Source organism: Pseudomonas sp. GW821-FHT09C09 (assembly GCF_059418105.1).
Genome location: NZ_JBWKPF010000003.1, coordinates 676513 through 791148, shown reverse-complemented (window position 1 = coordinate 791148; position 114636 = coordinate 676513). Strand labels below are relative to the sequence as shown.

The following is a 114636-nucleotide window of genomic DNA, read 5'->3' as shown; positions in this document are numbered from 1 at the left end:
TTCGAGACTGCGTTGCTGACGCCGCTGCCAAAAAACAATCGCCGCACAACTGAGCAGCAACACGGCGAACAACAGGCTCAGGTTCTGCCAGAACCCCGGCGATTCCGAGAGCCTCGGGTATTTGGGTTGCAGCCATTGCGTGTGCAGGCGCTCCAGATCTTTCGCCGGGATCGCCCGCAAGGCGCTTTCGACGATCCCGGCCAGCTCCGGCCAGTCACGACGGGTGGCGACCCGCAGCAGTTGCGGCAAACCGATGTCGCCGACCACTACCAGCCCGGCAAACTCCGGCTCTGTCGACAGCCGCCCCAATTGCGCTTCGTCCACCACCGCGTAAGACGCCTGCTGACTCAACAGCAACTGCAACGCCTGACGCTCCAGCGGTACGCCTTGCAGATTCAGATGGGGATAGTTGCCGCGCAGGTAATCAGCGGTGACGCTGGGCATGCGCACGGCTACCCGAGACTGGCTGTCGAGTTTTTCCAGCTCGACCGAACTGCTGACTTTCTGATCGCTGACCACCAGTTGCGGCACGCGCATATAGGGATCGGAGAATTGCCAGAGACGCAGTGAGCCAGGTGTCTGGGTCAGGCCCGGGGCGATATCGATCTCGCCGTCCCGCGCAGCGGCTTCGAGTTGTTCCAGATCGGGGAAGTTGCGCCAGCTGAGTTCGATGTCGAGGGCCTTGGCCATCCACTTCATCAACTCGACATTGGCCCCGGACAGCCGCTGCAAGCGCCGGTCGTATTGTGCGTACGGCGCCTGCAGAATCAGGCCGACACGCAGTTCATTGTGCTCGGCCAGCCACTGATGCTGGCTCGCCGACAGCTGCGCAACATGGCTCGGCGGCGCAGGCGCGGCCCAGCCCATCAAGGGAAACGCCAGACAGCCGATAACCCACAGGCAGCAAAAACGCATCATTGAAATCCCATACACTGACAAATTCTGACCAACCCATTAGGCTGCCGGGATACTTTCTGGCCTGGAATAACCGATGCCCCCTGTCTCTCGCCTGGCAATGCCAGCATTGTGCCTGTCGCTGATCCTGCCTTGTGCCTTTTCCGTCGAAGCCGCCGATCCGGCACCCGCCCCTGCCGCGGAAAAACCCGCCGAAGAAAAACCGGTCGAACGCCAGCCACTGCTTGAGCGTAGTCAGGAAGAAGCCTCGGCACTCGAACGCAAAGTCCCGACCCAGGAACAACAACAGTTGCAGGCCGGCAGCGAAACCTTCCTCGCCCTGTGGAAACCGGCCAACACCGCCGACCCCAAAGGCGTGGCAATCCTCATCCCCGGTGCCGGCGAAACCGCTGACTGGCCCCAGGCGATCGGCCCGCTGCGGCGTAAATTGCCGGACGTCGAGTGGAACAGCCTGAGTATCACCCTGCCCGACCTGCAAAGCGATGCCATCGCACCGCGCGTGGTCGAAGCACCCGTAGCGCCGAAAACCGCCGATGCAGGCAGCAAGGATTCGACCACCGCCCAACCGATCGAGCAAGCCGCCGGTGGTGAAGCCGATGTGGCTGACAAGGTTGTTGCCGAGACCACCGAAGAACAGGCCAAGGCCGACGCCGAGCGCATCTTCGCCCGCATCGACGCGGCGATTGCCTACGCCGAACAGCAAGGCGCGCACAGCATCGTGGTCCTCGGCCACGGCACTGGCGCCTATTGGGCCGCACGTTTCCTCAACGAAAAGCAGACCGCGCAAGTGGAAAAGCTGCTGATGGTCGCCGCGCAAGTGCCGCCCAAGGCCAAGCCTGAACTTGCAGAACTGACGCCACTGCTGAAGCTGCCGACGGCCGATATCTTCTATATGGACAAGCCGCTGGATCGCAACGCCGCGCTGGAACGTTTGCAGGCCAGCAAGCGCTTGAAGACGTCGTCGTTCAGCCAGGTCGCGCTCAAGGCGCTGCCCGACAACAAGGCCGAGCAGGAGCAATTGTTCCGCCGGGTGCGCGGCTGGTTGAATCCGCAAAACCCGGACTGACCGACCACACAAAAAAAGATCGCAGCCTGGGCTGCGATCTTTTTTCATCTAGCGGAAATCCCGCCGCTCGCGAATCAATGTGTAGGCATTGTGCAATTCACGGGTCTTTTCAGTCGCCTCGAGCACCTGGGCCGCCGTCGCCCCCGCCCCGGCCACCTTGTCCGGATGATGACGACTGAGCAGGCGACGATAGGCGCGTTTAATCTGTGCCGGTTCGCTGGTCGCCGACACGCCGAGCAGTCGCATCGCATCCTGATAACTCACCGCCGCGCTGACGATCGGACGCTTGTGCGGCTCGTAATCCGCCGCCAGCGCCTGAATCTGGTGAGTCGTCCAGCCCAGCCACTTGCCCCATTGCGCCAGCAATTCGCGCTCGCTGCTGCCGGCCCGACCGTCGGCCCAGACCATCCGCCAGCAGGCACGCAACACCCCTTCGGCAGCATGGGGTTGAGCACTTAGACGCCGCAGATAACCGCGCAAACGGTCACCGCCGGACTTGCCGCGATTGAACGCGGCAATGGCCCGGCGCTGCGCCGGCTCGCTCATGTCCAGTGCGCGCATCTCCTGACGCGCCTGCTGGATATGCCCGTCGGTGACCCGCCCGTCGCTCTTGGCCAGACGCCCGAGCAGGACGAACAACAACTCGTCGTTGCGCAGCATCGGCTGGCCGCCGAGTTTTTCCCGCAAATGTCCCCAGCTCTGTAAATGCAGGCGCCGATCCAGCGCCTGCCCCAACAAAGCCCCAAGCATGGCCCCCGGAATGCTGGCGATAGCAAAACCCGCTCCGGCTCCAATCAGAGTCCCTGGCCACAACATATCAGCGACTCGCTTCTATCAAGGTTTCGGCTTCGGCCAGACGCTCGTGCGTACCGACATCGACCCACTGACCTTTCAGTCGCTCACCGCTGACCTGCCCGTCCGCCATGGCTTTGCGCAGCAATGGTGCCAGTTTGAAGGCGCCGTCCGTGCAGCCGTCGAACAGTTGCGGATGAAGCACGGCGATACCGCTGTAGGTCAGGGTCGGCGCATCCGGTTGGCCGTCCTGTACCTGATCACCGATCAGACTGAAGTCACCGCTCGGGTGATGGGCCGGGTTGTCCGCCAGCACCAGATGCGCCAGTCCGGAGATCGGCTGGTGCAGCACGCTGAAATCGTAATCGGTCCAGATATCACCGTTGACCACCAGGAACGCTTCGTCACCGAGCAGCGGCAAGGCGCGGAAGATGCCACCACCAGTCTCCAGCGGCTCGCCTTCGGGCGAATAACGGATGCTCAGGCCGAATTGCGAGCCGTCGCCCAGGTAATCTTCGATCTGCTGGCCGAGCCAGGCATGGTTGATCACGATTTCGCTGAAACCCGCCGCCGCGAGGGCGCGCAGGTGATACTCGATCAATGGCACGCCAGCGGCACGCACCAGCGGTTTGGGGGTGGTCAGGGTCAGCGGGCGCATGCGCTCGCCTTTGCCGGCCGCCAGAATCATTGCCTTCATGCCGTCACTCCGGCACGCAGGCTGACCAGCAGCGCCTGCAGTTGCGCCAACTCCGGACGGCGTGCGATCACCGCTTCTATATAAGCGAAGAAACGCGGCACGTCGGCCAGGTATCGAGGCTTGCCATCGCGGTGACAGATGCGGGCGAAGATCCCGATGACCTTCAAGTGACGCTGTACACCCATCAGGTCGCTGGCGCGCAGGAAATCTTCGAAATCCGGCTGTACCGGAATGTTGAGTGCCGTCGCCTGCTGCCAGTAGCTTTCGAGCCAGCCGCGCACACGTTCTTCAGGCCAGCTGAGGAAGGCATCCTTGAACAGGCAGGTCACGTCGTAGGTCACCGGGCCGTACACCGCGTCCTGGAAATCCAGCACGCCGGGGTTCGGTTCGCTGAGCATCAGGTTGCGCGGCATGTAGTCGCGGTGCACCAGCACTTTAGGCTGGGCCAGCGCGCTGTCGATCAGCAGATCGCTGACCTGCTGCCATTGCTGCTGTTGCGTGGCGTCGAATTCCACACCCAGCTCGCGCTTCACGTACCACTCGGGGAACAGTTCCAGCTCACGGCGCAGCAGCGCAACATCATAGCTCGGCAGCGGTGCCACCATCGGCAACTGCTGAAATGCCAATAGTGCCTGCAAGGCGTCGCTGAACAATGCGTCGGCATTTTCGCCATTGATCACGTCGAGATAGGTCTTGTTGCCCAGGTCATTGAGCAAAAGAAATCCGCGATCGAGGTCTTCTGCATAAATTTTCGGCACGTTGATACCGGATTTCGCCAGCAAAAAGGCGATATCCACGAACGGTTTGCAGTTTTCCTGGGGGGGCGGTGCGTCCATCACGACGAAACTGCGACCGGCTCCTTTCCAGCGGAAATAACGGCGGAAACTCGCGTCGCTGCTGGCCGCGGTCAACGTGGCCGGGGGTACGGCACCCCAGCCCTGTTCGGCAAAAAGGGTCGCCAACTGTTCATCGAGCCAAACTTTCAGGTGTTGCAAGCGTACATCTTGGTCAGGCATTGCAAGGGTCTCCGACGGCGCTAGCCGTCAAGCGGGTCATGCTTTATTATCCAGCATCTTTTTCAGACCATCGAGAGGCGTGCGGCCCACACCGCGGGCAGATGGCACGCAGGAAGCCCGGACTAATAAGATGGCATTGAAATCCCCCGCGTTTCGTAAAAAATTTCCGTTGTTGGTAACCGGCAGTCTGCTGGCTATGCAACCTCTGGCCAGTTCATTCGTTGTCGCCGCCGAGCAGTATGACTGCGCCGTCTCGGCTACGGGCGGCTGGGCCTGTTCGCCGAAGACGCCGGCAGCGGCATTGCCGCCGCGCCCGGTGCATGACGGCAGCGCTGTCAGCGCCACCGGCGAAGCCCCGGCCGAGAACGGCAGCGTTTCGGACTCCGGTCCCAAACCCGTACTGGTCACCGAGTCCAAAGGTCGCGGTCTGAAATCCCGTAGCGAAGACTACAGTCACCTCGACTGGGTTCCGCGCGAGAAGCTCACCGCCGCCCAACTGGCCGAGACAGGTCCTTACTGCTCTGGTTCCTATATCGAACCGATTCGTCCTGGCATGAATGACAAGACGAATAAAAGTGACGCCCCGACCTTCATCGGCGCGAAAGCGTCGCGCTACAACACCGAAGATCAGGTCGGCACGCTGGCCGGTGACGTGGTCCTGCGCCAGGGCAGCATGCAGGTCGAGTCCCAGGAAGCCAGCCTCTACCAGGCCGAGAGCCGCGCCGAACTCAAGGGCGACGTGCGCATCCGCGACAACGGCGCGCTGATCGTCGGCGACCACGCCGATGTGCAGCTCGACACCGGTGAAGCGAAAGTCGACAACGCCGAATACGTGATGCACAAATCGCGCATCCGCGGTAACGCGCTGTACGCCAAGCGCGCCGAAAACGCGATCATCCGCTTGAAGGACGGCACGTACACCACGTGCGAACCGAACAGCAACGCCTGGCAGCTCAAGGGCAACAACATCACCCTGAACCCTGCCACCGGCTTCGGTACCGCAACCAACGTGACGCTGCGGGTCAAGGACATTCCGATCCTGTACACCCCGTACATTTACTTCCCGATCGACGACCGCCGTCAGTCGGGCTTCCTGCCGCCGACCATCGGCACCGGCAGCGACACCGGCTTCATGCTGGTCACCCCGTACTACTTCAACCTGGCACCGAACTACGATGCCACGTTGTACCCGCGCTACATGAGCAAGCGCGGCCTGTTGATGGAAGGCGAATTCCGTTACCTGACCAAGTCCAGCGAAGGTCAGTTCGGTGCTGCGTACCTCAACGACGAAGACACCGATCGCAGCAAGCAGACCGATTACGAAAAAAATCGCTACATGTACAACTGGCAGCACAAGGGTGGTCTCGACTCCCGCGTGTTCACCGAGGTCGACTACACCAAGATCAGCGATCCGTATTACTTCCAGGATCTGACGACCGATCAGATCGGTGTCAAAAGCGCCGACTACGTGAACCAGCAAGGCGCCATCAGCTATCGTGGCGACAGCTATACCGCACGCTTGAATGCTCAGGCGTACCAGTTGGCGACCGTTTCGAACATCACGCCATATGACCGTCTGCCACAGATCACTTTCAATGGTCAGCTGCCATACAATCCTCAGGGCCTGCGTTTCGATTACGAGACGGAGCTGGTTCGCTTTGACCGCGATCTGAAAGATGGCAACTTCGTCAATGAAGACGGTTCTGTCGAGCGTCGACTGGATAACAACGTGACCGGTCTGGCCCGAGCCACGGGTGACCGACTCAACCTGAAACCGGCTATCAGCCTGCCGATGGACTGGACTTATGGCTTCCTGAAGCCATCGATCAAATACCAGTACACCCAGTACCAGCTTGACCTGGACGGTACCGGCAAGTCGCAGATCGCTGCCTTGAGCCCCGAGCAACAGAAGCTGAACGGCCGGTTCAACAGCAACGAGAATCGCGGCGTACCGATCGTCAGCATCGACAGCGGTCTCTACTTCGATCGCAATACCACCTGGTTCGGCAAGAACTATCGCCAGACCCTGGAACCTCGCCTGTTCTACCTCTATGTGCCTGAGAAAGATCAAGGTGACATTCCGGTATTCGACACCGGTGAATACACCTTCAACTATGCGTCGCTGTTCCGCGACAACCGCTTCTCCGGTTCCGACCGTGTCGGTGACGAGAACAAACTGTCGCTGGGTATAACCAACCGCTGGATTGAAGACGACGGTTTCGAGCGTCAACGCATCAGTGTCGGTCAGGCGCTGTACTTCAAGGATCGCGAAGTCCAACTGCCGGGTATCGACCCGAAAACCCGCGACGACGCGCATTCCAATGTTTCGCCTTATGCGCTGGAGTACGAATACCGCTGGAACCGCGACTGGCGCACCACGGCCGACTACAACTGGGATCCGGACAGCCGCAGCCCTCGTTCCGGCAGCGCGATGTTCCACTACCAGCCTGAAGACAACCCGAACAAGGTGGTCAACCTCGGTTATCGCTATCGCAACGACCAGGTTCGTTACGACCAGAACACCGGTAAATGGTCGGTGGGCGGTGGTGACTACGGCACCCCGGGCCAGCCTGGGTACGTGAAGGACTACTACAAGATCCAGCAGCATGACTTCTCGGTCATCTGGCCGATCGTTCCGCAGTGGAGCGCGATCAGCCGCTGGCAGTACGACTACAACCGCAACCGTACACTGGAAGCCTTCGGTGGTTTCGAGTACGACAACTGCTGCTGGAAACTGCGCCTGATCAACCGTTACTGGGTTTCCTACGACGAGTTCAGTCAGGAAGCTCCGCAAAACGAAAAAGGCGACCACGGCGTCTTCCTCCAAATTGTTCTGAAGGGACTCGGCGGCCTCACTGGCGCCAAGGTAGAGAGCTTCCTCGACAAAGGCATCCAAGGTTATCGTCAACGTGAAGACCAAGCTTTCTGATTGTCTGCGCCCGCTGATGCTGGGCGCGCTGTTCCTGGGTACCGCGGCCAACGCCGCGGTGCAGTCCATCGATAAGGTTGTGGCCATCGTCGACAACGACGTGGTCATGCAGAGCCAGCTGGATCAACGCGTCCACGAAGTTCAGCAAACCATCGCCAAGCGCGGTGGCGGCTTGCCGCCTCCGGGCGTGCTGGATCAGCAGGTGCTAGAGCGCCTGATCGTCGAAAACCTGCAGCTGCAGATCGGCGAACGTTCCGGCATCCGCATCACCGATGAAGAACTGAACCAGGCTGTCGGCACCATTGCCCAGCGCAACAACATGACCGTTGACCAGTTCCGCGCGGCCCTGGCCCGAGACGGCCTGAGCTACGAAGGCGCCCGTGATCAGATCCGCAAGGAAATGATCATCAGCCGTGTGCGTCAGCGCCGTGTTGCAGAACGCATTCAGGTATCGGAGCAGGAAGTGAAGAACTTCCTCGCCTCCGACCTGGGCAAGATGCAACTGTCCGAAGAGCTGCACCTGGCCAACATCCTGATTCCGACCCCGGAAAGCGCCAACTCTGAAGCGATTCAGAGTGCCGCACGCCAGGCGATGGAGGTTTACCAGCAACTCAAGCAGGGCGCTGATTTCGGTCAACTGGCCGTTGCCAGATCCGGCAGCGACAACGCCCTCGAAGGCGGCGACATGGGCTGGCGTAAAGCCGCTCAATTGCCACCGCCGTTCGATCGTGAACTGAGCGCCATGTCGCCGGGCGACATCACTCAACCGGCACGCACTCCGGGTGGTTTCATCATCCTGAAGCTGCTGGAAAAGCGCGGTGGCGAAAGCCAGATGCGTGACGAAGTGCATGTACGCCACATTCTGGTCAAGCCAAGTCCGGTCCGCGACGAAGCCAAGACCAAGGAACTGGCCCAGTCGCTGTATAACCGCATCGAAGCTGGCGAAGATTTCGCCGAACTGGCGAAGAAATACTCGGAAGACCCGGGTTCCGCCCTCAACGGCGGCGACCTGAACTGGATCGACCCGAACGCACTGGTACCGGAATTCCGCGCCGTGATGGCCAAGTCCCCGCAGGGTCAGCTGTCCAAGCCGTTCCAGACCCAGTACGGCTGGCACGTTCTGGAAGTCCTTGGCCGTCGCGCCACCGACAGCACCGAACAGGCCCGCGAGCAGCAAGCCATGACCGTACTGCGTAACCGCAAATACGACGAAGAGCTGCAAACCTGGCTGCGTCAGATCCGTGACGAAGCGTACGTAGAGATCAAACTCCCTGGTGCAGACCAGGCAGCGCAGTGAAACCCAAGCGTTTCGCGCTGACACCCGGCGAACCGGCCGGCATCGGTCCCGACCTGTGCCTGCTGCTCGCCTCGCAAGCCCAGCCACATCCCCTGATTGCCATCACCAGCCGCGACCTGCTCCAAGAGCGGGCCGCGCAGCTGGGGCTGGTCGTCAGCTTGCTGGAAGTGGCGCCTGACAACTGGCCGGACGCCCCGGCGCCTGCCAACAGCCTGTACGTCTGGGACACCCCGCTCAGCGCCCCCGTGGTCGCCGGGCAACTGGACAAGGCCAACGCCGCATTCGTTCTTGAAACCCTGACCCGCGCCGGCAATGGCTGTCTGAACGGCGACTTCGCCGGGATGATCACCGCCCCGGTGCACAAGGGCGTGATCAATGAGTCGGGCATCGCTTTTTCCGGCCACACCGAATTCCTCGCCGACCTGACCCACACCGCCCAGGTGGTGATGATGCTCGCCACCCACGGTTTGCGTGTGGCACTGGTCACCACTCACCTGCCCTTGCGCGACATCGCCGATGCGATCACGCCGGAGCGACTGGAACGGGTCACGCGGATCCTGCACGCCGACCTGCAAGACAAATTCGGCATCGCCCAACCACGCATCCTGGTCTGCGGGCTCAACCCGCACGCCGGTGAAGGCGGACACCTGGGCCATGAAGAAATCGACATCATCGAACCCACCCTGGAGCGCCTGCGCGGCGAGGGCATGGACCTTCGTGGCCCGCTGCCTGCCGACACTCTGTTTACCCCCAAATATCTGGAGCACTGCGACGCAGTGCTGGCGATGTACCACGACCAGGGCCTGCCCGTGCTCAAGTACAAAGGCTTCGGCGCAGCGGTCAACGTGACCCTGGGCCTGCCGATCATCCGCACCTCCGTCGACCATGGCACCGCCCTGGATCTGGCCGGCAGCGGCAAGATCGACACCGGCAGCCTGCAGGTCGCCCTGGAAACCGCCTACCAGATGGCCGAGACCCGTTTATGACCGAGCAATACCAACACAAGGCGCGCAAACGCTTTGGCCAGAACTTCCTGCACGATGCCGGCGTCATCGACCGCATCCTGCGCTCCATCAGTGCCAAGCCTGACGACCGGATGCTGGAAATCGGCCCGGGCCAGGGCGCGCTGACCGCCGGCATTCTCAATTCCGGCGCACAGCTGGACGTGGTGGAACTGGACAAGGACCTGATCCCGATCCTCAACCAGCAGTTCGCCGGCAAGAGCAACTTCAACCTGCATCAGGGCGATGCGTTGAAGTTCGACTTCAACACCCTGAATGCTGCGCCGAACAGCCTGCGTGTGGTCGGCAACCTGCCGTACAACATCTCCACGCCGCTGATTTTCCACCTGCTGAACAACGCCGGCATCATTCGCGACATGCACTTCATGTTGCAGAAGGAAGTCGTGGAGCGTCTGGCCGCCGGCCCGGGCGGCGGCGATTGGGGCCGTCTGTCGATCATGGTTCAGTACCACTGCCGGGTCGAACATCTGTTCAACGTCGGCCCGGGGGCTTTCAACCCGCCGCCGAAGGTCGACTCGGCCATCGTGCGTCTTGTGCCGCACGCGGTACTGCCGCACCCGGCCAAGGATCACCGCCTGCTGGAGCGCGTGGTGCGCGAAGCTTTCAATCAGCGCCGCAAGACCCTGCGCAATACCCTCAAGCAATTGCTGAGCAACGCTGAAATCGAGGCCGCCGGTGTCGATGGCAGCCTGCGTCCCGAGCAGCTCGATCTGGCCGCATTCGTGCGTCTGGCCGACAAGCTTGCCGAACAGCCCGCGAAAACACCTGCAGCCGACTGACAGGCAAGCATCGTGCTCGGGCAGGACGCCGCTCTGGTCTCCTGCCCGATACTTGCCTAGACTCAATCCATCGGCTACCCCCCGCGTCCCGCTTCGTCCTTAAGGCCCTTTGCATGTCTGATCCTCGTTATCAGGTCGATGTCAGTGTCGTTACTCACTACCTGGCAGACCAATCGCAACCCGAGCACGACCGCTTCGCCTTCGCCTACACCATCACTGTGCAGAACAATGGCGAGCAACCGGCCCGACTGATGTCCCGGCATTGGGTGATCACCGATGGCGACGGGCATGTCGAAGAAGTGCGCGGTGCCGGCGTGGTCGGCCAGCAGCCCTTGATCGACGCGGGACAAAGCCACACCTACAGCAGCGGCACGGTCATGACCACCAAGGTCGGCACCATGCAGGGCAGCTATGAAATGGTCGCCAGTGACGGCAAGCATTTCGATGCGATCATCAAACCCTTCCGCCTCGCCGTTCCCGGAGCCCTGCACTAATGGCGACGTATGCCGTCGGCGACCTTCAGGGCTGCCTCGAACCGCTCAAGTGCCTGCTCAGGCAAGTCGCGTTCGACCCGGCAGTGGACCGGTTGTGGCTGGTGGGCGACCTGGTCAACCGTGGCCCGCAATCGCTGGAAACCCTGCGCTTTCTCTATGGCATGCGCGAGTCGCTGGTCTGCGTCCTCGGCAATCACGACCTGCACCTGCTGGCGGCGGCGAAAAACATCGAGCGCATGAAAAAGTCCGACACCCTGCGCGAGATTCTCGAAGCACCGGACTGCGCCGAACTGATGGAGTGGCTGCGTCAGCAGAAACTCATGCACTACGACGAGCAACGCGAAGTCGCCATGACTCATGCGGGCATCCCGCCGCAATGGTCGTTGCGCAAAGCCCTGAAGTACGCCGAAGAAGTCGAGACCGCCCTGCGCGACGACAATCTGCTCCCGGCCTTCCTCGACGGCATGTACGGTAACGAACCGGCGAAGTGGGACAGCGAGCTCAAAGGCGTGGCCCGCCTGCGGGTCATCACCAACTACTTCACGCGCATGCGCTTCTGCACCGCCGAAGGCAAGCTCGACCTCAAGAGCAAGGAAGGTCTGGACACGGCGCCACCGGGTTACAAACCGTGGTTCCAGCACAAGGAACGCAAGACCCGTGGCCTGCGGATCATATTCGGCCACTGGGCGGCGCTTGAGGGCGATGTCCACGAGCCAGGCATCTCCGCCCTCGACACCGGTTGTGTGTGGGGTGGCAGCCTGACCCTGATGAACGTCGACAGCTTTGAACGGCTGTCGTGCAAATGCGACGAACACGGCGGCGTCCTGCCTCCCGTCGCACCACCGATCACCGAATCCTCGCCAGTCAGCGCCCCGCGTTAGACTGCGTTTTCAGCCGAGCCACAGGAACCCGCCATGAGCGAATTCAAACGAATCCCCCCGGAACAGGCCCAGGCCCTGCGCGAGCAAGGTGCCGTGGTCGTCGATGTCCGTGACCCAGCCACATTCGCGGCGCTGCACATCAGCGGCTCGAAGCATCTGGACAATCACTCTCTGCACGCCTTCATCCAGGGCGCCGACCTCGATGCCCCGACCGTCGTGGTCTGCTACCACGGCAATTCGAGCCAGGGTGCCGCGGCGTATCTTGTCAGCCAGGGCTTTTCCGACGTCTACAGCATGGACGGCGGCTTCGAGCTGTGGCGTACGACTTTTCCTTCGGAAACCGCGCAAGGCACCTCCGAATAATTTTTTTGTAACGTGCAAGCCCCGGCTCCCGTGGGCTCGCGCGGTGGCAGACGAACGGTCTGCCACAACTAATTACGTATCTCGCCTTTACCTCCCGAATTCCCAACTATCCTTAAGCCCAGGCCATCCAAAACAGGGGAGAGCCGGTACACCGGCGCACGGGTCATCGGGAGTGACTTTCGCGGTTGTCGATCGCGGAAGGGTTCTGGGGGGTAAACAACAGCTGCCATCGCGGCTGCTTGCCAGCATCGACTGAGTGATCCGGCGTCGGCTCCACGTATCGAGCGAGGTGACGTCATGAGTATCTTTAGCCACTTCCAACAACGCTTCGAGTCCACACGCCAGGAAGAATTCTCGCTGCAGGAATACCTGGAACTGTGCAAAAAGGATCGCAGCGCCTACGTTTCCGCCGCCGAGCGTCTGTTGATGGCTATCGGCGAACCGGAGCTGCTCGACACTTCGACCAATTCGAGGCTGTCGCGAATCTTTTCCAACAAGGTGATCCGTCGCTATCCGGCCTTTGAAGACTTCCACGGGATGGAAGAATGCATCGACCAGATCGTGTCGTATTTCCGCCATGCCGCCCAGGGTCTCGAGGAAAAGAAACAGATCCTCTACCTGCTCGGCCCCGTCGGTGGCGGTAAATCGTCCCTGGCCGAGAAGCTGAAACAGCTCATGGAAAAAGTGCCCTTCTATGCCATCAAGGGCTCACCGGTATTCGAATCTCCACTGGGTCTGTTCAACGCCACCGAAGATGGCGCGATCCTCGAAGAGGACTTCGGCATCCCTCGCCGCTACCTGAACACCATCATGTCGCCATGGGCCACCAAGCGCCTGGCCGAATTCGGTGGCGACATCAGCCAGTTCCGCGTGGTCAAGCTGTACCCGTCGATCCTCAACCAGATCGCCGTGGCCAAGACCGAACCGGGCGACGAGAACAACCAGGACATCTCCGCGCTGGTGGGCAAGGTCGATATCCGCAAGCTGGAAGAATTCCCGCAGAACGACGCCGATGCCTACAGCTATTCCGGTGCGCTGTGCCGGGCCAACCAGGGCCTGATGGAATTCGTGGAAATGTTCAAGGCACCGATCAAGGTGCTGCACCCTCTGCTGACCGCCACCCAGGAGGGCAACTACAACAGTACCGAAGGCCTGGGCGCGATTCCGTTCACCGGGATCCTGCTGGCCCACTCCAACGAATCGGAGTGGCACACCTTCCGCAACAACAAGAACAACGAAGCGTTCATCGACCGGATCTACATCGTCAAGGTGCCGTACTGCCTGCGGGTCAGCGACGAAGTGAAGATCTACGACAAACTCCTGTTCAACAGCTCCCTGGCCAAGGCCCATTGCGCGCCGGACACCCTGAAGATGCTGGCGCAGTTCACCGTTCTGTCGCGCCTGAAGGAGCCGGAAAACTCCAACATCTATTCCAAGATGCGCGTGTATGACGGCGAAAACCTCAAGGACACCGATCCGAAGGCCAAGTCGATCCAGGAATACCGCGACGCGGCAGGTGTCGACGAGGGCATGAACGGTCTGTCGACCCGGTTCGCGTTCAAGATCCTGTCCAAGGTCTTCAACTTCGATCCGCACGAAATCGCGGCCAACCCGGTGCACCTGCTCTATGTACTGGAACAGCAGATCGAGCAGGAACAGTTCCAGGCCGAGACCCGCGAACGCTATCTGCGCTACCTGAAAGAGTACCTGGCGCCGCGTTATATCGAATTCATCGGCAAGGAGATCCAGACCGCCTACCTCGAGTCCTACAGCGAGTACGGCCAGAACATCTTCGACCGCTACGTTCTGTACGCGGATTTCTGGATTCAGGATCAGGAATACCGCGATCCGGAAACCGGCGAGATCCTCAACCGCGTCGCCCTCAACGAGGAACTGGAAAAGATCGAGAAACCGGCCGGCATCAGCAATCCGAAGGATTTCCGCAACGAAATCGTCAACTTCGTGTTGCGCGCCCGAGCCAACAACAACGGCAAGAACCCGACCTGGCTCAGCTACGAAAAACTGCGGGTGGTCATCGAGAAGAAAATGTTCTCGAACACTGAGGACCTGCTGCCGGTCATCAGCTTCAATGCCAAGGCCAGCAAAGAGGATCAACAGAAACACAACGACTTCGTTACACGAATGGTCGAACGCGGCTACACCGACAAACAGGTACGACTGCTCTCCGAGTGGTATCTGCGGGTCAGAAAATCACAGTAAACCGCGGCCGGTCAGACCGGTTGTCGTCAGCCCGAGGCCTGTGTGCGCATTTTCTGCTACACAGGCCTCTGGAAGGTGTTCGAAAGGCGGTAGCGAGGTTCAGGCAGCACCCAAAGCGCTTGGGGGAGCGTTTGCGTACCCAGGCATTCGGTTAAACGCTGCATGACCGCTCGCCCTTTGCAGGACAGCTTCTAAGGAGCAGTCATGAGCTATGTGATCGACCGACGTCTCAATGGCAAGAACAAGAGCACGGTGAACCGTCAGCGCTTCCTGCGGCGTTACCGTGACCACATCAAGAAGGCTGTCGAAGAGGCGGTCAGCCGGCGCTCCATCACCGACATGGAGCACGGCGAGCAGATCAGCATTCCCGGTCGCGACATCGACGAGCCGGTGCTTCACCATGGTCGCGGCGGCAAGCAGACCGTGGTTCATCCCGGCAACAAGGAATTCACCGCCGGCGAACACATCGCCCGCCCGCCGGGAGGTGGCGGAGGCCGTGGGCCGGGCAAGGCCGGCAACTCCGGCGAAGGCATGGACGAATTCGTCTTCCAGATCACCCAGGAGGAATTCCTCGAGTTCATGTTCGAGGACCTCGAATTGCCGAACCTGGTCAAACGCAACCTGACCGGTACCGATACCTTCAAGACTGTTCGCGCCGGGATCAGTAACGAGGGCAACCCGTCCCGGATCAACATCATCCGCACCCTGCGCTCGGCCCATGCCCGGCGGATCGCACTGTCCGGCAGCAGCCGCGCCAAGCTGCGCGAGGCCAAGGAAGAGCTGGCACGCCTGAAACGCGAAGAACCGGATAATTTCGGCGATATTCAGAACCTGGAAGCGGAAATCGAGAAACTCAGCGCGCGCATTCATCGAGTGCCCTTCCTCGACACCTTCGACCTCAAGTACAACCTGCTGATCAAGCAGCCGAACCCCAGCTCCAAGGCCGTGATGTTCTGCCTGATGGACGTTTCCGGCTCCATGACCCAGGCGACCAAGGACATCGCCAAACGCTTTTTCATCCTGTTGTACCTGTTCCTGAAGCGGAACTACGACAAGATCGACGTCGTGTTCATCCGCCACCACACCAGTGCCCGGGAAGTGGACGAAGAAGAGTTTTTCTATTCGCGGGAAACCGGCGGCACCATCGTCTCCAGCGCCCTGAAACTGATGCAGGAGATCATGGCCGAGCGCTACCCGAGCAACGAATGGAACATCTACGCCGCTCAGGCCTCCGACGGCGACAACTGGAACGATGACTCGCCGATCTGCCGCGACATCCTGATCAACCAGATCATGCCGTTCGTGCAGTACTACACTTACGTAGAGATCACCCCGCGCGAACATCAGGCCCTGTGGTACGAGTACGAACGCATCGCCGAAGCCTTTTCTGACACTTTTGCCCAGCAGCAGTTGGTCTCGGCCGGAGATATCTATCCGGTCTTCCGTGAACTCTTCCAGCGCAGGTTAGTGACATGACCGCCAAAGAGCAGAAGCGCCAACCCATTTCCACCGGCTCCGAATGGACATTCGAGCTGATCCAGACCTATGACCGCGAAATTGCCCGGATCGCGGCCGGGTACGCCCTGGACACCTATCCCAACCAGATTGAAGTGATCACCGCCGAACAGATGATGGACGCCTACGCTTCGGTCGGCATGCCGCTGGGCTATCACCACTGGTCCTACGGCAAACACTTCCTCAGCACCGAGAAATCCTACAGTCGCGGGCAGATGGGGCTGGCCTACGAGATCGTGATCAACTCCGACCCGTGCATCGCCTACCTGATGGAGGAAAACACCATCTGCATGCAGGCGCTGGTGGTGGCCCATGCCTGTTATGGCCACAACAGTTTCTTTAAGGGCAATTACCTGTTCCGCACCTGGACCGATGCCAGCTCGATCATCGACTACCTGGTGTTCGCCAAGCAGTACATCATGCAGTGTGAAGAGCGCCACGGCATCGACGCGGTCGAGGACCTGCTCGACTCCTGCCATGCGTTGATGAACTACGGCGTCGACCGCTACAAACGCCCGTATCCGATTTCCGCCGAGGAAGAGCGGCGCCGGCAAAAGGATCGCGAAGAACACCTGCAGAAGCAGATCAACGACCTGTGGCGCACCATTCCCAAAGGCGCGGACAAGTTCAGCGACAAGGACAACGCACGGTTCCCGGCCGAACCTCAGGAAAACATCCTGTACTTCATCGAGAAACACGCGCCGCTGCTGGAGCCATGGCAGCGGGAGATCGTGCGCATCGTGCGCAAGATCGCCCAGTATTTCTATCCACAGCGCCAGACCCAGGTGATGAACGAGGGCTGGGCGACTTTCTGGCACTACACGCTGATGAACGACCTGTATGACGAAGGGCTGGTCACCGACGGTTTCATGATGGAGTTCCTGACGTCTCACACCAGCGTGGTGTTCCAGCCGGGATTCGACAGTCCCTACTACAACGGCATCAATCCTTATGCACTGGGCTTTGCCATGTACCGCGACATCCGGCGCATGTGCGAAGAACCGACAGAAGAAGACCGTCGCTGGTTCCCGGAAATCGCCGGTACCGACTGGCTATCGACCATCAAGTTCGCCATGAGCAGCTTCAAGGATGAGAGTTTCATCCTGCAGTACCTGTCACCCAAGGTGATCCGCGACCTGAAACTGTTCAGCATCCTCGATGACGACCAGAAGGACGATCTGCTGGTGCCCGCCATCCATGACGAGGGCGGCTACCGGATCATCCGCGAGACCCTGGCCGCGCAGTACAACCTGGGCAACCGTGAACCGAACGTGCAGATCTACAGCATCGACCGGCGCGGTGACCGTTCTCTGACCCTGCGTCACCAGCAGCACGACCGCAAACCGCTGGGTGACTCCACCGACGAGGTACTCAAGCATCTGCATCGGCTATGGGGTTTCGACATTCATCTGGAAACCCTGCAGGGCGACCAGATCATGAAAACCCACCATGTACCGCCCCGCAGCGAACACGGCGAGGGGGATTACGGTCGGCTCGATCTGGCTGTCATTCATCTTTGATCCCGTTCTGGCCTCCGAAAGTCCGGCGCAAGGGTTATCCTGTCGGGCCAACGGAGGTTTTTTATGCAGATTTACAAGGTCGGCGGTGCAGTGCGTGATCGCCTGCTGGGCAAACCGGTCACCGATATCGATTGGGTGGTGGTCGGCGCCACCGCAGAAGAAATGCTCGCCAAAGGGTTTCGCCCGGTCGGTGCGGATTTCCCTGTGTTTCTTCACCCGAAAAGCGGCGAGGAGTACGCCCTCGCCCGTACCGAACGCAAGAGCGGTCGCGGTTATGGCGGGTTCACCTTTCACGCCAGCCCCGAGGTCACGCTTGAAGAAGATCTGATCCGTCGCGACCTCACGATCAACGCCATGGCCGAGGACGATCAGCAAAACCTGACGGATCCCTATCACGGCCAGCGCGATCTCGATGACCGGATCCTGCGTCACGTTTCCCCCGCGTTCGCCGAAGATCCCCTGCGAGTCCTGCGTGTTGCCCGCTTCGCGGCTCGTTACGCAGAACTCGGTTTCAAGGTTGCCCCCGAGACCCTTGAGTTGATGCGCCAGCTCAGCGAATCCGGCGAACTGGAGGCCCTGACCGCCGAACGCAGCTGGAAAGAGATTTCCCGCGCATTGATGGAAAGTCAGCCGCAGGTGTTCATTCAGGTACTGCGCGATTGCGGCGCACTGAAAGTGCTGATGCCGGAGGTCGACGCCCTGTTCGGCGTACCGCAACCGGAAATCCATCACCCGGAAATCGACAGCGGCATTCACACACTGAGCGTGCTTGAGCAAGCCGCCCTGCACCAGCAACCATTGACGGTGCGCTGGGCCTGCCTGCTGCATGATCTCGGCAAGGGCCTGACCCCGGAAGAGGAATGGCCGCGGCATATCGCCCACGAGCACAAGGGCCTGAAGCTGATCAAAGCGGTCAACGAACGCTTCAAGGCACCGAAGGACTGTCAGGAACTGGCCCTGCTGGTCGGCCAGTATCACACCCACGGCCATCGCGCCCTGGAGCTGAAGGCGTCGACCTTGCTGGAATTGCTGCAGAGCTTTGATGTTTATCGCCGACCGCAGCGTTTCGAAGAATTTATCGTCGCATGCGAGATGGATGCCCGAGGCCGCAAAGGACTTGAGCAGCGCAGTTATCCACAGGCGGATTACCTGCGCGGTGCAGCCAGCGCCGCTCGGGGCGTTGCGGTACAGCCGCTGCTGGAGAAAGGTTTCAAGGGCCCGGAGCTGGGCGAAGCGCTCAAGCGTGAACGGCTCAAGGCGTTGAAGGCTTACAAGGAATCAGCGTCGTCCTGAAAACACCTGACGCCATCGCGAACCGGTCGCGATGGCGTCAGTCAGTTCAATAAATCCGCAGGCGTGAGCTGAATACCGCGCCATTCAAACCCGACCGGTGCCAGCACCTGATCGATCTGCGCCTCGGACCACAGCGTGGCAAAGCTTTTTCCCACACCTGGATGCACCCGATCCGGCGCAATCAGCGACAACGGCCACAACACGAAGGCATTTTTCAGAATCTCGGCCCGGGGCAGGATCAGCCCGTCGAAATTGCCCGCCAGCTTTCCGTACAGCAAGACGTCGATATCCAGCGGCAACCCCTTGCGATCCGGGGCATAACGACCGTTATCCGCCTCGATGAATTTCAGCCGTCGATCCAGCTCCATCAGCGGCAGATCGGTGTAGGCCGACACCACGAAATTGAAGAACGGGCCGCTCTTGATCCCCACCGGCTGGCTTTCGAACACCGCCGAACAGCGGATATCCACCAGAAAACCGGCCAGGGCATCCAGACCGGCTCGCAAATGAGTTTCGCGCTCGATATTGCTACCGAGCCCGAGGTAGACCTGAGTCAGCGACATCCGCGCTCGATCTCCACACCGACACCACCCTTGGCGGCCGGGACTGCGCCAGGCTTGGTCAGCTTCAGGCGCACCCAGGTGATCTTGAATTCGGCCATCAGCACTTCGACCAGGCGCTCGGCGAAGGTCTCGACCAACTGGAACTGTGCCTGCTCGGCAAAGGCCTGGATCCGGGTGGAAACACTGGCGTAATCGAGTGCCAGGGTCAGGTCGTCACCGGCAGCAGCCGGGCGATTGTCCCAGGCGAAGCTCAGATCAAGACGCAAGCACTGTCGGATGCCGCGCTCCCAGTCGTAGGCACCGATCACGGTGTCGACTTCCAGGCCCTCGATAAACACTCTGTCCAAGCACTTTTCTCCGCTGCACGACAAGGGCGCAATGCGCCGTTAGAATCAGGGCGTCCTCGCCCGGAATAGTTAGCATGTTTTGGTTACTGGCGATCCTCGCCTACCTGCTCGGCTCGCTGTCCTTCGCCATTTTGCTCAGCCGCCTGACCGGAAATCCGGATCCGCGAATGAGTGGCTCGGGTAATGCCGGCGCCACCAACATGCTGCGCCTGGCCGGTCGCAAACTCGCGATCCTGACCCTGCTGGGTGATCTGTGCAAAGGCCTGCTGCCGGTGCTGATCGCCTCGGCGGCGGGTCTTTCGCTGCAGGATCAGGCGTGGATCGGCGTCTGCGCCGTGATCGGTCACCTGTTCCCGCTGTACTTCCGTTTCCGCGGCGGCAAGGGCGTCGCCACGGCGGCCGGCATGCTGCTGGGTCTGTATCCACCCGCCGCATTGCTGGCGGTGTGCGCCTGGCTGCTGACGTTCTACCTGACCCGCACCAGCTCGCTGGCAGCATTGATTGCCACGCCCCTGACCCTGCCATTGCTGGCCTGGCAAGAACCGGAAGCGCTGTTGCCGATGAGCACGCTGACGCTGCTGATCGTCTGGCGCCACCGGGGCAATCTACGCGACCTGTTTGCCGGGCGCGAACGGCATTTTTAAATACCGTACGTGAGCACCGTTCATCACAGCGCCGACAACTGCTCCATCGGCCAGCGCGCCTGCACGCTGATCGCCAGGCTTTCCTGCTGGCCGGCCTGCAGACGCTGGCAACCGGCAAACGCAATCATCGCGCCGTTGTCGGTACAGAACTCGGGACGGGCATAGAACACATCGCCCTTCATGTCGCCGAGCATTTTCTCCAGAGAAACCCGCAATGCCTTGTTGGCGCTGACGCCGCCAGCGATCACCAGACGCTTCATGCCGGCCTGCTTCAGCGCACGCTTGCACTTGATGGTCAAAGTCTCCACCACGGCCTGCTGGAACGCCAGCGCGATGTCGCAACGGGCTTGCTCGCTGTCGTCCCCAGCGCTGACGCACTGCTGCCAGGTGTTGAGGGCGAAAGTCTTCAAGCCGCTGAAGCTGAAATCCAGGCCCGGGCGATCGCACATCGGACGCGGGAAGGTGAAACGTCCTGCGACACCCTTCTCTGCCAGCTTGGCGATTTCCGGACCACCCGGATAATTGAGGCCCATCATCTTCGCGGTCTTGTCGAAAGCTTCGCCTGCCGCGTCATCGAGGGTTTCGCCCAGCAGGCTGTATTGGCCGATGCCATCGACCTGAACCAGCTGCGTATGACCACCGGAGACCAACAAAGCGACGAACGGAAACTCCGGCGGTTTCGGCTCCAGCATCGGCGCCAGCAAGTGGCCTTCCATGTGATGCACGCCGAGCGCCGGAATGCCCCAGGCAAACGCCAGCGCCTGAGCGCACGAAGCACCCACCAGCAACGCGCCGACCAAGCCAGGACCTGCGGTGTAGGCGATGGCGTCGATCTCGGTGGGCACGCAGTCGGCCTCGGCCAGCACCTGACGGATCAAGGGCAGCATGCGCTTGACGTGATCGCGGGAGGCGAGCTCCGGCACCACACCGCCGTAGACGCGGTGCAGGTCGATCTGGCTGAACAGTGCGTCGGCCAGCAGGCCCCGCTCACTGTCGTATAAAGCGACGCCGGTTTCGTCGCAGGAAGTTTCTAATCCCAGTACTAGCATGGGTTTGCGCCTTGTTTAGGCTGAATTCGAAGGCGCGCATAATAGTCGCCACTGGATGCCCCGACCAGCGGTTTTCGATCAGAGGCTTTGCATTCCGAGCGTTGAGGGGTTAACATCCGCAACCCTTAAAAACCGACGTCTTCAAGTGCTCTTTTGCCGCGAGGATGTTGACCCCGGTAATGAATGAAGGTAGCTCTGGATGCCAGCCGTCAAAGTTAAAGAGAACGAACCCTTCGACGTAGCTCTGCGTCGTTTCAAGCGCTCCTGCGAAAAAGCCGGTGTACTGGCTGAAGTTCGTAGCCGCGAATTTTACGAGAAGCCAACTTCCGAGCGTAAGCGCAAGGCAGCAGCCGCTGTTAAGCGTCACGCCAAGAAAGTTCAGCGCGAACAGCGCCGCGCCGTTCGTCTGTACTAATACACAGACGATCGTAGCAAGCTTCTGCCAAGCCCGGCCCTCAGCCGGGCTTATGGCATTTGCGTAAAACGCTTGATGCTTCACCGTCGAAGCCGCACACGCGACCGAGACAAATCCGCTTCACCGCGTCAGGCCTGGCTCTTTTGCCAGCGGTGCACGTCTTTTCTGACGAGCCTTTCAAGGCTACTGACGAGCACACCCACTGATTCCTCTTACGACGATCAGCCCAAGGCACCTGCTTGCGTGCCCGCTTCATGAGCTATCCGAGGTCCTCAACCGGCCGTCAGCGGATTCAGCGCAACACTTTCATAAAGTCGAAGACTGATAGGTACTAACGTCAGTGGATTTTCGGCAGATACACTTCCCGACAGCGATTAAGCAGACGACACCGGTCGAGCCGCACTCTTTGTGCGCTTTCAAGCATGACCCGCGTCCGGCCGCCCATCGCATCGGACTCATTACAGCGCAGACGACGAGAACGCCATGGCCGGGCTGATTCCCCAGAGCTTCATTGACGACCTGCTGAACCGCACCGACATCGTCGATGTGGTCAGTTCGCGCGTGCAATTGAAGAAGGCCGGCAAGAACTACACCGCCTGCTGCCCGTTTCATAAAGAGAAAACCCCGTCGTTCAGCGTCAGCCCCGACAAGCAGTTCTATTACTGCTTCGGTTGCGGCGCCGGCGGTAACGCGCTCGGTTTTCTCATGGACCACGACAACCTGGACTTTCCCCAGGCAGTCGAGGACCTGGCCAAAGCCGCCGGCATGGAAGTGCCGCGCGAAGAAGGTAGCCGCTCGCACAAACCGCGACAGCCGACCGATTCGCCGCTTTATCCACTGCTGACTGCCGCTGCGGACTTTTACCGCCAGGCGCTCAAGAGCCACCCGGCACGCAAGGCTGCCGTGGATTACCTCAAGGGCCGTGGACTGACGGGTGAAATTGCCCGGGACTTCGGCCTCGGCTTCGCCCCGCCAGGCTGGGACAACCTGTTCAAGCACCTGAGCAGCGACACCCTGCAGCAGAAAGCCATGATCGACGCCGGCCTGCTGATCGAGAACGCCGAAACCGGCAAGCGCTATGACCGCTTCCGCGATCGCGTGATGTTTCCGATCCGCGATACTCGCGGGCGCATCATCGCCTTCGGCGGTCGGGTCCTCGGCGACGACAAGCCGAAATACCTGAACTCACCGGAAACCCCGGTATTTCATAAAGGCCAGGAACTCTACGGCCTCTACGAAGCCCGCAAGAACAACCGCAACCTCGACGAAATCATCGTCGTCGAGGGCTACATGGACGTCATCGCCCTGGCCCAGCAAGGCCTGCGAAACGCCGTCGCGACCCTGGGCACAGCCACCAGCGAAGAGCATCTGAAGCGCCTTTTTCGGGTCGTACCGAACGTGCTGTTCTGCTTTGACGGCGACCAGGCCGGCCGCAACGCCGCATGGCGTGCACTGGAAGCCACGCTGAGCAGCCTGCAGGACGGTCGCCGCGCACGCTTCCTGTTCCTCCCCGAAGGCGAAGACCCGGACACCTTGATCCGCGCTGAAGGCACCGACGCCTTCCGTGCGCGGATCAATCAGCACGCGCAGCCACTGGCAGACTATTTCTTCCAGCAACTGACCGAAGAAGCCGACCCTCGCTCGCTCGAAGGCAAGGCGCACATGGCGACGCTTGCCGCGCCGCTGATCGATAAAGTGCCAGGGGCAAACCTGCGAATCCTGATGCGTCAGCGCCTGACCGAAATCACCGGCCTGAGCAGCGAGACCGTCAGCCAGCTGGCCCAGAGCACACCGCAGGAAGCGCCGCCCGCCTACGACCCCGGCATCGATTACGACGCGATGCCGGACTTCAGCGACTACCATCAGCCGCAGGCACAGGACATGTATGTGCCGCAGCAGGAATGGACGCCGAAGAAACCCGGTGCCGGCGGCAAGAAATGGGACAAAAAGCCCTGGGACAAGAACGGCAAGCGTGGCGGTGATCGCGATCAACCGCGCGCCCCGAGAGTGCCGGCTCCCGTCGAGCCACCGATCATGGCTGCCCTGCGAACGGTGATCCATCACCCGCAACTGGCGCTGAAGGTCGAGACGGCCAGCCACTTTGCGGATGAAGACAATACCAACACCCAGCTTCTGGTGGCCTCACTGGAAGCCGTGCAAAAGAATCCTCAGCTAAACTCTTTTCAGTTGATCTCGCGATGGCATGGCACCGAACAAGGTCGATTGCTGACCCGCCTGGCAGAAAAGGAGTGGTTGATCAACGGAGAAAACCTTGAACAACAGTTTTTCGACACCATAACTAGCTTGTCAGCCCGCCAGCGCGAGCGAAAGCTGGAACAACTTCTCAGGAAATCACGTCAAAGCGATCTGAGCACCGAAGAAAAATCTTTGCTGCTCGAATTGCTCAAACGGGATGTTCCTGCATCAAACCCGACCTCAACTGGCGCGTGAGGTCATAGCTCAGGTATAATCCTCGGCTTGTTTTTTGCCCGCCAAGACCTTCAGTGGATAGGGTGTTATGTCCGGAAAAGCGCAACAGCAGTCTCGTATTATTGAGTTGATCAAACTGGGTCGTGAGCAGAAGTATCTGACTTACGCCGAGGTCAACGACCACCTGCCCGAGGATATTTCAGATCCGGAGCAGGTGGAAGACATCATCCGCATGATTAACGACATGGGGATCCCCGTACACGAGAGTGCTCCGGATGCGGACGCCCTTATGTTGGCCGACGCCGATACCGACGAGGCCGCTGCGGAAGAAGCAGCCGCCGCGTTGGCAGCGGTCGAGACCGATATCGGTCGCACCACTGACCCAGTGCGCATGTACATGCGTGAAATGGGTACGGTCGAGCTTCTGACTCGTGAAGGCGAAATCGAAATCGCCAAGCGTATCGAAGAGGGCATCCGTGAGGTGATGAGCGCAATCGCGCACTTCCCCGGCACGGTTGACCATATTCTCTCCGAGTACACTCGGGTCACCACCGAAGGCGGTCGCCTGTCCGACGTTCTGAGCGGCTACATCGACCCGGACGACGGCATTACGCCGCCGGCTGCCGAAGTGCCACCGCCGATCGATGCGAAAGCCGCGAAAGCGGACGACGATTCCGAGGACGATGACGCCGAAGCTTCCGACGACGAAGAAGAAGCCGAAAGCGGTCCGGATCCGGTCATTGCTGCCCAGCGCTTCGGCGCCGTGGCCGACCAGATGGAAATCACCCGCAAGGCACTGAAAAAGCACGGTCGTCACAACAAGGCAGCGGTTGCCGAGTTGCTGGCCCTGGCTGATCTGTTCATGCCGATCAAACTGGTGCCGAAGCAATTCGAAGCCCTGGTCGAGCGCGTTCGCAGTGCCCTGGATCGTCTGCGTCAGCAAGAGCGCGCGATCATGCAGCTGTGCGTACGTGATGCACGTATGCCACGTGCCGATTTCCTGCGCCAGTTCCCGGGCAATGAAGTCGACGAAAGCTGGTCCGACGCCCTGGCCAAAGGCAAGAGCAAGTACGCCGAAGCCATCGGCCGCGTGCAACCGGACATCATCCGTTGCCAGCAGAAGCTGACCGCACTGGAAACCGAGACCGGCCTGACCATCGCCGAGATCAAGGACATCAACCGTCGCATGTCGATCGGTGAGGCGAAAGCCCGCCGCGCGAAGAAAGAGATGGTTGAAGCGAACCTGCGTCTGGTGATCTCCATCGCCAAGAAGTACACCAACCGTGGCCTGCAATTCCTCGACCTGATCCAGGAAGGCAACATCGGTCTGATGAAAGCGGTGGACAAGTTCGAATACCGTCGTGGTTACAAGTTCTCGACCTATGCCACCTGGTGGATCCGTCAGGCGATCACTCGCTCGATCGCCGACCAGGCCCGCACCATCCGTATTCCGGTGCACATGATCGAGACGATCAACAAGCTCAACCGCATTTCCCGCCAGATGCTGCAGGAAATGGGTCGCGAACCGACCCCGGAAGAGCTGGGTGAGCGCATGGAAATGCCTGAGGACAAGATCCGCAAGGTATTGAAGATCGCCAAAGAGCCGATCTCCATGGAAACCCCGATCGGTGATGACGAAGACTCTCATCTGGGTGACTTCATCGAAGACTCGACCATGCAGTCGCCAATCGATGTCGCCACTGTCGAGAGCCTGAAAGAAGCGACCCGCGAAGTGCTGTCCGGCCTCACTGCCCGTGAAGCCAAGGTACTGCGCATGCGTTTCGGTATCGACATGAACACCGACCATACGCTCGAAGAAGTCGGCAAACAGTTTGACGTGACCCGTGAGCGGATCCGTCAGATCGAAGCCAAGGCGCTGCGCAAGCTGCGCCATCCGACGCGAAGCGAACACCTGCGTTCGTTCCTCGACGAGTGACACCAGAACCCCCGGCCCAGGCCGGGGGTTTTGTTTATATGGCAGATTAAATACCTCGCACCACCCTCCCCCCGCGCACAGCCCGTCTACACTCGAAACATTCCCCCGAGCCATAACGAGACCGTTATGCCCAGACTGGCGTCCGTGCTTTTTTTGCTGTCACTGATGATCTGGACCGCAACGGCTGACGCGCTGACTCTGACCGACGAAGAACGTAGCTGGCTGGCGGCTCACCCGGACTTGCGCCTGGGTGTCGATGCTTCGTGGCCGCCATTCGAGTTTCGCGATGACCAGAACCGCTATCAGGGCCTGGCGGCGGACTATATCGACGTGATCCGCCAGCGTCTGGCCATCAAACTTACGCCCATCGAACCCTCGAGCTGGACAGCCGTGCTCGAACAGGCCAAAAACGGCACGATCGATCTGCTGCCGGGCATCATGTCCACCCCGGAACGCCAGAATTACCTTGCCTTCACCCGACCCTACCTGGATTTTCCGATCGTCATCCTCGCCCACGTTGGCGGGCCGCAACCGCGCAAGATCGAGGATCTGTATGGGCTTAAGATCGCCGTCGTCGAAAACTATGCTCCCCATGAGCTGTTGCGCACCCATCATCCCGATCTGAATCTGGTGGCCATGCCCAATGTCAGCTCGGCGCTGCAGGCCCTGGCCACTGACGAAGTGGACGCGGTGGTCGGCGATCTCGCCTCCAGTGTCTGGAGCCTGCGCCAGCTCAAGCTCGACGGGCTGTATGTCAGTGGCGAAACTCCTTATCGCTATCAACTGGCAATGGGAGTTCCCCGAGACAGCAAAATGCTGGTGGGCATTCTGGACAAGGTCTTGGCCGACATGTCCCCGGAGCAGATCAGTAGCATTCAGGAACATTGGGTGGGTAACGTCCTCGATCATCGGACATTCTGGTCGGATCTGCTGGTCTATGGCCTGCCAGGCCTGCTGTTGCTGGTGATCATCCTGGCAGTGGTGATTCGCATCAACCGCCGCTTGAGCTCGGAAATCGCCCGACGCATCGACCTCGAACAGGAGCTGCGCAGCAGCGAGTACCACTATCGCGGGCTGGTAGAGAGCCTGTCGGCCATTGCCTGGGAAGCGCGGATCAGCGATTTCACCTACAGCTACGTATCGCCCCACGCCGAGGATCTGCTGGGTTATCCCCTGTCGCACTGGCTGATTCCGGGCTTCTGGCGCAACATCATCCATCCCGCCGACCTGACCCGCGCGCAGAGTTTCTGCGATCACGAAGTCCTCGCCGGGCGCGATCACAGTCTCGATTACCGGGTGATCACCGCTGATGGCCGTTGCCTGTGGGTGCGAGACATCGTCAGCCTTATCGAGCACGGCCACGAGCCGGTGATGCGCGGCCTGATGATCGACATCAGCGAAACCAAACGCACCGAAGAGGCCCTGCGCCTGTCGGAGCAGAAGTTCGCCTCGGTGTTCCAGCAATGCCCGGACATTCTGGTGATTGCTCGACTGTCCGACGGCTGCCTGCTGGAGGTCAACGAAGCCTTTGAAGAACAGATCGGGCTCAAAGCCGAAGACGTCATCGGCCAGACCGCCACCGAACTCAATATCTGGGGTATTCCCGGCGTTGGCCCCGGCCTGCTGCAACGCTTGCAGGCCGGCAGCATACGCAACCTGGAGATGCCCTTTCGTCGCAGCAACGGGCAGGTGTTCACCGGGCTGATTTCCGCCGAACCGTTCGAACTCGACACCACGCCGGCGCTGGTCGTGGTGGTGCGCGACATTACCCAGCTCAAGGAAACCCAGCAGCAACTGCAAACCTCCGAAGAGAAGTTCGCCAAGGCCTTCCACGCCTCGCCGGACGGCCTGTTGCTGTCGCGTCAGAGCGATGGCCTGCTGCTGGAGGTCAACGAAGGTTTCAGCCGCATCACCGGTTTCAACAGCGCCATGTCGGTGGACCGCTCGGCACTGGATCTGGGGATCTGGGTCAATCTCAACGAACGCAAACAGATGCTCGATCTGCTGCACCGTGACGGTTTCGTTCGCGATTTCACCTGCCACATCCGCCGCAGCGACGGGCAAATCCGCCTCTGCGAAGTGTCCAGCCGTCCGCTGCCGATCGGCGACGAAGACTGCATGCTGACCATCGCCCGGGACATCACCGAACGCCACCTGATGCAGGAAAAGCTGCAACAGGCCGCAACGGTGTTCGAGAGCACCGCCGAAGGTGTCTTGATCACCGACACGCAACAGCACATCAGTGCCGTGAACCGCGCCTTTACCGAAATCACCGGTTACAGCGAAAGCGAGGCGCTCGGCCATACCCCGCGCCTGCTGGCTTCCGGGCTGCACGACAGCGCGTTCTATGCAGCGATGTGGCATCAATTGACTGACGAAGGCCACTGGCAGGGCGAAATCTCCAACCGGCGCAAGAATGGTGAGTTGTACCCGAGCTGGCTGACCATCAGTGCCGTACGCAACCGCGACCGGTTCATCACTCACTTCGTCGCAGTGTTTGCCGATATTTCCAGCCTCAAGCATGCCCAGGCCAAACTCGATTACCAGGCTCACCATGATCCACTGACCGGTCTGCCAAACCGCACGCTGTTCGAAAGCCGCCTGCTGACGGCATTGAACGGCCAGCAAGAAAACGGCGGTCTGGGCGCGGTGCTGTTCCTCGACCTCGATCGCTTCAAACACATCAACGACAGCCTCGGACACCCGGTTGGCGATTTGCTGCTCAAGGGCATCGCCGTGCGCCTCAAGGAACAGTTACGCGATATAGATACCGTGGCGCGACTGGGTGGCGACGAATTCATCATCCTGCTGCCGGGGCTGCAACAGGCCGGTGATGCCGACAACATCGCCACCAAACTGCTGAACTGTTTCGGAGCGCCATTCCAGGCCGGCGAGCACGAGTTTTTCATCAGCGCCAGCATCGGCACCAGCCTCTATCCGCGTGACGGCTGCGACGTCGCCACTCTGATCAAGAACGCCGATGCCGCGATGTACCGTTCCAAGGCCAAGGGTCGCAACCGCGTCGAAAGCTACACCCGCGACCTCACCGCCCAGGCCAGCGAACGGGTGGCGCTGGAGCATGAACTGCGCCGGGCCATCGAGCGCGAAGAGCTGTACCTCTACTACCAGCCGAAAATCAGCCTCGACGATCACAGCCTGGTCGGGGCCGAAGCCCTGATCCGCTGGCGGCACCCGACCTTCGGCGAGGTACCTCCGGAGCACTTCATACCGCTGGCGGAAGAGAACGGGATGATTCTGCAAATCGGCGACTGGGTGCTGGAAACCGCCTGCCGGCAGATGTTCGAGTGGGGCCAGATCTACGACTCCCTGGGCCCGCTCTCGGTCAACCTCGCCGGCGCACAATTGCGTCAGCCGAACCTGTTGGGGCGCATCGAACAACTGCTCAAGGACAACCGTCTGAGACCGGATTTACTGCAACTGGAAATTACCGAAAACTTCATCATGAGCCAGGCCGAAGAGGCACTGGCGGTGCTGCACCAACTCAAACACCTCGGCGTGCAACTGGCCATCGACGACTTCGGCACCGGTTATTCCTCGCTGAGTTACCTCAAACGCCTGCCGCTGGACATCCTCAAGATCGACCAGTCCTTCGTCCGCGGCTTGCCCGACGACCCCCACGACGCGGCGATTGTCCGCGCCATCATTGCCCTGGGCCGCAGCATGCAATTCACCGTGATCGCCGAAGGCGTGGAAACCCAGGCCCAACAACAATTCCTTGCCGCCGAAGGCTGCGAGCAGATCCAGGGCTACATCGTCAGCCTGCCGCTGCCACCGGAGGAATTCGCCGCGACGTTTCTTCGCATAGCCGTATCAGATTTTTCGGATAGCACAGCCGAGAAACCGTCGCTATAATCCGCGGCCTACTGAGGGCCTATAGCTCAGTTGGTTAGAGCAGAGGACTCATAATCCTTTGGTCCACGGTTCAAGTCCGTGTGGGCCCACCACTTTGAAAGCCACGTATTACGTGGCTTTCGTCGTTTCTGGCATCTGAAAATTTGACCCGGCTGGATCGTACAAATTGCGCTCCGTCCAAGATTCGTCCAATTCGGGTTTGGACGGACGGTTACGCCACTTCGGCAACCACCGGTTTCGCTTCCATGAGGCTGGCCAGCGGATTCAGATTGACGACCTCGGCCAAGTGTCCAGGACTGAAGTGAGCGTACTTTTGAGTCATGGCCAACGTCGCATGCCCCAGCACTTTTTGAAGCGTCAGAATATCCCCGCCATTCATCATGTAATGGGATGCGAAGGTGTGCCGCAGGACGTGCGTCATCTGACCATCAGGCAGCTCTAATCCGATCGCTTCCACACTACGCCGAAAGGTGATGGCGCAAGGTCTGAAAGGCAGAGCAGCTTTCAAACGCTCCTCCAGCCGTTTCGAGATAGGCACAGACCGGTTCTTGCTGGATTTGGTACGACTGTAATGCACCATTTGATTACGCACTTGGCGCGGTTGTAGCTTCTCCGCTTCGCCCCACCTGGCACCGGTGGCCAGACACACTTCAGCGATCAACCCGGCGTCTGAATCCCGCGTAGCCAGGTCGCCCAACAACTGCTGAATTTGCTCGCTCAGCAGGTAGGCCATCTCCGTTTCGTCGAACTTGAGTTTGCGCACTTTGCCCAGTGGGTTGTCGGCGTCCCATTCCCCCAGCCTGGCCAGCTCGTTGAATACGGCACGTAGGTACGTCAGCTCATGATTCAGCATGTTCGCGCTGATGGGCTTCGGATCCCCGCCGTCCTTGGAGTAGCCAGTGCCTGGCGTCGTCCTGGAATGTTTCCCCTCGGCACGCTCCGCGCGGTACTGCGCAAAGTGGGCTGACGTGAACTTGTGTGCTTTCGGGTTCCCCATCCGATTGACCATGCTGATCAACAGCGCCAAGCGCTGCTTGCCTGTCTTCAGGTTTTGTCCGTGGACGACATACCAACGATTGACCAGATCTAGCATGCTTCTACCGTCGTGCTTCGCGGGCTTCGTCACCCGCCCAGCAGCTGCCTCCCCCATCACTCTGTTGTGATAGTGAGTCGCTTCATTTTTGGTAGGGAAAATTCTCCGGGTTCGATAGCCGTAGCTGCCGTCGGGGCGGCAGTCCACTTCATAGCGGCCGTCAGCAAGCTTTTTTATCGGCATGTTCTTGCACCTGCCATCACTGGCCGATCACGGGACTTATCTGGCCCGCTTCAGGCGCGACCTCATCAGTCACCAACCAGAGCGCGTATTTCTTGAACCGGGGGTGCATGGTGACCTTCAGCAGCTCAATCGAGCTGACAGACTTGCTGCGCCCGTATTCGTAACCCTTCCACGTCTCGATTTTTACGCCAGTCAATTCACAGATTTCGGACTGTGTCAGTCGCTCCGTCAGCCGCACTTCCTTGAGCTTGCTTCCTAAATCCATGATGACCCCTTGATTTTGTGTATGTACATACATATTCTGTGGATGCAGATACATATCTGCTGCATATATACCCACGGAGCTTATCAAATGCAGATCACTATCGACACGCCCTACACCACTGTCAGGGAGCTGGCCCGGCGCTCCGGCCAGTCGGAACGAGCAATCCGAAACGACATCGAGCGCGGCCGGATCCTCATTCGTGAAAAGGCCGAAGGTTCCAAAGAAGCGGTGCTGATCAACATGCTCGCCTTGGCTATTGAAGCGGCTCAGCAGGCCGAGCGCGTCATGTCCGCATCGGCCAAGCGCTGAGGGGCTGGGGAATGCAATTCGAAGATATCTACCGCTTGGAAGTGGTCGAAGCCCTGGAGCATGACAATGACCTGGACTTCAAAGACATCGGCACCACCTACTTTCAGAAAGGTGTTTGTCCAGGGTGCGGGGAACGCACCCTGTACATCGCTCGAAAGCAGCCATATCAGCTGAAGTGCAACCGCTTGAACCAATGCCAGTTCGAGGAAAAAACCCGGGAACGCTACAGCCACCTGTTCGAAAACCTCAGTGAGCGGTTCCCTCGTTCCGAGCTGAATCCAAACGCGACGGCCGACGCCTATCTACAGCGTAATCGCGGCTTTGATATCAGCAAGATGAAAGGCTGGTACGAACAAGGCCGCCGTCCGATGAAGGACGGCCAATGGGCTGACACTGTCCGGTTTCCGCTTTGCAATGGTCACTGGGAACGCATCATTGACGTCACCATGGTCAAGGCAAACGGGGGAGACAAGGCAGGGATCAAAAAGGGGATGGACTACAAGGGCGGATGCTGGGCGCCGCCAGGAATGACCATCGAGCCAGGCGATACCGTATATATCGTTGAAGGCATTTTCCACGCGATCGCCTTATTCCTTGCCGGCTACAAGGCCGTCGCCTCGATATCAGCCAATAACTTCCCGTGGAATCTCGTCGAGGAACACAAGGGTAAGAAAGTCCGCTGGGTCATTGCCTTGGACGATGACGCAGCCGGTCACTCAGTCATCCCGAAATACCGCAGTCAGCTGCACGCCAAAGACGAAAAGGCATGGGTAGCGCTCGCCGGCGCGGATCGCGATTGGGACGACGTTTACCGCGATGGCCAACTGAATGACGACTTCATGCGGGAAGCCTGCTACCAGGGCCGCTTGTTCGTGGCGGTCAGCGCCGCCAAAAAAGCGTTTCTTCTTTACCTCAAGCGGCCGCGTAGCTTCTTCTTGGTCGAATTTCAGAATCGCCTCTACTCCGCCAAGATCAACACCGACGACCTGAACAAGGATCTGGACGGCGATAACGTGAACGGCCACTGGCCGAAGTTCGAAAAGCATTGCGACATGAAGCAGGTGGCCAACTGCGTTCCGCATTTTGAGTACATCCAGCGCGATGCAATCACCGGTGACCAGCAGTTCTTTTTTCAATTCAACTTCCCTAACGCTGCCCAGAACTGCAAGGAGCCGCTAGCGCCGAACTCCATTGGCGACCCTCGCAGCTTTGCCAAATCTCTTTTGGAACGTACACCGGGCGGCAACTTCGAAGGCGGTGAAAAGGTGTTGGCCATGCTCCGCAGTAAGTGGCTGGACAATGCACTTACCGTCCGATCGCTGCCGTTCGTTGGTTATGACGCGGCGAGCAAGACCTACTGCTATCAGAAATTCGGCTACCACAAAGGCCGCGAATACCTGGCCAACGATCACGGATATCTGGAGGTCGGTAAGACAGGCCTGAAAACCTCACTGAACAGCCTGGTGATCGTGCGCGGTAATCCGTTCGACCCGAGCTGGTTTTCCGACTTTCTTGCCGTGCACCATTTGAATGGTCTAGCGGCGCTATCGTGGTGGACAGCAACGCTGTTTGTGCAGCAGATCCGCAGCAAGCAAGAGTCATGGCCTTTTCTGGAGCTGACCGGTGACGCCGGTGCCGGCAAATCCAGCTTGCTCAGGTTTCTGTGGCGCCTGTTTGGCCGTTCCAATTTTGAGGGCATCAAGCCCAACAGTACCGGCGCCAGTGCGATCGGTTTGACCCGCGCCCTGTCCCAAGTCAGCAATCTGCCGGTGGTGTTAATCGAGTCGGACAGTCAGTCCGTGGACGCTCAAGGCCGCACGGTGGTCAGTCAGTACAACTGGGAAATATGGAAACAGTTGTTCGACCACAACGCTACGTTGCGAACGGTAGGCGTGAAATCTTCGAGCAACGATACCGATAGCCTGGTCTTCCTCGCCGCGCTGTGCATCGCACAGAACGCCAGTGTGGAAGGCTCGGAGCCGATCCTTACCCGTATCAGTCACTACCACGCAACCAGGGCACACCACACCCCAGCATTGAAGGTTTTGGCCGTACGCCTGAATAGTCTTCCGGTAGAGCACTTGGCGGGCTACCTAGGTCATTGCATCAGCCAAGAGTCGGAATGGCTTCAGCGCTACTTCGATGCCTTTGCGGAGTACGAACAACGCCTACAAGCCAATGCGGCACTCCAGCATCAGCGGATTGTGCTGTGTCATGCGCAGATGATGGCAGCAGCCAAAGCTACCCAAGCGCTGTTTCCCGAGTGGAGCGACGACACCCTGGATCAACTAATCAAGCACATCGAACGCCGTGCCCTTGATCGCCAGCAACGTGTCAGCACCGAGAACCCGACTGCGGGTCGCTTCTGGCAGATCTACCACTATCTGAACGAGCGGACGATGTTCATCAGCGACAAGGATGGGGATCGCGAAGTCACGCAGGAAACGCTCAATCACAGCGCCGACAAAGATCTGATCGCGATCAACATCGAACACTTCCACAACGCTTGCCGTTTGGCCGGCCAAGAAGTCATTCACGCAACCCAGTTGCACAGAGCTTTGCCGCTGAGCACCACACACACCTTCATTGAGACCCGCAAAGTCCGATCGGTAATCGAGAAACGCTCGCTGAACTGCTGGCTGTTCCGGAAGGGGAGCAAGCCGTGAAAAACGTCGTGGGGGTAAAACCTGGTGCATGGGGGGAGCCCCCTAGTTTTGGACAAATGCGTGTGTGGCCACTGACTGGGCGGAACATCTGGAACATAAATATCTATAAGAAAAATATCTATAAAAAACAGATAGATAACCAGCATCAGCTCAGCATCACCGACCGGAACACACCAGAACACACCGGAACAACTTTCCAATCGCTGTTCCAGAAGTGTTCCGCCATAGGCGTTTGCCGGAACAACCCGCAAAGCCTTGTGCAGCAAGGGATACAGCGCTTTTTGCGAAAAAGCTGTTCCGCAATGTTCCGGGTAACCGTTCCACCTCAGATCCCAGCCGAAAGCCCCGAAAACCGTGGGTTCGCGATCAGCAACTTTTAATTGTTCCGGATGTTCCGGGGTACCTCGGGGCACACGCGACATTTCTTCAGGCACCGCCTGACTCAACCAGCGAAAACAAGGAGCAACACCATGCAAGTACAAGTCATCACCGGCGCGCAGGCCTCGGGCAAAACAACCCGCCTTCGCGCCATTCAAGCCGAACTGAAACAACAAGGGATCGAGGCGCCAATCCTCGTTGGCGAACAGTGCACAACGCCGTACTTCGTGAATCAAATCGCGGCCAGAGCCATGGCCGGCGACAAGCAATTCCTGGCTGACGACTGCACGCAGTTTCAAATCAAAGCCGCGATGGATCTAGAAGCGCAGGGAATCCACTCGGGGATCCCATCTGACTTTGTTGTTCACCTGGTGCGCCAGGCTTAAGGAGGAGACAGCCGTGATTATTCGCTACGTGGCCAACAACCTGCCGGGCGAGCTGCCGTTACCGACCAGCTATGTCGATCAACGCACCCCGGAAGAATTGGCCGAGCTGGCAGCGGCCGCTCATTGGAGGGATCACCCGGAGGACACGCCGACGTTCGTCACGGTCGTGCATATGCGCGACGTAGATGGGCATGACCTGGGATTGTTTGACGTGCGCTGTGAACAGCGCCCGGTATTCACGGCCAGCCAATTGCGGCAGGCGTGAGAAAGACGGTGTCGAGGAGTTCGCACCTCCCCGACACCAACCACCACAAGAGGAGCAACACCATGCAAGCACAGCACCCAAGCAGCAGCGGAAGCAAGGCTATCACAACGCTGGAGCAACGCTGCAGCACCTTTAAACCCCCTCGCCCATTGTTAGCTACCGCGGTTATTGGCGCGGCCCTCATCGGGTATGTGATTCACAAGACCCCTGACGCCCGGCAGCGGCTTGAAAGCCTTACAGCAATGGCACACAGCCTTGGCGACCTCTCCGACCGTGACGCTGATGTTGTTGCACAGCTACTCGCAAAATCGACCACACAAATACAGAAAGGAACCGTCAAATGAGTGATTCTCGCGAACAAGACAAGTTCGTGGTTCGTCTACCCGAAGGCTTGCGCCCGCAAATTGCTGCGATCGCCCGAACCAATAATCGCAGCATGAACGGTGAAATCATTTCCCGCCTACAGCAATCGCTCGCTTTTGAAGAGCTAGCGCAACGGCAAAGCCACTTGATTAGCCAATTACTCAAGCGCATAAGCGCCTTGGAGGCTTCGTCATGCTGATAGATGGTCAATTCATTGCAGTTAGCGAGGCCGATTACGACAACGCCCGAAAACAGGCTGAGCTGCCTACTGACTTTCACCTGGTTGAAGCCACTACCCTTCTCCACCACGACACAGGGAACGGTGTTGCACGTATCCGCTTGCCACCTGGTCTTGTCGTCGCCGCGTTCGAAGATCCGCAAGGACATCGCCGCTATGGCGTTGTAATGTTGCCCATGCATCGTAATAAGCCGTAATAATTTTAGCGGCTAAAACACACTGACCTGCAAATTCATTAGGGCGCTAAGGCGCCCTTTTTCTTTGCTTCAAAGATCTAAACCGGGCGCCACTACTGTTGTTTCTTGACATACATGAAAACATACTTTCATGCAGATCCGGCGTGTAGAACTCACCAGCACAAAAAATCAAATCACGCAAAAACACCGCAAAAGTTTAGCTATACAAATCCGACAACCGCCAATCGCAACTAATAAACACTGATACAGAGGCGAATAGAGGCATCTGATCTCAAGTAGTCTCGCATGCATGAATTTATAAAATCATGCATGCGAATCTGAACTAATGGCATTTTGCAATGTCACACAAAACCCCACTCTGCTTGGCTTCCCGGACGATTCAGATTGGCGAGGCGTAAGCTTTTTGGTTGATCACATAGTTGAAAAAGCCTCCAAAATACTATTTGACAATCTATTTTTTAAATTCGTAAAGTGCGCCGCAATTGATCCGCCCAGCATGGAGCCGAAGTAATGGACGAGCGCGTAATCATCCACACAAGAGACGTATTAGAAGAAATCGCAAAAGTAATGATGTCGTTAAGCGTATCAGTTGGCGCTCGACCACTGAACGAAGAGGAAAGCGGCGGTGTAGTAGCGACCATGACTTGGAGTCATGGCCGATTACTGGAGTGTTCGAAAGAATTGGGGGAATTATTTAATCAAGCAGGTAATGAACTAAGTTGATCGAATAACTGTTGCTGCTGAGCAATCGGCAATGTCCGTAGTCGGTCGAAAATCAGCTGATCGACCGCCTGAGCAGATGGTCGCAAAGGATGTGAATAGGTAAGGCTCATCACGAATGTATGCCCGCAATGCGGGTTGAGACACTGGCAATACAGCTTCGCATATTCCAGATTCAGGTTTTCACGTGAACCAATACGAGCCTTACCCCCACAATCTCTACAGTTGATCCGCATTGCGCCCCTTCCCTAAAGGTGTATGTACATACACTATTCTACGTGAAGCAGCTTCAATTCGCTGTGTCTGGTTCCACCGGCGCACGCCACTCGAAACGTCGATCAGCTCGCAGTGAATCGTTCAGCTGGTCAAACAGTTGGCAGATAGGGCGAATCTCGTTGCTGGTGTACACGCGATCAATCTTTTCGATGTCGCCAAATCCACCGTTGTTTTCCGGGATGATGCCGGCCAGCGCCGGGTTCATTCGCCAGGCTGCGATGACGTCGTTTCGGGTGATGTTCTTCACCTTCTCCAATTCGTCTTTCGCCTGGAAGTCGCCCACCGGGATTATCTGTATCGCGTTCTCTTTGCCGTTGGGGATATTCACGAACATCGATCGGAAGTTGCCTACGCCCTTGCTTGCGCTGATCTGCGCTCGCAACTCGTCCTCATCCTCTTCGGTCAGATCAGGGTCGTTGGTGTAGAAAATGTATCCAGCGTGGGCACCGTTGCTGTAGTACCGCCGGCGGAAAAGAGTCGCCGCCTCATTCAATAGCAATGCCTGCAGGCCGCCCAGATAGTCCGGCACGCCATAAATGTTCTGTTCGACGTCGTAGTCCATCACGTGAACGATCTCGTCCTGGTCGAACTCCATTTCCTTGTTATCCGGCAGCAACATCAAAAATCCACCATCGACCTTTACCCGCATGTTGATGGCCGGCAAGTGTTCCAATTCCAGCGTTTGGCCAAAAGCATTCTGGTGCTTGAAGCAATACAGCTCGCCGAAAACCATATAGTCCAGGCCGGCACGACCCATGGTCTCAGTGCTGCAGCCTGCCGATGCAATGAACTCACGCAACAGCAGGTTGCGCTTGAACTTTGGAATGGCGCCGTGGTGTGCGTTGGCGCGCAGCAGTTTGGCCAAGCCCGCCCGCGATACCGGTGGTTTGTAGATCTTGCCGTCGTCGCTTGGAAACACGCCCACGTACTCGCCGATGTTGCCGGACAGCACCTGTTCCGGCTCCCCGAACGTGAATGAACGCATCGGCTGCTGCTGTGGTTGGGCTGTGTGGTGCTTTCTGCGTTTGCGGTTGGCCATGGCTGCTCTGGTTACTCGTGACGTAGCGGCTACGGCGCCGCTTGTTGGTGTTCAAAGGTTCGTTGGCCAGGGCGTGCATAACCGCCCAGGCAATGTCGGCGTGGCCGGTGGCATCGGTGCGCGATGCGCTGTAGGTGATTTGGCCGCTGTTGGTGGCGCCGCGCTTGATGGTCAGGAATGCCTGAGCAATATCTGTCCAACCGGCGTCCCACTCGATGCGACTGCCTTGGATCGTGTCCTGGGCTTTCAAAACCAGAGCGTTTTTCGCTTCAAGGCTGTAGTGAATCGGTGTCGCCTTGGCGTAGAAGTCGCGCACCAGGTCGAAAACGCCGTAACCCACGCCTGTGACATCGATGCCGATGTGCTGCACGTTGAAACGCTCGGTCAGCTTCTTGACCTGTGCAGCCTGATAGGTGAACGAATGGCCCCGCCAGCTGTGCTTCTCCAGGATCCGGAACTTCGCCCCGGGTTCGAGCGGGGGCGCGATGACCACACAGGTGGCGTCGTCGCGGGTGCGACTCGGGTCGTACCCCAGCCACACCGGGCTGTTGCCGAACGGGCGATCCAGATCCGGGTTGTAGTCCTCCCACAACGACAGATCCGAGTAGCAGCGCTCCAGATCCTTGAGACTGAACGCGCTTTGGGTGCTGTCGATGAACTTGCAGTAGAACAGCTGTTGAAACTTGTCCTCGTCGTACTCCAGCTGCAGCTGCTCCAGGTCGAACAAATCGCAGCCGCCGGCGATCGCATCGTCCAGGGTGATCGTTTTGCGCCACTGGCCGTCCGGACACAGCGCGCCCTGTGTGTAGGCCGTTTCGCTCGGCCACACACCGCCGGCCTTCTTGCCGCGCTTGCTGTTGCGGAACTCCTCGCCCGACCAGAATGGATACGCCTGGTGCGACACGGCGCTGGGGGTCGAGAAATAGGTTTTGCGCCACTTCTTGTGGGTGCCCATGGCGCTGGCCACGGTGCTGAGTTTTTCGAAGTCGCGAATCCAGAAATATTCGTCCACGTAGACGTGGCCGTGGTAGCCCTGGGCGGTGCTGCTGTTGGTGCTGAGAAAGCGCAGCTCGGCGCCGTTGCTCAGGGTGATCGGGTTACCGGTCAGCTCAATATCAAACCATTGCTTGGCGAACTGGATGATGTAGCTGCGGAAGATCTCGGACTGCGATCGGCTGGCCGACAGGAACACCTGGTTATCACCGCTCAACACGGCGTCCATGAATGCTTCGCCGGCGAAGTAGTAGGTCAGGCCGACCTGACGGCTCTTGAGAATGTTCCGGACACGCCGGGTCAGCGGGTTCTGTTTCGCCTCGAACAGCTCTTTCTGGTAGCCGTACATTTTCGAGATGAACTTATCCAGGAAGTCCACTTCGGTTAGGCCGCTGATGTCGTTCTTTGCCTTCTTTTCGCGCTTCTTGCCGCCGCCCTCACCACGCTCACGGCGTTGACCAGGCTGACGTTCGCGAGGCTCGTCCGGACGATCTGTTGCCGCCGCCGGCGCAGGTTTGGCTGCGAGCTTTTTCAGACGCTCAAGCAGGCCCGTCAGTCGCTCCAGTTCGTCCAGTTCGGCTTTCGTCAGCGGATCGATCTTTTCAAGGATCAGGGTTATTCGCCGGTTGACCGCGCTCAACGGTTCTTCATCCGTCAGCATCTCGTCCCAGCCGCCTTGGCGAATCCAGTAGTAGACGATACGGATGTTGGGCAGCTTCAAATGCGCCTGTATTTCTTTCACCGAACAGCGGCGCAGGTAGAGGCGTTTTGCGGCTTCTTTGACTTCAGTCGGGTAGTTCATGGGCCGCAGTCTATGCGGCGAAAACGACGGAAACGCGCAGACAATTTCCGCGAACCTCCTACTTTCCTGAAATAGGAGACGATCGAAATTGAACCGTTTGTTTGGCGGTAAACGGCTCCCTATCGTGGCGACTCATTCAGTGATTGAGCGCAGTTACCCACTATGCCCCGTTCCCTTGTCTCCTACTGGAAACGTGTTGCCACCAGCGGCCCGACCGTCGATGGCCGCGAGATCCTGCCCCAGGAACTGCGCGACATCGCCGAGACCTACACGCCTGCCAAATACACGGCGGTGATCTGGTGCGACCACGAACGCTGGCCAGGCTCGCACGGCACCGTATTCGCCGTGCGTTTGGTTGAAGAGGGCGAGGATCTTGAGCCTGGCCAGATCGCGCTGGAAGCGCAGCTGAAACCGAACGATCGCCTTCTGTACCTCAACGACCAGGGCCAGAAGCTGTTCAGCAGCATTGAAATAACCCCGAATTTCGCCGGCAGCGGAAAGGCCTATCTGACGGGCCTGGCGGTGACTGATTCGCCGGCGAGCCTCGGCACGCAAGAGCTGTATTTCTCCAATCGCACCAGTCGCGCCGCGTACTACGCCGCCTCGCAAGAACTCGGCCCTCTGCGCGAAACCGAGCCGCAGGGCGAAATCGGGCGCCTTGCCGCCATGTTCACCCGCCTGTTCAAGCGTTTCGGGATTGAAGACACGCCCAACGAAACCACCCCGCAAACCCCAACCGAGAGCAACCCCCCAATGGATGAAGCTACCGCAACGGCCTTGAAAGCCCTGCTGGCCCAGCTGCTGGTCGTCGCTGCCGGCATTCAGGCCGTGATCGAGCCTGCCGCCGAAGACGCACCAGAACCCGATCAGGCCCCGATCGATGATGTCAGCGCTGCAGTAGACGAAATCGTCACCACTGCCGAGGAAGAACGCGAGTTCAAGCGCAGCGGTGCCGGCAACAAAGCTGTCCTGGCCGCGCTGGGTCGCCTGGAGAAGCAGTTCACCGCACTGAAAAACACCCCTGCCGGTCGGCAATTGCCGCGCACCACCGGCGCCGCCGACAAATCCAAAGTGCGGGTGCTCTGACATGGCCCGTTCACTGAGCGCCTACGGCGCCAAGATGTACGCCGAAATGCAGCTGGCGATCGCCGAGACCTACGGTGTCGAGCTGGCCAGCAAGATGTTCTCTGTTGAACCGTCGATCGCCCAGGAACTGAACGAGGCTATCACCGCCAAGTCGGACTTCCTGCAACGCATCAACGTCATTCCGGTGACCGAGATCAAGGGCGAGAAGGTGTTTATTGGCGTGTCTGGCCCGGTGACAGGCCGCACCAACACCAAGACCACCGACCGCGTGGCAAAGGACGCTTCGGCGCTGGATAACAGCACCTACGAACTGTCGTCGACCGAATCGGATGTGGGCCTGCCCTACGCGAAGATCGATGCCTGGGCCAAGTTCCCGGACTTCCATCAGAAGTATTCGGCTGCTGTGCAGAAACAGATCGCCCTGGATCGCATCATGGTCGGTTTCCACGGTGTGAAGGCGGCTGCGCAGACCGACATCGAAGCCTATCCGATGCTGCAGGACGTGAACAAAGGCTGGCTGCAACAACTGCGCGAGCAGGCGCCGCAGCAGGTTCTCAAGGAAGGCAATACACCTGGCAAGGTCACCATGGGGCCGGGTGGTGATTACGAGAACCTGGACGCCCTGGTGCATGACACCAAGCAAATGGTGGACGAGCGTCTGCGCGACAGCGGCGACCTGGTGGCGATCATCGGCACCGACCTGCTGGCTGCTGACAAGGCCAAGCTGTATGCCAAGCAGGGCGACACCCCGACCGAGAAAGAGCGCATCGAGGACGCCCAGGTGATCGCCACCTACGGCGGTCTGCCGAGCTTTAGCGTTCCGTTCTTCCCGGTCAACGGCGTGCTGGTCACCAGTTGGGACAACCTGTCGATCTACTTCCAGGACTCCAGCTGGCGCAAGCAAACCGTGGACAACCCGAAACGTTCCCGCGTCGAGGATTACAACAGCCGCAACGAGGGCTACGTGATCGAGCAGCTGGAAAAGATCGCGCTGACCGAAAACGTGGAGCTGGTGAAGTGAGCCTGGCCCTTGCCCACAAGCGCCGCATTTTGGCTCAGGGAACTGCTGCAGTGATCGCTGCTGCAGCGGCACCGCTGGCGTATTCGCCGGCGGAAGCCCTGAGCAGCCCAGCCAACGCGAAAAAACACCTGCTGCTGATGCAGGCCTCGCTGGATGAAGACCTGAAGCGCTTGAGCGATTTAAAGAACTTGGCGAGCAAACAAACGCTTAAGCGAACTGAGTTGCTGCCCAAGTACCAGGACTTCATCCAGCGCTACATGGATTCGGGCCTGGTGATGCAGAACCCCGTCCTGGTGCAGGTGATGGTCTGGCTGTTCGACACCGAGCAGTTCGAAGACGGTCTGGAACTGGCGGACTTCGCGATCGAGCAGGGCCAGGAAATGCCGGAGCGCTTCAAGCGCAACGTGCAGACGTTCGTAGCGGACGCGGTGATCGAATGGGCTTTCCGTGAATATAACGCCCAGCGCAGCCCGGAACCGTACCTTTCCGACCTGCTGCCGCGTGTCGACGGCGAATGGGATCTGCCCGAACAGATCCCGAGCAAGTACCACAAGTTGATCGGCATGCGCGCCATGGAGGCCGAGCAGTGGGAAATCGCGCTCGAGCACTTGGAGCGCTCCACCGAGCTGTACGCGAAAGCCGGCAACGAAACGCGCATTGCGAAGTGCCGCAAAGCGATCGCCAAACAAACACCCGCCGTCACCGGCGCCCAATAACCGACTACCCCCCCAGCGGGGAACTGTGGACGTGTGTCTGCCATTCATGGACAGCCCCACGAAAAACAGTCTCCCCGCCCTAATTCGAGCGGTCAGCAATGAGCTTTTCCGGGAAACCCACCACTGTTGTGGAACAGGCGATCGAGAACGACGGCTTTTGGCCGAACCTCTCCGTGGCCGAGTTTCAGAAGGGCTATCGCCTGCCGGCGGAGTTCCTGGGCGACCTGCTGACCGACGCTTTGTTTATCGCGATGGCCGAGGTCAATACCGACCTGGCCAAGCTCAAAACCAGCTGGCTTGCAGCAGGCATCGTCGCCGTGGAAACAGCCGATCCGATGCTGCTGCCTGAGCGTGCATTCAAAGCCAAGGTGTACAAGCGCGCCGTGTATTGCCGCGCCAAGGCCAGCGCCCTGCAGCAGTTCGCGACCGTGACCCGCCGCGAGAGCGCCGAGAACACCGGCAAGGAAGCGCCGGAGCGTGAAGACACGTTTCTGGCATTCAGTCAGCAGGCTGTGCGCGCCCTGCAGGGCCGTGGCCGCATCACGGCGAAATTGCTATGACCAAGCTGCAGGCGTTGACCGCCTACCTGCTGGAGCGCCGCCTGGTCGAGCCTGAACAGCTCGACAGCTGGACGGAGCAGGTCAAGCTGTCGCTGATCTGGAAACCCGACGTCGACGGCATGCACTTTGCCGACATGCACTATCGCGCCGTGATTGTCCTGGAGCGTTTCGCCGCCAATCCGGCCCGCATGATGGCCCTGGTGGGCAGTTGGCTGGAGACTCACGACGCCGATCGCGACCGCCACGAACTGCCGGCGCCGGAATTCGCCGTGGAGCCTGTGGACAGCGATCTGTTCGACGTGGAAGTCACGCTGGAATTCGTCGAGCCGCAGTATCTCTCCGAAGATCCGGGCGGCGAGATCCAGGCCTTCGGCAAGACGTGGGCGTTCGTTCCATTTGATCTGTGGATCGCCGAGCGCGGCGAGGTGGCCACCAATGGCGGGGCGTAGCACGTTCGAACTCGACGTGCGCGGACGCTTGGGCGTGCGCGAGCAACTGGCGTTGCTGAGCCTGCCGCCGCAGTTGCGCCGGCGTTTGCTGAACCAGGTGACCAAGCGCGTGCGGACGATGAGCCGCAAGCGTCAGCGTGCCCAGCAGAACCTGGACGGTTCGGCGTTCGCCCCGCGTCAGGGCGACGGCAAAGGCAAAAAGAAGATGGAAGCCGGCCTGGCCAAGCTGATGGTGGTCACCAGGCTGACGGCTGATGAAGCGGAACTGGGCTGGAAAAACGCTCTGACCCGATGGGTCGCCGCCCAGCAGCACTATGGCGTCAGCGAGCGCCGCACCGCCGCGCAGATGCGCCGCTGGAACAAAACCCCGCCCGGCCTGGCCGCGACCGAGAAACAAGCCAAGCGCTTGCGTCGTTTGGGTTTCCGCGTGCGCCAGGCCGGCAAAAAGAGCCTGACCAGGCCGTCTGTGGCGTGGATTCAAGAACATGTGAATTACGCCAAGGCCGGCTTGCTGATCCGCATCCTGGACGACCAGCGCAGCGAGTCGTCGGGCGCGCAGAGCTGGGAAATCACGCTCCCGAAACGCCAGTTCATCGGCGCCGAAACCGAACGCGACACCGACCTGCTGATTAGCCAGGTGTTGCAACAAATCCTAACTTCACCCCGCTAACGAGGCACTGCATGGCACTCGGTCAAGTCACCGTCGACAATCTCAACCTGGGCCAGGGGCCTGTGAGCGAGATTGAGCGTTACTTTCTTTTCATCGGCCCCGCCGGCAAGAACGTCGGCCAGATCCTGCCGCTGAACACGGACAGCGATCTGGACGCCGAACTGGGCGTTCCGGCCAGCGACCTGAAAACCCAAATCACCGCTGCCCGTCTCAACGGTGGCCAGCGCTGGGCATGCGTTGCGGCTCCGATCGGCGCCGAGGGCAAATGGGACGAGGCGTTGGAAAAGGCCCAGCAGCAGGGCTATTCCGTCGAAGCTGTGGTGATTACCAAGCCGGTAACCTCTGCTGCCGAACTTTCTGCCATGCATGACGCGGCGATCGCGCTGAACAACACCTACGGACGCCGCGTGTTCGTCATGGCGTCCGCTCCTGGCGTCACCGCCGAACAGACCTGGGCGCAATACGTCGGTGAGCGCAAAGCGCTGTTGGCCAACCTCGCCGCGCCGCGTGTGCTGGTCGTACCGCAACTGCACGGCAATGACCTGGGCGTGCTGGCCGGTCGCCTGGCCAACGCATCCGTGAGCATCGCTGACAGCCCGATGCGGGTGGCCACCGGTGCCGTGCTGGGCCTTGGCCCTGTTCCGATCGATGGCGAAAAAGTACCGCTGACCTCGGCTGTGCGCAGCGAGTTGGATCGGGCGCGCTATTCGGTTTCGCAGACCTATCCCGACTACCCGGGCGTTTACTGGGGCGACGGCAACATGCTGGACACCGCCGGCAGCGACTTTCAGGTCGTGGAATACCTGCGCATCACCGACAAGGCCGCTCGGCAGATCCGCCCGCTGCTGATTCGCCGCGTGGCCGATCGCCGACTGAACAACACCCCCAACAGCATGGCCGTCAACACCAACCAGTTGATGGCGCCGCTGCGCGCCATGGCCAAGTCCACCACGTTCGCGGGCCAGGTGTTCCCCGGCGACATCGAGCCGCCGAAGGACGGCGACCTGGTGCTGACCTGGCTGACCAAAACCAAGGTCGCGGCCTACATCAAGCTCAAACCCCATAACTGCCCGAAAGACCTCACGGCGAACATCGCCTTGGATCTTTCCACTGACCAAACGGAGTAACGCCCCATGGCGAAGATTGGCGGCAAGAACTTTGACGTAAACCTGGGCGATATCGCGCTGCACGTCGAAAGCTGCACTTTGGATATCACCGATAACTCTGCAGTGGCCCAAACGCGGGGCGTGCCGGACGGCACCGTGGACGGAGACGTGGCCGCTGCCGGCGAATTCGAGCTGGATACCACCAACTTCAATCTGCTGATCGACGCGGCGCGCTCGGCGGGCAGCTTCCGAGGCCTCAAACCCTTCGACGCGGTGTTCTTCGCTAAGGCCGGCGAAGACGAGGAACTGCGGGTGGAAGCGTTCGGCTGCAAGGTGAAGCTGTCTAGCCTGCTGGCGATTGACCCGAAGGGCGGCGAGAAGTCCAAACACAAGGTTCCGTTCGACGTGACCAGCCCTGATTTCATCCACATCAACGGCGTGCCGTACCTGGCTGCGACTGAGATTGAGGGGCTGCGCTGATGGTGGACTGGTTCGACCGCGCCCAGGAGCTGGAGCAACGCCAACGTGACCAGGCGATCAAAGCCCAGCTGAGCAAGGCTGTGCCGGTCGGGCCGAGCCTGACTCATTGCCAGGACTGCGACAAACCTATCCCGCCGGCGCGCCAGGCGCACGGCGGCATAATCCGGTGCGTCCCGTGCCAGACGGACGTCGAGAAGAGTAAACGCCGATGACCACTGAAACTTCGCGTCTGGGAACGCTGGAGCGGCAACTCGCCGTGATCGAGCACCGCATGAACGAGTTTGAGGGTCGTCACGACACCGTGCCGACTCGCGTGACCAAGCTTGAGCAGCAATTCGAAAACATGACTGGCCAGCTCAAGGAACTGAACAAGGGACAGCAGGCGTTGACCCTGGCGGTCAACGTGATCGGCTCCAAGGTCGGGCGCTTGCTGACCATCCTGACGCTGGTTGGCGCCGTGCTGCAGATGGTCGTGCCGGCACTGTTGCGCGTGTGGTTCCCATGAGCCTGCGCGGCAGGATCATGGCCGGCGTGATCGCGCTGGCCAGCACGCCGCTGGTGATCTTCCTCGGCACCTGGGAAGGCAACGGCCAGAACACCGTTTACGCGGACAAGCTCGCCGGCGGACTGCCCACGGTTTGCAAAGGCATCACCCGGTTTACCAGCCCGTACCCGGTCGTGGTCGGCGACTACTGGTCGCCCGCCAAGTGCGCCGAGGTGGAGCAGCTGGTGATCCGCAAAACGCAGTTGCAGCTGGCCGAGTGCATCACCAACCCCAACGTGGGACAGAACACGTTCGACGCACTGACCAGTCATGGCCACAACTTCGGCGTGACCAGCACCTGCGCCAGTCGAGCGGTCGCGCTTATCAACGCCGGTCGCATCGCCGAGGGCTGCAAAGCGCTGGCTTGGGCGCCGGACGGCAAGACGCCGGTATGGGCTTTTGTGACGGATGCCAAGGGCCATAAGCGCTTTGTGCCTGGGTTGCACAACCGCCGGCTGGCCGAATTCCGGCTGTGTGCGGAGGGCTTGTGATGCTGCGCGAAGCCTTGTTCCTGGTCGTGCTGTGCCTGGTCGCCTGGATCGGTTTCGACACGCTCGAAGGCCAGCGCGACGAAGCCAGGCGCGAGCGCGACAGCGCGAAATGGGAGGCCAGCGGCCTGCGGGAAGCGGCACGCATCAGCGGCGAAATGCTCGCCGAGCGGGACGCGATCGACCAACGAAACACCAAGGGATTGACCGATGCACGCACTGAAAACGAACGTCTGCGCCGCGCTGTTGGCGATGGCACTGGCCGGCTGTACGTCCGCGCCACCTGTCCCGCCTCCGGATCTGTGTCCGCCACCGCCGGCACCGCCCGCGTGGCTGATGCAGGACGCGCCGAACTCTCAGCAGACGCTCGACAGGATTATTTCACCCTCCGAGATCAACTCGCCCAAAGCCGGCAAATGATCGTCGGACTGCAGCAATACGCCCTTGGCGTTTGCCGGCGATCGCCGGCGCCCCAGGGCACCACTTTTCCCAACCTCAAAAAGAGCGATACCCCATGAGCCAGCAAAACACCGAAATCACCCTGGAAGTCGGCGAACAGGAATTCACCTTCAACCTGACGCCTGCGGACGTGACCAAGTACTTCAACGCCCTGACCCAAACCAACAAGGTCGCCCCGGGCAACAACCTGTTGATGACCACCGTCAAGCAAGAGGAAAAGGCCACGCTGAAACCGCTGCTGGCCAACCCGGTGATGGTGATGCAGTTGGCCGGCGCGTTGCTGGAGGAATACGCGCCCAACGTTGAGGTGATCGTAAAAAAGCGCTCGAGCACGCTGAGCGCCTGAGTGAAAACGGCCTGGGCCAGCTGATGGCCCTGACGAACCGCTGGCTACCTGGTGCCGAACCCACGCCCGAGGCGATGGGGACGGCCAAGTGGCTGGAGGACGAACACTGGAGACGCATGGAGTTTGCCGTGGCTAACGGCATCGCCCTTGCGCTGAACGGATAACGACATTGGCAGACCGTAGCGCCAGCCTGGCTTTCATTCTCAGCTTGCAGGACAAGGTCACCGCGCCCCTGGGCAAGGTGAAAATGGGTTTTGCCGAGCTTTCCGATCAAAGCGAAAAGCACATCAAGACGATCGGCCTGGGCTTGGGCGGTCTGACGGCGGGCGTGGTCGCCATTCGCGAATCCATGGAACCGGCGCTGGAAGTCAATCGCGCCCTGGGCGACGTCCGATCGCTGGGCGTAGCCGAGGACGCGCTGTCCGCACTCAACGCCAAGTCGCTGGAGTTCGCGGTGAACTATGGCGAGAACGCCAAGGACTTTGTGGCGTCCGCCTACCTGATCGAGGGCGCCATCAAGGGCCTTGCCGGCAACCAGCTGGCAACTTTCACCAACACCAGCAACCTGCTGGCCAAGGCTACCAAGACCGACGCCGAAACGATGGGCGAATACGTCGGTACGCTCTACAACCTGCAAAAGTCCCAAGCCGATGCGATGGGTAAAGGTGCGTGGGTCGAAAAGCTCGGAGGCCAGACGGCGCTGGCGGTGCAGCTGTTCCGCACCAGCGGCGCGGCCATGAAAGACGCCTTCAAGGAAGCCGGGGCGATCGCCACGACGTCCGGCGTCGACCTGGCTGAACAGATGGCGGTGATCGGCACGCTGAGCAGCACCATGGAGGGCGGCGACGCCGGCGGACGCTACAAGGCGTTTTTCGAGAACATCGGCGCGGCCTCGGAAAAGCTCGGGATGAAGTTCACCGACCAGCAGGGCAAGGTGCTGCCGATGATGTCCATCCTGGACAAGCTCCAGGGCAAGTTCGGCGACCTGACCAGTGCCTCCGCCGGCGCCAAGCTGATGGAGGCCTTCGGCGGCGAAGGCGCCCAGGTGATCGGCGCGCTGGCCAAGGACACCGATCGGCTGCGCAACGGCATCGAGCAGTTGGGCAAGGTGCGAGGGTTGGAGAACGCCGAGCAGATGGCGCGGGCGATGGTTGACCCATGGCAACAGTGGGCGTCCCTGGTCGAAGTCATGCGCGTGGTGTTCGGTCAGGTGCTAATCCCGGTGCTGTCGCCGTTCATGGCCAAGATGGTGGACATCGGCAAAACGCTGGTGCGCTGGACCCAGCTGTTTCCCAACATCACCCGCGTGATCGGCATCACTGCGCTGACGATCATGGGCATCGTCGCTGCAATGTCGGCACTGACCATGGTGGTGGGCATCGCGCGCATGACCTGGTTGGGCATGCTCACCGTCTGGAAAGTCTTCCAACTGATGGGGCTGCGCACCGTCGCGGTGTTCATCCTGCAGAAGCTGGCCATCCTCGCTTACGTTGCGGTGATCTACACGCTGAGCGCCGGCCTGGCGCTGATTCGCGGCGCCATGATGCTGTGGCAGGGCGCGATCTGGCTGGTCAACGCGGCGCTGCTGGCCAACCCGGTGGTGTGGATTGTGGTCGGGATCGTCGCCCTGGTGGCGGTCATTGTGGCGGCGGTCGCCTTCTGGAAAGAATGGACGAGCGCCCTGATGAACACGGCCGCGTTCCAGTTCGTCGCCGACAAGCTGCAGAAGCTGTCCGACTGGTTTAACTCCATGGGCGGCTGGTCGGGCATGGCCAAGGCCGCGTGGGACAGCATCGTCGGCATTTTCACCAAGGCCGTTAACGGCGTGATCGAGCTGCTGAACAGCATCCCCGGCGTGAACATCGAAGCGCGCTTCGGCGGCATGCCCGAAGTGCCAGGCGTCGACGCCGCTGCCAGCGCCTCCGACACCGCCAACGCTGCGCAGAAAGCCCAGCAGACCATCAATGCGGCCATTCCAAGCCTGTCGCCGGCGCGTCCGTCTGCCGTGCCGGCGGGCGGCCTGCTGACCAGCATTCAGAACAACAACAGCAGCCAGAACAAGGGCACGCATGTGGAAAACGTGACCATCAACACCGGTAAGCAGATGACGCCGCTGGAAATGGAAAACATGGTCGCCATGGCGGTGGGCGGATGAGTGAGTACGTGGATCTGCTGATCGTCGGCAACGACCTGGCGCTGGATCCTTCGAACCAGCCCCGTTTGATCGATGACCGTGCCTGCATCGCCCAGGACATCGCCCACATGATCCGCGACAGCGGGCTGTTGGTGACGCTGGTGGCCGAGCGCGATCGCCTGCGTCAGCGCGACTGCATCCAGCGGATGGAACTGCTGGTGGAGGGCGACGTGCGTCTGGTGCCGGGGACGGCACGCATCACCCAACAGGAACCAGGCCTTTACCTGGTGACCGCCAAAACCCTGAAGTTTGGATCGATTGAGGTAAGTCTGTGAGCGTCGATTTTAAAAAGGTGATCGCCGATGCCGGCATCCCGACCACTGAGGCGGCGTTGAAGGCTGAGTGGGAAAAGGAAGTTGAAGCCCAGGGCGCGAAAGTGGCCAACACCAGCAGTTATTCGCCGTTCTGGCGGGTGATGACCGCGCTGGTGACCAAGCCGGTTTTGTGGCTGCTGGACTTCCTGTGCATGACCGTGCTGCCCAACTTTTTCGTGAAAACGGCGGTTGACGCCTGGCTGGATACGCTGGCCTGGGCAGTGAACGTCGAGCGCAAGGGTGCGACCAAGGCCCAGGGAAAACTGCTGTTCACTCGGGCCATTCCGGACGGCGTGCTGGAGTTGGAAAAGGGGATCGTGGTGCAGTCTGCCGCGATCAATGGCAACGTCTACAAACTGGTTACGACGGCGCCGGCGACGTTCCAGCAGGGCCAGCTGCAGCTGGACGTTCCCGTGGAGGCAGTCGAGGCCGGTAGTGGCTTCAACCTGGCGCCGGGGTATTACGCGATCCTGCCGGTGCCGATTCCTGGCATCGTGCAGGTGGTGAACAAAGACGGTTGGCTGGAATCCCCAGGTGCAGATCCGGAACCCAACGACCAGTTGCGCCTGCGCGTGCGTAACCAGTTCTCGGCGGTCAACCAGTGGCACACCGACGCGGTGTATCGCGCCATGATTTCCGCCTTCCCGGGCGTGCGGCCGGATGGTGTGTATTTCGAACACGGCGCGCCCCGTGGCCCGGGCAGTGCCAATGCCTACATCCTGTTCGATGCGGGTGTGCCGGCGGACGCCTACCTGCAGCAAATCAACGCGCACATTCGCGACCAAGGCAACCACGGCCATGGCGACGATCTGCTGGCCATGGTCATGCCCGAGGTCTCGGTGACCGTGACGCTGTGGCTGTGGCCCAAGCCCAACTTGAGCGCCGAGCAGATCGCCGCCCTGGTGAAAGAGGTGGAACTGTTCGTGCGGGCTGCTTTTCGCGAAAGCACCGCGACGGATTACCAGCCGACGCTGACCTATCCGCAATCGCGTTTCAGCTACAGCCGGCTCAGTGAAGAGATTCACCAGCAGTTCGAGGACATCGCGTCCCTGCGGTTTCTACCCGGTCAGGACATCATCAGCGGGCTGAACATTCCGCGCCTGGGCCAGTTGCAGGTGACGGCGCAATGACCAAGCTCAAGTTGCCTTTCTGGCTCGGCGGCACCGAGCTGTCGAAGTTATTGGCCGCTGCACAGTCCTGGTGGGAAACCGTCACCAGCTGGTTGCGCTGGCCCTACCTGCAGATCGATCCCGACACCTGCCACCTGGCTATTCTGGAACTGTGGGCCTGGCAGCGTGACGTGACGCGCTTCACCGGTGAACCGGAAGCCCTGTTCCGCCTGCGCGTGAAATTCGCCTTCATCAACTCAGTGGACGCCGGCAGCACTGCCGGCATGAAGCGCATTTTCGAGCGCCTGGGCGTCGGCTACGTCGAGATCGAGGAACGCCAGCCCGGGCGTGACTGGGACGTGGTGCTGCTCAAGTTCAGCAACGCGCAGCTGTCCCTCAATCCGGAGTTGTTGCGTGTGCTGATCCAGCAGTACGGCCGCACCTGCCGGCGCTATGACTTCGTGACCATTACCCCCGTGGGCCTGCAAATCGGCCTGATCGACTTCAACGACGACCAGCAGACGCTGGTCGCCAGCCTGTAGGAGCGCACCGTGAGCGCCAGTATCACTTTGGCCGGCGAAAGCCAGATCGCCCTGAAACAAGGCCAGAAAAAGCCCCTGGTTGTGACGAAATTCATCTTCGCCAACGTGCCCGGGCTTGATCCCGAAACGCCGGTGGATCGCGCCGCTGGCAAGCCGCCGGCGGGCCAGATTGTCCAGGTCTACGACATCCCCGAGGAAAACCGGGGATTTGTGAATCCGAACCAAGTTGTCTACAGCGCCCAGCTCGGTTCCGACATCGGCGACTGGGACTTCAACTGGGTCGGCCTCGAGGACGCGGACGGCCTGCTGTTTGCCGTCTCCTACGTCCCGCTGCAGCAGAAGCGCAAGAACATCCCGCCGCTGCAGATCGGCAACAACGTCACGCGCAACTTTCTGGTGGCGTTCGACGGCGCCCAGGCGCTTACCGGCGTAACGATCGATGCCAGCACTTGGCAGCATGACTTCACCGTGCGCCTTGCCGGGATCGATGAGCGCGAGCGCCTGAGCAATCGTGAAATGTACGGTCGCGCCTGTTTTTTCGGTAAAGCTCTGGCATTCGCAAAGAGCGATAACGGGTTCCAACTGAATGCCGGTACGGCCTACATCGAAGGCATTCGGGTGTTTATGTCAAAGCCGTGGGCATTCACCGGCGTTATTCCCGTCGGAACAATCACCCTCGACGTGTGCCTGGAACGGCAGTTGAACGATCGGGTGGCGACGTGGAAGGTCGTTTATGGAGAAAAGGGCGATTACACCGACGCGGCTGGCGTTCGCCATTACTGCGTGCCGATCGTCTATTACGCCTCTGCGACAGAAATCTATGATGCGCGCCCAGCGGAGCCGATCGCCGGCGCGCTCATGCAGCACTTCGCGGCGCGTGATGGTGATTACGAAGCTCTACGCGCAAGGGGCACGACCAAAGAAGACGTGGATCTGGGCAACCTGCCCAACGCCAAGAGCGATGACCCGACCACCAACAGCAGCGAAATCCTTGCCACCACGGCCGCGTTGAACAAGCTGCAGAAGCAGGTCGACGACTCGATGACCGGCATGGTGGCAGCGTTTGCAATGACTGCTGCCCCGCCGGGATGGCTGAAATGCAACGGTGCGGCGGTGTCGCGCACGGCCTATCCGCGGCTGTTTGGATGGTTAGGTACGCACTACGGCGCCGGCGACGGAACAACCACGTTCAACTTGCCTGATATGCGCGGCCTGTTCCCTCGCGGCTGGGACGACGGGCGCGGCCTCGATCCTGGCCGGGCGTTCGGCGTCTATCAGGACATGATGATCCATTCCCACGCGCACACCGCGTCTGCTGCAGCGGTGGGTGACCACCTTCACGCTGCCTGGACAGACGCCCAGGGCAACCACGTTCACCGAACCTGGACTGACGCCCAGGGCGCGCACAACCACTCCGCGCCGAGTTCGCCAGGTATCGGCCAGGGCGCGGGCGGCATCAACTCGGTACAGCAATCAGGTGGCGCTCACGAAACGTCCTGGGCTGGTGCGCACGCGCACAACATCGGTATGGACGCTGCCGGCCACCACGCCCACAACGTCGGCGTGGGTGGAGGTGGTGCGCACACCCACGGCATCACCGTCGCCGCCGCCGGCGGCACTGAAACCCGGCCTAGGAACTTGGCCCTTTTCTACTGCATCAAGTATTGAGATCGAGCATGAGCGAGAAAATCGTCTATCAGACCAACCACCTGGGAATCCTGGTGGGCACCGTGACCGCCGACGAATCGCCGCTGGAACCGGGCGTGTACATGATCCCGGGCGGCTGTGTGGAGACAGCACCGCCGCAGATCCCCGAACATAAAGCGGCCTGGTGGAACGGCAAGGCCTGGCAGCTGGTGGACTATTTCGGCGGCGTGGTGGTGTACAACACCGCGACCGGCGAGCCGCGCACGCTCGAAGGCTTCGAGCCGGTGCCGGCGGGTTTCACCATGAAAAAGCCCGGGCCGAACCAGATCTGGAAGGACGGCGAATGGGTCGACGACATCGATGCCGTGCTGGCCGCACTCCGGGAAAAAAAGCTGCAGGCGATCGCCGCTGATTGCGCCGCCTACGTTGCCGGCGGCTTCAACTCCAACGCCCTGGGCGACGCGTACCGCTACAGCAGCGCCATCGATGACCAGGTGAACCTGAACGCCCAGGTGTTACTGGGACAGGATGACGTTTACCCGTGTACCGATGCTGACCAGGTGCTGGCCTTCCGGCCCCACACCATCGCCCAACTGCAGAAGGTCAGCCACGACCTGGTGCGCTTTCGTCAAAGCGCCCAGCAGTGCGCCGAGTTGTTGCGCCAGTCCGTTGAAAAGGCCCTGAAAGACAAAAACCTCAAGGCGATGAAAGCCATCACCTGGACGCCGCCGGCATGACCTGGGCACCGGTGACAATGCGCTGGCCGGAGCAGGCCACGCAGTGGATGGGTGGGCTGTCCGCCGCCAAGGATCTGGCCACGGGTGAGTTGGTCAGCACCGCCCAGCGGGTGGCAGGTCTGGAAGGTTTGGCCAGCACCAACCCGGGGCCGGTCGGCGATGCCGCGAAAGGCGTCATTGAAGCCGGTCGGGCGGCGCTGGCTGAACAGTTGGGCCAGGTGCCGGCGTGCCTGGTAGTGACGCCATTCCAGAGCGGCATCGGCCAGGGCACGGGCTACCAGCGTTTCCTGTCGGCGCCGAACGTCCTGGAACACCTGGCCAGAAAGTTGGAAGACGCGACCGACTCCGGGCGTCCGGCGGGGCCGCAATACGCGCTGTCGATTCTGTTCCTGGGCACGCGCCTGGAACAGTTGGCCAGTGGCCTGTCCCGATTCAACGCATTACTGCCGATTCCCGACCTGGTGCGCACGGAGCGGCGCGCCCAGCACCTGATGAAACTTGAGAGCGACAAGTGGGAGATCCCCGGCGCCGGCCCACTCCCGCGCTGGCAGACCCTGCCGCTGGAGCGCTGCACGGTGGTCAAGGCCGCGAAACAGTCCATGGCCGGCCAGTTGGCCGTGCTGGAGGGCTACGCCGCCGACAGTTCGCCGCTGGGCGATCTGGCAGCGCTGGCCGGTCGCAAGGTCGCCCAGCAACAGGGCCGAGATCAACAACTGGCCGACCTGAAAAACCTACTGGCCGAGGGCAATCCGGATGTCAGCATCCGCGCACGTCTGATCGGCCCCGGCAACTCCAGTGAGCTGCGCCAGGAGCTGCTGAGCGGCGACGCACCGGGGCATGAGTGGGTGCAGTGCGCGGGAATGCTGCTGGTCGGCACCAAGGAAGGTCTGAGTTTTGTACAGGAGCTGGTGGGCCTATGACGCTGTTACTCGACGGGCAAAAAGTCCAGGGGAAAAACCTAAAGGTCACCGGCAATCTGCGCATCGAAAGCGGTGACATGTCGGGGCAGACCAGCAACACCGACAAAGCGCACAAGGGGTTCAAGCCCAAGACGCTGGCCGTGTCGCTGATGATCCCCTTTGTTGATCGGGTGCAGTTGACTGACCTGATGCGCATGGCCGAAGCCACGGCAAGCGGCGGGGAGTTGCATCTGTACCGCGTCGTGAACGATACCGCCGAGGCGTTCGGTGTTCGCCAGGTGGAGTTCTCCGAAGGCGTCAGCGCCCGGGAGGCGGACAACCTGAAAGCCTGGCTGGTGCAATTCACCCTCAGCGAGCGCGAATCGAACCCGGAAAAGGTCGAGGGTCGGCGCGCCGGCAACAAGGTCGACGCCCAAGGCGCCCCGGGCAGCGCGGTGGGCGAAGGTGGGGGCGGCTCAGGTTCGAGCGACAACCCGGAACTGAGCGGCTTTGAAAAGGTGCTGGGCCGCGTGGATAAGTGGCTGGGGAGTGAGCAGACGTGAAACTGCACAAGGTTCTGTCGATCAATGGCGCGCATGTTCGCCTGGTCAAGGAAGACGTTCGGCTGGACGCCACCAGTCCAGGGCGGGCGAACTTCACCGTTCAGTCTGCTGAGCCGCTGAAAGGGTTGGTGACGCTGGATATCGGCTACAACGACCGCACGCTGCAGCGCCACTTCATCGGCTACGTCGAGCGTTGCACCGCCGCCAATGCCAAAGAGCAGGTGCTGTTCTGCCGTGAGCTGGCTGCTGTGCTGGCCAACCCGTTGCCGTTGAATCTGCGCCACGTCGACCTGCGCGCCGTGCTGGCCGCTATCAGTGAGCAAACCGGGCTGCGCTTTCGGGTTCCGGATCAACCCTATGCCGGTGTGAAAGCACCGTATTTCTACAGCCTCGCCGCCGGCTACCAGGCGATGGACAGTCTGTCCCGCGTCTTCAGCATTCCCGACTTCACTTGGCACCAGCTGGGCAACGGCGAAGTGTTCGCCGGCAGTTGGGCCGACAGTTTTTTTGGCGCCCGGGCGCCGCTGCAAATCCCCACGGAGCTGTTCGACGGCTACCAGGGCAACCAGAGCGCAATGGTCGCGGCCCTTCCGGGGCTACGTCCAGGTGCAACGATCAACGCCGGCGAGCGCGTCACCAGTGTGGCGCTCGCCAATGACCAGATGGCTATCCGATGGAAGACGCAATCCGCCGCGCTGTAGAGCGCCAGTTTCCCGAACTCACCGGTGGCTATCACCTGCCGCGATTCGCCCAGGTCACAGCCGTGGCCGATGCGCCGGCGGACGCTGGACTGTGTGACGACTTCCGCCCGCGCTATGCCGTGGACATTGTTGTACTCGGGCCAGACGACGAGCCAGATCCGGCCATGCCACCGCTGACCGGTGTACCGCTGCCACTGCCCACCGGTGGCGAGGAAATGGGCATTTACGCCTTTCCGGAAGAAGGCACGCGGGTGGTGGTGTGTTTTGCCTACGGCCTGCCGAATAAACCCTACATTCAGTCGATTCTGCCGCACGGCCTGAGCATGCCCAAGGTGCCGAAGGGTGACCAGGTGTGGCAGCACAGCGGCACCGCCCAACAGCGGGTCGACGCGGACGGCAACTGGTTACGTCAGACCGATGGCAAGATCCGGGATCAAGCGATCGAGCGCGAGGTTGAAGCGCTGGACAACCGTGAACAGTTCCAGAGCCATACGCGGGTCGTCGACGACCATTCGACCGAAACGGTGGGTGGTGTGAAAAAGATCGAGGCCCTGGGCGCGGTTAAATTGCTGTCGGGCGGATCTGCGAGTCTGGCGGCGGTGGACGATTTGCACCAGGCGACAGGCCGGGATTTGAACTTGGTGGTGGGACAGAAGCACAACGCCACGGTGGGCGGCGATATGCAGGAGCGGATTCAAGGTTTGCGCCTAAGTGTGTCAGGTATTGGGCAGCACATGCATGCCCCCAAAACTTGGTTAGGGTCGGAAAACATTAACGCTCTCCGCATAATTTGTGAATTACTTGATTTAGTTGAGCTTATGAATTTACAACTGTCCGGCCATGTCCATATACCCGGCAATCCCCCTACTAACTCTAGTATCTTCGAAAATTATGCATCAGTGGCAAAAGCCGCGAATGCAAAGCTTCGGCCGATTACGGAGTAGACCTATTTTGTAAAAATCGTCGGTTTTCTTGATACTCTTTGTAAAAGTCTCGCGTCCCTCTAGTAATAGACTGCATATATCCAAAACTTTGAGCGATGCAGTTCACACCTTTCGCGTCATCAATGATCGTAATGAGTTGTGGGATACTTAGAAAAAAAGAGTCATAAAAAGGGTGGCTACTCTCACTGAACTCATCGCAATAATCTGCAAGTTCTGCCAACTCAGATGAATACTCACGCCACTTTACTAAATTGGCATCGAGCGTTTTGTCCGGATGGCTTATGGTTGAGATGGCTGCAATAGTTAAAACCTTTTGTAGAACCAACTTATCCTGAAGCGCTCCAAAATCATCTAAGCTTACAGAGACTCTAAAGATTTTTCTATTATTAAATGCAACTAAACTTTTCTTGCCTTTATGTTCTAGTTCGATCGATCCATGTTCTTTTAAGTGTCGCTCTATACGCATAGCCTGGACATGGGAATGCAGTAGGCTTTTAGCGAGATCCTGCAGCAGGTCAACTTCATTTCCGGATCTGGAAGTGCGCACTAAACCTTTCTTTTTAATCTCAAATAAAATTATTAGTTTTTCAGTCTCAAGAATCAGATCACTTTCAAGCTCGACTTTCCCCTTTTGTTTTCTATTAACCCCTGTAACTACGGGAATGCCTTTCCTTTCAAGCTTGGACCTGATTAATTCTTCTAAATCAATCCCTAGCGCCGACTCGTTCTTTTTATTTATTAAGCCGTCGGGAGCAGAAATGCACCAAAACACCGCATTTCGAGCTGCGAGCGCAGTCAAGCTAGTAGGGTAAATATAATAGCCGGTATTGGTTTTTACAGCCGGCCTAAAGTTATAGTCTATGTCGTTGCTTATCGGAGGAAACGCCAAAGTTGCATTAACTGAATGTGGTGTAAAAGAGAGGAGTCGATCCATTATCTTTTCAACTCTATATGCTGCAACTCCGCTTATTTTCGATATTTTTGCAGCATTAGCAGAGACAGATTTTCTGCCGTTCGATAAGGAGACTAATGCAGTAGCAACTTTCTTAATTTCATTAATGCCAAATCCAAGAGACACCAATCCTCTTTTTCTAAAGCAATTCGCCGCGTGCCCGACAAGTTCTTTTGCGTGCTGGCCCTTTAACTGCGAGAAACAAATCAAAGTGTCGTACCATAGGCTTTCCTGCAAAAATCTTATGAGCGTTCGTTCGTCTAAATGCATCGCCTCATAAAAATTATAGGGTTGCACCTCAAAAATCGAAACGAGATTCTGACAAAACAATAACAGTGTTGCAAAATCCCCGTGTGGATATCGTCCGCCTTTTATGTCTATATACTTGGCTCCAAGTGCTAACAAATAACCGAAAGGAATATCTGCCGAAACTGATTGCTCTGTTGTTGCAAGCTTCCGAAAGAGTAAAAATCTCCCAAGAGACGGGTCGTACAATGGGGAAAGTTTTTCCATGGTAAGCTCTAATATTTGCCTCCCACCAATAAGACTACAATATTCCTCAATCTTGCTATCTATAATGCTGTAGCTATCGCTGCTGATATGAATGGTGGTTTCATTCTCATCGAACCGAATCCCATCCTTCTCTAGGGCCACATATGCTAGGGAGAATGACCGAACATCATTTTCTAACTTGCGAGGATTGGTGCTGCGAAACCAATGTAAAGCGGCTTGGTTTTGTAGTATTACACGAATCACTTCTTCCCAGTTCTGATTGGAAGTGCCTCTGCCAACTTCCAATATTGGCCTTCCGCATTCAAGTATAGAGTCCAAAACTTTGCAGTATAAATCAATGGCGACGTTGTTTTTAATACCCCAAATTGCGACTTTTCGTCTCAATACTGAAATTTTGTCAAAAATAACTATGTTTGAATCATTTAGATATGATCGAGCTTCTTCATAAACTTTCTGATAACTATCAAGTGACTCGTCTATTTTGACGCTATCCCTATACCGCTCACACAAGCCTATGAATAAATTTACATCCATTTAAAAATCTCCCGATAAAATCATCACTTTACAGGTTTCATCAAAAGAATCTTAGCGTTTAATGGATAATCTGGGAGCCGCTTCAAGGGCGTTACAGGCGACACCACCAGGACTGGGCATAAGCGCAACCGTCTATATATTCGATTCCACTCAGCACGAACCCAGTGACGGCCATGCCTGCGAGAGTTGCGTCAAGTAAAGGTGGTAAAGGATCCGGGTCGAGCGGCATGCCTACCTCAATGCGAGCGATGTTGGCGGCTCGGCCTAATTCATGGCAGATAACAGAATTGACCATGACGTTCCCGCGGATTGCCGGATAGCGGCGCCGTTCCTTCGGATCCAGAGCGACACCACGTAAACGCATGGGCGTGACAAGTACATGCATAGTGATCCCTACTCGTCGGCGTCAAGATCAAGTAGCGATTCAACCGCGTATGCCAACGCCGCGTCCGCTAACTCCAGCAGGTCACTCAGCTCGTCAGTATCGATCACATGGTCCTGATACAGGGCATGAGCTTCCCTGAGCAATGTCTTGTGATGAGCACCGGGCATTGCGAGCAGCGCCACCTCGTCTCGCAGCATGACCCGCCACTGCGCAACCCCTTCTGACCCAAAGGTTGTGGCTCTCGCAGATTCTCTATTCATCGCGCTTACCTATCCTACCGAAATACTGTATATGCAGACAGTATACCGATAGCCAAATAGCGCCACATCATCTCGGCGACTGACGGCATTGGCCTCACATCACAGATTGACCTGATCACTTCTGAAAATTCTGCCACGCATAAAAAAACAGCTGAAAAAGCACTTATCCCCCTCCCGCCGGCGCGCTCTGAACCGTTTTTTTGTGCAAAGCCGGCGGAGATACAAAAGCATCTAGGGCATAGGCTGGCCGGGGGCCTTAGGGAAGGGATGCCAATTTCAATGAATGCAATCTTTTGAGGAGCTGTGAAAGCTGGTTGCACCTCATGCTTGAAGAATGACCAAACCAGGCGATTTTGTAGAGCGCCCTATTCATTGGTCTATCGGGTCAAAAAACGCAGTTTTCATCAAATTTGAAAGAAACAGCGCCTAATCAGCTTAGGATTTTTTTGGGCGCGTATGAGGAGTATTTTTTCATGCTCAACCCTTATTTTTCAGCGCATTGAGGACTTTTCCGTCATTTCATAAGCTTGCTTCCAGAATGGTTGGCGCGCAGCTAATCTCAAATGGAATAAAGTGGGAAAAAAGACTATAGCGGCGCCCTAGGGCGCGAAGGAGTGGTACGTGACGCCAGACCTCACTGTTCCCTTTTACCTAGACTGGAAATTTTGGTCTTTCGTTGCTTCGATTTCAGCGATTGTTCTTTCACAAATCCCGCCAATCCATTTGCTAATTCGACCACGTCGTCTGGACGTCGAGGTGCATAGTCGTATCCAGCTAATGCATCGAGTCGGGAACACCAATGTCGGATTGGCGGTGGGCATCACCAACTCAGGCGGACGTGCGCTTAGGATCAGATCTATGCGTGCCGATCTGACGCGAGACGGCCGGCCGATGGCTTCTCTACCAGCGATGTCTTACTTCGAAACCCCCTCATCAGCCTCCTCCACTTTATTCGTTCCGTTTTTACTAAAACCGGGCGAAAGCTGGTCACACGGTGTCGGCTTTTTCAACTCGTTTGATCGGCAAACAGAAAAGGCGTATCGATCAAGCCTTTCGCTGCTTAAGGCTGATATCCGCCAAAAACTTGATGCTCAACCCTCAGATAGCAAGGTGTTGGTCGAAGCAGATCCTGCTGCAGTTGCTCCATTCACGGCTATGTTCAACACCTTTTTCAATTTGCATCCAGGTGAATACACAGTGTCACTCACGGTTACGGCCGAGCCTGGATCAGCCTCTTACTCAAAAAAATACAGGTTCACCCTATTTGAAAGCGATACCGACGAATTAAGAATGCAATCCGAAAAGTACAAGTATGGGACTTTCATTGCCTACGATGAACAAGACGTTTCAATCAACATTCCTCTAACGGAGGCTGCGAATTGACTACCCAAACACCATGTCGCAGGAATCACAGCAGAGTTTTTTCCGTCCAACCTCCGTCCAATTCAGGAAGATTTCATCGCTGCACATATGCACAGAAAAGCTCTGGAGCTATTGGATTTTCTGGCCTTACCCCGTAAAGTGGCCATCCTATCTCGGGCTCATAATCCTTTGGTCCACGGTTCAAGTCCGTGTGGGCCCACCAAACATGAAAAAGCCGCGCACTCGCGCGGCTTTTTTTCGCCTGTCGTTTGGCGTTTACGTTCTTCACAAGCGCAATGTTCGGAAGACTACCGCAAGGTCTGTAGGCTATTTCCCAAGCTGTGTTTTCACACAGCTTTCAGCCTTGTTAGCCTTTTCTCCGAGCGAGTAATCTCCGGGCGCCGCTGCCCGCCAAGGATTACTTTCATGCTCGTGAGTGCTGCGCCACTGGTCAAAGAAGCAGGTGGCCAACAAACATGGATCGACTTAGCTTTGCCCGACCTGCGGACACTGACCAGAGAGCTTCGCTCAGCCGCCATTGAGGAAGTGAAAAGGGCAGACGATGCGCAAGGAGCACTCAGAATACTCTTGGCTCACTTCGGATTTATCGATGAGGCATTACTGGCAGTCACTATCCTCACCCCGATCGGAAACGTTGCGGTCATGAGGGACAAGCTCGCCCATATTGTCGAAAAGCGGGCTGACTCACGAGAGCGCTATGTTCGACATGCCATTGATACGCTGACGGGACCTTTTGAGATTTGGAGAGTCCTGTACGACAACGGTGGATACCGCCTGGCCTTCATTAACGCCTACGAGGCAAAGAATGACATGCTAGTCGTGGTGGATGTCAGGCACGGACACGTCCTGTGGAACTTCATGCATGCCCCGGCAAGAGCGATGAACAAGCACCGCCAGGGCGAACTTCTCTACAAGAGGTACGTTCTTCAGGACAAACAAAAAGGGGAGCCTGTTGGCTCCCCTTGAGTATTTGAATCCTGATATTGGCATCCTCAGGAAATGGGATGAAGAGGTCTCACCTTACACCGATGTTGCAGCATCGCTGAGGTACCTACGTCTGCTGAAGCCCTGCAAGGCAGCAGATTTCGCGCTCTTGAGGCCATTTTTTATAAAGGCAGCAGGCAAGTCAAATCATTTGTCTGATCTTTTGTTTCAGTAAAATCCCCCGATGCGGCGGCTGCCTGGCCTCAGCCGCTCAATCAGCACTCACAAGCGCCTCGCGTGACGAGCCTGTAACATGTAACCCCATTGATCCGTACCGCTGGAGCCTGCCCTTGCCCGACATCCGCCCACCCGTGCTCGATGAAATCGACCGCCAGCTGATTGCTGCCCTGCAAATCAACGCCCGCGAAAGCGTGGCGATGCTGGCCAGGCAACTGGGGATCGCCCGCACGACCGTGACTTCGCGACTGGCGCGGCTGGAAAAGGCCAAAGTCATCACCGGCTATGGCGTGCGCCTGGGTCAGCGCGTGGTGGATGGCGGGTTGCAGGCGTACGTCGGGATCAAGGTGCAGCCGCGCTCCGGCAAAGAGGTGTTGCGGCGGTTAAGCGCGATGGCCCAGGTGCAGCAGTTGTGTGCGGTGAGTGGTGAATTCGATTATGTGGCGTGGCTGCGAACCGATTCGCCGGAACAGCTCGATCAACTTCTGGATCAGATCGGCAGCGTAGACGGCGTCGAGAAGACCACGACCTCGATCATCCTCAGCAGCAAGATTGATCGCGGGCATCCAGTCTGACCAATATTTTCGTCATATTGCAGCACAAACACTCAAATCGACGACACTTTGCGTCTTATTAACGTGTTCTACGCTCCCTAGAATGGCTGGCATCTTTTCCTATACTCAGACGCGCATCCGGCGTCGGGTCGCCAGCAAGGTCAGCCATGAACAAGAACAATCGCCATCCTGCAGACGGTAAGAAACCGATCACCATTTTCGGCCCGGACTTTCCGTTCGCCTTCGACGACTGGATCGAACACCCCGCCGGCCTGGGCAGCATTCCCGAGCACAACCACGGCGCCGAAGTGGCGATTGTTGGCGCCGGCATCGCAGGTCTGGTGGCCGCTTACGAGCTGATGAAGCTCGGCCTGAAACCCGTCGTTTATGAGGCCTCGAAGCTTGGCGGCCGTCTGCGTTCCCAGGCATTCAACGGCACTGACGGCATCGTCGCCGAGCTTGGCGGCATGCGCTTCCCGGTGTCTTCCACCGCGTTCTATCACTACGTCGACAAACTCGGCCTGGAGACCAAGCCCTTCCCGAACCCGCTGACACCCGCCTCCGGCAGCACCGTGATCGACCTGGAAGGCAAAACTCATTACGCACAGAGCCTGAAGGATCTTCCTGCACTGTTCCAGGAAGTGGCGGACGCCTGGGCCGACGCTCTGGAGGCCGGCTCGCAGTTCGCCGATATCCAGCAAGCCATCCGCGACCGTGACGTGCCACGCCTCAAGGAACTGTGGAACACCCTGGTGCCACTGTGGGACGACCGCACCTTCTATGACTTCGTCGCCACGTCAAAAGCCTTCGCCAAACTGTCGTTCCATCACCGCGAAGTGTTCGGTCAGGTCGGTTTCGGTACCGGCGGCTGGGACTCGGACTTCCCCAACTCGATGCTGGAGATCTTCCGCGTGGTGATGACCAACTGCGACGATCACCAACACCTGGTGGTCGGTGGTGTGGAACAAGTGCCACAAGGTATCTGGCGTCATGCGCCGGAGCACTGCGTACACTGGCCGCAAGGCACCAGCCTCAAGTCGTTGCACCATGGCGCGCCGCGCTCCGGAGTGAAGAAAATCGCCCACGCGCCTGACGGACGTTTCGCGGTTACCGACAACAACCGCGACACTCGCGAATACGCCGCCGTACTGACCACCTGCCAGAGCTGGCTGCTGACCACCCAGATCGAATGCGACGAAACCCTGTTCTCGCAAAAGATGTGGATGGCCCTCGACCGTACGCGCTACATGCAATCGTCGAAGACCTTCGTGATGGTCGACCGCCCGTTCTGGAAGGACAAGGACCCGGAAACCGGCCGCGACCTGATGAGCATGACCCTCACCGATCGCCTGACCCGCGGCACCTATCTGTTCGACAACGGCGACGACAAGCCCGGCGTGATCTGCCTGTCGTACTCGTGGATGAGCGATGCGTTGAAGATGCTCCCGCACCCGGTGGAAAAACGCGTGAAACTGGCGCTGGATGCCTTGAAGAAGATCTACCCGAAAGTCGACATCGCCGCGCGGATCATCGGCGATCCGATCACCGTCTCCTGGGAAGCCGACCCGCATTTCCTCGGTGCGTTCAAGGGCGCCCTGCCCGGTCACTATCGCTACAACCAGCGCATGTACGCGCACTTCATGCAGGACGACATGCCGCCGGAGCAGCGCGGGATTTTCATCGCCGGCGATGACGTGTCGTGGACGCCGGCCTGGGTCGAGGGCGCGGTGCAGACATCGCTCAACGCGGTGTGGGGAATCATGAAGCACTTTGGCGGGTCCACACATAAAGAGAACCCCGGCCCGGGTGATGTGTTCAACGACATCGGCCCGATCGCCCTGCCCGAGTAAGAGGAATTCCCGATGCGTGTAGCCCTTTACCAATGCCCACCGCTGCCACTGGAACCGGCCGCCAACCTCCAGCGCCTGCATCAACTGGCGATGGAGGCCAAAGGTGCCGATTTGCTGGTGGTGCCGGAGATGTTCCTGACCGGCTACAACATCGGCAAGGAGGCGGTCGCGACATTGGCCGAGGTCTACAACGGTGAATGGGCGCAGCAAGTCGGACGAATCGCCAAGGCTGCCGGCCTGGCGATTCTCTACGGTTACCCTGAGCGCACCGCCGAAGGGCAGATCTACAACGCCGTGCAGTTGATCGATTCAAACGGCGAGCGCCTGTGCAATTACCGCAAGACGCACCTGTTCGGCGATCTGGATCGTTCGATGTTCAGCCCCGGCGATGGCGAGTTTCCCATCGTCGAGCTCAACGGCTGGAAGCTCGGCTTCCTGATCTGCTACGACCTGGAGTTCCCGGAAAACGCCCGGCGCCTGGCCCTTGAAGGTGCCGAGCTGATTCTGGTACCGACGGCGAACATGATTCCTTTCGATTTCATTGCCGATGTTTCCGTGCGCTCCCGCGCTTTCGAAAACCAGTGCTACGTGGCTTACGCCAACTACTGCGGCCACGAAGGCGACATCCATTACTGCGGGCAAAGCAGCATTGCCGCGCCGGATGGCAGCCGCATCGCCCAGGCCGGGCTGGATGAAGCACTGATCGTCGGAGAGCTGGATCGCCAGTTGATGGTCGACTCCCGCAGCGCCAACCGCTACTTCAACGACCGCCGCCCCGAACTTTACGACGCGCTCAACAAGCGCTAATCCGCTAGCATTGGCACTTCACTGTTCTGGAAGTGCCCATGCCTGCGCCGACTCACCCCCGCCCCCACACCGAAACCCTGGCCAACGGCTTGCGCGTGACCCTGCGTCACGTACCCGGCCTGAAGCGCAGCGCCGCCGCGTTGCGGGTGGCTGCCGGTAGTCATGATGTGCCGTTGGCATGGCCGGGACTGGCGCACTTCCTTGAGCATTTGCTGTTCCTCGGCACCGAGCGTTTTCCTGCACAGCAAGGGCTGATGGCCTACGTACAAGGTCACGGCGGCCAGGTGAATGCCAGCACCCGCGAGCGCACCACCGATTTCTTCTTTGAGTTACCGCCAGCATCCTTCAGCGGCGGGCTTGAGCGTCTGTCAGACATGCTCGCCCATCCGCGTATGGATCCGGACGACCAGTTGCGGGAACGGGAAGTGCTGCAGGCGGAGTTTGTCGCATGGTCACAGGACACCGATGCTCAGCAGAAAGAAGCGCTGTTCGAAGGGCTGTCAGCAGCGCATCCGTTGCGCGGCTTTCATGCCGGGAATCGCGACAGCCTGCCAGTAGAGCAGGCGGAGTTTCAGCAGGCGTTGAAAGACTTCCACCAGCAGTTTTATCGCACCGGGCAGATGACACTGAGCCTGGTAGGACCGCAGAACATTGAAGAGCTGCGAACGCTGGCCGAGCAGTTTGCTGCTGCGCTGACACCTGGGGATAAAACTGAGCAGGCAGCGCCCGTTCGCTTGATGGACAACCCGCAGGCAAGTTATCAACAGGTCGGCGAGCGACACGGCAATCTGCTGTTTGCATTGGAAGACCTGCCGAAGTCATCGGCCGAAGCGCTGGCGTTTCTCTGTCACTGGTTGAACAACGCCAAACCCGGTGGGTTGCTCGCGCATTTGCAGCAGCAGGGTCTGGCGCAAGGGTTACAGGCGTTTCCGCTCTATCAGTTTGCCGGGCAGGCTTTGCTGCATCTTCAACTCACTGCGGCATCCGGATCACTCGACGCCATCCGCGCACAATCTCTCGACTGGCTGAGCTTCTTCGCAGCGCAGCAGGACTGGCCAGCATTGCGTGCGGAATACGCGGAACAGCTTCAGCGTCAACAGCAAGTCAGCAGTGCGCTGCAACTCGCTCGCCTCGACAGCGAACAACTCGAAAGCGGCCTGCCTGAATCGGCCGTTACGGCACTCAAAGAGACTCTCGGCATAATTGGCACTGTGGATAACTTCAGTCCCCATTGGCATCTGCCGGCTGCCAACCCGTTCCTGCGCACAGCCGAACCGCTGGCCAACGCCGGCTTGATCCGTGGCCAGACCAGCGCTCACCGGGGTCTGCGCACGTTCGCTCAGGATCGCTCGCGCAGCCGCCGTGAACGCTCGCCGATGCAGTTCAGTCAGGCACTGCCGGATAACAGCGACGTAGGCGCGGTGTATGTGCGCTGGCAAACGGAAGCAGCGGCCACGGCCGAGCTGCAAGCGAAACTGCAACGCAGTCTGCGGGAAATGTCGGATGAAGCACGTCAGGCCGGGGTCGAGTTGTCGTTCAGCACCACGGGTAATCAGTGGTTGCTGAAAGTGACCGGTCTGCAGGACACGCTGCCCGCTGTGCTGGAACATGCGCTGAAATCTCTGACACAAGTGGGCGTCGATTCCGCGAATGGCGAGCTGCAACCTGCGCTGATACCGATCCGCCAACTGCTCAAAGTACTGCCCGAACAGTGCCTGCCAGTGGCAGGTGAATCCGATGACGCCACGCACCTGTGGACAACTTCCCGCTGGGATGGCCTGGCATTGAGCCTCAACCCACAGACCCAACCCGCCATGGGCCTGGCGCTGAGTCGCATCCCCGGCACACCGGACAATCAATTGCCCGCACCGTCAGCAATCAACACCGGTTACCTGTGGCGCCAGATCGAAAGTGCTTCCAGCGAACACGCCTTGTTGCTGTTCTGCCCGACCGCCAGCCAGGAAATCGACGACGAAGCCGCGTGGCGCCTGCTCGCGCACCTGTGCCAGACGCCGTTTTACCAACGTCTGCGAGTCGAACTGCAACTCGGTTATGCAGTGTTCAGCGGGTTGCACCAGATCCATGGCCAGACTGGATTGCTGTTCGGCGTGCAATCGCCCTCGGCTACCGCAGCGCAATTGCTCGATCACATTCAGCAGTTTCTCAATGGCCTGCCAGCCCTTATCGAACAACTCGATGACGCCAGCCTCACCCAGCAACGCCAGACGCTTGCCGATCAGTTCGATGACAGCGCCCTGTCCGGCAAAGAGGCGGCCGAGCTCCTGTGGCAGGCCCGCCTCGCCGGCCACTCGTCGGATTATCTGGTGCAATTGCGTAGCGCCATCGTTCAACTGGATCGCCCGGCATTGCAGGCCGCCGCACAACGCCTGATCCGCGCCGAGGGTGGCTGGCACGGCCTGTCCAGTGACCCTGCGCCAGGCGCGCCATGGCAAGCGGCAAAATGATCATTACCGGGGCTGCAAGGAGCTTTCCCAAAGATTCACGGGCAAACCCCCTGAAATTTTGAGTAACATAGCCACCTAACTATTTGGAACATCTCAGCGCTGCCGTGGACTATACCTATGGATAGCGCTATCTCACCCACCTGAAGAAGGAGTCACCCGATGGCTTGGACCAAACCTGCTTACACCGACCTGCGTATCGGCTTCGAAGTCACCATGTACTTCGCCAGCCGCTGAGTTCTGCCTCGTCAGAATTGCAGTGCAACGCCTCGGCTCGCCGGGGCGTTTTATTTTCAGCGTTGAAATGATGGAGCGTTCATGTTCGTCCAGATTCTGGGTTCGGCCGCCGGTGGCGGCTTTCCGCAGTGGAACTGCAACTGCGTCAATTGCGCCGGTTTTCGCGACGGCAGCCTGAATGCCAAGGCCCGCACCCAGTCGTCCATCGCGATTTCCGATGACGGCGTGAACTGGGTGCTGTGCAACGCCTCGCCGGATATCCGTGCGCAGCTCCAGAGCTTCGCCCCGATGCAACCGGGTCGTGCCCTGCGTGACACCGGCATCAGCGCGATCATCCTGATGGACAGCCAGATCGACCACACCACCGGCCTGCTCAGCCTGCGCGAAGGCTGCCCGCATCAGGTCTGGTGCACGGACATGGTCCACGAAGACCTGAGCACCGGTTTCCCGTTGTTCACCATGCTCAAGCACTGGAACGGCGGGCTGGACTGGAACCGCATCGAACTCGACCAGAGCTTCACCGTCGCCGCGTGCCCGAACCTGCGTTTCACCCCGCTGCCATTGCGCAGCGCCGCACCACCCTACTCGCCGCACCGCTTCGACCCGCATCCGGGCGACAACATCGGCCTGATCGTCGAAGACCTCAGCACCGGCGGCAAACTGTTCTATGCGCCGGGCCTGGGCAAGGTCGATGCACCATTGCTGGACATTATGGCCGGCAGCGACTGCGTGCTGGTGGACGGCACGATGTGGGACGACGATGAAATGCAGCGCCGTGGCGTCGGCACCCGCACAGGCCGCGAGATGGGCCACCTGGCGCAGAACGGCCCCGGCGGCATGCTCGAAGTGCTGGAACAGCTTCCCGAGCAGCGCAAAGTGCTTATCCACATCAACAATACCAACCCGATTCTCGACGAAGACTCGCCGGAGCGTGCGGAACTGGTGCGACGCAATGTTGAAGTGGCGTATGACGGCATGAGCATCGTCCTGTAACGAATGGCCTGGAGAACCGCAATGACCGACACCCCGCTGTCCCCCGCCGAATTCGAAGCGGCCCTGCGCGCCAAGGGCGCCTATTACCACATTCATCACCCGTATCACGTGGCGATGTATGAAGGCCGGGCCACCCGCGAGCAGATCCAGGGCTGGGTCGCCAACCGCTTCTACTATCAGGTGAACATTCCCCTGAAAGACGCGGCGATCCTCGCCAACTGTCCGGATCGCGAGATCCGTCGCGAGTGGATCCAGCGCCTGCTCGACCATGACGGCGCTCCCGGTGAAGACGGCGGCATCGAAGCCTGGCTGCGTCTCGGCCAGGCCGTCGGCCTCGATCCGGATCAACTGCGCTCCCAGGAACTGGTGCTGCCCGGCGTGCGTTTCGCCGTGGACGCCTACGTCAACTTCGCCCGCCGCGCCAGTTGGCAGGAAGCCGCCAGCAGTTCGTTGACCGAACTGTTCGCGCCGCAGATCCACCAGTCGCGCCTCGACAGCTGGCCGCAGCATTACCCATGGATCGACCCGGCTGGCTACGAGTACTTCCGCACTCGCCTCGGTCAGGCCCGGCGCGATGTCGAGCATGGTCTGGCGATCACGCTCGAACACTACAAGACCCGCGAAGGCCAGGAGCGCATGCTGGAAATTCTCCAGTTCAAACTGGACATCCTTTGGAGCATGCTCGATGCCATGAGCATGGCCTACGAACTGAACCGCCCGCCGTATCACAGCGTCACCGATCAACGGGTCTGGCATAAAGGAATCGCCTTATGAGTTTCGACCGCAGCAAGACCCCGACCTGGCGTCCCGGCTACCGCTTCCAGTACGAACCGGCGCAGAAAGGCCATGTGCTGCTGTACCCGGAAGGCATGATCAAGCTCAACGAAAGTGCTGCGTTGATCGGCGGCCTGATCGACGGTGAGCGAGATGTCGCGGCGATCATCGCCGAACTCGACAGACAGTTCCCCGGCGTACCCGAGCTCGGTGACGACATCGAGCAATTCATGGAGGTTGCCCGTGCGCAGCACTGGATCGAACTTGCCTGAGTCATCGGTGCAAGTCCCGGCCAAACCGGAAATCGGCCTGCCACTGTGGCTGCTCGCCGAGCTGACCTATCGCTGCCCGCTGCAATGCCCGTACTGCTCCAATCCGCTGGATTTCGCGGAACAGGGCAAAGAGCTGAGCACCGAGCAATGGATTAAGGTGTTCCGCGAAGCGCGGGAGATGGGCGCGGCACAACTGGGCTTTTCCGGGGGCGAACCGCTGGTGCGCCAGGACCTTGCCGAACTGATCCGTGAAGCGCGCCAGTTGGGTTTCTACACCAACCTGATCACCTCTGGTATCGGCTTGACCGAGCAGAAAATCAGCGACTTCAAGAAGGCCGGGCTCGATCACATCCAGATCAGTTTCCAGGCCAGCGATGAGCAAGTGAATAACCTGCTCGCGGGCTCGAAAAAAGCCTTCGCGCAGAAACTGGAAATGGCCCGCGCCGTGAAGGCCCACGGCTATCCAATGGTGCTGAACTTCGTCACCCATCGGCACAACATCGACAAGATCGACCGCATCATCGAGCTGTGCATTGCACTGGAGGCGGACTTCGTCGAGCTCGCCACCTGCCAGTTCTACGGCTGGGCGCAGCTCAATCGTGTCGGCCTGTTGCCGACCAAAGAGCAACTGGTCCGCGCCGAACGCATCACCAACGAATACCGCGCCAAGCTGGAAGCCGAAGGGCATCCATGCAAGCTGATTTTCGTCACCCCGGACTATTACGAAGAGCGCCCGAAAGCCTGCATGAATGGCTGGGGCAGTCTGTTTCTGACGGTTACGCCGGACGGCACCGCCCTGCCCTGTCATGGCGCCCGACAGCTGCCGGTACAATTTCCCAATGTGCGCGACCACAGCATGCAGCACATCTGGTACGACTCGTTCGGCTTCAACCGTTTTCGCGGTTATGACTGGATGCCCGAGCCGTGCCGCTCCTGTGACGAGAAAGAACAGGACTTCGGCGGCTGCCGCTGCCAGGCGTTCATGCTCACCGGCGATGCCAGCAATGCCGATCCGGTGTGCAGCAAGTCCGAACATCACGGTGTGATCCTCAAGGCCCGCGAAGAAGCCGAGCACGCCACCCAGACCATCGAACAACTGGCCTTTCGCAATGAACGAAACTCGCGCCTCATCGCCAAGGGCTGAGCCTTTCAGCGCCACTGCCGCGGTTGCAGCCGGTGTGGATTTCGCCGAACTGCAGCTCGGCGCCCATGGTTTGTTCTGGAATGAATACCGGCCGGCAGACGCTGCGTGCCGGATCTGGCACTGGCGCGATGGCGTGGCGAAATGTCTGACGCCTGCGGGTTTCAGCGTGCGTAGCCGTGTGTACGAATATGGCGGTGGGGCGTTTTGTCTGACGCCTGATGGCGTGGTTTTCGTCAACGAGGCGGATCAGCAGCTGTATCGCCAGACGCTGGATGGCGAGCCTGAGGCGTTGACGTCGAGCGAGTGTCGGTATGGCGATCTGCATTTTGCCGGCGGTCAGGTGTTGGCCGTTGAAGAAAACGGTGATTGCCATCGGCTGGTGGCCATCGATCTGGCAAATGGCGCCCGTCATAAGCTGGTTGAAGGCGCAGACTTTTATGCGTCGCCGATCATCAGCCCGGACGGTCAGCGCCTGGCGTGGATCGAGTGGAGCCGCCCACATCAGCCGTGGACGTCCACCCGTTTGATGCTCGCCGAGCGTTCGGAGAACGGGTTTTCTGCCCCCCGTTGCGTGGCTGGTGAATCGCTTGAAGAGTCGATCCAGCAACCGCGCTTTGATGCCAATGGCCGACTGGGCTGCCTGACCGACCGTGGCGGATATTGGCAACCGTGGATCGAGTCCGCAGACGGCCTGCAACCGTTACCTTCTGCCGAGGCCGATCATGCACCAGCGCCGTGGCAACTCGGCGGCTGCACCTGGCTGCCCATCGGCGAAGGCTATTTGGCAAGTTGGAGCGAAGGCGGTTTCGGTCGTCTGGCGCTCAACGGCGAAGACTTTACTGGCGACTACAGTCGCTTCCGTCATCTGGCGGTCGATGATCAATTCATTTACTGCATCGCCGCTTCACCGGTCAGCCCTTCAGCAGTACTTGCCATAGATCGCGAATCCCGTGAAGTGAAGGTGCTGGCCGGAGGCGTTGCACCGCTGCCTGCCGAACGCATCAGCCGACCGCATACACTGCGCTATCCCAGCGGTTCAGGTGAAGCGCACGGCTTCTTTTACCCGGCCATCGATGGCGATGCCAGACCGCCGCTGGTGGTGTTCATTCACGGCGGCCCGACTTCAGCTTGCTACCCGATGCTGGATCCACGCATCCAGTACTGGACGCAACGCGGCTTCGCCGTCGCCGACCTCAACTACCGCGGCAGCAGCGGCTATGGCCGGGAGTATCGACAAGCGTTGCATCTGAGTTGGGGCGCGGTGGATGTCGAGGATGCCTGTGCGGTCGTCGCTTACCTGAATGATCGCGGCATGATCGACGGCGAGCGTGCGTTTATCCGCGGCGGCAGCGCCGGCGGTTACACGACGCTGTGCGCACTGGCGTTCCATCAGGTATTCCGCGCCGGCGCCAGCCTGTACGGCGTCAGCGACCCGGTAGCCTTGGGCCGCGCGACACACAAGTTCGAAGGCGATTATCTGGACTGGCTGATCGGCGATCCCGAGCGAGATGCCGAACGCTACGCGGCCCGCACGCCGTTGCTGCACGCCGGCAACATTCGCGTGCCGGTGATTTTCTTTCAGGGTGAACTGGACGCCGTGGTCGTGCCGCAACAGACCCGCGACATGGTCGCGGCCCTGGAGCAAAACGGCATCGAGGTCGAGGCGCATTACTACGCCGACGAACGCCACGGCTTCCGCCGGGCCGTCAATCAGGCCCATGCGCTGGAGCAGGAATGGCGGTTCTATCGGCGAGTGATGGGCCTGGCGGATTGAAACTCAGCGCTTGGCGATGATGTACACCGCGTGCACGATCCCCGGGATGTAACCGCACAGCGTCAGCAGAATGTTCAACCAGAACGCGCCGCCGAACCCGACCTGCAGAAACACACCCAGCGGCGGCAAGATAATGGCGATGATGATGCGAATGAAGTCCATGGGGCTGCTCCTGATTGGGGGCTGGCTCGACTGAGCCATACAAGCTAATCGACCTGTGCCGTTTGTCAGGGTTCAGTGCAACCCGTGATCTCGCCATCTACTTGCCATTACCCGGCCACAAAAAAACGCCCCACGCCAAAAGAATCAGGCGTGGGGCGTGCGTTATACCGCGAGACGGTTCTTGAATTCGGGTGGGAAACTTCAGCTCAGACGGCAATCCCTTTGCGGCATTGCAGTTGGGCGGTGCGCACCCGGGAGAAGGCGCGGGCCAGGCGCAGGAGCATTTCGTCGATATTGGCCTTGCTGACGGTGAGTGCCGGGGTGAAGCGCAGGCAGTTGGCTTGTGGGGCGTTGAGCAGCAAGCCTTCATGGAGCGCGGCTTTGACGACGGCCTCGGCGGAGTCTTCCGACAGGGTCAGTCCCCAGAACAGCCCTTGCCCGCGCAACTCGCCATGTTCATAACGATGGGCCAGACGGGCGAGCCCTTCGCGCAGATGCTGGCCGTTTTCCCGGATCTGTTCGAGGAAGGCGCGGTCCTGCACGCTGTCGAGTACCACCAGGCCGGCGGCGGTCATCAGGGCGTTACCGTGATGCGTACCGCCCAGCTCGCCGAAGTCGAAACAGCAGGCCTTGCCTCGTGCCAGCAGCGCAGCCAGCGGTACGCCACCGCCAAGGCCCTTGCCGAGTACGACGATATCGGCGCGCACGCCGTAGGATTGTTCGGCGAGCAAGGTGCCACAGCGGCCGATGCCGGTTTGCACTTCGTCGAGGATCAGCAGAATCCCCAGTTCACGGCACAGGCGCTCGACACCCTTGAGGTAATGCTCGGTCGCCGGAATGACACCGGCATCGCTCTGGATCGGTTCGAGCATGATCGCCACGGTCTGCGCATCGACTGCGGCATGCAGCGCCGGCAGATCATTGAACGGCACCAGATCGAAACCCGGCAGCAGCGGCGCGAAGCGATTGTGCAGGTTGCAACTGTCCGACGCCGAAATCGTCGCCAGACTACGTCCGTGACAGCCTTGTCTGGCGACAATGATCCGCGAGGCGCCGCCGCGATGCAGCTGGCCCCATTTGCGCGCCAGTTTGATCGCGGCTTCACAGGCTTCGCTGCCACTGTTGAGCAGATACGCCTGATCGCTGGAAGTGCTGGCACACAAACGCTCGGCGAGGCTGAGCATGCCGCGGTTGTGCAGATTGAATCCGGGATTGATCAGGGCCTGGGCCTGACCCGCAATGGCTTTGACCAGCGCCGAAGGGCTGTGGCCCAGGCTGTTGGCGCCGCCGGCCTGGGAAAAGTCCAGGTAGGCGCGGTCATTGCTGTCCCACAACCAGGAACCCTGGCCGCGAACGAAAACCTGCTGCGGGCGCTCGACGCTGGGCATCAGGCGTTCGGCATTCAGGCCGTCAGCGGCATCCGATTCACGGGTTTCAAAAGCCAGGTCATCGAGACTCGGCGCCTGGCGCCGCAAGCTGAACAGATTCATTGAAAAAAACCTCGATTGAGGTTTTTTGAACTGCCTATGTAAACACTTTCGAAGCAAACGCTGGTCATTGCGCTTTCCGGCCCTGTAAGCCTTGTGAATGCGGTTAGACTAGGCGTCTTCAAGGCGCCGAGCCATTTCGATTTCCCAGCATTTTCGATAAGTATCACTTATGGATTTCAAACAACTGCGTTATTTCGTCGCGGTCTACGAAGAAGGCCATGTCGGGCGTGCCGCCGAGCGCCTGTCGATCTCTCAACCCGCGTTGTCCCAGCAGATCCGCCATCTGGAACAGAACCTCGACGTCACCCTGTTCGAACGCAGCAGCAAACGCCTGCTGCCGACCCTCGCCGCCCATACGCTGTACAACCACGCGCTGCCACTTCTCGACGGCATGCAACGTGCGCGCGAGGCGCTGGGCAACTTCAAGGGGCAGGCGCTGCGTACACTGGCGATCGGTGTGCTGCAAACCGTGCACACCAGCCTGGTGCCGCAAATGCTGGAGCGGGTGCGCAAGGCCCAGCCGCATCTGGTAGTACAGATTTATGAACTGACGGGGCTGGAGATCGAGCGGCGCCTGCTCAATGGTTCGCTGGATATCGGCATCAGCTATCTGCCGCCACGCCAGCCGGGTCTGCACGGCGTGATGCTGTACGAAGATGAACTGACACTGGTCATCCCGGCGGATCATCCGCTGCGCGAATTCAAGAAAGTCTCGATGAGCCAGGCAGCTGAATTGCCAATGCTGCTGTTGGGCGAGGAATTTCAGATCCGCCAGATCTGGCAGGCACAACTGGCCAGCCTCGGGCGCCGCCCGCAGGTACAGGCGGAACTGAACAACATGGTGGGGATTCTCGACAGCCTGCCGCACACACGGCTGGCGACGGTGCTGCCGGGGCGCTCACAGAAGGAGTACGACGATCAGGACTTGCTGTGGAAACCGATCAGCGAACCCCGGGTGCCGCTGAAGGTGGGCTTGGTGTGTCGCGATGTGCAGCGTCAGCAGGCGTCGTTGGCCTTGCTGCGGACGTTGCTGGAGGAAGTGATGCAACGCGAGGACAAACCGCTCAAAGCTGCGCCAGGTCTGGATTCGCTGAGCTGAAAACTTTTCTGCGGGCATAAGAAAACCCCGCCGAAGCGGGGCTTTGCAGACTGTTTCCCTGACATCCATTTCACTCCGCCACCCTGGCAGAATCCTTACGTGTCCGTGTTGTTGCTTTGCGCTTCCTGCGCGACGTCCATGGAAAGTAGATTAGCTCTGGATCCAATCTACGCCTATGGGAGAACAGCAGCACGTCATGTAAGAGATCGCTTACATGACGTTACATCATCAGAACTGCGCAGCATCCAGCAGGAACAGCGACTCGCTGCCAGCCTTCACCGACGCGCTCAACGAGTGAATCCGCGGCAGCAGACGGGCGAAATAGAACCGCGCCGTGCCGAGCTTGCTCGCGTAGAAATCGTCCTGCGCCTCCTTGCCCAGCGACGCCTTGGCCATCAATGCCCACATATAGGCGTAAGCGGTGTAGCCGAAGGCTTGCAGGTACTCGACCGACGCAGCGCCGATTTCGTTCGGGTTGGTTTTCGCCCGGTCCAACAGCCACGAAGTCAGCTCGTCGAGGTTGTCGACGGCGTCATTCAGCGGTTTGGTGAACTCGCCCAGATCAGCACTGGCAGTCGCGGTGAAATGGCGGATCTCGTCGGCGAACAACTTGTAGAACGCGCCGCCGCTACCAACGATCTTGCGGCCCACCAGGTCCAGTGCCTGAATGCCGTTGGTGCCTTCGTAGATCTGGGTGATGCGCACGTCACGCACCAGTTGCTCCTGGCCCCACTCGCGGATGTAGCCGTGACCGCCAAAGATCTGCTGGCCGTGGACGGTGGTTTCCAGACCCAGATCGGTCAGGAATGCCTTGGCTACTGGCGTCAGCAAGGCAACCAGATCTTCCGCACGCTTGCGGGTCGCTGCGTCTTCGCTGAACTTGGCGGTATCGAGCTGCATCGCCACGTAAGTGGAGAAGGCACGGCCGCCTTCGTTCGAGGCTTTCATGGTCAGCAGCATGCGACGCACGTCCGGGTGAACGATGATCGGGTCAGCGACCTTGTCCTTGTTCTGCGCGCCGGTCGGCGAACGGCTTTGCAGACGGTCGCGGGCGTATTCGAGGGCGTTCTGGTAGGAACGCTCGCCAGTGGCCAGGCCCTGGATACCGACGCCCAGACGCTCGTAGTTCATCATGGTGAACATTGCGGCCAGGCCTTTGTTCGGCTCGCCGACCAGGTAACCCACGGCTTCGTCGAAGTTCATCACACAGGTGGCCGAAGCCTGGATGCCCATCTTGTGTTCGATCGAACCGCAGTTCGCCGGGTTGCGCGCACCCAGGCTGCCATCGGCATTGACCATGAACTTCGGCACCAGGAACAACGAAATGCCTTTCGGCCCCGCCGGCGCGTCCGGCAGCTTGGCCAGCACCAGGTGGATGATGTTTTCGGTCAGGTCGTGCTCACCGCCGGTGATGAAGATCTTGGTGCCGCTGACCTTGTAGGAACCGTCGGCCTGAGGCTCGGCCTTGGTGCGGATGATGCCCAGGTCGGTACCGGCGTGCGGCTCGGTCAGGCACATGGATCCTGCCCAGACACCGGCGTACATGTTCGGCAGGTACGCAGCTTTCAGCTCTTCGCTGGCGTGGGCGTTGATCGACAGGCAGGCGCCGGCGGTCAGCATCGGGTACAGACCGAAGGACAGGCTGGCGGAGTTGACCATTTCCTCGACCTGAGCCGACACGGCTTTGGGCATGCCCATGCCACCGTATTCCGGATCACCGCCAACACCGACCCAGCCGCCTTCGGCATAAGTCTGATAGGCCTGTGGGAAACCGGCCGGGGTGGTGACGGCACCGTCGGCCCAGTGGCAGCCTTCTTCGTCGGCCGCGCGGCTCAGGGGCGCGATGCTTTTGCTGGTGACCTTGCCGGCCTCTTCGAGAATGGCTTCAACGGTTTCCGCGTCGACGGTCTCGGCCAGGGCCGGCAGTTCGGCCCAGAGTTTGGCGACTTCGAACACTTCATTGAGGACGAAGCGCATATCGCGCAGCGGCGCTTTGTAGTCAGCCATGGCAAACCTCGCAAAGATCTAAACAGGTGATTCGTGGAAGGGTGATTTCGTTGAGCTGGAGTGTAACCCAACAACTTTTGCGACACATAGGGTCAGGCCATGACTGTTTTGTTATTTTTAGTCACTGCCTTGTGCCCAAAAAGAAGCCCGCAATCAGCGGGCTCTTTTGTTTAACAGTGACGTGTTACAGCGAGAACAATTGCGCCGGCAGTTTCATAAGGCAATCACTGCCTGCCTCAATGGCCGCACGATGCGCAGCAGTACGTGGCAACAACCGTTTGAAGTAGAACTCGCACGTCGCCAGTTTGCCCTGGCAGAAATCGCCATCACCCTCGCCCGACTCCAACTGCGCCTGGGCGACCAGCGCCATACGCAGCCACAAATAGCCGAGGACGATGTAACCGCTGTACATCAGGTAATCCACCGAGGCGGCGCCGACTTCATCCGGGTTCTTCATCGCCGCCATGCCGACCTGCAGGGTCAGTTCGCCCCACTGCTGATTGAGGCCATCGAGCTGCGCCACAAACCCGCCCAATTGCGCATGCCCGGCATTCGCCGCACAGAACTTGTGGACGATTTTGGTGAAGTTACGCAGCAGCTTGCCCTGGCTGCCAAGGACTTTGCGCCCCAGCAGATCCAACGCCTGAATGCCGTTGGTGCCTTCATAGATCGGCGCGATCCGGCAATCGCGGACCAGTTGCTCCATGCCCCACTCACGGATGAAACCGTGGCCGCCGAACACCTGCATGCCGTGGTTGGTCACCTCCAGCCCGGTGTCGGTCATGAACGCCTTGCAGATCGGGGTCAGGAACGCCAACAGGTCTTCGGCCTCCTGACGCGCCTCGGTATCCGGACTCAGGTGCGCGACATCGAGCATCTGCGCGGTGAAATAGGTCAGCGCGCGGTTGCCTTCGTTGAAGGCTTTCATGGTCAGCAGCATGCGCCGCACGTCCGGGTGGACGATGATCGGATCCGCCGGTTTGTCCGGAGCTTTGGCGCCGGTCAGGGCGCGCATCTGCAGGCGGTCGTTGGCGTATTTGATCGCGCCCTGGAAACTCGCCTCGCCCAGACACAAACCCTGCATCCCGGTGCCGAGCCGCGCGTGGTTCATCATGGTGAACATGCAGTTGAGGCCTTTGTTCGGTTCGCCGATCAGGAAGCCTTTGGCGTCATCGAAGTTCAGCACGCAGGTGGCCGAGGCCTTGATGCCCATCTTGTGCTCGATCGAACCGCAGGAAACGCCGTTGCGCTCCCCCGCCTCGCCGGCTGCATCCGGGAGGAATTTCGGCACGATGAACAGCGATATCCCCTTGGTCCCGGCCGGGGCGTCCGGCAGTTTGGCCAGCACCAGATGAATGATGTTGTCGCTCATGTCGTGCTCGCCGGCGGAAATGAAAATCTTGCTGCCGGTGATCGCATAACTGCCGTCGGCCCGGGGCACGGCGCGGGTCTTGATGATGCCCAGGTCGGTGCCGCAATGGGCTTCGGTCAGGCACATGGTGCCGGTCCACTGCCCGGCGGTGAGTTTGCGCAGATAGGTGTTTTTCTGTTCCTCGGTGCCATGGGCGTGGATCGCCGACATGGCGCCGTGGGTCAGGCCCGGGTACATGCCCCAGGAGGTGTTGCTGGAAGCGACCATTTCGCTGATCACCAGCCCCAGCGAACTCGGCAGGCCCTGGCCGCCGTAGGCCGGGTCTGCCGCCAGACCGTGCCAGCCGCCTTCCACGTATTGTGCGAAGGCTTGCTTGAAGCCTGCAGGCGTTGTCACTACGCCGTTGTCGAAATGGCAGCCTTCCTCGTCGCCGCTGCGATTGAGCGGTGCCAGAACGTTCTCACAGAACTTCGCGCCCTCGTCGAGGATCGCGTTGATCATGTCCGGGCTGGCGTCGTGGGCGCCGAGGGCCGCGTACTGAGTGTGGAAGTCGAAGACGTGGTCGATCAGAAAGCGCATGTCGCGCAGTGGGGCTTTGTACTCGGGCATGGTGGCTTCTCCGTCAGCAGATCGTTTCAACCTACTGCCGGCCACCCTGCCCCACAATCACTGTCCAGACGCTGAATGCGCCGTCATCACTCAACCTGCGGCGCTGTCCGTGCGCACCGCGCCACGGCGGTTCTGCCCGAACGCCATCACGCAGTTGCGGCCCGCGCCCTTGGCGGCGTAGAGCGCCTGGTCGGCGGACTTGAGCACGTCTTCCGGGGTGCGCTGCTCGACCCGTTCGGCGACACCGATACTGACCGTGACCGATACGCTGGACGCACCGGAGCCACCCCGTCGTTGACGCCCCTGCTGATCGTCCTGCGGGCGGTTTTCCTGATTGCGCAGCTGGATGTTGTAGGACGCAATCGACTCGCGGATGACTTCCAGGTGCGGCATGCACTCTTCAAGGGTCTTGCCCGCAAACACGAGGGCAAATTCCTCACCACCGTAGCGATACGCCCTGCCGCCACCGCTGATTTTGGACAGCTTGCTGGCGACCAGTCGCAAGACCTGGTCACCCACGTCGTGACCATGGGTGTCGTTGAATTTCTTGAAGTGATCGACGTCGCTCATCGCCAGCACGTAGTTGCGACCCAGCCGCTGCATCCGTTCGTTGAGTGCGCGACGGCCCGGCAGACCGGTGAGCTCGTCACGGAAGGCCATTTGATAAGCCTCGTGCGCCACCGCAGCGGCGATCATCAACATCACCTGACTGCACATGATGTTCAGGGTGAACGGCAGGATGAAGGTTTTCGGCAACATCCAGAACACCCCGAGCAACCCCACCAGTTGCGCCGCGTGCAGCGGACGCGGGTTGCGCCAGTACTGCCAGGCCAGCAACAGGAACGCCGAGAGGAACACCGGATAGGACATCTGGATCAGGCTCATCCACGCACCGTGCAGGGCCGGCCAGCGGATCTCCGATAGCCACATCAGCAACGCCTGCGGGTAACTTTGCTCAAGCCCCAGCGCCACGCTGCCAAACGCCAGCAGCACGGCAAACCGCGCCACCATGTCCTGAAACAGGTGCGTGCGCTCCTGCCACGCCGCAAACAGACCGAACAACAAGGGCAGCAGCAGACACACCAGATGGAACACCACGGCCGCGTCTTCGCGCACCTTGCCGTTGTCGCGGTAATAGTCGGTCTGGGTGTCGAGCAGGAAGTAGGCGATGTACACCGTGACCATCAGAAACAGTTCGCGCTGGCGTCGGTAAACCGCGCAATACGACCCGCCGAGCAACAGCACCAAGGTTGGCAACACGTTGAACAGCGAGGTGAAGAACACGTTGAGGTCTTTGACGTACGCAGCCGCCAACCCCGCAAGCAACAACAGCAGTGAAGGAATGAAATGACTGAAACGTACAGCGGAAGAACGCGGCAAGGGTAAAGCTCCGACCGTCTTGGCAAAGAGATGGCATTGTGCCTGCAATGTGGCCAGTTAAGCACACACAATGTGATCCAGATCACAGGTTGTCTCTTTAACGGCCGGATCCCCCGGTTTCTGAGCTTTCAATCAAGGTTTTTTCCTTGGCGACCATGAAACTTTCGTCATGGCCACCATGCGTGATGGCCATGACGGTCATTTCCACTCAAAGATCGTTGTAGAACGGCTGCAACGGCCCCTCAGCCGCCGACCGGCCTTCAGCGCCATAAGGCTTGAGATTGAGCACTGCGTCAGTTGCCTGACGGGTCGTGACTTTCGGACTGGCCGGGCGCTGGGTCACGGCATTTTCATCACCGACGTGGCCCTGCGGAATCACCAGCGACGGATGATCGAATGGCGCCCGTTCCCAGGCGACGCGCGGATCGGTCAGGCCGACCTCCATGAATTTCACCAGCGAGTCGATTTCTTCGGGCGTCAGGTTCAGCGCCGTCATGTCCGGATCGAGGTTGGAGGTGTTGTGCTGATTCACCGCCGGGTGCTCGAAGCCGCTGGTGTTGTTGGCATCCTCACCGCGCCGGTCGCCGCCACGGTTGTAGAACTCCATGACCTGTTTGAGCGTGGCGCGACTGCCGTTGTGGAAGTACGGGCCGGTCAGGGCAATGTTGCGCAGGGTCGGGGTCTTGAATGCGCCGTCCACCGAATCGCGGAACCCGACATTCGGCTTGAGCGTGGCATCGCACGGAATCGCTGCACTCAGCGGAGCTTCGAAGGTGCACACGTCGACATCCAGCGGATCGACGGATTTTCCGCCCTGCAGCACCGTGTTGTACTGGCGGGTGAACGACCACGGATTACCCCAGGCATCCGCACCACCGAGAGCCAGATCTTCCGAAGTCGGGCGGACACCGGTGTTGTAGAAGCCATTGTCGTAGAGGGTCGTCAGGTTGTCGGCCATCACCATCCGCTCAATGCGCTCACGCGGGTGCATCAGCAAACGGCTGGCCGCGTTGGTCAGCTCAGCGCCGCCGTGGCAATTGACGCATTTGCCCTTGCCGAGGAACAGGTTCATGCCCTCGACCTGCTGCGCGTTCATGGCGGTGTGATCGCCTTGCAGGTAAGCATCGATCGGTGCCTGATCGGAGATCAGCGTGGCTTCGTACATCTGGATCGCCAGGCCGAAGAACAGCGGGAAGTTGGCTTCCATCTGGGTGTACGGCGCCCCGCCCACCAACACGTTTTGCGTGGCGTTCCACAGCCGGGGCTGGAAGGCATTCTTGATCAGTTCGCGATAAGTCGGACGCCGCGCACCGGACACTGGGCCCAGCACAGAGTCGCTGGAGGAAATCCGTTGCTGCTTGAGCATCAGCGTGTCGAGCATCCGGCGACCGATGTCGGCAAAGGTACGGCCACCGCAGGACATTTCCACAGGGCTGCCGGGCGGGCCGACAGCTTGCGAGGCGGCAGACGCATCGTTGAGTGCCAGCCTGACTTTGGTCGCGACCATGCTGCGTTCGCTGGTCACGTAGATCCCCGCATCCGGGTCGCGATTGCCGAACGGCGAAAATCCGTTGAAAACGTTGTTGGCCCGACCGTCCCAGAAGTTGCGCACGTTGAATGCGGCGTTGATCACCGACGGCGCATTGCGTCCGGTGCTGCGGCGAACGTTTATGCCGCCGACCTGAAACAGGCCGTCCGGCTGCTGGGTGCATTTGTCGAATCGCGGCTGGTTGGGTTTGACGAAGTTGGCATCGAATACGCCTTGCGAGCCGACCACATCGTCAGTCGAGAAAACGATCGGTGAGTTGCGCTCCAGCGGATTGCTCAGCACATGAGTCGGAAAGTCGGTTTTCTTCAGCGTGTAGTTCGGCCCGCCCTTGCCACCGGACGACGTTGAGTAGGTCGCCACGTCACCGGGAATGTCGGAGGCCACAAACGGCTTGTTGAAAATCGACGCGACGTTGGCGTTGGTGTTGGCCTGGCCGGGGTTGATCTGGTTGGTGATGCGGTGATCGACGCCGGCATGGTAGTGGCAGGAGGCGCATGCAGTCGCGCCGTCGCTGCCGATCTCCATGTCCCAGAACAACGCCTTGCCCAACAGGATTGCGGCAGAGCGGTTGAGCACGTAGTCGGTCATCAAGTCGACCTTGCGTCCGCCTTCGGTCCCGGACGGATCGGGCGGCACCATCCCGCGCAACGACTGCAGCGACGGAACCTCCGGCACGGGAGGATCGACTTCGGCGGGGTCGGCGGCCCATGCGCTGTGGACTGACAGCGCGATGGGTAACCAGAAGGTCAAACGAGCGAGTCGACTGATGTTCATAGGCTTCACCCTGACTGTTGTTGTTAAGTGCCGGGGCGTCATGCTTCTTTGAGCAGGCAGTTCTCGTTAGCACCGGTAATTCGGGCAGTGCAATTAATTGGCCACTCTTCTGGAAACATCTTGAATCAATAAGCACAGGGGATCGGCTGAGCAAAGCCGTCATCTACGCTGGGGAATCAGCCCCGGGATTGGGGAAATCCGGGCACAAAAAAACCGCTGCCCCCGAAGGAGCAGCGGTTTGCAGAACGACCGCGTTAAGGCTTAGTAGCCCAGCGAGAAGTTCTCTTCCTTCATGTCCATCAGGTTGTTGGCACCCGACAGCATGGTTGCCACGTGCGTACGGGTACGCGGCAGGATGCGCTGGAAGTAGAAGCGCGCGGTTTGCAGCTTGGCGGTGTAGAACGCCTCATCGGTAGTGCCGGCAGCCAGCTTTTCAGCAGCCAGACGCGCCATGTCGGCCCAGAAATAGGCCAGGCAGGCGTAACCGGAGTACATCAGGTAGTCCACGGAGGCCGCGCCGACTTCTTCGCGGTCTTTCATGGCGGCCATACCGACCTTCATGGTCAGCTCGCCCCACTCTTTGTTCAGAGCAGCCAACGGGGTGACGAATTCTTTGACGGCTTCGTTGCCTTCGTTGTTCTGGCAGAACTTGTGGACGATCTTGGTGAAGCCTTTCAGAGCCTCGCCTTGAGTCATCAGCACTTTACGGCCCAGCAGGTCGAGTGCCTGGATGCCGGTGGTGCCTTCGTACAGCATCGAAATGCGGCTGTCGCGAACGTTCTGCTCCATGCCCCACTCGGCGATGAAGCCGTGGCCGCCGTAGATCTGCACGCCGTGGTTGGCGGATTCGAAACCGACTTCGGTCATGAACGCCTTGGCGATCGGCGTCATGAAGGCCAGCAATGCGTCGGCTTTCTTCTTCTCTTCTTCGTCCACGCCGTATTTGACGATGTCGACCTGTTTGGCGGTGAAGTACACCATCGCACGGTTGCCTTCGGCGAATGCTTTCATGGTCAACAGCATGCGGCGTACGTCAGGGTGCACGATGATCGGGTCAGCGGCCTTTTCGGGCGCTTTCGGGCCAGTCAGGGAGCGCATTTGCAGACGATCGCGAGCGTATTTCAAGCCGCCCTGGAAGCCGATTTCGGCGTGGGCCAGACCTTGCAGCGCGGTACCCAGACGTGCGGTGTTCATGAAGGTGAACATGCAGTTCAGGCCTTTGTTCGCCGGGCCGATCAGGAAACCGGTGGCGCCGTCGAAGTTCATCACGCAAGTGGCGTTGCCGTGGATGCCCATCTTGTGTTCCAGCGAACCGCAGCTCACAGCGTTGCGGGCGCCAACGGTGCCATCGGCATTCGGCAGGAACTTCGGAACGATAAACAGGGAAATGCCTTTGGTGCCGGCCGGTGCATCCGGCAGGCGGGCCAGTACGATGTGGACGATGTTGTCGGCCATGTCGTGTTCACCGGCCGAGATGAAGATCTTGGTGCCGGAAACCTTGTAGGAACCGTCGGCCTGAGGTTCGGCCTTGGTGCGCAGCATGCCCAGGTCGGTGCCGCAGTGCGGCTCGGTCAGGCACATGGTGCCGGTCCATTCGCCGGAGACCAGTTTGGTCAGATAGGCTTCCTGCTGCTCTGGGGTCCCGTGCTCGGAAATGGTGTTCATTGCACCGTGCGACAGGCCCGGGTACATGCCCCACGACCAGTTGGCTTCGCCGACCATTTCGCTTACAGCCAGACCCAGCGACTCAGGCAGGCCTTGACCGCCGTGCTCGACGTCATGGGCCAGGCTTGGCCAGCCGCCTTCGACGAATTGCTTGTAGGCCTCTTTGAAGCCGGTCGGGGTTTTCACACCGGACTCGCTCCAGGTGCAACCTTCAATGTCGCCCACGCGGTTCAGCGGTGCCAGCACCTGCTCACAAAACTTGGCGCCCTCTTCGAGAATGGCGTCAACCATGTCCGGCGTTGCCTCTGCGCACGCTGGAAGGCTCTGATAGTGCGCTTCGTAGCCGAGCAGTTCGTCACGAACGAAGCGAATATCACGCAAGGGGGCCTTGTAGTCAGGCATAGCGATAAACCTCTGCTGATGTAACCGGGAATGAACGACCGCATTGATTTGTTGTGACGGTCAAACAGTTGTTTGAAACATACGTTTACGCCGAAATCTTGTCAAGCGTCGTTCTTTTGCCATTCGTCATCACATTTTCCGAACGCCGGACACAGCACCGCGACATGCGCCCGGACGAGCCATGTGCACTGAAAAAAGATTAGTTGAGGGAGAAGGACTTACAACGAAAAACGCCGCGAACAGTCGCGGCGTCTGGCAAAGCGGATATCAGAAAATCAGGCGAACGTATCGATGATCGTACCGAGCATTTCATCGGAAGCCTTGGCGACTTTCGTGCCCAGTTCCACTTGAAACTTGCCCTGGGCCATCTCGGCCATAGCGCTGCCCGGATCCATTTGCTGGCTGCGATCGATACCGCGCAGGCGATCGATCTGGGCCTCGGAAGACTGGCTGGTGACCGAACGCTCGATGGTGTTGTTGGCGATCTGGCTGGCGGCCTGATCGACGCGGTTTTGCCCGGTCTGAATGGTGCTCAGACCTGCATAAAAAGCTGTGTTTCCGGAGATTTCCATGGGAGCTCTCATCCTTGGGAAGGATCAATGGCTGTCATTGAACCAGAGGCGTCAGAAAAACACCCGTCAAAAACACTAATGGCACAGTGCCTTGTCATAGCCAAAATCAGTCGAGCAGATCCAGTTGCAAATGCTCGGCGACCGCCTCGGCGCTGATGGCCTTGAGTTTCGGCACCCGCCCCAGGCACGGCGCCGGAATCCGCTCGGCAAGTGTCGCGAGGTTTTCCTCCAGTCGCGATGTCTTCGGATCAATGATGTTCGCCACCCAACCGGCCAGTTGCAGCCCGTCACGGGCAATCGCTTCAGCAGTCAGCAATGCATGACTGATGCACCCCAGACGAACGCCCACCACCAGAATCACCGGCAACTGCAACGCAATGGCCAGGTCCGAAAGATTGTCCTGATCCGCCAACGGCACCCGCCAGCCGCCCGCGCCTTCGATCAAAGTGAAGTCGGCGTTCATGGCCAGAATCTCGCGCATCGGCGCCAGCAGTGATTGCACGGTCAGCGCCACGCCTGCCTCTCGCGCCGCCAGATGCGGTGCGATCGCCGGCTCGAACGCTACCGGATTGACCTGTTGATAAGTCAGCGGCAAAGAACACTCGGCCTGCAGCGCCAAGGCATCGGAATTGCGCAGGCCTCTGGGCGTCACGACACAACCGGACGCCACCGGCTTGCCCGCCGCCGTACTCAACCCTGCCGATCTGGCGGCATGCAGCAACCCGGCAGCAACGGTGGTCTTGCCGACGTCAGTGTCGGTTCCGGTGATGAAATAGGCTGCGCTCATAAGGGTTTCTCCAACACGGCGTAGACCACCTGATAAGTCGCCGGCAAGCCTTGTTGCTGACGGAACTGCTCGTAAGCCTCGACCAGCCCCAGAATCCGAGCGCGACCGGTCAATCCACCCGGTCGACCGGGGTTCAGGTTGTGCGCGCCCAGCGCCTTGAGTTCGTGTGTCAGGCTGCGCACATCCGGGTAATGCAGCACATGCGGCTGATTCTCCAGACTGACCGTGCGCAGACCACTGGCCGCGCACAATTGTTCGTACCGGGCGAACTCGCGGAAGCGGTTGACGTGCACCATGCCATCGACCTGGCGCCAGCTGTCGCGCAATTCGTACAGCGTCCCTACACAAAGACTAGCAAACGCGAAAATCCCGCCCGGTTTCAGCACCCGGAAGGCTTCGCCGAGCACCGATTCGAAGTCCGCACACCACTGCACGGCGAGGCTGGAGAAGATCAGATCGCAGGTCGAACCCTGCAACGGCAAGCGTTCGGCATCGCCGGCGATAAAGTGTGTGGCCCCGCCCAACGGCCGGGCGTGATTGAGCATGCCTTCGGCAATGTCCAGCGCCAGCCCCTCACCGAATCGCTCGGCCAGCGCCCGAGTGAAATAACCGGTGCCGCAGCCGAGATCCAGCCAGCGCGGCGGCAGAAAGTCCTCCGGCAAGCGATTCAGCAACTGCGTACCAACATCACGCTGCAACTCGGCGACGCTGTCGTAGCTGGCCGCTGCACGGGAAAAGGAAGCCGCGACCTGGCGCTTGTCAGGCAAGCCGCCGGGCAGCGCAGCAAGAGACAAATCAGTCATCACCACACTCACTTAAAAACGCCTGGATCGCACCGGCCACACCGTGGGGGTCTTCCAGAAGAAACGCATGGCTGGCCTGCTCGATCAGCCCGACCTCGACATCCGCCAGCAACGCGAACAACTCGCCCGCAGCCTCCGCCGGCACCAGCCCGTCCAGCCCGGCAAACAGATGCAATTGCGGACCTCGAAACACCTGCAAGGCATTGCGCGTATCGATCTGCGCCAACAACTCCAGACCCGCCATCAGCGCCGCCGGTGAAGTGTTCGGCGCGCCGCCGAGCAACAGCCGCGACACGCCGCGCGGGTCTTGCGCACCTTGAGCACACAGCAGAGAAAAACGTTTGAGGGTCTGACGCGGGTCAGCACTGCAACCGGCCAGAAATGCATCGAAGGTTTCCGCCGGCATCGCGCTCGGCCATTGCTCATGGGCAACAAAAGAAGGATTGCTCGCCAGCGTCAGCAAGCCGCAGCAATGTTCGCCACGCCGCGCCGCCAGCTCAGAAGCCAGCATGCCGCCCAGCGACCAGCCACCGAGCCAGACATCCTGGGGAATGCGCTCATCGAGTTCGTCGAGCCAGTCTGCAGGATCACTGGATTCCAGCTCCGGCAACGGTTCGATTTCCACCGTCAGGTGTTCGTCGAGCCCACGCAGCGCCGCCGCCAACGGCTCCAGCGGGGAAACCCCGAGGCCCCAGCCGGGGAGCAGAATCAGTCGATCACGCATGGCTTGGCTCCGACTTGAGTTGGGCAAAGCAATCGGCCAGTCCTTCTAACAATAGTTGCACCTGCGCCTCACTGTGGGCGGCGGTCAAGGTGACCCGCAGCCGCGCACTGCCGGCCGGCACGGTCGGCGGACGGATCGCGGTGACCATCAGCCCCCGCTCGCGCAGCATCTGCGACAAACGCACGGCGCGGCCGGCATCGCCAATCATGATCGGCTGGATCGGCGTGAAGCTGTCCATCAGCTCCAGACCGATCTGTTCGGCGCCACGGCGGAACTGGCGGATCAGCGTCTGCAAATGCTCGCGGCGCCAGTGCTCGCTGCGTAGCAGCTCCAGGCTTTTAAGGGTCGCGCAGGCCAGCGCCGGCGGCTGGCTGGTGGTGTAGATGTAGGGACGGGCAAACTGAATCAGACTTTCAATCAGTTCTTCACTGCCAGCGACAAACGCGCCCGCCGTGCCGAACGCTTTGCCAAGAGTGCCAACCAGCACCGGCACATCCTCCTGGCTCAAGCCGAAATGCTCGACGATCCCGCCACCGTTCGCGCCCAGCGGACCGAAACCGTGGGCGTCATCGACCATCAACCAAGCGCCTTTGGCCTTGGCCTCTCGGGCCAACGCCGGCAGGTCGGCGAGATCGCCGTCCATGCTGAACACACCGTCGGTGACCACCAGCGTATTGCCGGTGGCTTTCTCCAGACGTTTGGCCAGGCTGTCGGCGTCGTTGTGCAGATAGCGATTGAAGCGCGCACCGGACAACAATCCGGCGTCCAGCAACGACGCATGATTGAGCCGGTCTTCCAGCACCGTGTCGCCCTGCCCGACCAGCGCCGTGACCGCGCCGAGGTTGGCCATGTAGCCGGTGGTGAACAACAGCGCACGTGGCCGTCCGGTAAGGTCGGCCAAGGCTTCCTCCAACTCATGATGCGGGCCGCTGTGGCCGATCACCAGATGCGAAGCACCGCCGCCAACGCCCCACTTCGAAGCACCGGCACGCCAGGCTTCGATCACTTGCGGATGATTGGCCAGGCCCAGGTAATCGTTGTTGCAGAACGCCAGCAACGGCTGACCGTCGACCACCACTTGCGGCCCCTGAGGGCTTTCAAGCAGCGGTCGCTGGCGATAGAGATTTTCGGCACGACGGGCAGCAAGGCGTGCGGCGAGATCGAAAGACATGCAAGCCTCACGGGTGGCAAATGAATCAGCAGGCGCTGCCCGAGGCAGCACCTGAAAGAACGGGCGATCAGACCGCGGCGTTGTAGAATTGCTCGCTGCTCTTCTGCTCCACCAGCGCCTGCTCGATGGCAGCCTGATGCACTTCGTCGGCATGCTCTTCGCGGGCTTCCGGCTGAATGCCCAGACGTGCAAACAGCTGCATGTCCTTGTCGGCCTGCGGGTTGGCGGTGGTCAGCAGTTTGTCGCCGTAGAAGATCGAGTTGGCGCCGGCGAAGAACGCCAGGGCCTGCATCTGCTCGTTCATCGCTTCGCGGCCTGCGGACAGGCGCACGTGGGATTGCGGCATCAGGATCCGCGCCACGGCAAGCATGCGGATGAAGTCGAACGGATCGACGTCGTCAGCATTCTCAAGCGGCGTGCCGGCGACTTTCACCAGCATGTTGATCGGCACCGATTCCGGGTGCTCCGGCAGGTTGGCCAGCTGGATCAGCAGGTTCGCTCGGTCATCGAGAGACTCGCCCATGCCGAGGATGCCACCGGAGCAGATTTTCATGCCGGCATCGCGCACGTAGGCCAGGGTCTGCAGACGCTCGCTGTAGGTGCGGGTAGTGATGATGCTGCCGTAGAACTCCGGCGAGGTGTCGAGGTTGTGGTTGTAGTAATCGAGGCCGGCCTTGGCCAGCGCTTCGGTCTGATCCTGATCGAGACGACCGAGGGTCATGCAGGTTTCCAGCCCCATGGCTTTCACGCCTTCGACCATCTTCAACACGTAGGGCATGTCCTTGGCCGACGGATGCTTCCACGCCGCGCCCATGCAGAAACGGGTCGAACCGATGGCCTTGGCGCGGGCAGCCTCTTCGAGGACTTTCTGCACTTCCATCAGCTTTTCTTTTTCCAGGCCGGTGTTGTAGTGACCGGACTGCGGACAATATTTGCAATCTTCCGGGCAGGCGCCGGTCTTGATCGACAGCAGGGTGGAAACCTGGACGCGGTTGGCGTCGAAATGCGCGCGGTGCACCGTCTGCGCCTGGAACAGCAAATCGTTGAATGGCTGAACGAAGAGTGCTTTGACTTCGGCCAAAGTCCAGTCGTGACGCAGGGGGGCAGTGGTGCTGGCGCTCATGGGCGATTCCTTGGTTATGCTTGGCTTGCGCCTGGGGAAACGGAATACCCACAGGCACGACACGGATGTTCGGCATATTTAAGGAAGAGACATGCACTGTCAACCACATCAAGATGGACCGGTTTACATCTGGTTAAATAACAACCAAAGCTGTTTGATTTGCGATGAGCCGGCGGAAACTGAAACACCCCTCTGCGTGGCCTGCGAAACCGACCTGCCCTGGCTTGGCGATCAATGCATGACCTGCGCATTGCCGCTGCCCGCAGCGGGCCTGACATGCGGCGGCTGCCTGAAAGATCCGCCCGCCTTCGAACAGGTGGTGGTTCCCTGGTCCTACGGCTTCCCGGTGGACAGCCTGATCACCCGGTTCAAGCACAACGCAAAATGGCCGTTTGGCCGCCTGTTGGGCGAGGTTCTCGGGCAATTCCTGCAACATCGCTTCGACGAGGGCCTGCCACGCCCGGACGCCCTGCTGCCGGTGCCGTTGGCGAACAAGCGCCTGCGTCAGCGTGGATTCAATCAGGCAGCCATGCTTGCGCAATGGCTCGGCAAACAACTGGATCTGCCCTGCGAAGAACATGTCCTGCGCCGTGTCCAGGACACCAGCGCCCAGCAGGCACTCGACGCCAAGGCGCGTAAACGCAATTTGCGCAATGCCTTCAACCTGGTGCCAGACGCCGATATACAAGGTCGGCATCTGGCCTTGGTCGATGATGTGTTGACCACCGGTGCCACCGCCCAGGCGTTGGCCCGGCTGCTGGTGGACGCCGGCGCCACGCGGGTCGACGTCTACTGCCTGGCCCGCACACCGAAACCTGGCGACGCGGCTTGACTCACACGCGCCAAGCGGCCAACTTCCTCCTCCATCAACCCAGCACAAAGCACCCGACATGTCCTTGCCTTCCCTGTTGTCCCAGCACATCGTCCGCCGCCCGCAGCGCATCGCCCTGCTGCAACACATCGCCGAACAGGGCTCGATCACCCGCGCCGCGAAAAGCGCGGGCCTGAGTTACAAGGCGGCGTGGGACGCCATCGATGAGCTGAACAATCTGGCCCAGAAACCCTTGGTCGAGCGGGCTGTCGGCGGCAAGGGTGGTGGTGGCGCCAAATTGTCCAGCGAAGGTGAGCGGGTGCTGCGTCTTTATCAAAAGCTACAAGCTTTGCAGGCACAGGTGCTGGAAGCCGCCGAAGACGCCAGCGATCTGGATCTGCTCGGTCGCTTGATGCTCCGGACCAGCGCCCGCAACCAATTGCACGGCAAGGTCGTCAGCATCGAGCACCAGGGCCGCAATGACCTGATCCGCCTCGAACTGGCCGAAGGCCTGTGCATCGATGCGCAAATCACCCACGACAGCACCGTGCATCTGGAGCTGCAACCGGGTACCGAAGTGGTGGCACTGATCAAGGCTGGCTGGCTTGAATTGTTGGGCAACGGACAGGCCGCAACATCTGGTCACAATCTTCTCGAGGGCACCCTCGAAGCGATTCTCGACGCCGAGGACGGCCCCAGCGAAGTGCGCATCGCCCTGCCCAATGGCCAGACACTCTGCGCCCTGGCTGAGCCGCTGCACCTGCGCACCCAAAAACTGACCGTCGACCAACCGGTACAAGTGCAGTTCTCGCCGTCCAATGTGCTGATCGGCACACCGCTCTAGCCCGGATCCCTGCAACAAAAGCTTCATCGCCTCTCATTAAGGTGGCTGCCAAAACCAAGCAGGGAGCCTGATGTGAGCCTATTAGAAGAGAACCAATCCACTGACCTGGAAAAAATGGTCGGCATGAGCCGTCGCGGTTTCATCGGTGCCGGCGCACTGTGCGGCGCGGCGATGTTTCTCGGTGGCAGCCTGTTGAGCCGTAGCGCCCTGGCCACCGGTGTCAGCGCCGGCAACAGCCGCCTGCTGGGCTTCGACAGCATTCCGGCCGCCACAACCGACGTCATCAGCCTGCCCAAAGGCTACAAGTCGTCGGTGCTGATCAGCTGGGGCCAGCCCCTGCACAAGAACGGTCCGGCCTTCGACCCGAGCGGCAACGGCACCGCAGCCGCACAGGAAGTGCAGTTCGGTGACAACAACGACGGCATGAGCCTGTTCGCCTTCCCGGATGATAAAAATCGCGCGCTGATGGCGATCAACAACGAATACACCAACTACCGCTACCTCTACCCCCACGGCGGTCTGCCGCAGTCGGCGGAAGACGTGCGCAAGGCCCTGGCCTGCGAAGGTGTGTCTGTGATCGAAGTGGCACGCAAGAACGGTCAGTGGCAGTTCGTTCAGGGCTCGCGCTACAACCGGCGCATCCACGGCAACTCGCCGCTGCGTATCAGCGGTCCGGCGGCCGGCCATGAGCTGATGAAAACCAGCGCCGACAAGCACGGCAAGAAAGTCCTCGGCACCTTCCAGAATTGCGCCAACGGCAAGACGCCGTGGGGCACTTACCTGACCTGTGAAGAGAACTTCACCGACTGCTTCGGCAGCAGCAATGCCCAACAGCAATTCGACCCGGCGCAGAAACGCTACGGCGTGACAGCCGCCAGCCGCGAGATCAACTGGCATCCGTTCGATCCGCGCTTCGACATGGCGAAGAACCCGAACGAACTCAACCGTCACGGCTGGGTGGTGGAAATCGACCCGTTCGACCCGCAATCGACGCCGGTCAAACGCACCGCCCTCGGTCGCTTCAAACATGAAAACGCCGCCTTGGCCGAGACCGACGACGGTCGCGCCGTGGTGTACATGGGCGACGACGAACGCGGCGAGTTCATCTACAAGTTCGTCAGCCGCGACCGCATCAATCACCGCAACGCCAAAGCCAACCGCGACATCCTCGATCACGGCACCCTGTACGTGGCGAAGTTCGACGCGGGCGACGGCAACCCCGACCACCCGAAAGGCCAGGGCCAGTGGATCGAACTGACCCACGGCAAGAACGGCATTGACGCCAGCAGCGGTTTTGCCGATCAGGCTGAAGTGCTGATCCACGCGCGTCTGGCGGCCAGCGTCGTCGGCGCGACGCGCATGGACCGCCCGGAATGGATCGTGGTCAGCCCGAAAGACGGCCAGGTCTATTGCACCCTGACCAACAACGCCAAGCGCGGCGAAGACGGTCAACCGGTGGGCGGGCCGAACCCGCGCGAGAAGAACGTCTACGGCCAAATCCTGCGCTGGCGTACCGACCGCGACGATCACGGTTCGAAGACCTTCGGCTGGGATCTGTTCGTGGTGGCCGGCAACCCGAGCGTACACGCCGGGACGCCGAAGGGCGGCTCGTCCAACATCACCCCGCAGAACATGTTCAATAGCCCGGACGGCCTCGGTTTCGACAAGGCTGGTCGACTGTGGATTCTCACCGACGGTGATTCGAGCAACGCCGGGGACTTTGCCGGGATGGGCAACAACCAGATGCTCTGCGCCGACCCCAAGACCGGTGAGATTCGCCGGTTCATGGTCGGGCCGATCGGTTGCGAAGTCACCGGGATCAGCTTCTCGCCGGATCAGAAAACCCTGTTTGTCGGGATTCAGCATCCGGGCGAAAACGGCGGTTCGACCTTCCCCGAGCATCTGCCGAACGGCAAGCCGCGCTCGTCGGTGATGGCGATTACCCGTGAGGATGGCGGGATCGTCGGCGCCTGATGCCGCAACGCTCTGATCGTTCCCGTGCCCTGCACGGGAACGATCCCCCTCAAGACAGCCCGTCTGCGCTACCATGCTGGGCCGGACGCGGCAGCCTGCCGCGCGCAGGAGTCAGCATGGCCCACCCGTTTGAAACCCTCACCCCAGACCTCGTGCTCGATGCCGTCGAAAGCATTGGTTTTCTGAGCGACGCGCGCATCCTGGCGCTCAACAGTTACGAAAACCGCGTCTATCAGGTCGGCATCGAAGACTCCGAACCGCTGATCGCCAAGTTCTATCGCCCACAGCGCTGGACCAACGAAGCGATTCTCGAAGAACACCAGTTCACCTTCGAACTGGCCGACGTCGAGATCCCGGTGGTGGCGCCACTGGTCCACAACGGCGAAACCCTGCACGAACACGCCGGTTTCCGTTTCACCCTGTTTCCCCGTCGCGGTGGCCGGGCGCCGGAGCCGGGCAATCTCGATCAGTTGTATCGCCTCGGCCAGTTGCTGGGGCGCATGCATGCGGTCGGCGAAACCAAACCGTTCGAACACCGTGAAGCATTGGCTGTGCAGAACTTCGGCCACGCGTCGCTGACCACACTGCTGGAAGGCAACTTCATTCCGAAAAGCCTGCTGCCGGCCTACGAGTCCGTCGCCCGCGACCTGCTCAAGCGTGTGGAAGACGTCTATGCCGCCACGCCGCACCAGAACATTCGCATGCACGGCGACTGCCACCCCGGCAACATGATGTGCCGCGACGAGATGTTCCACATCGTCGACCTCGACGACTGCCGCATGGGCCCGGCGGTACAGGACATCTGGATGATGCTCGCAGGCGACCGTCAGGATTGTCTCGGACAGCTGTCGGAATTGATGGACGGCTACAACGAATTCCACGATTTCGACCCGCGCGAGCTGGCGCTGATCGAACCGCTGCGCGCCCTGCGCCTGATGCACTACAGCGCCTGGCTGGCACGACGCTGGGACGATCCGGCGTTCCCTCGCAGCTTTCCGTGGTTCGGCAGCGAGCGGTATTGGGGCGATCAGGTGCTGGCGTTGCGTGAGCAACTGGCGGCGTTGAATGAAGAGCCGTTGAAGCTTTTCTGACACGACACGTCTATACAACTGCCCGTACAATCGCTGCTTTGTTAGCTGCCTAAGCAAGGATTCTGCATGCAAGCCGCCAACCCGCGTCGCGGGTACATTCTGGGCCTGAGTGCCTACATCATCTGGGGACTGTTCCCGCTCTACTTCAAAGCCATCGCCGAAGTGCCGGCGGTGGAAATCATCATTCACCGGGTGCTTTGGTCCGCGCTGTTCGGCGGGCTGTTGTTGATGGTGTGGAAGCACCCCGGCTGGTGGCAGGAACTGCGCGACAACCCGAAACGCCTGGCGATTCTTGCCCTGAGCGGCACCTTGATCGCGGCCAACTGGCTGACTTATGTCTGGTCGGTGAACAACGGGCGAATGCTTGAGGCGAGCCTCGGTTACTACATCAACCCGTTGGTGAATGTGCTGCTGGGCATGCTGATCCTCGGCGAACGCCTGCGCCGCATGCAGTGGCTGGCGGTCGGTCTGGCGGCGATCGGGGTGGCTCAACAGGTGTGGCAGGTCGGCAGTCTGCCGTGGGTGTCGCTGGTGCTGGCACTGACCTTCGGCTTCTACGGGCTGATCCGCAAGCAGGCGCCGGTCAAGGCATTGCCGGGGCTGGTGGTGGAAACCTGGATGCTGGTGCCGATCGCCCTCGCGTGGCTGCTGTTCAATCCGACCGCCACCAGCGCACAGGCCGAGTTCTGGACTACGTCCGAAGCCTGGTGGCTGGTGGCGGCCGGTCCGGTGACGCTGGTGCCGCTGGTGTGCTTCAACGCCGCCGCGCGGCATCTGCCTTACACCACCCTCGGTTTCCTGCAATACCTGGCACCAACCCTGGTGCTGCTGCAAGCCGTGCTGCTATTCGGTGAGCATTTGTCGTCCAGCACACTGATCGCCTTCATGTTTATCTGGGCCGGTCTGGCGGTGTACAGCGTCGATGCGTGGATAAGTCTGCGCCGGCGCAGCTGATCAAAAAACGCACAAACCTCCACAGGCCACGGTTCTCGTGGCCTGTATCGTTCCTTCCCAAGGTTATCCACAGCGTGATCCCCGCCGTTTGTGCGCAAGTCACTGAATGCTGGCGGTTTTTTGATCAATCATCGCCAAGCCACGGCGGACGTGGCCTGGAAGGCGGTCTCTACAGGTTATCCACAGGCAGGTGCACGTTAAAACTGGATAACCCGATCCGTCCTCACAGGTCGGTGCGCAGCACCAATTCCACCATCAAGTCATCGGCCAGGGTTTCCAGGCGCGATTGCAGCACATCCAGCGACAGGGTCAGGGGCACCGCGAGAATGGCTTCGGCGTGGAACAGCGGCTCGCTGCTCATCGGCGCCGGACGCACCTCGGTCACCAGCCGCTCGAGGTTGACGCCCTGCTCGCTCAACAACCGGGTGATGTCGCGCACGATGCCCGGACGATCATTCCCCACCAGTTCCATGGCAATCGGCTTCCAGGTGCACGCCTGCTCGATACCGCTTTCGGCCACCAGCACGCGAATCCCCTGAGTCGACAAAGCTTGTAGGGCATCGACTAATTCGTCGTAAGCCTCCGCCGGCACACCGACTCGCAGAATCCCGGCGAACTGCCCGGCCATTCGCGACATGCGGCTTTCCAGCCAGTTGCCGCCGTGCTCGGCGATGCATTGGGCGATGCGCTCGACCTGCCCGGGCTTGTCCGGCGCGAAGACGGTGAGTACGAGATGATCCATGGCGCAGCCCTCTTGTCATGACTTTTGTTATAGAAAAGCAAGTATAGGCAAGCCGGCCGGCACTGCCGTGATGACGGCAAACGAGGGGCCATAGCAGACACATAGTATTTATGTGTACAACTTTTGATATTTAGCTGGAACAATCCATTGGTTTTTTGAGAACATCCCGTTCCGCGCCGTGACCGCAATGCGTCATGGGGTCGCAGAACGACGTAATTAGTCTGATTTTCACAACCGCAATGCATCATGTAGTATGCCGCAGCGCGCACTACATAACGTTGGATCGATGTCTGCCCAAGGCACGTTCGCAACCCTGAAAGCCCCGTCAGCAAGGCCCCCAAGCCGTTGATTGGTCCCAGCCCAGCCGCCAGCGATGGCATGTACTGGTCGAGGGGTTTGTGGTTTAAATGGCCAGAGGCTTCATTGTTAAATTGAAGAGCTGAAAAGCGAAATAGCTGAGCAGAGTGAGGCAAGCAATGACTGAACACGTTCAAGTCGGTGGCCTGCAGGTCGCCAAAGTCCTGTTCGACTTCGTGAACAACGAAGCCATTCCCGGTACCGGCCTCACCGCCGACAAATTCTGGGAAGGTGCCGACAAGGTCATTCACGACCTGGCGCCGAAGAACAAAGCCCTACTCGCCAAACGCGATGACTTCCAGGCCCGTATCGATGGCTGGCACCAGACCCGTGCCGGTCAGCCGCACGACGCCGTGGCCTACAAAGCCTTCCTGCAAGAGATCGGTTATCTGCTGCCAGAAGCGGCTGATTTCCAGGCAACGACGCAAAACGTCGATGACGAAATCGCCCGTACCGCCGGCCCGCAACTCGTGGTTCCGGTGATGAACGCCCGCTTCGCCCTCAACGCCTCGAACGCCCGCTGGGGCTCGCTGTACGACGCCCTGTATGGCACCGACGCCATCAGCGAAGCCGGCGGCGCGGAAAAAGGCAAAGGCTACAACAAGGTGCGCGGCGACAAAGTCATCGCCTTCGCCCGTGCATTCCTCGACGAAGCCGCTCCACTGGCGGTCGGCTCCCACGTCGACTCCACCGGCTACAAGATCGCTGACGGCAAACTGGTCGTCACCCTCAAGGGCGGCAGCAACAGCGGCCTGCGCAATGATGCGCAACTGATCGGTTTCCAGGGCGACGCCAATGCGCCGATCGCGATCCTGCTGAAGAACAACGGTCTGCATTTCGAAATCCAGATCGACGCCAGCACCCCGGTCGGCCAGACTGACGCCGCCGGCGTCAAAGACATCCTGATGGAAGCGGCACTGACCACCATCATGGACTGCGAAGACTCCGTGGCCGCCGTCGATGCCGACGACAAGGTTGTGATCTACCGCAACTGGCTGGGCCTGATGAAGGGCGACCTGGCGGAATCCGTTTCCAAGGGTGGCCAGACCTTCACCCGCACCATGAACCCGGACCGCACCTACACCAAGGTCGATGGTAGCGAACTGACCTTGCACGGTCGCTCGCTGCTGTTCGTGCGTAACGTCGGTCACCTGATGACCATCGACGCGATCCTCGACAAGCACGGCAACGAAGTGCCGGAAGGCATCCTCGACGGTCTGGTGACTTGCCTCGCGGCGATGCACAACCTGAGCGGCAACACTTCGCGCAAGAACACCCGCACCGGTTCGGTCTACATCGTCAAACCGAAGATGCACGGCCCGGAAGAAGCGGCGTTCACCAACGAGCTGTTCGGTCGCATCGAAGACGTGCTGGGCCTCAAGCGCAACACCCTGAAAGTCGGGATCATGGACGAGGAACGCCGTACCACGGTCAACCTCAAGGCCTGCATCCAGGCGGCCAGCGAGCGCGTGGTGTTCATCAACACCGGCTTCCTCGACCGCACCGGCGACGAAATCCACACCTCCATGGAAGCCGGCCCGATGGTGCGCAAGGCTGACATGAAGGCTGAAAAGTGGATCGGCGCCTACGAAAACTGGAACGTCGATATCGGTCTGAGCACCGGCCTGCAAGGTCGTGCGCAAATCGGTAAAGGCATGTGGGCGATGCCCGACCTGATGGCGGCGATGCTCGAACAGAAAATCGCTCACCCGCTGGCCGGTGCCAACACCGCCTGGGTTCCATCGCCGACCGCCGCTGCACTGCACGCGCTGCACTACCACAAGGTCGACGTGTTCGCCCGTCAGGCCGAGCTGGCCAAACGTGCCCGTGCTTCGGTCGATGACATCCTGACCATTCCGCTGGCGGTCAACCCGAACTGGACGCCGGAGCAGATCAAGAACGAACTGGACAACAACGCCCAGGGCATTCTCGGTTACGTGGTGCGCTGGATCGATCAGGGCGTGGGTTGCTCGAAAGTGCCGGACATCAACGACGTCGGCCTGATGGAAGACCGTGCGACGCTGCGTATCTCCAGCCAGCACATCGCCAACTGGCTGCGCCACGGCATCGTGACCGAAGCGCAAGTGATGGAAAGCCTCAAGCGCATGGCGCCGGTGGTGGACCGTCAGAACGCCAACGACCCGCTGTACCGTCCGCTGGCACCGAACTTCGACAGCAACATCGCCTTCCAGGCGGCGGTCGAACTGGTGATCGAAGGCACCAGGCAGCCGAACGGCTACACCGAGCCGGTCCTGCACCGTCGTCGTCGCGAGTTCAAGGCTGCCAATGGCCTGTAACCCGCGCTGATGCCGGACATGAAAAAGCCCTGATCTTTCGATCAGGGCTTTTTTTAAGCCTCGGGAAATCTACATTCATATGTCGCGGAGAACAGGATCGTTTTACCTGCGTTGCTGACTTTGCCATCCGTGACCGTCCCTTCAAACAAGTAATATTCATCTCCAACCAACGTCACAGTCACCTTTATGTTGCCTGATGGAGTGTCGGCATATTCCACCAGAGGCTTCGGTGAAAATACAACGCGCTCAACATCAGCCAAATTGAGAGTCCGTGTGCCTGGGTCCAATTGGCCTGATTTAAAATGCAGCGCAATGTTTTCGGTTCGTGAGCCTCCAGCCGAAATGATGACTCTACTCGTCGTCCCGGAAACCTTTGTCGTTTCAAACGAGTCAGTTAAATTTTCTAAGACGTAACTAACGCTGGCACTGGGTCCGTCTGCACTTTTTTTTGATTGATTCATGATGAATTCCTGTTCACAAGATGATGCTCTGGCCTAACACCAGCGCTCCAAAATCAGTGAACACGCTCCGACCCAAGCTCGCCTACTGTCAGATCTGACAGTCCGCGATGAATTCAGACAGAAGGTAACTACTACTCAATCCCCAACTCATGCCTGACCAGTCCAAGCAATTTGGCGGTATCAATCGGCTTGAGCAGAAAATCCACCACGCTCAAATGCATCGCCGCAATCGCGTCCTTCACGTCGGCATCACCCGACACAATGATGATCGGCATCGCCGCCCGCGCCGACTCTCGCACCTGACGAATCAGATCCAGTCCGTCGACATGGCCCATCCGCAGATCGGTGATCACCAGGCCGATTGAAGGTTTTTCCTCGATCATCTTCAGCGCGGACTCGCCACTGGCTGCCGTCATGCAACGAATGCCGTCCAGGGCGAGGATCTCCGACAGCAGCTCGCGGGCGTCCTTGTCGTCATCAACGATCAGTACCCGCTGCGGCGGCAGGTCGGGTTCCAGCATGACGGCGCTGAGCGCTTCCCGCTCGGCGTCGCTCAAAATATCGTGGTCGGACATGGCGTTCTCTACGTTTTCAAAATCGATCCCCTGGCACAGTGGTCAGACATCGCTGGGCAGAGCTTCAATGTGCACTTCGTCGGATTTTTTTCCAAGGGGCGAACCCGAGAATTTCCGACTGTTTGTGTAGGGCATATCCGAAAACTACCCAACGGCATGCCAAACCTAGACTTACGTCCAATGGGCACCCTGCGCGCCGGGGTCGACCATGGCTGCAACGATCCAATAACAACAATTCGAAAAAGACTGCGGTAATGGTTATGAGTAAAGCGGACGCCTTCACCCAGGCAGGGAAAACCGCGGTGTTGCAGAACATTCAGGGCACATTGCAATTCCTCCAGCGCTTCCCCCCTTTCAATCAGATGGAACACGCCCACCTCGCCTATCTGGTGGAACAATGCCAGCTGCGTTTCTACGGTCAGGGCGAGAGCATCATCAAACCCGCCGACGGGCCGGTTGAACACTTCTACATCGTCAAGCAGGGCCGGGTGGTCGGCGAGCGTCCGCACACGGCCAAGGGCGGCACCGAAACCACGTTTGAAATCACTACCGGCGAGTGTTTCCCCCTCGCCGCGCTGCTTGGCGAACGGGCGACCCGCACCGAACACCTGGCCGGCGAAGACACCTTCTGCCTGCAACTGAACAAACTGGCGTTCATCAAGCTGTTCGCCCTCTCCAATACCTTCCGCGACTTCGCCCTGCGCGGGGTCAGCAGCCTGCTCGATCAGGTCAATCAGCAAGTCCAGCAGAAAGCCGTGGAAACCCTCGGCACCCAGTATTCGCTGAACACCCGCCTCGGCGAATTGGCCATGCGCCATCCGGTAACCTGCAGCCCGACCACGCCGTTGCGCGAAGCGGTGAAGCTGATGCACGAACAACAGGTCGGCAGCATCGTCGCGGTGGATGAGCACAAGGCGCCGCTGGGGATTTTCACCCTGCGTGACCTACGGCATGTGGTGGCGGAAGGTGTCGGCGATTTCAACGAACCCATCGAACGCCACATGACGCCCTCGCCGTTCTATCTGTCGCCGGATCACAGCGCCTTCGACGCAGCAATCGCCATGACCGAACGGCACATCGCCCATGTCTGCCTGGTCAAGGATCAGCGATTGTGCGGCGTGGTTTCCGAACGGGATCTGTTTTCGCTGCAACGGGTCGATCTGGTGCACCTGGCGCGGACCATCCGCAGTGCCCAGCGGGTTGAACAACTGGTGACCCTGCGCGGCGAGATCGGCCAACTGGTGGAGCGCATGCTCGCTCACGGCGCGTCTTCGACCCAGATCACCCACATCATCACCCTGCTCAACGATCACACCGTGTGCCGGGTGATCGAGCTGACCCTCGCCGAGAAAGGCGACCCCGGCGTGTCATTCAGTTGGCTGTGCTTCGGCAGCGAAGGCCGGCGCGAGCAGACCCTGCACACCGATCAGGACAACGGCATTCTGTTCGAAGCCCGGGATGCGGCCCATGCGGCGGAGATTCGCGGCAAGTTGCTGCCCATCGCCCAGCAGATCAATAACAGCCTGGCGCAATGCGGTTTCACCCTGTGCAAGGGCAACGTCATGGCCGGCAATCCGCAGTTGTGCCTGTCCCGCGCCGAATGGGCCCGGCGCTTTGCCGCGTTCATCCGCGAGGCGACGCCGGAAAATCTGCTGGGCTCCAGCATCTATTTCGACCTGCGGGTGGTCTGGGGCGATGAACAGGGTTGCGAGCAATTGCGCCGGGGGATTCTCGATCAGGTCGGCGACAATCGGTTGTTCCAGCGCATGATGGCCGAGAACGCCCTGCGCAACCGTCCGCCGGTGGGGCGTTTCCGTGAGTTTGTGCTGACGAAAAAGAACGGCGAGAAAGCCACGCTGGATCTGAAGATCCAGGGACTGACCCCGTTTGTCGATGGCGCACGCCTGCTGGCACTGGCCAACGGCATCGATGCCAACAACACTCTCGAACGCTTCCGCCAGTTGGTCGATAAAGAAGTCATCGAGCGGCTGGATGGCGCCGCTTACGAAGAGGCCTATCACTTCATCCAGCAGACACGCATGCAACAGCATCAACTGCAGACCCGGGAAAACCTGCCGTATTCGAACCGGGTCGATCCAGACAGCCTCAATCATCTGGACCGGCGCATCCTGCGTGAATCCCTGCGTCAGGCCCAACGCCTGCAAAGCAGCCTGACCTTGCGGTATCAGCTATGAGCCTGTTCTCGTGGCTGCGTCCGGCCAGCCCCGTTCTGCCGGACGATCTGCGACAACGCCTGGCGCAACTGCCCGCGGTCCGCGAACTGAGCGAGTGCAGCCTGCGCGAACAGCGCTGGGTCGTGCTGGATCTGGAAACCACCGGGCTCAACCTGAACAAGGATCGGGTGCTGTCGATTGGAGCGGTGGTGATCGAGGACGGCGCCATCGACTTCAGCCAGCAGTTCGAACGCACGCTGCAATGTCGTGAACTCAAACTCAGCCCGAGCGTGTTGATCCATGGCTTGGGGCCGAATGCGATTGCCGCCGGCAGCGAGCCGGCCGAGGCATTACTCGAACTGCTGGAGTTTATCGGCAACAGTCCAGTGCTGGCGTTTCATGCGCCGTTCGATCAACACATGCTTGGCCGGGCGGTGAAAGAACACCTGGGCCACAAGTTGCAGCAGGTGTTTCTCGATGTCGCCGACATTGCACCGCTGGTTTGCCCGCAGGCGCACATTCGCGAGGCGGGTCTGGATGAGTGGATCAACTGGTTCAAGCTCGAAGTGTTCGAGCGCCACCACGCCAGCGCCGACGCACTGGCCACGGCGGAACTGGCGTTGATTCTGTTCAGCCGGGCACGCCAGCAGCAGATTCACAGCCCATTGAATCTGCAACAACGCCTGAGCCAGTGGAAGCGCCGCCAGCAGACGCATTCGTTCTGAGCCCCGGGTTGTCGCCCGACAACCCGACCGGTGGCCAATTGCTAACCATTCCCACCTCTGCCACAATCGCGAACAATTCTCGTTGGTTAACATTTCCCAGTCGGTGCCTTCGTGTCGTCAGCCCAAAGCCCTCACAGTGAGCTCGTCGGTGCGTTGTATCGCGACCATCGCGGCTGGCTGCTGGCCTGGCTGCGGCGCAACGTGGCCTGCCCGCAACGCGCCGAAGACCTGAGCCAGGACACCTTCGTGCGCCTGCTCGGCCGCGAGGAACTGCTGACGCCCCGCGAACCCCGGGCCTTTCTGGTGGCGATCGCCAAAGGCCTGCTGTTCGACTACTTCCGTCGCGCCGCGCTGGAGCAGGCCTATCTCGCTGAACTGATGTTGATCCCCGAAGGCGAGCAGCCATCGGTCGAAGAGCAGCAACTGATTCTCGAGGACCTCAAAGCCATCGACCGAATGCTGGGCCAACTGTCGACCAAGGCCCGCGCCGCATTCCTCTATAACCGTCTCGATGGTCTGACCCATGCCGAGATCGCCGACAAGCTCGGCGTGTCGGTGCCGCGCGTACGCCAGTATCTGGCCCAGGGTATCCGCCAGTGCTACATCGCCTTGTACGGTGAACCGACATGAATCCGGCCAGTTCCAGACCGGTGCCGGCTCATGTGCTGGACGCGGCAATTGCCTGGCAATTGACCCTCGATTCCAGCACGCCACTGGAGCGCGAAGAATTCGCCAAATGGCACGCGGCCAACGAAGAACACGCCCGCGCCTGGCGCCAGCTGGGCATGCTCGACCAGCGTTTCAGCGTGGCCAACGGCCCGGCCCGCGCCGCGTTGCTGCAATCGCGCGAAGGCATTCGCCGGCGTGTGCGCAAGCTTGGCAGTGGTCTGGCCAGTGTTGTCGCGGTGATCGGCCTGTCGCTGTTTGCCGCAGAGCACTATCTGCCGCTGGATTACTGGCTCGCCGACCAGCGCACCGCCACCGGTGAGCAACGCACCGTGCGCCTGGCGGACGGCACCGTGGTCAATCTCAACACCCACAGCGCCATGGATGTGCGGTTCGATGAAAAGCAGCGACTGGTGGTGTTGCAGGAAGGCGAAATCCTCATCGAGACCGGTCATGGCGATGCGCGACCGTTCATCGTCGAAACCCGCGAAGGCCGCATGCGTGCGCTGGGCACACGGTTTCTGGTCAAGCGCGAAGAACAGGGCACGCGCCTGAGCGTATTGCAATCGGCGGTCGCGGCGCATCCGCAATCCGATCCGCAGGAACAGATCCTGCGTGAAGGCCAGCAAGTGCTGATCCGCAATAACGGTCTGGATTCGGTGGTGGCGCTCAACCCCGGCGCCGATGCCTGGACGCGCGGCATGCTGGTGGTGGACAACGCCCGCCTGGAAGACCTGGTGCATGAACTCGGCCGCTATCGTCGCGGCCACCTGGGCATTGCGCCGGAAGTGGCCGACCTGCGCATCACCGGCAGTTTCCCGCTACACGATACAGACAAGGCTCTGAGCGCCCTGCTCCCGACCCTGCCGGTGCAGATCGAGCAGCACACGCCGTGGTGGGTCACCGTGGCCAAGGCTGATCCGAAGCCCTGAGACACCGCGTTACCTGCTCGCCCCCCATGAAAACGGACTTTCTGCTGACTTCAGCCGCCATGCCGTCCGTTAATCGAAATTATTTTCATCCAGCCCTATCACTTTTCGAATCTCGTCCGGCACACAGGCAATTGAGAAATATTTCCATTCAGGAGCCGCCGTATGTCCCGTTCGCTAGACACCTTGTTGCGCCCCAGTTTGCTGGCGGTCGCCATTGCCCTCTGCACCCCGCTGGCCAGCAGCCAGTTGATCGCCGCTGAACAGGCGTCGAGCGTTCGCGCCTACAACCTGCCGGCCGCGCCGCTGTCCACCACCCTGAACCAGATCGCCAGCCAGGGCGGCCTCACGCTGTCGCTGAATCCGTCGCTGGCAGCCGGCAAGACCTCGGCGCCGGTCAACGGCCAATATGACGCGGCAGGTGCACTGAGCGCTGCCCTGCGGGGCACCGGCCTGCAACTGGAGCAGAGCAGCACCGGCACTTACACCCTGATCGCCGTACCTGAAGGCGTGATGGCCCTGCCGGAGACTTCGGTGATCGGTGTGGAAAACACTGAGAGCGCCTGGGGCCCGGTCGAAGGCTATACCGCCACCCGTACCGCCGCCGGCACCAAGACCGACACCGCGCTGGTCGAAGCGCCGCGTTCGATCTCCGTCGCCACCCGCCAGCAGATGGACGACCGCAGCGTGCACAGCCTCGATGACGCCGTGCGCTACATGCCGGGCATCACCGCCAGCAGCTATGGCAGCGACACCCGCGCCGACTGGCTGCGCGTGCGTGGCTTCGAACCGACCCAGTTCCTCGACGGCCTGCCGCTGCCAAAAGGCGTGTACGCCAACCCGAAACAGGAAACCTGGAACCTCGACCGCCTCGCCCTGCTGCGCGGCCCGGCCTCGTCGGTTTACGGCCAGACCCCGCCGGGCGGCCTGCTGGACATGGTCAGCCGCCGTCCAAGCGATGTGCAGAGCAGCGAAATCCAGCTGCAATACGGCAGCGATAATCACCGCCAGATCAACTTCGCCAGCACCGGCAAGATCGACGACGCCGGCCAGTTTCTCTACGGCCTCAGCGGCGTGGTGCGTGACAGTGGCACACAGGTCGATCACGTCGACAACAAGCGCTACAACATCGCGCCGAGCCTGACCTGGAACATCGACGACGACACCAAATTCACCCTGCTGACCCAGTTCACCCGCGACGATACCGGCATCACCAGCCAGTTCCTGCCGGTGCAGGGCACCAAGATCGACATGCCGTTCGGCAAGGTTTCCCATCACAAGAACCTCGGCGATCCGGACTGGGAATACTACGACCGCACTTATTACGCGCTGGGTTATGCCTTCGAACATCGCCTGAACGATGTGTGGCAATTCAAGCAGAACCTGCGTTACACCAAATCGGAGCTGTCGTTCCAGAGCCTGACTCCGGGCTCGTATCCGTACACTCAGGTGGACAATGCCGGCAACGTCGGCCGCACCAGCACCAGTGTCAATGAGGACATCAGCCAGTTCGCCGTGGACAACAACTTCCAGGCCGACTTCGCCACCGGCGACATCCGCCACACCCTGCTGCTGGGTCTGGATCACCAGCGCAGCAACAACAACTACACCTCGATCTTCGGTGACGGCCTGACCACCAACGTGCTCAACCCGATCTACGGTCAGCCGATCGTGCGTCCGGCGCGCTCCACCGCCTTCTACGACTATGAGCAGAAGACCAACCAGACCGGCCTGTACGTGCAGGACCAGATGGCCCTCGACCAATGGCGTCTGACCCTCGGCGGTCGTGAAGACTGGGTACACACTGGTACGAAGTTCATCAACAAGGCCGACGCGACCAACACCGACCGCGACAAGGCCTTCAGCGGCAACGCGGCACTGAGCTACGTGTTCGATTCGGGTTTCGTACCGTACATTTCCTACGCCGAATCCTTCCAGCCCACCAGTGGCGCCGACGCCTCCTCCACGGAATCGCTCAAGCCGACCGAAGGCAAGCAGTGGGAACTGGGCATCAAGTACCAGCCACCCGGCAGCAAGACCCTGCTGTCCGCCGCCGTGTATGACCTGACCCAGAAAAACGTTTCGGTAAGCTCCTTCGTCAACGGCGTATCGATCACCAGCCAGACCGGCGAAGTGAAAGTCAAAGGCCTGGAGCTGGAAGCCACGTCCGACGTCACCGAAAACCTGAAAGTCATCGCCGCCTACACCCTGGCCAAGTCCGAAGTGCAGAACGGCGTCGACAAGGGCAACCGCCTGCAACTGATGCCGAACCAGCAGGCTTCGCTGTGGACCGATTACACCTGGCACAGCGGCGTGCTCGACGGCTTCGGTATCGGCGGCGGTGTGCGTTACACCGGCAACACCTACGGCGACAAGGCCAACACCTGGCTGGGCAAGGCTGACGCCTACACCGTGTTCGATGCCAGCGTGCATTACGACCTCGGTCGCCTGGACAACAGCTTGAAGGGCGCATCGCTGGCCCTCAACGCCACCAACCTGTTTGACAAGGACTACATTTCCACCTGCGACAGCTTCTACTGCTACTACGGCGACCAGCGCAGTGTCGTCGCCAGCGCCACCTACAAGTGGTAATTGCTTGAGCTGAAACAGGCCCTGCAACCTGGCCGTCCCTCGTGGACGGCTTTGGTGTTTTTGAAGGTCATGAAATGAAAAGTAAAACAATCCGTCGCTGGTCGTTCGTCCACACCTGGACCAGCCTGATCTGCACCGTGTTTTTGCTGCTGCTGGCCCTGACCGGCCTGCCGCTGATTTTCCATCACGAGATCGAGCACTTGCTCGGTGACGCTCCGGTAGTGCGCGAGATGCCGGCCGACACGCCGCACCTGAATCTGGCGCAACTGGTACAAGCCGCCGAGGCCCATCGCCCCGGTGAAGTCGTGCAGTACTTCGGTTTCGAAGACGACGAGCCGAACACCGTGCTGACGATCATGGCGAAGACCGCCGGCACCGAGCCGAACTCCTCGCACACCTTCATGCTCGACGCGCGCACCGGCGAAGCCCTGGAAACCCCGTCGGCCAATGGCGGCCTGATGCTGTTCATCCTGCGCCTGCACGTCGACATGTTTGCCGGTCTGCCGGGCAAGTTGCTGCTGGCGTTCATGGGTGTTTTGTTCGTGGTCGCCATCGTGTCCGGAACGGTGTTGTACCTGCCGTTCATGCGTCGCCTGGACTTCGGCACCGTGCGCCGGGACAAATCCACTCGCCTGCGCTGGCTCGACCTGCACAACCTGATCGGCGTGGTGACCCTGACCTGGGCGCTGGTGGTGGGTGTCACCGGTGTGATCAGCGCCTGTGCCGACCTGATCATCGCGGCCTGGCGCAACGATTCGCTCAACGCCATGATCGCGCCCTACCGCGATGCCCCGCCGCTGACTCACCTCGCCCCGGCCACCCGCCTGCTGGATATCGCCGGCGAAGTCGCACCGGGGATGAAACCGGACTTCATCGCCTTCCCCGGCACCCGGTTTTCCAGCGAGCACCATTACTCGGTGTTCATGAAGGGTGGCACCCATTTGACTTCGCACTTGCTGACGCCGGTGCTGATCGACGCCAGCACCCTGCAAGTCACGGCGGTCGCTGAACGGCCGTGGTACATGGACGCCATGGGCATGTCGCAGCCGCTGCACTTTGGCGACTACGGCGGCATGCCGATGAAAATCCTCTGGGCCACGCTGGACGTGCTGACCATCATCGTCCTCGGCAGCGGCGTGTACTTGTGGGTGGTGCGACGTAAAGCGGCGAAGCCGGTGCTGGAAACAACGGAGGCTTCGGCATGAAACCGCGTCAGTCGAACTTCTGGAAAGTCTTCAGCACGCCGCTGGTGATCGCGTTGCTCAGTGCGGCGGGGCTGTTCGCCGCACTGCTGGGCGACGGGATCTGGGACGGCTTGAGCTGGATCGGCCTGGGTGTGCCGGCCGTACTCGCCTTGCGCGGTCTGCTGTGGCGAAGCTGAAAAACCTGTGGGAGCGAGCCTGCTCGCGATAGCGTCTGTTCATTCACAATCCAGGCGACTGAGAGTCCGCTATCGCGAGCAAGCTCGCTCCCACAAAAGGCTTGAGCCAAGTCGCTGACAGGCTATGCTGCCCGTTCATTGCCCTTGACCGAGACCCTGCCGATGTCCGCTCCCAGCATGACCCTGTTCCACAACACCCTGTCCCCATTCGTGCGCAAAGTCATGGTGCTGCTGCACGAGACCGGCCAGCAGGATCGCGTCGCCTTGCAGGACTGCGTCCTGACACCGGTCAGTCCCAACGCCGCGCTGAACGAAGACAACCCGCTGGGCAAGATCCCGGCCCTGCGCCTGGCCGACGGCAACGTCATCCATGACAGCCGGGTGATCCTCGATTACCTCGACCATCAGCACGTCGGCAACCCGCTGATCCCTCGCGACGGCTCGGCCCGCTGGCGGCGCCTGACCCTAGCCTCGATGGCTGACGGGATCATGGATGCCTCGGTGATGGTGCGTTACGAGCAAGTGTTGCGCGCCCCGGAAAAGCACTGGGACGAGTGGCTCGACGCGCAACGCGACAAGATCCGCCGCACCCTGGCGCTGCTGGAACACGACGCCATTGCCGAACTGACCAGCCATTTCGATGTTGCCGCGATCAGCGTGGCCTGCGCATTGGGTTATCTGGATCTGCGCTTCCCGGATCTGGGCTGGCGTGAAGCCAACCCGCAACTGGCCAACTGGTTCTTTGAGGTGAGCCAGCGGCCGTCGATGATTGCGACAATGCCGAAGGTTTGAAGCTCGGGGCGGGAGGCAACGACGCAAAGATCAGCGTCATCAATACCTCGGCCTCCCGCTGTTCCTCACGCAACCCCACAAACCGGCTCATTGCACCGCTCCGAGATCAAATTCCAGCGGCTTGGCCGGTTTCTGCCCGACGCCGTACCAGTCCAGGTTACGGGTCAGCACCATGAACACGCCCAACAGGCCGAACAGCAGCAGCGAGCCCATCAGCAGCGCGTAATCCTCGGCGCTCAGCAAGCCGAAGAGCAAGCCATACAACGCCGCCAGCCCCGCGGAAAAACTCAAGCCGTGACGCACACTGCGCAACACATGGCAGACATAGAAGCCAATCAACAACACACAACCACTGGCCGACAGCAGATACGCCAGGGCAAACCCGATGTGTTCCGACAGCGACAGCAACAACAGGTAGAAAAACGCCAGCGCTACACCCACCAACGCGTATTGCACCGGGTGCACCGCCAGGCTTTTCAGCACTTCGAACAGGAAGAAACCGGCGAACGTCAGGACAATGAACAGCAGCGCATATTTGATCGCCCGGTCACTCTTCAGGTACTGATCCACCGGATCGATGAAGCTCACCCCGAAACTGCGCCCGTTGAACGCCTCGCAATCGTTGCCCGAAGCGCAGCGGTTCATGGCCTCTTGCAGGTTGGTGGAGAAAAACGAGGTCTGCCAATCGGCGGTGAAGCCCTGATCGGTGACTTCTCGTTTGGCCGGCAGGAAGTTGCCGATGAAGCTTGGGTGCGGCCAATTGGCAGCCAGGTTCACGCGGCTGGTCTTGCCCACCGGCAGCACCTGCAACGAGCCGGTGCCCTGCAAGCGCAGGTCGAAACCGAAGGCCAGTTCCGTGGCCTGAGTTGTATCGAGTGCCGGCAACGTCGCCCGAACACCTTCGCCGAGCCAACCCACTTGCGTGCCGGGCACGAAGTCCAGGCGTTGCGAACCGATTTCCAGTTTCAGGGCATTTTCGATCCCGCGAATGTCGCTGATGCCGATCGCCAGAAACGGTGCATCGAAGTGGTAATCGGTGAAATCCTCGGAAATTCCCAACTGCGCCGGCAGCGAGAAATGCCCGCTGATGCGGTTTTCTGCGTGGAACAGCCGCGCCTCGTAGATGCCCCGGGCACGCAGCTCGGTCTGCACCTGGCCGTCGAGTTCGAAGCGCTCCGGCAGGAAGTACAGGCGACCCCGTTCTTCGCTGAGTTCCAGATATTGCTCGCCGTTTTTTTCCCGGGTCTTCCAGGTGCGTATCACTTTGCGGTACGGCACCACCATCACCGGCCCGCTGATCTGCTGGCTGTAGCTTGAGCTGCGGGCGATGTCTTCAAGCACACCGTCGCGTCGTTGCTGACGATCGTCGATGATGCCGTCGATCATCAGCAGCGGAATCAGCAACAGCAGGATCAGCAGGGCAATCGCCCCGAGCTTCATGGTCAGATTTTTGTTCATGGGGACTCTCCCTGTTTCGATGGGCAGAGTCTGCGAGGCGGGTGTGGGGGGAATATGGGAGGAATGTGGAGTTTGTGTGGAGACTACAGGTGCAGGATGACTTCCACCCCGCCTTCGACATTGCCGATGCGCATCGAACCGCCGTGCAGCTTGACCACTTCTTCGACGAAGTTAAGCCCCAGACCGGTGCTTTTACGTCCGCTTTCGGGGCGTGGCAACGAGTAGAAACGCTCACTCAGACGCGGCAATGCGTAGTCGGGAATCGGGGCGCTTTCGTTGAACAGACGAATCTCGATCTGCTCGCCAACCCGCTCGGCACTGAAGCGCAGCAAACCGTTTGGCGGTGTGAAATCCAAGGCATTTTCCAGCAGATTGCCCAGTGCCTGACGCAGCAGAAACGGCTCACCGATCAACGATAAATCCGTCGCAATGCTTTGCTGGACCCGCAGTTGCCGGCCTTCGATGCGCGCCATCTGTGCCTGCAGCAACTGATCGAGCAATGCCGCCAAAGGCACCGTGACGCGCTCTTCAAGGCCCTGGCGCTGCTCCACTTGCGCCAGATTCAGCAAGCGCTCGATCAACTGCTGCATGCGTGCACTTTCGCTGTCGATGTTGCCGACGAATCGCTGGCGTTGCGCCAATGGCATTTCGCTCTGCAGCAATTCGGCGGCGCCGCGAATCGCCGCCAGCGGACTCTTCAGCTCATGGGTCAAGGTGTGGACGTAACGTTCGACGTAGGCCTTGCCTTCAAGCTGGGTGCGCATCTGTTCCACGGCGCTCGCCAGTTGCTCCAGCTCGCCACCGCGATAATGCGGCACTTCCACCCGGCGCCCTTCGCTCACCGCCTCGGCATAACGGGTCAAACGGTGCAGCGCCCGGCTCAGCCACCAGGACAACAGCGCACCGAACAACAGACCCAGAATGATCAGTCCGGCGCCATACCCCAGCAGGCGGCGCTCGGTACGGTCAACATAGGGTTGCAGCGAGCTGTTGGGTTTGGCCACGGTGACCACGCCGATGATCCGGCCATCGTCGCGGATCGGCGCACCGACGTGCATCACCGACGAGTTCGGATCATCCGGATCACTGCGGCTGGAGCGCGCGCCGTATTCGCCGCGCAGGGTCAGGTAGACGTCGTTCCAGCGCGAGTAGTCCTGACCGACCGCCAGACCGCTGGAATCCAGCACCACAATGCCCTTGGCGTCGGTGACGTAGATGCGGTGGTTGACCTGGTTTTTCGGCAGGCCCCAGATCGTCGCTTTCGGCTGGCGTTCGCCGTAGGCCCGGAGCAGTTCCGGCCAGCGATTCTCGCTGAGGGTGCCGGCCTTGAAATCGTCCTTGAGGATTTCCGCCATCAGGTTGGCTGTGTCGACCAGGGTTTCCTCGGTGGACTGGCGCACGCCGGGGCGGATTTCTTCCATCACGGTGTTGAGCACGAAATAACCGGTAAGGCCGATAAACAGCACGTACACCAGGAAAATCCGCAACCCCAGTGACATCAGCTATGCCCCGGACTGTAGCTGTAGCCGAGACCCCGATGGGTCTGGATCGGTTCGGCCTCGGCGCGAATCAGGCGCAACTTGGCGCGCACGCTCTTGATGTGGCTGTCGATGCTGCGCTCGTAGCCGGCGTCCGCCGCCACGCCCAGCGCATCGAGCAGTTGCTCGCGGCTGAACACCCGCTCGGGTTGTTCGAGCAGGCATTGCAGCAGACGGAATTCGTGACGGGTCAGGCTCAAGGCCTGACCGCGATAGCTGATCTGCACCCGCTCGGGATCGATGCGAAACACCCCCGACCAGGCTTCGGCCGCCGGGCGCGGTGCCATGCGCTTGAGAATCGCCCGGACCCGTGCCGCCACTTCCCGTGGGCTGAACGGTTTGACCACGTAGTCGTCGGCGCCGATTTCCAGGCCCACCACGCGATCAATTTCGGCATCCCGGGCGCTGAGGAACAGCACCGGCACTTCGCTGAACCGGCGCAGTAGCTTGCAGGTTTCAAAGCCGCTGATGTCCGGCAGGCCGATGTCGAGGATGATCAGGTCGGCCGGTGTCTGGCGCTGATGCTCCAGCGCTTGCGCGCCGAGGCTCAGCCAGGTCGTGGTGAAGCCCTCGCCCTGCAAGGCAAAAATCAGCGTGTCGGCAATCGCCGCTTCGTCTTCGACAATCAGGATATGAGGCATGGCGTCCGAGCCTGTGGAATGAGTGCGCGAACGGTGCCCCAAGCCTGACGTTACGTCAATGAGACCACCAGCGTCGCGTCTCACAA

111 protein-coding genes and 1 tRNA gene (1 of these 112 only partly in view) are annotated in these 114636 nt (G+C 60.1%); 78 read left to right on the top strand and 34 right to left on the bottom strand.

Going from position 1 to position 114636, the window contains the following annotated elements; translation table 11 throughout:
• Positions 1-918, bottom strand: partial view of a PAS domain-containing sensor histidine kinase gene (locus AC07NR_RS13405; protein WP_495078747.1) — the beginning only. 1482 nt of this gene lie to the left of the window's left edge; 918 of the gene's 2400 nt are visible here — the first part of the coding sequence; the start codon lies at positions 916-918; the stop codon falls past the left edge of the window.
• Positions 919-991: 73 nt separating this feature from the next.
• Between AC07NR_RS13405 and AC07NR_RS13400 the strand changes: the two genes are divergently transcribed.
• Positions 992-1981, top strand: a complete 990-nt coding sequence (locus AC07NR_RS13400) for an alpha/beta hydrolase family protein (RefSeq protein WP_495078746.1) — start codon at positions 992-994, stop codon at positions 1979-1981.
• 48 nt (positions 1982-2029) lie between these two features.
• Here AC07NR_RS13400 and AC07NR_RS13395 read toward each other — a convergent pair whose 3' ends face one another.
• Genes AC07NR_RS13395 through AC07NR_RS13385 form a run of 3 tightly spaced genes read right to left on the bottom strand, consistent with a single transcriptional unit; the run spans position 2030 to position 4486 of the window.
• Positions 2030-2797, bottom strand: a complete 768-nt coding sequence (locus tag AC07NR_RS13395; protein ID WP_085709224.1) for a TerB family tellurite resistance protein — start codon at positions 2795-2797, stop codon at positions 2030-2032.
• A gap of 1 nt (position 2798) precedes the next feature.
• Positions 2799-3470 carry an N-acetylmuramate alpha-1-phosphate uridylyltransferase MurU gene (murU, locus tag AC07NR_RS13390; RefSeq protein WP_248740047.1) on the bottom strand — a complete coding sequence of 224 codons (672 nt, stop codon included), beginning with the start codon at positions 3468-3470 and terminating at the stop codon, positions 2799-2801.
• On the bottom strand, positions 3467-4486 hold the full coding sequence (locus AC07NR_RS13385; RefSeq protein WP_495078745.1) for an aminoglycoside phosphotransferase family protein: 1020 nt from the start codon (positions 4484-4486) through the stop codon (positions 3467-3469). The genes murU and AC07NR_RS13385 overlap by 4 nt, the downstream gene beginning before the upstream one ends.
• Before the next feature lie 130 nt (positions 4487-4616).
• Between AC07NR_RS13385 and AC07NR_RS13380 the strand changes: the two genes are divergently transcribed.
• From AC07NR_RS13380 to AC07NR_RS13330, 11 genes are all read left to right on the top strand, one after another.
• On the top strand, positions 4617-7415 hold the full coding sequence (locus AC07NR_RS13380; protein ID WP_134828297.1) for an LPS-assembly protein LptD: 2799 nt from the start codon (positions 4617-4619) through the stop codon (positions 7413-7415).
• Positions 7396-8712, top strand: coding sequence for a peptidylprolyl isomerase SurA (gene surA, locus AC07NR_RS13375; protein WP_495078744.1), 1317 nt, complete (start codon positions 7396-7398; stop codon positions 8710-8712). The genes AC07NR_RS13380 and surA overlap by 20 nt, the downstream gene beginning before the upstream one ends.
• A complete protein-coding gene (gene pdxA, locus AC07NR_RS13370) occupies positions 8709-9698 on the top strand; it encodes a 4-hydroxythreonine-4-phosphate dehydrogenase PdxA (RefSeq protein ID WP_248740043.1) in 990 nt (329 codons plus the stop codon). The genes surA and pdxA overlap by 4 nt, the downstream gene beginning before the upstream one ends.
• Positions 9695-10513, top strand: coding sequence for a 16S rRNA (adenine(1518)-N(6)/adenine(1519)-N(6))-dimethyltransferase RsmA (gene rsmA / locus AC07NR_RS13365; RefSeq protein ID WP_085731707.1), 819 nt, complete (start codon positions 9695-9697; stop codon positions 10511-10513). Before pdxA ends, rsmA begins: the two co-directional genes overlap by 4 nt.
• Before the next feature lie 113 nt (positions 10514-10626).
• Complete coding sequence (gene apaG, locus AC07NR_RS13360) at positions 10627-11007, top strand: Co2+/Mg2+ efflux facilitator ApaG/CorD (protein ID WP_085709218.1); 381 nt, start codon at positions 10627-10629, stop codon at positions 11005-11007.
• The gene (locus tag AC07NR_RS13355) at positions 11007-11888 is read left to right on the top strand and encodes a symmetrical bis(5'-nucleosyl)-tetraphosphatase (protein ID WP_248740042.1); all 882 of its coding nucleotides are present in this window, start codon (positions 11007-11009) and stop codon (positions 11886-11888) included. Before apaG ends, AC07NR_RS13355 begins: the two co-directional genes overlap by 1 nt.
• A 33-nt stretch (positions 11889-11921) precedes the next feature.
• The gene (glpE, locus tag AC07NR_RS13350) at positions 11922-12251 is read left to right on the top strand and encodes a thiosulfate sulfurtransferase GlpE (RefSeq protein ID WP_007959911.1); all 330 of its coding nucleotides are present in this window, start codon (positions 11922-11924) and stop codon (positions 12249-12251) included.
• Positions 12252-12548: 297 nt separating this feature from the next.
• Positions 12549-14471 (top strand): PrkA family serine protein kinase, encoded by a 1923-nt coding sequence (locus AC07NR_RS13345; RefSeq protein WP_011336211.1) that lies wholly within the window; start codon positions 12549-12551, stop codon positions 14469-14471.
• Positions 14472-14675: 204 nt separating this feature from the next.
• Positions 14676-15947, top strand: a complete 1272-nt coding sequence (locus AC07NR_RS13340) for a YeaH/YhbH family protein (RefSeq protein ID WP_085709216.1) — start codon at positions 14676-14678, stop codon at positions 15945-15947.
• Complete coding sequence (locus tag AC07NR_RS13335) at positions 15944-17506, top strand: SpoVR family protein (protein ID WP_085709215.1); 1563 nt, start codon at positions 15944-15946, stop codon at positions 17504-17506. The genes AC07NR_RS13340 and AC07NR_RS13335 overlap by 4 nt, the downstream gene beginning before the upstream one ends.
• A gap of 63 nt (positions 17507-17569) precedes the next feature.
• Entirely contained in the window at positions 17570-18799 is a 1230-nt protein-coding gene (locus tag AC07NR_RS13330; RefSeq protein WP_248740040.1) for a multifunctional CCA addition/repair protein, read from the top strand.
• Between the two features lie 41 nt (positions 18800-18840).
• Here the strand turns inward: AC07NR_RS13330 and folK are convergent, their stop codons facing one another.
• Positions 18841-19362, bottom strand: coding sequence for a 2-amino-4-hydroxy-6-hydroxymethyldihydropteridine diphosphokinase (folK, locus tag AC07NR_RS13325; protein WP_495078743.1), 522 nt, complete (start codon positions 19360-19362; stop codon positions 18841-18843).
• Positions 19353-19709, bottom strand: a complete 357-nt coding sequence (folB, locus tag AC07NR_RS13320; RefSeq protein ID WP_016772885.1) for a dihydroneopterin aldolase — start codon at positions 19707-19709, stop codon at positions 19353-19355. The genes folK and folB overlap by 10 nt, the downstream gene beginning before the upstream one ends.
• 74 nt (positions 19710-19783) lie before the next feature.
• Between folB and plsY the strand changes: the two genes are divergently transcribed.
• Positions 19784-20353 carry a glycerol-3-phosphate 1-O-acyltransferase PlsY gene (gene plsY / locus AC07NR_RS13315; protein WP_085709211.1) on the top strand — a complete coding sequence of 190 codons (570 nt, stop codon included), beginning with the start codon at positions 19784-19786 and terminating at the stop codon, positions 20351-20353.
• A gap of 23 nt (positions 20354-20376) precedes the next feature.
• Here plsY and tsaD read toward each other — a convergent pair whose 3' ends face one another.
• On the bottom strand, positions 20377-21402 hold the full coding sequence (gene tsaD / locus AC07NR_RS13310; protein ID WP_039768071.1) for a tRNA (adenosine(37)-N6)-threonylcarbamoyltransferase complex transferase subunit TsaD: 1026 nt from the start codon (positions 21400-21402) through the stop codon (positions 20377-20379).
• Between the two features lie 199 nt (positions 21403-21601).
• Here tsaD and rpsU point away from each other — a divergent pair, with 199 nt between their 5' ends.
• From rpsU to AC07NR_RS13285, 5 genes are all read left to right on the top strand, one after another.
• The gene (gene rpsU / locus AC07NR_RS13305; RefSeq protein ID WP_002551877.1) at positions 21602-21817 is read left to right on the top strand and encodes a 30S ribosomal protein S21; all 216 of its coding nucleotides are present in this window, start codon (positions 21602-21604) and stop codon (positions 21815-21817) included.
• A 483-nt stretch (positions 21818-22300) separates the two neighbouring features.
• A complete protein-coding gene (gene dnaG, locus AC07NR_RS13300; RefSeq protein ID WP_305835825.1) occupies positions 22301-24268 on the top strand; it encodes a DNA primase in 1968 nt (655 codons plus the stop codon).
• A 67-nt stretch (positions 24269-24335) separates the two neighbouring features.
• A complete protein-coding gene (gene rpoD / locus AC07NR_RS13295; RefSeq protein ID WP_085709208.1) occupies positions 24336-26183 on the top strand; it encodes an RNA polymerase sigma factor RpoD in 1848 nt (615 codons plus the stop codon).
• A gap of 126 nt (positions 26184-26309) precedes the next feature.
• Positions 26310-30056 (top strand): bifunctional diguanylate cyclase/phosphodiesterase, encoded by a 3747-nt coding sequence (locus tag AC07NR_RS13290; protein ID WP_248740035.1) that lies wholly within the window; start codon positions 26310-26312, stop codon positions 30054-30056.
• Positions 30057-30071: 15 nt separating this feature from the next.
• A tRNA-Ile gene (locus AC07NR_RS13285) sits at positions 30072-30148 on the top strand.
• 119 nt (positions 30149-30267) lie between these two features.
• Here the strand turns inward: AC07NR_RS13285 and AC07NR_RS13280 are convergent.
• Positions 30268-31332 (bottom strand): phage integrase, encoded by a 1065-nt coding sequence (locus AC07NR_RS13280; protein ID WP_495078742.1) that lies wholly within the window; start codon positions 31330-31332, stop codon positions 30268-30270.
• Positions 31333-31348: 16 nt separating this feature from the next.
• Entirely contained in the window at positions 31349-31597 is a 249-nt protein-coding gene (locus AC07NR_RS13275) for a helix-turn-helix domain-containing protein (RefSeq protein ID WP_401268106.1), read from the bottom strand.
• Between the two features lie 87 nt (positions 31598-31684).
• Here AC07NR_RS13275 and AC07NR_RS13270 point away from each other — a divergent pair, with 87 nt between their 5' ends.
• The 9 genes from AC07NR_RS13270 to AC07NR_RS13230 all read left to right on the top strand — a co-directional run bounded on the left by AC07NR_RS13270 (position 31685) and on the right by AC07NR_RS13230 (position 37122).
• The gene (locus AC07NR_RS13270) at positions 31685-31906 is read left to right on the top strand and encodes a hypothetical protein (protein ID WP_025108638.1); all 222 of its coding nucleotides are present in this window, start codon (positions 31685-31687) and stop codon (positions 31904-31906) included.
• An 11-nt stretch (positions 31907-31917) separates the two neighbouring features.
• A complete protein-coding gene (locus AC07NR_RS13265; protein WP_495078741.1) occupies positions 31918-34572 on the top strand; it encodes a toprim domain-containing protein in 2655 nt (884 codons plus the stop codon).
• Complete coding sequence (locus AC07NR_RS13260; protein WP_495078740.1) at positions 34569-34952, top strand: hypothetical protein; 384 nt, start codon at positions 34569-34571, stop codon at positions 34950-34952. The genes AC07NR_RS13265 and AC07NR_RS13260 overlap by 4 nt, the downstream gene beginning before the upstream one ends.
• A 90-nt stretch (positions 34953-35042) precedes the next feature.
• Positions 35043-35336, top strand: coding sequence for a hypothetical protein (locus AC07NR_RS13255; protein WP_495078739.1), 294 nt, complete (start codon positions 35043-35045; stop codon positions 35334-35336).
• A 13-nt stretch (positions 35337-35349) separates the two neighbouring features.
• The gene (locus AC07NR_RS13250) at positions 35350-35601 is read left to right on the top strand and encodes a hypothetical protein (protein ID WP_495078738.1); all 252 of its coding nucleotides are present in this window, start codon (positions 35350-35352) and stop codon (positions 35599-35601) included.
• A gap of 62 nt (positions 35602-35663) precedes the next feature.
• A complete protein-coding gene (locus AC07NR_RS13245) occupies positions 35664-35945 on the top strand; it encodes a hypothetical protein (RefSeq protein ID WP_495078737.1) in 282 nt (93 codons plus the stop codon).
• Positions 35942-36163, top strand: coding sequence for an Arc family DNA-binding protein (locus tag AC07NR_RS13240; RefSeq protein ID WP_495078736.1), 222 nt, complete (start codon positions 35942-35944; stop codon positions 36161-36163). The genes AC07NR_RS13245 and AC07NR_RS13240 overlap by 4 nt, the downstream gene beginning before the upstream one ends.
• Entirely contained in the window at positions 36157-36399 is a 243-nt protein-coding gene (locus tag AC07NR_RS13235) for a hypothetical protein (RefSeq protein ID WP_495078735.1), read from the top strand. Before AC07NR_RS13240 ends, AC07NR_RS13235 begins: the two co-directional genes overlap by 7 nt.
• Positions 36400-36909: 510 nt before the next feature.
• Positions 36910-37122, top strand: a complete 213-nt coding sequence (locus tag AC07NR_RS13230; protein ID WP_495078734.1) for a hypothetical protein — start codon at positions 36910-36912, stop codon at positions 37120-37122.
• Here the strand turns inward: AC07NR_RS13230 and AC07NR_RS13225 are convergent.
• From AC07NR_RS13225 to AC07NR_RS13215, 3 genes are read right to left on the bottom strand one after another with little or no spacing between them, the layout of a single operon-like run.
• A complete protein-coding gene (locus AC07NR_RS13225) occupies positions 37098-37355 on the bottom strand; it encodes an ogr/Delta-like zinc finger family protein (RefSeq protein ID WP_495078733.1) in 258 nt (85 codons plus the stop codon). The two genes, AC07NR_RS13230 and AC07NR_RS13225, sit on opposite strands and share 25 nt — an antisense overlap.
• Positions 37356-37408: 53 nt before the next feature.
• Positions 37409-38260 carry a phage portal protein gene (locus AC07NR_RS13220; RefSeq protein WP_495078732.1) on the bottom strand — a complete coding sequence of 284 codons (852 nt, stop codon included), beginning with the start codon at positions 38258-38260 and terminating at the stop codon, positions 37409-37411.
• Positions 38187-40229, bottom strand: coding sequence for a terminase large subunit domain-containing protein (locus AC07NR_RS13215; protein WP_495078731.1), 2043 nt, complete (start codon positions 40227-40229; stop codon positions 38187-38189). The genes AC07NR_RS13220 and AC07NR_RS13215 overlap by 74 nt, the downstream gene beginning before the upstream one ends.
• Before the next feature lie 162 nt (positions 40230-40391).
• Here AC07NR_RS13215 and AC07NR_RS13210 point away from each other — a divergent pair, with 162 nt between their 5' ends.
• The 24 genes from AC07NR_RS13210 (at position 40392) to AC07NR_RS13095 (ending at position 57804) form a co-directional block, all read left to right on the top strand.
• Positions 40392-41315, top strand: a complete 924-nt coding sequence (locus tag AC07NR_RS13210; protein WP_495078730.1) for a GPO family capsid scaffolding protein — start codon at positions 40392-40394, stop codon at positions 41313-41315.
• 1 nt (position 41316) lies between these two features.
• Positions 41317-42336 (top strand): phage major capsid protein, P2 family, encoded by a 1020-nt coding sequence (locus AC07NR_RS13205; RefSeq protein WP_221397786.1) that lies wholly within the window; start codon positions 41317-41319, stop codon positions 42334-42336.
• Positions 42333-43052 carry a phage terminase small subunit gene (gpM, locus tag AC07NR_RS13200; RefSeq protein WP_495078729.1) on the top strand — a complete coding sequence of 240 codons (720 nt, stop codon included), beginning with the start codon at positions 42333-42335 and terminating at the stop codon, positions 43050-43052. Before AC07NR_RS13205 ends, gpM begins: the two co-directional genes overlap by 4 nt.
• 98 nt (positions 43053-43150) lie before the next feature.
• A complete protein-coding gene (locus AC07NR_RS13195) occupies positions 43151-43612 on the top strand; it encodes a head completion/stabilization protein (RefSeq protein ID WP_121186340.1) in 462 nt (153 codons plus the stop codon).
• Positions 43609-44061: a phage tail protein gene (locus AC07NR_RS13190; protein WP_495078728.1), complete on the top strand. Its 453-nt coding sequence runs from the start codon at positions 43609-43611 to the stop codon at positions 44059-44061. The genes AC07NR_RS13195 and AC07NR_RS13190 overlap by 4 nt, the downstream gene beginning before the upstream one ends.
• Positions 44048-44731 carry a phage virion morphogenesis protein gene (locus AC07NR_RS13185; RefSeq protein WP_495078727.1) on the top strand — a complete coding sequence of 228 codons (684 nt, stop codon included), beginning with the start codon at positions 44048-44050 and terminating at the stop codon, positions 44729-44731. The genes AC07NR_RS13190 and AC07NR_RS13185 overlap by 14 nt, the downstream gene beginning before the upstream one ends.
• Before the next feature lie 11 nt (positions 44732-44742).
• Positions 44743-45858, top strand: coding sequence for a DUF2586 domain-containing protein (locus AC07NR_RS13180; protein ID WP_495078726.1), 1116 nt, complete (start codon positions 44743-44745; stop codon positions 45856-45858).
• A gap of 6 nt (positions 45859-45864) precedes the next feature.
• Positions 45865-46317, top strand: coding sequence for a phage protein (locus tag AC07NR_RS13175; RefSeq protein WP_495078725.1), 453 nt, complete (start codon positions 45865-45867; stop codon positions 46315-46317).
• Positions 46317-46529 (top strand): TraR/DksA C4-type zinc finger protein, encoded by a 213-nt coding sequence (locus AC07NR_RS13170; protein WP_495078724.1) that lies wholly within the window; start codon positions 46317-46319, stop codon positions 46527-46529. Before AC07NR_RS13175 ends, AC07NR_RS13170 begins: the two co-directional genes overlap by 1 nt.
• On the top strand, positions 46526-46822 hold the full coding sequence (locus AC07NR_RS13165) for a hypothetical protein (RefSeq protein ID WP_025111125.1): 297 nt from the start codon (positions 46526-46528) through the stop codon (positions 46820-46822). The genes AC07NR_RS13170 and AC07NR_RS13165 overlap by 4 nt, the downstream gene beginning before the upstream one ends.
• Complete coding sequence (locus AC07NR_RS13160; RefSeq protein ID WP_495078723.1) at positions 46819-47352, top strand: lysozyme; 534 nt, start codon at positions 46819-46821, stop codon at positions 47350-47352. Before AC07NR_RS13165 ends, AC07NR_RS13160 begins: the two co-directional genes overlap by 4 nt.
• Positions 47352-47867, top strand: a complete 516-nt coding sequence (locus AC07NR_RS13155) for a lysis system i-spanin subunit Rz (RefSeq protein WP_495078722.1) — start codon at positions 47352-47354, stop codon at positions 47865-47867. The genes AC07NR_RS13160 and AC07NR_RS13155 overlap by 1 nt, the downstream gene beginning before the upstream one ends.
• Positions 47864-48154 (top strand): putative phage tail assembly chaperone, encoded by a 291-nt coding sequence (locus AC07NR_RS13150; protein WP_085654345.1) that lies wholly within the window; start codon positions 47864-47866, stop codon positions 48152-48154. The genes AC07NR_RS13155 and AC07NR_RS13150 overlap by 4 nt, the downstream gene beginning before the upstream one ends.
• Before the next feature lie 23 nt (positions 48155-48177).
• The gene (locus AC07NR_RS13145; protein ID WP_039013052.1) at positions 48178-48318 is read left to right on the top strand and encodes a DUF6890 family protein; all 141 of its coding nucleotides are present in this window, start codon (positions 48178-48180) and stop codon (positions 48316-48318) included.
• Positions 48319-48323: 5 nt separating this feature from the next.
• A complete protein-coding gene (locus AC07NR_RS13140) occupies positions 48324-50309 on the top strand; it encodes a phage tail tape measure protein (RefSeq protein WP_495078721.1) in 1986 nt (661 codons plus the stop codon).
• Positions 50306-50623 carry a DUF2590 family protein gene (locus AC07NR_RS13135; protein ID WP_495078720.1) on the top strand — a complete coding sequence of 106 codons (318 nt, stop codon included), beginning with the start codon at positions 50306-50308 and terminating at the stop codon, positions 50621-50623. Before AC07NR_RS13140 ends, AC07NR_RS13135 begins: the two co-directional genes overlap by 4 nt.
• Positions 50620-51792, top strand: coding sequence for a baseplate J/gp47 family protein (locus tag AC07NR_RS13130; RefSeq protein ID WP_495078719.1), 1173 nt, complete (start codon positions 50620-50622; stop codon positions 51790-51792). The genes AC07NR_RS13135 and AC07NR_RS13130 overlap by 4 nt, the downstream gene beginning before the upstream one ends.
• Positions 51789-52313: a phage tail protein gene (locus AC07NR_RS13125; protein WP_085649253.1), complete on the top strand. Its 525-nt coding sequence runs from the start codon at positions 51789-51791 to the stop codon at positions 52311-52313. Before AC07NR_RS13130 ends, AC07NR_RS13125 begins: the two co-directional genes overlap by 4 nt.
• Positions 52314-52322: 9 nt before the next feature.
• Complete coding sequence (locus AC07NR_RS13120; protein WP_495078718.1) at positions 52323-53981, top strand: phage tail-collar fiber domain-containing protein; 1659 nt, start codon at positions 52323-52325, stop codon at positions 53979-53981.
• Positions 53982-53989: 8 nt separating this feature from the next.
• On the top strand, positions 53990-54697 hold the full coding sequence (locus AC07NR_RS13115) for a DUF4376 domain-containing protein (protein ID WP_495078717.1): 708 nt from the start codon (positions 53990-53992) through the stop codon (positions 54695-54697).
• On the top strand, positions 54694-55617 hold the full coding sequence (locus AC07NR_RS13110; protein ID WP_495078716.1) for a hypothetical protein: 924 nt from the start codon (positions 54694-54696) through the stop codon (positions 55615-55617). The genes AC07NR_RS13115 and AC07NR_RS13110 overlap by 4 nt, the downstream gene beginning before the upstream one ends.
• Positions 55614-56159, top strand: a complete 546-nt coding sequence (locus tag AC07NR_RS13105) for a baseplate complex protein (RefSeq protein WP_495078715.1) — start codon at positions 55614-55616, stop codon at positions 56157-56159. Before AC07NR_RS13110 ends, AC07NR_RS13105 begins: the two co-directional genes overlap by 4 nt.
• On the top strand, positions 56156-56860 hold the full coding sequence (locus tag AC07NR_RS13100; RefSeq protein ID WP_495078714.1) for a hypothetical protein: 705 nt from the start codon (positions 56156-56158) through the stop codon (positions 56858-56860). The genes AC07NR_RS13105 and AC07NR_RS13100 overlap by 4 nt, the downstream gene beginning before the upstream one ends.
• Positions 56833-57804: a hypothetical protein gene (locus AC07NR_RS13095; protein WP_495078713.1), complete on the top strand. Its 972-nt coding sequence runs from the start codon at positions 56833-56835 to the stop codon at positions 57802-57804. The genes AC07NR_RS13100 and AC07NR_RS13095 overlap by 28 nt, the downstream gene beginning before the upstream one ends.
• Here the strand turns inward: AC07NR_RS13095 and AC07NR_RS13090 are convergent.
• The 3 genes from AC07NR_RS13090 to AC07NR_RS13080 form a co-directional block, all read right to left on the bottom strand.
• Complete coding sequence (locus AC07NR_RS13090) at positions 57794-59803, bottom strand: hypothetical protein (RefSeq protein ID WP_495078712.1); 2010 nt, start codon at positions 59801-59803, stop codon at positions 57794-57796. The two genes, AC07NR_RS13095 and AC07NR_RS13090, sit on opposite strands and share 11 nt — an antisense overlap.
• 91 nt (positions 59804-59894) lie before the next feature.
• Positions 59895-60188 carry a hypothetical protein gene (locus tag AC07NR_RS13085; protein WP_495078711.1) on the bottom strand — a complete coding sequence of 98 codons (294 nt, stop codon included), beginning with the start codon at positions 60186-60188 and terminating at the stop codon, positions 59895-59897.
• An 8-nt stretch (positions 60189-60196) separates the two neighbouring features.
• Positions 60197-60385: a hypothetical protein gene (locus AC07NR_RS13080; RefSeq protein ID WP_495078710.1), complete on the bottom strand. Its 189-nt coding sequence runs from the start codon at positions 60383-60385 to the stop codon at positions 60197-60199.
• 684 nt (positions 60386-61069) lie between these two features.
• Between AC07NR_RS13080 and AC07NR_RS13075 the strand changes: the two genes are divergently transcribed.
• From AC07NR_RS13075 to AC07NR_RS13020, 12 genes are all read left to right on the top strand, one after another.
• Positions 61070-61831, top strand: coding sequence for a hypothetical protein (locus AC07NR_RS13075; protein ID WP_495078709.1), 762 nt, complete (start codon positions 61070-61072; stop codon positions 61829-61831).
• A 405-nt stretch (positions 61832-62236) separates the two neighbouring features.
• Positions 62237-62797, top strand: a complete 561-nt coding sequence (locus AC07NR_RS13070) for a PBECR2 nuclease fold domain-containing protein (protein ID WP_119427637.1) — start codon at positions 62237-62239, stop codon at positions 62795-62797.
• 308 nt (positions 62798-63105) lie between these two features.
• Positions 63106-63567 (top strand): Lrp/AsnC family transcriptional regulator, encoded by a 462-nt coding sequence (locus tag AC07NR_RS13065; protein ID WP_007959884.1) that lies wholly within the window; start codon positions 63106-63108, stop codon positions 63565-63567.
• A 146-nt stretch (positions 63568-63713) separates the two neighbouring features.
• On the top strand, positions 63714-65396 hold the full coding sequence (locus tag AC07NR_RS13060; protein ID WP_495078708.1) for a flavin monoamine oxidase family protein: 1683 nt from the start codon (positions 63714-63716) through the stop codon (positions 65394-65396).
• Between the two features lie 12 nt (positions 65397-65408).
• A complete protein-coding gene (locus AC07NR_RS13055; protein ID WP_007959880.1) occupies positions 65409-66203 on the top strand; it encodes a carbon-nitrogen hydrolase family protein in 795 nt (264 codons plus the stop codon).
• 38 nt (positions 66204-66241) lie between these two features.
• Positions 66242-68668, top strand: coding sequence for a pyrroloquinoline quinone biosynthesis protein PqqF (gene pqqF, locus AC07NR_RS13050; protein WP_495078707.1), 2427 nt, complete (start codon positions 66242-66244; stop codon positions 68666-68668).
• A 159-nt stretch (positions 68669-68827) separates the two neighbouring features.
• Positions 68828-68902, top strand: coding sequence for a pyrroloquinoline quinone precursor peptide PqqA (gene pqqA / locus AC07NR_RS13045; protein WP_003444522.1), 75 nt, complete (start codon positions 68828-68830; stop codon positions 68900-68902).
• A gap of 81 nt (positions 68903-68983) precedes the next feature.
• The gene (gene pqqB, locus AC07NR_RS13040; protein ID WP_493065745.1) at positions 68984-69895 is read left to right on the top strand and encodes a pyrroloquinoline quinone biosynthesis protein PqqB; all 912 of its coding nucleotides are present in this window, start codon (positions 68984-68986) and stop codon (positions 69893-69895) included.
• A 21-nt stretch (positions 69896-69916) separates the two neighbouring features.
• Positions 69917-70669, top strand: a complete 753-nt coding sequence (pqqC, locus tag AC07NR_RS13035; RefSeq protein WP_011336228.1) for a pyrroloquinoline-quinone synthase PqqC — start codon at positions 69917-69919, stop codon at positions 70667-70669.
• Positions 70666-70941, top strand: a complete 276-nt coding sequence (gene pqqD, locus AC07NR_RS13030) for a pyrroloquinoline quinone biosynthesis peptide chaperone PqqD (protein WP_007959876.1) — start codon at positions 70666-70668, stop codon at positions 70939-70941. Before pqqC ends, pqqD begins: the two co-directional genes overlap by 4 nt.
• A gap of 7 nt (positions 70942-70948) precedes the next feature.
• Positions 70949-72085, top strand: a complete 1137-nt coding sequence (gene pqqE, locus AC07NR_RS13025; RefSeq protein ID WP_371807421.1) for a pyrroloquinoline quinone biosynthesis protein PqqE — start codon at positions 70949-70951, stop codon at positions 72083-72085.
• Positions 72051-73859 carry a S9 family peptidase gene (locus AC07NR_RS13020; RefSeq protein ID WP_495078706.1) on the top strand — a complete coding sequence of 603 codons (1809 nt, stop codon included), beginning with the start codon at positions 72051-72053 and terminating at the stop codon, positions 73857-73859. The genes pqqE and AC07NR_RS13020 overlap by 35 nt, the downstream gene beginning before the upstream one ends.
• A gap of 3 nt (positions 73860-73862) precedes the next feature.
• Here the strand turns inward: AC07NR_RS13020 and AC07NR_RS13015 are convergent, their stop codons facing one another.
• Both AC07NR_RS13015 and AC07NR_RS13010 read right to left on the bottom strand, forming a co-directional pair.
• Positions 73863-74021, bottom strand: coding sequence for a YqaE/Pmp3 family membrane protein (locus AC07NR_RS13015; protein WP_065259115.1), 159 nt, complete (start codon positions 74019-74021; stop codon positions 73863-73865).
• A gap of 206 nt (positions 74022-74227) precedes the next feature.
• Positions 74228-75511: an aspartate aminotransferase family protein gene (locus AC07NR_RS13010; protein WP_495078705.1), complete on the bottom strand. Its 1284-nt coding sequence runs from the start codon at positions 75509-75511 to the stop codon at positions 74228-74230.
• 169 nt (positions 75512-75680) lie between these two features.
• On the opposite strand from AC07NR_RS13010, the gene AC07NR_RS13005 reads away from it, so the two are divergent.
• Complete coding sequence (locus AC07NR_RS13005; RefSeq protein ID WP_495078704.1) at positions 75681-76610, top strand: LysR family transcriptional regulator; 930 nt, start codon at positions 75681-75683, stop codon at positions 76608-76610.
• Between the two features lie 228 nt (positions 76611-76838).
• Here the strand turns inward: AC07NR_RS13005 and AC07NR_RS13000 are convergent, their stop codons facing one another.
• The 11 genes from AC07NR_RS13000 to bioB form a co-directional block, all read right to left on the bottom strand.
• Entirely contained in the window at positions 76839-78617 is a 1779-nt protein-coding gene (locus tag AC07NR_RS13000) for an acyl-CoA dehydrogenase C-terminal domain-containing protein (protein ID WP_085709197.1), read from the bottom strand.
• Between the two features lie 184 nt (positions 78618-78801).
• Positions 78802-80598: an acyl-CoA dehydrogenase C-terminal domain-containing protein gene (locus AC07NR_RS12995; protein ID WP_495078703.1), complete on the bottom strand. Its 1797-nt coding sequence runs from the start codon at positions 80596-80598 to the stop codon at positions 78802-78804.
• A gap of 90 nt (positions 80599-80688) precedes the next feature.
• Complete coding sequence (locus tag AC07NR_RS12990; RefSeq protein ID WP_305835816.1) at positions 80689-81978, bottom strand: GGDEF domain-containing protein; 1290 nt, start codon at positions 81976-81978, stop codon at positions 80689-80691.
• A gap of 208 nt (positions 81979-82186) precedes the next feature.
• The gene (locus AC07NR_RS12985) at positions 82187-84301 is read right to left on the bottom strand and encodes a cytochrome-c peroxidase (protein WP_495078702.1); all 2115 of its coding nucleotides are present in this window, start codon (positions 84299-84301) and stop codon (positions 82187-82189) included.
• A gap of 261 nt (positions 84302-84562) precedes the next feature.
• Complete coding sequence (locus AC07NR_RS12980; protein WP_248740023.1) at positions 84563-86368, bottom strand: phenylacyl-CoA dehydrogenase; 1806 nt, start codon at positions 86366-86368, stop codon at positions 84563-84565.
• 275 nt (positions 86369-86643) lie between these two features.
• Positions 86644-86940 (bottom strand): pyrroloquinoline quinone biosynthesis protein PqqE, encoded by a 297-nt coding sequence (locus tag AC07NR_RS12975; protein WP_085709192.1) that lies wholly within the window; start codon positions 86938-86940, stop codon positions 86644-86646.
• A 106-nt stretch (positions 86941-87046) separates the two neighbouring features.
• Complete coding sequence (gene bioD / locus AC07NR_RS12970; RefSeq protein WP_248740022.1) at positions 87047-87727, bottom strand: dethiobiotin synthase; 681 nt, start codon at positions 87725-87727, stop codon at positions 87047-87049.
• The gene (gene bioC, locus AC07NR_RS12965; RefSeq protein ID WP_495078701.1) at positions 87724-88530 is read right to left on the bottom strand and encodes a malonyl-ACP O-methyltransferase BioC; all 807 of its coding nucleotides are present in this window, start codon (positions 88528-88530) and stop codon (positions 87724-87726) included. Before bioC ends, bioD begins: the two co-directional genes overlap by 4 nt.
• Positions 88523-89254 (bottom strand): alpha/beta fold hydrolase, encoded by a 732-nt coding sequence (locus AC07NR_RS12960; protein ID WP_134828319.1) that lies wholly within the window; start codon positions 89252-89254, stop codon positions 88523-88525. Before AC07NR_RS12960 ends, bioC begins: the two co-directional genes overlap by 8 nt.
• Positions 89247-90425 (bottom strand): 8-amino-7-oxononanoate synthase, encoded by a 1179-nt coding sequence (gene bioF / locus AC07NR_RS12955; RefSeq protein ID WP_305835809.1) that lies wholly within the window; start codon positions 90423-90425, stop codon positions 89247-89249. Before bioF ends, AC07NR_RS12960 begins: the two co-directional genes overlap by 8 nt.
• Positions 90426-90492: 67 nt before the next feature.
• Positions 90493-91548 carry a biotin synthase BioB gene (bioB, locus tag AC07NR_RS12950; RefSeq protein WP_495078700.1) on the bottom strand — a complete coding sequence of 352 codons (1056 nt, stop codon included), beginning with the start codon at positions 91546-91548 and terminating at the stop codon, positions 90493-90495.
• A 91-nt stretch (positions 91549-91639) separates the two neighbouring features.
• Between bioB and AC07NR_RS12945 the strand changes: the two genes are divergently transcribed.
• The 5 genes from AC07NR_RS12945 to rarD all read left to right on the top strand — a co-directional run bounded on the left by AC07NR_RS12945 (position 91640) and on the right by rarD (position 97222).
• On the top strand, positions 91640-92380 hold the full coding sequence (locus AC07NR_RS12945; protein ID WP_495078699.1) for a ComFC family protein: 741 nt from the start codon (positions 91640-91642) through the stop codon (positions 92378-92380).
• A 58-nt stretch (positions 92381-92438) separates the two neighbouring features.
• A complete protein-coding gene (locus AC07NR_RS12940) occupies positions 92439-93203 on the top strand; it encodes a TOBE domain-containing protein (RefSeq protein ID WP_495078698.1) in 765 nt (254 codons plus the stop codon).
• Between the two features lie 72 nt (positions 93204-93275).
• The gene (locus tag AC07NR_RS12935) at positions 93276-95177 is read left to right on the top strand and encodes a PhoX family protein (RefSeq protein ID WP_265813056.1); all 1902 of its coding nucleotides are present in this window, start codon (positions 93276-93278) and stop codon (positions 95175-95177) included.
• Positions 95178-95293: 116 nt separating this feature from the next.
• A complete protein-coding gene (locus AC07NR_RS12930) occupies positions 95294-96268 on the top strand; it encodes a serine/threonine protein kinase (protein ID WP_495078697.1) in 975 nt (324 codons plus the stop codon).
• Between the two features lie 66 nt (positions 96269-96334).
• A complete protein-coding gene (gene rarD, locus AC07NR_RS12925; protein ID WP_495078696.1) occupies positions 96335-97222 on the top strand; it encodes an EamA family transporter RarD in 888 nt (295 codons plus the stop codon).
• A gap of 223 nt (positions 97223-97445) precedes the next feature.
• Here the strand turns inward: rarD and AC07NR_RS12920 are convergent, their stop codons facing one another.
• Entirely contained in the window at positions 97446-97964 is a 519-nt protein-coding gene (locus AC07NR_RS12920; protein WP_085731674.1) for a glycine cleavage system transcriptional repressor, read from the bottom strand.
• A gap of 476 nt (positions 97965-98440) precedes the next feature.
• Between AC07NR_RS12920 and AC07NR_RS12915 the strand changes: the two genes are divergently transcribed.
• Positions 98441-100618 carry a malate synthase G gene (locus AC07NR_RS12915; protein ID WP_495078695.1) on the top strand — a complete coding sequence of 726 codons (2178 nt, stop codon included), beginning with the start codon at positions 98441-98443 and terminating at the stop codon, positions 100616-100618.
• A 53-nt stretch (positions 100619-100671) separates the two neighbouring features.
• Here AC07NR_RS12915 and AC07NR_RS12910 read toward each other — a convergent pair whose 3' ends face one another.
• Complete coding sequence (locus AC07NR_RS12910; RefSeq protein WP_248740015.1) at positions 100672-101079, bottom strand: hypothetical protein; 408 nt, start codon at positions 101077-101079, stop codon at positions 100672-100674.
• A 131-nt stretch (positions 101080-101210) separates the two neighbouring features.
• On the bottom strand, positions 101211-101654 hold the full coding sequence (locus AC07NR_RS12905; RefSeq protein WP_248740014.1) for a response regulator: 444 nt from the start codon (positions 101652-101654) through the stop codon (positions 101211-101213).
• Positions 101655-101908: 254 nt separating this feature from the next.
• On the opposite strand from AC07NR_RS12905, the gene AC07NR_RS12900 reads away from it, so the two are divergent.
• The 8 genes from AC07NR_RS12900 (at position 101909) to AC07NR_RS12865 (ending at position 110913) form a co-directional block, all read left to right on the top strand.
• Complete coding sequence (locus tag AC07NR_RS12900; protein WP_495078694.1) at positions 101909-103849, top strand: putative nucleotidyltransferase substrate binding domain-containing protein; 1941 nt, start codon at positions 101909-101911, stop codon at positions 103847-103849.
• Complete coding sequence (locus AC07NR_RS12895) at positions 103846-104553, top strand: 3'-5' exonuclease (RefSeq protein ID WP_495078693.1); 708 nt, start codon at positions 103846-103848, stop codon at positions 104551-104553. The genes AC07NR_RS12900 and AC07NR_RS12895 overlap by 4 nt, the downstream gene beginning before the upstream one ends.
• Before the next feature lie 111 nt (positions 104554-104664).
• Entirely contained in the window at positions 104665-105183 is a 519-nt protein-coding gene (locus AC07NR_RS12890; RefSeq protein ID WP_114885954.1) for an RNA polymerase sigma factor, read from the top strand.
• Positions 105180-106151: a FecR family protein gene (locus tag AC07NR_RS12885; protein WP_495078692.1), complete on the top strand. Its 972-nt coding sequence runs from the start codon at positions 105180-105182 to the stop codon at positions 106149-106151. Before AC07NR_RS12890 ends, AC07NR_RS12885 begins: the two co-directional genes overlap by 4 nt.
• Positions 106152-106313: 162 nt before the next feature.
• Positions 106314-108740, top strand: a complete 2427-nt coding sequence (locus AC07NR_RS12880; RefSeq protein ID WP_495078691.1) for a TonB-dependent siderophore receptor — start codon at positions 106314-106316, stop codon at positions 108738-108740.
• 74 nt (positions 108741-108814) lie between these two features.
• Positions 108815-109945, top strand: a complete 1131-nt coding sequence (locus AC07NR_RS12875) for a PepSY-associated TM helix domain-containing protein (RefSeq protein ID WP_423204443.1) — start codon at positions 108815-108817, stop codon at positions 109943-109945.
• Positions 109942-110121 carry a hypothetical protein gene (locus AC07NR_RS12870; protein WP_495078690.1) on the top strand — a complete coding sequence of 60 codons (180 nt, stop codon included), beginning with the start codon at positions 109942-109944 and terminating at the stop codon, positions 110119-110121. Before AC07NR_RS12875 ends, AC07NR_RS12870 begins: the two co-directional genes overlap by 4 nt.
• Before the next feature lie 162 nt (positions 110122-110283).
• Entirely contained in the window at positions 110284-110913 is a 630-nt protein-coding gene (locus AC07NR_RS12865) for a glutathione S-transferase (protein WP_438299984.1), read from the top strand.
• Positions 110914-111000: 87 nt separating this feature from the next.
• Here the strand turns inward: AC07NR_RS12865 and creD are convergent, their stop codons facing one another.
• The 3 genes from creD to creB form a co-directional block, all read right to left on the bottom strand.
• Positions 111001-112371, bottom strand: a complete 1371-nt coding sequence (creD, locus tag AC07NR_RS12860; RefSeq protein ID WP_495078689.1) for a cell envelope integrity protein CreD — start codon at positions 112369-112371, stop codon at positions 111001-111003.
• A gap of 83 nt (positions 112372-112454) precedes the next feature.
• Entirely contained in the window at positions 112455-113870 is a 1416-nt protein-coding gene (gene creC, locus AC07NR_RS12855) for a two-component system sensor histidine kinase CreC (RefSeq protein ID WP_495078688.1), read from the bottom strand.
• Positions 113870-114550, bottom strand: coding sequence for a two-component system response regulator CreB (gene creB, locus AC07NR_RS12850; RefSeq protein ID WP_495078687.1), 681 nt, complete (start codon positions 114548-114550; stop codon positions 113870-113872). The genes creC and creB overlap by 1 nt, the downstream gene beginning before the upstream one ends.
• Positions 114551-114636 lie beyond the last annotated feature (86 nt).

Excerpts from the sequence above, each read along its gene's own strand:
- AC07NR_RS13400 (WP_495078746.1), top strand. The coding sequence starts at position 992 with ATGCCCCCTGTCTCTCGCCTGGCAATGCCAGCATTGTGCCTGTCGCTG.
- AC07NR_RS13395 (WP_085709224.1), bottom strand. The coding sequence starts at position 2,797 with ATGTTGTGGCCAGGGACTCTGATTGGAGCCGGAGCGGGTTTTGCTATC.
- murU (WP_248740047.1), bottom strand. The coding sequence starts at position 3,470 with ATGAAGGCAATGATTCTGGCGGCCGGCAAAGGCGAGCGCATGCGCCCG.
- AC07NR_RS13385 (WP_495078745.1), bottom strand. The coding sequence starts at position 4,486 with ATGCCTGACCAAGATGTACGCTTGCAACACCTGAAAGTTTGGCTCGAT.
- AC07NR_RS13380 (WP_134828297.1), top strand. The coding sequence starts at position 4,617 with ATGGCATTGAAATCCCCCGCGTTTCGTAAAAAATTTCCGTTGTTGGTA.
- rsmA (WP_085731707.1), top strand. The coding sequence starts at position 9,695 with ATGACCGAGCAATACCAACACAAGGCGCGCAAACGCTTTGGCCAGAAC.
- apaG (WP_085709218.1), top strand. The coding sequence starts at position 10,627 with ATGTCTGATCCTCGTTATCAGGTCGATGTCAGTGTCGTTACTCACTAC.
- AC07NR_RS13355 (WP_248740042.1), top strand. The coding sequence starts at position 11,007 with ATGGCGACGTATGCCGTCGGCGACCTTCAGGGCTGCCTCGAACCGCTC.
- glpE (WP_007959911.1), top strand. The coding sequence starts at position 11,922 with ATGAGCGAATTCAAACGAATCCCCCCGGAACAGGCCCAGGCCCTGCGC.
- AC07NR_RS13345 (WP_011336211.1), top strand. The coding sequence starts at position 12,549 with ATGAGTATCTTTAGCCACTTCCAACAACGCTTCGAGTCCACACGCCAG.
- AC07NR_RS13340 (WP_085709216.1), top strand. The coding sequence starts at position 14,676 with ATGAGCTATGTGATCGACCGACGTCTCAATGGCAAGAACAAGAGCACG.
- AC07NR_RS13335 (WP_085709215.1), top strand. The coding sequence starts at position 15,944 with ATGACCGCCAAAGAGCAGAAGCGCCAACCCATTTCCACCGGCTCCGAA.
- AC07NR_RS13330 (WP_248740040.1), top strand. The coding sequence starts at position 17,570 with ATGCAGATTTACAAGGTCGGCGGTGCAGTGCGTGATCGCCTGCTGGGC.
- folK (WP_495078743.1), bottom strand. The coding sequence starts at position 19,362 with ATGTCGCTGACTCAGGTCTACCTCGGGCTCGGTAGCAATATCGAGCGC.
- plsY (WP_085709211.1), top strand. The coding sequence starts at position 19,784 with ATGTTTTGGTTACTGGCGATCCTCGCCTACCTGCTCGGCTCGCTGTCC.
- tsaD (WP_039768071.1), bottom strand. The coding sequence starts at position 21,402 with ATGCTAGTACTGGGATTAGAAACTTCCTGCGACGAAACCGGCGTCGCT.
- rpsU (WP_002551877.1), top strand. The coding sequence starts at position 21,602 with ATGCCAGCCGTCAAAGTTAAAGAGAACGAACCCTTCGACGTAGCTCTG.
- dnaG (WP_305835825.1), top strand. The coding sequence starts at position 22,301 with ATGGCCGGGCTGATTCCCCAGAGCTTCATTGACGACCTGCTGAACCGC.
- rpoD (WP_085709208.1), top strand. The coding sequence starts at position 24,336 with ATGTCCGGAAAAGCGCAACAGCAGTCTCGTATTATTGAGTTGATCAAA.
- AC07NR_RS13290 (WP_248740035.1), top strand. The coding sequence starts at position 26,310 with ATGCCCAGACTGGCGTCCGTGCTTTTTTTGCTGTCACTGATGATCTGG.
- AC07NR_RS13280 (WP_495078742.1), bottom strand. The coding sequence starts at position 31,332 with ATGCCGATAAAAAAGCTTGCTGACGGCCGCTATGAAGTGGACTGCCGC.
- AC07NR_RS13275 (WP_401268106.1), bottom strand. The coding sequence starts at position 31,597 with ATGGATTTAGGAAGCAAGCTCAAGGAAGTGCGGCTGACGGAGCGACTG.
- AC07NR_RS13270 (WP_025108638.1), top strand. The coding sequence starts at position 31,685 with ATGCAGATCACTATCGACACGCCCTACACCACTGTCAGGGAGCTGGCC.
- AC07NR_RS13265 (WP_495078741.1), top strand. The coding sequence starts at position 31,918 with ATGCAATTCGAAGATATCTACCGCTTGGAAGTGGTCGAAGCCCTGGAG.
- AC07NR_RS13255 (WP_495078739.1), top strand. The coding sequence starts at position 35,043 with ATGCAAGTACAAGTCATCACCGGCGCGCAGGCCTCGGGCAAAACAACC.
- AC07NR_RS13245 (WP_495078737.1), top strand. The coding sequence starts at position 35,664 with ATGCAAGCACAGCACCCAAGCAGCAGCGGAAGCAAGGCTATCACAACG.
- AC07NR_RS13240 (WP_495078736.1), top strand. The coding sequence starts at position 35,942 with ATGAGTGATTCTCGCGAACAAGACAAGTTCGTGGTTCGTCTACCCGAA.
- AC07NR_RS13235 (WP_495078735.1), top strand. The coding sequence starts at position 36,157 with ATGCTGATAGATGGTCAATTCATTGCAGTTAGCGAGGCCGATTACGAC.
- AC07NR_RS13230 (WP_495078734.1), top strand. The coding sequence starts at position 36,910 with ATGGACGAGCGCGTAATCATCCACACAAGAGACGTATTAGAAGAAATC.
- AC07NR_RS13225 (WP_495078733.1), bottom strand. The coding sequence starts at position 37,355 with ATGCGGATCAACTGTAGAGATTGTGGGGGTAAGGCTCGTATTGGTTCA.
- AC07NR_RS13215 (WP_495078731.1), bottom strand. The coding sequence starts at position 40,229 with ATGAACTACCCGACTGAAGTCAAAGAAGCCGCAAAACGCCTCTACCTG.
- AC07NR_RS13210 (WP_495078730.1), top strand. The coding sequence starts at position 40,392 with ATGCCCCGTTCCCTTGTCTCCTACTGGAAACGTGTTGCCACCAGCGGC.
- AC07NR_RS13205 (WP_221397786.1), top strand. The coding sequence starts at position 41,317 with ATGGCCCGTTCACTGAGCGCCTACGGCGCCAAGATGTACGCCGAAATG.
- AC07NR_RS13195 (WP_121186340.1), top strand. The coding sequence starts at position 43,151 with ATGAGCTTTTCCGGGAAACCCACCACTGTTGTGGAACAGGCGATCGAG.
- AC07NR_RS13190 (WP_495078728.1), top strand. The coding sequence starts at position 43,609 with ATGACCAAGCTGCAGGCGTTGACCGCCTACCTGCTGGAGCGCCGCCTG.
- AC07NR_RS13185 (WP_495078727.1), top strand. The coding sequence starts at position 44,048 with ATGGCGGGGCGTAGCACGTTCGAACTCGACGTGCGCGGACGCTTGGGC.
- AC07NR_RS13180 (WP_495078726.1), top strand. The coding sequence starts at position 44,743 with ATGGCACTCGGTCAAGTCACCGTCGACAATCTCAACCTGGGCCAGGGG.
- AC07NR_RS13175 (WP_495078725.1), top strand. The coding sequence starts at position 45,865 with ATGGCGAAGATTGGCGGCAAGAACTTTGACGTAAACCTGGGCGATATC.
- AC07NR_RS13170 (WP_495078724.1), top strand. The coding sequence starts at position 46,317 with ATGGTGGACTGGTTCGACCGCGCCCAGGAGCTGGAGCAACGCCAACGT.
- AC07NR_RS13165 (WP_025111125.1), top strand. The coding sequence starts at position 46,526 with ATGACCACTGAAACTTCGCGTCTGGGAACGCTGGAGCGGCAACTCGCC.
- AC07NR_RS13160 (WP_495078723.1), top strand. The coding sequence starts at position 46,819 with ATGAGCCTGCGCGGCAGGATCATGGCCGGCGTGATCGCGCTGGCCAGC.
- AC07NR_RS13155 (WP_495078722.1), top strand. The coding sequence starts at position 47,352 with ATGCTGCGCGAAGCCTTGTTCCTGGTCGTGCTGTGCCTGGTCGCCTGG.
- AC07NR_RS13150 (WP_085654345.1), top strand. The coding sequence starts at position 47,864 with ATGAGCCAGCAAAACACCGAAATCACCCTGGAAGTCGGCGAACAGGAA.
- AC07NR_RS13145 (WP_039013052.1), top strand. The coding sequence starts at position 48,178 with ATGGCCCTGACGAACCGCTGGCTACCTGGTGCCGAACCCACGCCCGAG.
- AC07NR_RS13135 (WP_495078720.1), top strand. The coding sequence starts at position 50,306 with ATGAGTGAGTACGTGGATCTGCTGATCGTCGGCAACGACCTGGCGCTG.
- AC07NR_RS13125 (WP_085649253.1), top strand. The coding sequence starts at position 51,789 with ATGACCAAGCTCAAGTTGCCTTTCTGGCTCGGCGGCACCGAGCTGTCG.
- AC07NR_RS13115 (WP_495078717.1), top strand. The coding sequence starts at position 53,990 with ATGAGCGAGAAAATCGTCTATCAGACCAACCACCTGGGAATCCTGGTG.
- AC07NR_RS13110 (WP_495078716.1), top strand. The coding sequence starts at position 54,694 with ATGACCTGGGCACCGGTGACAATGCGCTGGCCGGAGCAGGCCACGCAG.
- AC07NR_RS13105 (WP_495078715.1), top strand. The coding sequence starts at position 55,614 with ATGACGCTGTTACTCGACGGGCAAAAAGTCCAGGGGAAAAACCTAAAG.
- AC07NR_RS13095 (WP_495078713.1), top strand. The coding sequence starts at position 56,833 with ATGGAAGACGCAATCCGCCGCGCTGTAGAGCGCCAGTTTCCCGAACTC.
- AC07NR_RS13090 (WP_495078712.1), bottom strand. The coding sequence starts at position 59,803 with ATGGATGTAAATTTATTCATAGGCTTGTGTGAGCGGTATAGGGATAGC.
- AC07NR_RS13085 (WP_495078711.1), bottom strand. The coding sequence starts at position 60,188 with ATGCATGTACTTGTCACGCCCATGCGTTTACGTGGTGTCGCTCTGGAT.
- AC07NR_RS13080 (WP_495078710.1), bottom strand. The coding sequence starts at position 60,385 with ATGCTGCGAGACGAGGTGGCGCTGCTCGCAATGCCCGGTGCTCATCAC.
- AC07NR_RS13070 (WP_119427637.1), top strand. The coding sequence starts at position 62,237 with ATGCTCGTGAGTGCTGCGCCACTGGTCAAAGAAGCAGGTGGCCAACAA.
- AC07NR_RS13060 (WP_495078708.1), top strand. The coding sequence starts at position 63,714 with ATGAACAAGAACAATCGCCATCCTGCAGACGGTAAGAAACCGATCACC.
- AC07NR_RS13055 (WP_007959880.1), top strand. The coding sequence starts at position 65,409 with ATGCGTGTAGCCCTTTACCAATGCCCACCGCTGCCACTGGAACCGGCC.
- pqqF (WP_495078707.1), top strand. The coding sequence starts at position 66,242 with ATGCCTGCGCCGACTCACCCCCGCCCCCACACCGAAACCCTGGCCAAC.
- pqqB (WP_493065745.1), top strand. The coding sequence starts at position 68,984 with ATGTTCGTCCAGATTCTGGGTTCGGCCGCCGGTGGCGGCTTTCCGCAG.
- pqqC (WP_011336228.1), top strand. The coding sequence starts at position 69,917 with ATGACCGACACCCCGCTGTCCCCCGCCGAATTCGAAGCGGCCCTGCGC.
- pqqD (WP_007959876.1), top strand. The coding sequence starts at position 70,666 with ATGAGTTTCGACCGCAGCAAGACCCCGACCTGGCGTCCCGGCTACCGC.
- AC07NR_RS13020 (WP_495078706.1), top strand. The coding sequence starts at position 72,051 with ATGAACGAAACTCGCGCCTCATCGCCAAGGGCTGAGCCTTTCAGCGCC.
- AC07NR_RS13015 (WP_065259115.1), bottom strand. The coding sequence starts at position 74,021 with ATGGACTTCATTCGCATCATCATCGCCATTATCTTGCCGCCGCTGGGT.
- AC07NR_RS13010 (WP_495078705.1), bottom strand. The coding sequence starts at position 75,511 with ATGAATCTGTTCAGCTTGCGGCGCCAGGCGCCGAGTCTCGATGACCTG.
- AC07NR_RS13005 (WP_495078704.1), top strand. The coding sequence starts at position 75,681 with ATGGATTTCAAACAACTGCGTTATTTCGTCGCGGTCTACGAAGAAGGC.
- AC07NR_RS13000 (WP_085709197.1), bottom strand. The coding sequence starts at position 78,617 with ATGGCTGACTACAAAGCGCCGCTGCGCGATATGCGCTTCGTCCTCAAT.
- AC07NR_RS12995 (WP_495078703.1), bottom strand. The coding sequence starts at position 80,598 with ATGCCCGAGTACAAAGCCCCACTGCGCGACATGCGCTTTCTGATCGAC.
- AC07NR_RS12985 (WP_495078702.1), bottom strand. The coding sequence starts at position 84,301 with ATGAACATCAGTCGACTCGCTCGTTTGACCTTCTGGTTACCCATCGCG.
- AC07NR_RS12980 (WP_248740023.1), bottom strand. The coding sequence starts at position 86,368 with ATGCCTGACTACAAGGCCCCCTTGCGTGATATTCGCTTCGTTCGTGAC.
- AC07NR_RS12975 (WP_085709192.1), bottom strand. The coding sequence starts at position 86,940 with ATGGAAATCTCCGGAAACACAGCTTTTTATGCAGGTCTGAGCACCATT.
- bioD (WP_248740022.1), bottom strand. The coding sequence starts at position 87,727 with ATGAGCGCAGCCTATTTCATCACCGGAACCGACACTGACGTCGGCAAG.
- bioC (WP_495078701.1), bottom strand. The coding sequence starts at position 88,530 with ATGACTGATTTGTCTCTTGCTGCGCTGCCCGGCGGCTTGCCTGACAAG.
- AC07NR_RS12960 (WP_134828319.1), bottom strand. The coding sequence starts at position 89,254 with ATGCGTGATCGACTGATTCTGCTCCCCGGCTGGGGCCTCGGGGTTTCC.
- bioF (WP_305835809.1), bottom strand. The coding sequence starts at position 90,425 with ATGTCTTTCGATCTCGCCGCACGCCTTGCTGCCCGTCGTGCCGAAAAT.
- bioB (WP_495078700.1), bottom strand. The coding sequence starts at position 91,548 with ATGAGCGCCAGCACCACTGCCCCCCTGCGTCACGACTGGACTTTGGCC.
- AC07NR_RS12945 (WP_495078699.1), top strand. The coding sequence starts at position 91,640 with ATGCACTGTCAACCACATCAAGATGGACCGGTTTACATCTGGTTAAAT.
- AC07NR_RS12940 (WP_495078698.1), top strand. The coding sequence starts at position 92,439 with ATGTCCTTGCCTTCCCTGTTGTCCCAGCACATCGTCCGCCGCCCGCAG.
- AC07NR_RS12930 (WP_495078697.1), top strand. The coding sequence starts at position 95,294 with ATGGCCCACCCGTTTGAAACCCTCACCCCAGACCTCGTGCTCGATGCC.
- rarD (WP_495078696.1), top strand. The coding sequence starts at position 96,335 with ATGCAAGCCGCCAACCCGCGTCGCGGGTACATTCTGGGCCTGAGTGCC.
- AC07NR_RS12920 (WP_085731674.1), bottom strand. The coding sequence starts at position 97,964 with ATGGATCATCTCGTACTCACCGTCTTCGCGCCGGACAAGCCCGGGCAG.
- AC07NR_RS12915 (WP_495078695.1), top strand. The coding sequence starts at position 98,441 with ATGACTGAACACGTTCAAGTCGGTGGCCTGCAGGTCGCCAAAGTCCTG.
- AC07NR_RS12910 (WP_248740015.1), bottom strand. The coding sequence starts at position 101,079 with ATGAATCAATCAAAAAAAAGTGCAGACGGACCCAGTGCCAGCGTTAGT.
- AC07NR_RS12905 (WP_248740014.1), bottom strand. The coding sequence starts at position 101,654 with ATGTCCGACCACGATATTTTGAGCGACGCCGAGCGGGAAGCGCTCAGC.
- AC07NR_RS12900 (WP_495078694.1), top strand. The coding sequence starts at position 101,909 with ATGGTTATGAGTAAAGCGGACGCCTTCACCCAGGCAGGGAAAACCGCG.
- AC07NR_RS12895 (WP_495078693.1), top strand. The coding sequence starts at position 103,846 with ATGAGCCTGTTCTCGTGGCTGCGTCCGGCCAGCCCCGTTCTGCCGGAC.
- AC07NR_RS12885 (WP_495078692.1), top strand. The coding sequence starts at position 105,180 with ATGAATCCGGCCAGTTCCAGACCGGTGCCGGCTCATGTGCTGGACGCG.
- AC07NR_RS12880 (WP_495078691.1), top strand. The coding sequence starts at position 106,314 with ATGTCCCGTTCGCTAGACACCTTGTTGCGCCCCAGTTTGCTGGCGGTC.
- AC07NR_RS12875 (WP_423204443.1), top strand. The coding sequence starts at position 108,815 with ATGAAAAGTAAAACAATCCGTCGCTGGTCGTTCGTCCACACCTGGACC.
- AC07NR_RS12870 (WP_495078690.1), top strand. The coding sequence starts at position 109,942 with ATGAAACCGCGTCAGTCGAACTTCTGGAAAGTCTTCAGCACGCCGCTG.
- AC07NR_RS12865 (WP_438299984.1), top strand. The coding sequence starts at position 110,284 with ATGTCCGCTCCCAGCATGACCCTGTTCCACAACACCCTGTCCCCATTC.
- creD (WP_495078689.1), bottom strand. The coding sequence starts at position 112,371 with ATGAACAAAAATCTGACCATGAAGCTCGGGGCGATTGCCCTGCTGATC.
- creC (WP_495078688.1), bottom strand. The coding sequence starts at position 113,870 with ATGTCACTGGGGTTGCGGATTTTCCTGGTGTACGTGCTGTTTATCGGC.
- creB (WP_495078687.1), bottom strand. The coding sequence starts at position 114,550 with ATGCCTCATATCCTGATTGTCGAAGACGAAGCGGCGATTGCCGACACG.